Raw genomic sequence first — 89,025 nt, forward strand, 5'->3', positions numbered from 1 at the left:
CAGGCCGAGGGCTTAACGATGGCCCCTCTGGAACGCTGCTGAGTCAGGCCGCCGGCTTACGGCTGGCTTTGGTGAGGCGCAGCAGATCAGCCACCTGCAAACGCTGCCGCTGCTCGTCCATCACGAAACGCACCACACGGCCAGGGCACAAGGCCAAGCCCCGAACCTCCGTTCCGTGCACCTCAGCGGTGAGCATGCGGGCCTGGGGGCCGCAGGCGTCCTGCAGCGGTCCGCTGATCACGTGGCGGAGAGCGTCTACTGATTTCAGCATCACAGCCCCGGAGCGCTCTCTCTGGCATAGCCAAAGTGGCTAACTTTCACCAGTTCTCGGGTTTTCGTTCAGCTTTGGGCCGGGTCGTCATTACCCACAGCACCTATGTGGACGGCTTGATCCCATGGCTGAAGGCCCTATCCCACGAGACGGAGATCCAAACGATCACCCCTGCCGTGATCAGCCGGGTGCGTGGCCGCAGTCCTGAACTGCAGCTGAGGGTGTCCACCCCGATCACAGGGGGATACAAGCTGGTGGCTCGCAAGGGGACATCCGCCCAGGAAGTCTTTGTGGTGACGTCGATGAGTCGGCCAGACCTGGAACAGGCCGTCCTGCATCACCGCCCCTGAAGGGGTTGGCCTGACTCGAACCCGGCAGCACGACAGGCCTCAGGATGACCATCGGCAACGCTGGGATCTCGGGCACAGAGTTCAGCCCAATCGGATCGGCGGAAACATTGGGGAAGGATGGCCCGGCATGCGACTTCAGCGTCATCCGGCAAAAAGGTGACAGCGTCAGCGGCGGGGTTGCCGAAACAACCCACAAGCAGTGCGCTTGCCACCAGGCCGAAAACAGATGCGAAGAAAGAAACCAGCACGGAAGGATGAACAGTGAAGCGATGCGGAAAAGTGATTCTCAACAACACCGACAGCCAACCAACTCAATGGGAGAACGAAATGGGTTCCCTCAATCCATGCACATTGACATCAAGAAGTTGCATCAACAAGCGACATCAACCAACGGCATCAATCCTTGGAGTCAGATGCAGGAATCTTGAATTCCATGAACAGCGCTTCCGCATCAGCATAATCTTTCTTTTCGCGCAAATAAAAGACCTGAGCTTTCCACCAATCCCAGGTTTCCATTTGGATCAATTCGTCCAGGCGTGGATCACGCATCTCAGCACTGCAACCAAACAAACGCTAAGGACAGGAAAAGCGCTGACAAGCTTTGTTCACACTGCCGTAAGCATCATCGACTACACAACAGCACAGGGGTAGCCTTAAAGGATGCAGCGATCGATCCATGCCCCTCGAAATTGCCGTCAAACAAGGGCAACAAACGATGGAGAGCATGGGCAGTTTCGACGACCTCGAAGACGCTTTGACCGAATTCAACGAATTGATCAACCGTCGAAACTGGCATCAGAGCGTGACCACCATCTCGCTGACCGACACCGATAAAAACAAATGCCTCGCCCAGTACGCGCTACAGGAGTTCAACCACTCCGAAAACTAGCTCCACCAAAAATCTCCACTCCAACCCAGACGAACGTATCTAGAGTGCAATAAAAGCAAAATTTCAGCATGAATGGAAAACTACTGGTAATCGGCATCGGCTCATTCTTTCTTCTGTTTTTTGTGGTCGAGTCTTGGCTGATTAGGGGCCTGCCCCACTAATAAAACTGAAACCTTTTGAAGCAGAACCTAGAGAGAAGGTAAAAGGTCATCCGGTAAACCAGGCCCAAAAAACAAACTTTTTGAATATTGACGCAGAAACTTGGAGCTATTGATTGTGTGATGGCTTGGCGAAGTCCAAGGCACCCACCACATTCATCAAGCGAAGGGGGTGAACCGCCATGCCGTGCGAGCCCCAGTGGTCGACCTGGAAGAACCAGAAGGGGCGACAAAGTGGGGTTTCGTTTCCGGCTGCATGGCCGGTCTACGTCACCGTCACGACAGTCTCCCCAAGTCGAAAGAGAGTCAGATCAGAGCACTAGAAAAAGGCCGTCACCAACACAGCAGTTCGCTACCAACCCTAGTCCTGACTCTCGCTCTCGAGGGGCCAGATCCGGCGAATGGCGGCAAGTGCTGACTCAGCCTCATCGCGCCGCTTGAGGAGCGTGTCACCCTCAAGCAGCAGCGTCACGTGCCCCAACTTGCGGCCCGGTGTTTCCGGTGACTTGCCGTACCAGTGCAGGTGAAGCCCCGGCACGGCCTCCAGGGCCTCAAGCCGCTGATCCAAAGGAGGATGACGCTCAGGGTCGAGGCCAAGCAGGTTGACCATCAAGGCACCACGGCTTTTGAGCTCGGGATCAGGCACGGGAAGACCAGCCGCGATGCAGAGCTGCTGATCGAACTGACTGCTGGTGCAGGCCTCGATCGAGAAATGCCCGGAATTGTGGGTGCGTGGAGCAATTTCATTCACCTGCAGGCCAGCGGGCCCATAGAAAAACTCCAGAGCCAGCACCCCCACATAGCCGAGCTTCGTCATCAGAGAGGCCGCCACGTTGTAAGCCAGCGCAGCCACCGAAGGATCCACGGGAGCAGGGGCCAGAACCCAGTCACAGACTTGTTGATGTTGGTGGGTTTGCACCAGCGGAAAATGGCGAATGCGGCCGCGCTGATCGCGGCTGACCACGAGAGCCAACTCCAGCTCGTAGTCCACCCAGGATTCCAACAGCCAGTCGTCGGCAGGAACCGCCCGCAACAACTGCGCCAGGCCATCGATATCGCGCAACACCACCGTGCCCTTGCCGTCGTAACCACCACGGGAGGCCTTGGCCATGACAGGGAAGGTCCAGCCCTGAGGAAGCGCGGGCTGGGCCGGTGAAATCAAACTCAGCGGACACCAGGGCGGGCTCGGGATCGCCAGGTCGTCGAGCAGCTGGCGCTGGGACAACTTGTCGACCAGGGGCGAAAGCGCAGCCAGCGATGGCTGGAAACGAACCCCCTGCTGCTCCAGCGGCAGAAGGGCATCGATATTGACCCACTCGTTCTCGAAGGTGATGCCGTCACAACCCACCACCAGCTCCCGGGTTCCTGCCACATCCCGGGGATCCGCTGCCACGAGGCGCGAGGCCAAACCAGCCGCGGGATCAGCTGCATCGGACGTTTGAACAGCGATGGGAACATCGCGTTGCGCGGCGGCCTGCACAAGCATCCGTGCCAGCTGACCACCTCCCACAACGCCGATCATCGTGTCCGAGCTGATGTCCGCAGCTTGCCACTTTGCAGGGTCGCTGACAGCGTCAGATCAGGGGGCGATCGCCGGCAAAGGCCAACCGGATCATGGTGAACAGGAACACCAACAGGAACAGCGCCAGGCCCAGGGTGCAGGCGTAGCTGATCTCCAATTCGGCAAAGGCCTGGTCGTACATGTAATAAACGATGGTTCGCGTGGCATCCGCAGGACCTCCCTGGGTCATCAGGAACACTTCCTCGAACACCTTCGTGGCCGCGATCGACGACACCACAGCGACGAGGGTCACGTAGGGACTCATCAAGGGCAGGGTGATGTCGAGATGCTTTCTCCAGCCCTCACTGCCATCCAGCTCCGCTGCCTCGTAGAGCTCCTGGGGAATGCCCTGCAAACCCGCCAGAAAAATCACCATGTAATAACCAAGTCCCTTCCAGAGGGTCACCAACATCACGGCGGGCAGGGCCAGCTGCGGTGTGGTGAGGAAACCAATCGGGCTGAAGGCATCACCGAGCAGGGCACTCAACCATCCATTGATCAGTCCGTTCTCGGCATAGAGCCAGCGAAAGGCGATGGCTGCAACAACGATCGACACCAGCACCGGCGTGTAAAAAGCGCCCCGCAAAAAAGACCGACCGGGCAGCCCCTGGTTGACCAGCACCGCCAGCGCCAGCGCCCCCAGAACGATGGGAGGCACCACGCCAACCAGATAAAGGAAGGTGGTGACCAGCACCTGACGCGCCATCGGATCCGACAGCAGGCGCTCCAGGTTGGCCAAACCGACAAAACGCAGGGGTTCACTGACGTCCAGCCCCGTGGCGGTGAAACTCATCACCAGAGCCATCAGGGCCGGCACCAGCACCGACAAACTGATCAGCACCACAGCCGGCAACAGGAACGCCCAGGCCGAAAGGGAGTTGCGCACTGATCTTTCGCGCACAGGACCAGCGACACTGTTGCGAGAGTAGGTGGGTTCCAACGGTTTCATGACCACAATCACCCCGTTGCATCACATCCGCGTTGCGCTGGAGCGCAACCCCTACGACGTGGTGATTGGAGACGGCGGCCTGGCCAGACTTGGTCAGCAGATGCTGGACGCTGGAGTGCAGGCGGGTCGGCGTGTGCTGGTGGTCAGCAATCCGGATGTCGCCGGCCCCTACGGCGATGCCTGCCTGAACAGTCTCAGAGCGGCAGGTTTCAACGTGGAGCTGTTGGTGATTGACGCCGGCGAAACCCAGAAGACACCCGCCACGGTGGCGGAGATCCACGATGCGGCTTACAACGCCAAGCTCGAGCGCAGCTCCTTGATGGTGGCCCTCGGCGGCGGCGTTGTGGGGGACATGACCGGCTTTGCGGCAGCCACATGGCTGAGGGGCATCCAGGTGGTGCAGGTGCCCACAACCCTGCTGGCCATGGTGGACGCGTCGATCGGTGGCAAGACCGGGGTCAACCATCCCCGCGGCAAAAACCTGATCGGCGCCTTTCACCAGCCGCGGCTGGTGTTGATCGATCCCTCCACCCTGAACAGCCTGCCCGAACGAGAGTTCCGGGCCGGCATGGCTGAGGTGATCAAATACGGAATCCTCGGTGACACGGCGCTGTTCGAGGAACTGGAGGCCTGCCCCGACCCGAGCACGCCCGCTGGGCTTGGATCGAAACGCCTGAGCTCGATCCTGCAGCGATCGGCCGCGGCCAAGGCCCGGGTGGTGGCCGCCGATGAAAAGGAAGGAGGCTTGCGAGCGATCCTCAACTACGGCCATACCTTCGGCCATGTGGTGGAGACCCTCTGCGGCTATGGCACCTGGCTGCATGGCGAGGCGGTTGCCATTGGCATGGTGGCCGTGGGTGAACTCGCCGTGCTGCGGGGCAGCTGGAGTCGCGACGACGCTGAGCGCCAACGCCGACTGATCGACAGCGCTGGACTCCCCACCGCCTGGCCCGATCTCGCCGCTGATGCGGTTCTGGACAGCTTGCAGGGGGACAAAAAGGTGCGCGACGGTCGCCTGCGCTTCGTGATGCCCACCAGCATCGGAACCGTTGAGATTCGCGATGACGTCAGTCGTGACGAGATCCTCAGCTGCCTTGAGCGCCTGAAAGGCTGAAGCCGTCTTCCGGCAACCCGCGCCGGTAGGTGAGCCAGCGGAACGCACCGAGCCCCGCGGGGTCCACCAGGCGAAGCAGGGCTTCACGCCGTTGCAGGGCTTCTGCCAGCTGTTGGCCCGGTAGCTGCTGCAGCCCATGCAGACGCTCTGCAAGCCCCAAGGCCAGCAGGGCCTCGCCCTGCTTCGCCTGATCACCCACCATCCAACCGTTGCGCTGAGCCGCCTCATCCACAAGCTCAATACAGAGATGAGCCGTGAGGTCCTGCTCGCCGGGCTGATCCAAGGGCGACAGGCACGCCTGCTGAGCACAGACAGCCATCAAGGTGCCATCGGAGCGCAGGGCTGTGAAATAACGCTGGGCCTCCAGGGCGTAATCAATCACCAGCAGCACGCCCGCATCCACGGCGGCCGCAGCAGCAGCGAACCAGTCGGGCAGTGCACTGTTCCACTCCGTGGTCCACCCCTCTTCGGCATCGGGGGGCGGCAACTGAATGCCGCCTTGGCTGCACACACGCCTTATCTCCTGGTGCAAACCATCGGGGAGAGGCCGATGCGTCGTTTGCAGCTCACCGTTTTGGTTGAGCTCCACCCACTGCTGCTGGAGGGATCCCTGCCGCCAGATCAAGCGCTCCACCGGGAGGGCATCCAGCAACTCATGGGCGATCACCACCCCATGAACTGGAGCGCTGCCCAACGAGTCCAGGGAACACCAGCGCAGCGGCAAATCATCCGCCTCCTGCAGCAGAGCCTGTTGCCGCCGCCGCATGCCGGGATTGGCCTCCACCAACACCAATTCAATCCGAGCCAACAGCTCTGGATCAGCACCACGCAACGCAGCAACGAGATCCCGGGCCAAATGGCCCTCGCCAGGGCCGATTTCCACGATCGACAGACGTTGACCCGGATCACTTCGGGAGATCGACGTCAGCCAGGCCAGGATCTGAGGAGTCAGAAGGGCTGCGAAATCACTGCCCAGCGAGGGGGAGGTGACGAAATCACCCTGGGCTCCGATGCGTGCGCGGCCTGAGCCGTAATACCCGTGCTCCGGCTCATTCAGAGCCAGATCCATGAACCGCGAAAACGGAACGGCACCCCCCGCCTGATGCAGATGCGTTGTCAACCAGTCGGGACAGGACGCAGCCATCGGTTCCATTGGAGAGAATGCCGGTCGCTGCAGCAGTTCCATGGGAACACATCACATCCGACATCTGTGGAGCCTCGTCGTGGTGGCTCTGGTCAGCCTGGGTGTTCTGGTGACCCCGGCTGAGGCCTACGACAACCCGGAGCTGCTGCCGGATCACCCCACCCCGGTGATCGACCTCGCCAAGGTGTTCAGTGACACCCAGCGAGCCCAGCTCGAAGCATCCCTGGCGGATGTGGAGGAACGCACAGGCTGGAAGATGCGGGTGTTGACCCAGTACGAACGCACACCAGGTCTGGCCATTCGCGAGTTCTGGGGGCTGGATGAAAGCAGCCTGCTGCTGGTGGCCGACCCCCGCGGCGGGAACCTGCTGAACTTCAACGTTGGCGATGCCTACTTCGCGATGATGCCGCGCACTTACTGGGTGGAGCTGCAGACCCGCTACGGCAACCAGTACTACGTGAAGGATCACGGCGAAGACGGAGCCGTGCTGGATGCCCTCAATGCGGTGGAAATCTGTCTGGACCGTGGTGGCTGTCAGGTGGTTCCTGGCCTTCCCCAGGAACAGTGGCTTTGGACGCTGACCACCTCAATCTTTGGAGGCTTGATTGCTGGCTTTGCGGCCTATCCCCGCAAGGAGGGCGAAACCATCGCCTGGGCCTGGTTGCTGCTGCTCTCACCGCTGTGGGTGATGCTGTTCGGCGTCTTCGGCGTTGCCCCTGTAATCACACGCACGTCTGAAGTGATGCCCCTGCTGCGTAATGGAGTCGGCTTCCTGGCGGGAGGCATCGCCGCGTATCTGATCGCCCAGGCCACGGTTGGTCGAAAGCTTCAGAACGACGCCGAAGGCTGAGGAACGTCGACAAACGTGAATGCCATCAGAGCCGGGTGGCGCATTCAATGCGCGACCCGGTGCAAAGGGCCGGGGGGGGAGTGACGAGCGCCTGGCGCTTGACATCACGCAGACGACGCAACTCTGCAAGGTTCACGTCATAGAAGGAACGCAGACGTGCGTATTTCTTGACGGGTTGGCCGTAGTAGCTGCGACCGGCGAGGGTGGGAAACGACGCCCATTCCGGAGCCAGCATGGCGGCGAGCAGCGGGCTGAGAACACCGGTGTCGGTCAGACCCAGGGCTTTGCGCCGCTGAATCAGAAACAACGCGCCCTGGTCCTGAGCCTCAGGGCCGAAACCGCGCACGCCGATGCTGCGCTGAACCAGATTCCAGGTGAAGGGCATGAACTGGTAAGCCCCCGCAGCTGCACTGGCGTAGCGGGAGCTGTAGATCACCCGGTTGGGATGCCGGTCGAGCGAAGGCATCAAGCCACCGCCGAACATCACCCGATAGCCCACATCCAGACCACCTTTCCAGGTGCCTTCCGCAAAACGAATCGTGTTGAGCATCGCCCGACGTTCGGGCGTGATCACGTAGGGAATGGCCCGGGTGGGCTGGAAGTCAGAGGTATGGATCAGCTGCGCCCGAGAGGCGGGGGGGAGCAGGCTCGCCTGGGCAGGAAGAAGGGAACTGAGGGCAGGCAGAACTCCGACGATCACGGCCGCATGAAGCGTCTGACGACCGATGAATGCAGAGATAGCCATAAAGAGCGTTCAAGGAGCATGCCCTCGAAAGAGGACGATGAGCAGATCAGAAGCGGATGAAATGCTCGAGCGGAAAAAATTTCCACACGCGTGACTTTCTCGAATTAAAGACTCAAATCAATAGGTATATATGCCAGTCAAATAATCGGCCAGACCACTATCAGGCAGGCAAATCAGCCCAAAAAAGGTGATGAAAAAGACCAAAAATTAAAAACGACTTGCAACCCAACCCACCAGTGCCAGAGCGGCTTCTTCAGCCCCTGATGCAGAAAGAGGGGCTTCGCTTGGCGCCAACAACGGCTGGTCCAGCTGCCATGCGCCGGTGTCCAGCTCCTGACGGCTGAGGCAACGGTGCTGGCCGTGGCGACGCAAACCATCCATCAGCGCCGAAGCTTCGGCAAATCCGCTGCGCTCCACGACGTGCATCCCAACCCCTTGGGCCATCGCCTCGCAGAAGCTGCTGAAACCCGGCTTGCCCAGAAAACGGGAGCAACGGCCGAGCACATCGACGGGGCGCAGCCCATCCGGCAGAAACGTGAGGTTGGGGAGCGCCGCCAACTCAGGCGCTTGCGAGGCATCTGCTGACGCCGGAAGCAGGAAATGGTGGTTGGGCCAGAGCTGAAACAGATCCCGCGAAAGGGACAAGCCCAGGCCTCCAAACCCCACCAACACCAGGGGAGCATCCTGGGCATCAAGGCAAGCCTCAAGATCCGCCGGAATGGGCCGCGGGCTGGCGCAAACCAAACCGAGCCTCTGTTCAGGCAACCCCCAGTGCATGGCGAGGTCAAACGGGCAGCGCAGCAACAGATCACCGCAGCGGTAGGCCTCAGCAGCAGCATCGGCCCAGCGTTGGAAGGCAGAGCCCAAGGGGCTATAGATGTCATCCCATCCGAAATTGCCCATCCATACCAGAGGTGCATCGAGGCGCTGGGCCAGGGCGGCTGCGGCCGGGGGAATGTCCCCGATGATCAACACCGGCTGCCCCTGCGACGCAAGCCAGAGAGCCTCAGCCTCGATCAGGGCCGGCAGCCGTTGCTCCAGCTCATCCAGGGCCCTGAGGGTGGTGGCGCAATCCACACCGAGCGCGTCGGCCTGCACCATGCCCACATCCCATTGACAGGACCGCTGCTCAATCGCTGCATCCCCCAACAGCAGGTTGAGTACGGGGGAGGGCAGACCCGAGCTCATCACCAAGGTCCATTCAGGACGCAGACGGCGCAGTTGCTGGAGCACCGCAGCATCGCGAGCCGCATGGCCGAAGCCATGGCTGCTGCTGCAGAAATAAATCAGCAAGGCAACGGAGCATCGATCGGCAACTGCTCCTGATGGATCAACTCAGCATCGGGGGTGTACCAGCGATGGGCTAGCTGCGTGAGGCGGGCCCCCTGGAATTCAGCCCAGGAGAAATGCAGCAGCGTTCGACCTTGCCCATCCACACCTGAACGGGGCACACAGGCGGCATTGATCAGCGCGGTTCCATGGCGATGACGCAACAGGGTCTGGCGGAAACCAGAGCCCCGCTTGAGGGCATGGTGCATGTGCCCAAAAATCACCAGATTGGCAGGTCGGTCTTTGGCCATGCGGTCCAGGGCAAGGGCCAGATCCTGATCCCCCCAGTCCACCGCCGGCGTCTTCCAGTCGCGTCCGCAGGGACTGGCGGCCTCGGATCCCAAGCCTGAGGGACCGCAGTGGGCCATGACGATCAGGGGCTGATCAGTGGGTACATCAGCTGCGGCCTGCACGATCCGCTCGGCTGAAGCCTCAAGCGACACCGGTCCATACACCGCCTCCACCGCTTTCGACAGGTGAAAACCACCACCAGCACTGCAGGGACGCGCACCGACAACCGTCAACGGGAGCTCCGGCCATTGGATTGAGCGCCAGGCGCAATGGAGATCGCCGAGCACAGCGCGTTGTTGCTCGAGGATGCCGCCACTGCGATCACGCCCGCGGTCGTGGTTCCCGAGGATCACGGCCACGGGGAAGGGAAGCCGCGTGATCCGGCGCGTCAGGCGCAGATCCCCATCAGCAAGATCACCAACGAAAAGAACAGCGTCGGGCTTGAGCCGCTGCAGCAGCTGCTCATCCGCGTCGCCCCAGGCGCCGTGCAGATCACCGGCAATGGCAAGTCGCAGGTGCTTCAGAGCGAATGCCTAGGCTGTGGCCATCCTGCCCCGAACCGGTCCTGATGAGCGCTGACACCGCCCTTGTTGCGGCGATCAACCGGCTTCGCCAGGACCGCAATGCCGTGATCCTGGCGCACTACTACCAGGAGCCGGAGATTCAGGACATCGCCGATTTCGTTGGTGACTCCCTGGAGCTTTCGCGCAAGGCCGCCAGCACCGATGCAGACGTGATCGTGTTCTGCGGCGTGCACTTCATGGCGGAGACCGCCAAGATTCTCAGCCCGGAAAAGACGGTGGTGCTGCCGGATCTCGAGGCCGGATGCTCCCTGGCGGACGACTGCCCCGCCGATGAGTTCGCCCGCTTTCGTGCAGAACACCCCGACCATTTCGTGGTGAGCTACATCAACTGCACGGCCGCAGTGAAGGCGCAAAGCGATCTGATCTGCACCAGCAGCAATGCCGTTGATCTGGTGAATCAGCTGCCTGCCGATCAGCCCGTGCTGTTCGCCCCCGATCAGAACCTGGGGCGCTGGGTTCAGCAACAGAGCGGTCGCGAGCTGACCCTCTGGCCGGGACGCTGCATCGTTCATGAGACCTTCAGCGAAGAAGCTGTGCTGGCCCTCAAGCACGAGCACCCCGGGGCTGAAGTGATCGCCCACCCCGAATGCCAGCAGAATCTGCTGGACCTGGCGGATTTCATTGGATCCACCAGCAAGCTGTTGAATTACGCCGAACAAAGCTCCTGCAACAGCTTCATCGTTCTGACGGAACCGGGGATCCTCCATCAGATGCAGCAACGGGTTCCTGAAAAAACCCTGCTCGACGTGCCAGGGATCGATGGATGTAGCTGCAATGCCTGCCCCTACATGCGGCTCAACACCCTTGAAAAACTGAAGGCATGCCTGGAGACCCTCACGCCTGCGATCGAGATGGATGAATCGATGCGTCTGAAGGCCATGAAACCCATGCAGCGCATGCTCGAAATGAGCCGGTGACGCGCCAACAGATCAAAGAACGACGCGGTACGCGAATAAATTTTCGACAATCCAACCCCTGCGATTCATGGCCCCCGTCATCCAGCCCCAGGGCATCAGGGTTCTGACCTTGATGGCAGCGATGGCAGGGACGTTGTGCACCGCAGCGGCTGCACAACCGTGGGACCAACCGATTCCTGAGCCCGCAACGGAGTCCACAGCACAAACGATCAAGCTGACCGAGCAACTCAACACGGTGGGCGCCAGGTTTTTTGGAGCCCATTGGTGCCCCGCCTGCAAAGAACAGATGAAGCTCTTCGGCAAACAGGCCGGAGCCAACCTGAACTACGTGGAATGCGGTCTGCCCGACAAGTACCCCGACCAGCTCAGACAGTGCAGGGATGAAAACATTCGGTCCATCCCCACCTGGACACGGCCCGGATCAACGCGGCTCCAGGGTGTTCAATCGATCAACACCCTGGAGCGCTGGAGTGGGCTGAGGCCTCAGCCACTGAATTGATTACTTCTTATGGCAATAGCCAGCGCCAACATTCATCCAACCGGAGGGGCAGGCTTCACCGTTGGTGGGCTTCATCTCGTAGTAGATCGGAGACACACAGGTGGTGCCCAGGGTGTTGACGTAACCCAGGGGGCATTGGTTGTGGCCTTGGGCCTTGGGAATCTTTTTCTAAGCCAAAGCGGAACTGGGCACAGCCAGGGCTGAAACAAACAGAGCGGCAGCGAGCAGCTTCATGGCAAGCGGGTCGAACGCGCTCAAGGCATGGGCCTTTCAGACTGTCTGTAGCGATCGGTGGCGGAGCTTGATCGAACGCACACCGGAGGGGTTGTATTGCCGTGCCGCGAAGGCCTGGGTCGACCCATGGCGTCCGGTTCCCCGGGCCCTGATCACCCACGCCCATGCCGACCACGCCCGCCCCGGATGCGGGGAGTACTGGGCTGTGGCCTCCAGTGAAGGGGTTCTGCGCCAGAGGCTCGGCCAGGACATCACCCTTCACCCAGTGGCCTACGGCGAAGAACACTGGTTGGGGCAATGCAAGGTGTCATTTCACAGCGCCGGACACGTGCTCGGTTCGGCGCAGATCCGTCTGGAATCAGAGGGTCAGGTGTGGGTGGTCAGTGGTGATTACAAACGGGATGACGACCCCAGCTGCGACCCCTTTGAACCGGTGCGCTGCGATGTGTTGATCACCGAAGCCACCTTCGGAATGCCGATCTATCGCTGGCAAAGCGGTGAACAGGTAGCCAAGGAGATCCATGCCTGGTGGAGCCGTGATCGCAGCAGACCATCCCTGCTGTTCTGCTACGCCTTCGGCAAAGCCCAACGCTTGCTGGCTGAACTGAAGGCCATCGGCGTGGAGGAGGAGGTGCTGCTGCACGGCGCCGTTGAAACTGTGACCCGCTGCTACCGCGAGGCAGGGGTTCCGATGACCCCCAGTCGTCCCGTCAGCGAACTGCCCCGCAAGGATCCGCTCGAAGGGCGGTTGATCCTGGCGCCACCGTCGGCCCATCGCTCCAGCTGGATGCGCCGCTTCAAGTCACCCCAAACAGCCTTTGCCTCCGGCTGGATGGCCGTGCGCGGAGCCCGTCGACGGCGGGGCTACGAGCGGGGATTCGTGCTCAGTGATCATGCCGACTGGCCTGGACTGATCCAGACCGTTCGCGACAGCGGCGCCCGCAAGGTGTACGTCACCCATGGACAGAGTGACGTTCTGGCCCGTTACCTGCGGGAGGTGGAGGGTGTGGATGCGGAGCCGCTGGACACCCTGTTCGATGGGGAGTCGGACTAGAACTTGGCGATGCCGTCCGGCAGCTCGGGGAGGTTGAGGTTTGCTTCGCGACCTTCGATCGCGGCTGTGAGCGATTCGATCATCATGGCGTTGCCGCTGTCTTTCACGGCCTCGAGCGCCTTCTGAAGACGACGACGACGGTCGGATGGATCATCCGATGTGCCGGAGCCAGCCACGGGGGTGACGACGGCCGTGGCTGAGGCGGTAGCGCGCACGCTGCTGAGTTGTTGCGCGAGGTTGTCCCAGAGGAGTGCCATCCGGCTGATTCAGGAATCTGTGGCTCAGATCAACACAGGTCTCCGCCGGATTTCCAGCACTGCTCACAAAATGTCTTGTCAGGATGGCGGGGCTTTCCATCCATCCCGTTCCAGCGCGCATGCGTGCCTTTCAGAACCTGTTCAATCAGTTGGATCAGGTCACGGGCACCAAGGCCAAGGTGCAAGCGCTGGTGGATCACTTTCAGGGGGTCGAAGCAGGGGAGGCGGCCTGGGCGTTGACGCTGCTGCTGGGCAAGCGCCGCAGGCGCCTGATCACCGGTCGCCGACTCCGCGACATCCTGCGGGACCGCGGTGGTCTTCCGGATTGGCTGATCGACGACTGCTACGGCCAGGTGGGCGACTCAGCTGAAACCATCAGCCTGCTCTGGCCCGCCGTGCAAGAGCGCGTCGAAGCAAGCGATCCGGATCTGCCCAGCGCTGATGGAGACATGCCCCTGAGCTGGTGGATGGACACCCTGCTGCCGGCCATCAGCACCAGAAGCGACGACGATCAGGCCAATGCCGTGATCTGGCTCTGGCATCGAACCGCGCTCGACCAGCACTTCATCGTCAACAAGTTGCTCACGGGGGGATTCCGTGTCGGCGTGTCGACAGGACTGATCAGCCGGGCCATCGCCGAAGCGTTTGATCTCGAAGAAAGCCTTGTGGTGCAACGGCTGATGGGCGGCTTTGAGCCCTCCGCAGAGCGCTTCAGGCAACTCACCGCCTGCGCGACGGCGGATGAACACCGTTCCAGCGGCACCCCCTACCCCTTCTATCTCGCCAGTCCCCTGGAACCCGACCGACTGCTGGAGACATCGGCGAGGGATTGGCAACTGGAATGGAAATGGGATGGAATCCGCGGTCAGCTGATTCATCGCGGCTCCGGCGTCTACCTCTGGAGCCGTGGAGAAGAGCTGGTCAACGAGAGCTTCCCTGAGCTTGTGGAGGTGGCCAAGGCCTTGCCATCCGGAAGCGTTCTGGACGGCGAGCTGATCTGCTGGCAACAGGACGCCGCCGCGCCGCTTGGCTTTGATCAGCTGCAACGACGGCTGGGCCGCAAAAGCGTTGGAGCAACGTTGAAACGGGATTGCCCGATGCGGTTCATCGCCTACGACCTGCTGGAACATCAAGGCGTGGACATTCGCCAGCAGGGATTACGGCAGCGCCAGCAGCAGCTGGCTGCGCTGCTGGGCAGCATCGAGCATCCAGAGTCGTGGCGGCTGAAGCAGAGCCCGTCCTGGTCGATCGACTCCTGGGAGGACCTGGAGACACAGCGCAACCAGGCCCGTCAGCACAACGCCGAAGGGTTAATGCTCAAACAGGCGGAATCGCCCTACCTGAGCGGCCGCAAACGGGGCAACTGGTGGAAACACAAGCTGGAGCCGATGACCCTCGATGCGGTGCTCCTCTATGCCCAGGCCGGCAGTGGGCGTCGCGCCAACCTCTTCACCGACTACACCTTCGGCCTCTGGACCAACGCTGAAGAGCCGCAGTTGGTGACCTTCGCCAAGGCCTATTCCGGCCTCAATGATGCCGAAATCCTCGAGCTGGACCGCTGGATCCGACGCAACACCCTGCAGCGTTTCGGGCCGGCACGGTCCCTGAAAACCGAGCTGGTGTTTGAAATCGGCTTTGAAGGCATCCACCCCTCAAAACGCCATAAATCCGGCATCGCCGTGCGTTTCCCGCGGATCCTGCGCTGGCGACGCGACAAACCCGCCGATGAAGCGGATTCACTCCAGACCGCGATGGCATTGATCGAGAACCGCTGATGGCAGCTTCAGAAAAGACGTCAAAAGCGAAGGCCAAGGCCAAACCATCAACCGACGACCCGCGCTTGGAGCCGATTCATGACTGGTTCGTGCAAAGGAACTGGACACCGCTGCCGTTTCAGCAGGAGACCTGGAGCGCCTATCTGGCGGGGCGGAATGGCTTGATCCAAGTGCCCACAGGGTCCGGCAAAACCTTCGCCGCCGTGATGGGACCGATCGCGCGGATGTTGGCGGAAGAGCAGCCGTTGAAGGGAATACGACTGCTCTACATCACGCCCTTGCGGGCCCTCAGCCGCGACTTGTCGCTGGCGATCCGCGAACCGATCGAGGCGATGAACTGGCCGATTCGGGTGGGCATCCGCAATGGCGACAGCAGCAGCAGCGAACGCACCAAACAGCTCAAGGCACCACCACAGATTCTGGTCACGACTCCGGAGTCCCTCGCCCTGCTGCTGAGCAACGCCAAGGCCGAAGAGCTGTTTGGCCAACTCGAGACGGTGATCCTCGATGAATGGCACGAGTTGATGGGCAGCAAACGGGGCAGCCAGACGGAGCTGTGCCTGAGCTGGTTGCGTCAGCTGCGCCCCCAGCTCCAGACCTGGGCCATCAGTGCCACCATCGGGAACCTCGAGCAGGCAGCGCGCCATGCCCTGGGAACGGCAAGGGAGCCACAGCTAATCGGGGGCGCTCCTGCCCGCAGCACGGAGATTCAGAGCATCCTTCCGGAGACGATCGATGGCTTCCCCTGGGCCGGACACCTCGGGTTGCGGATGTACGAGGAGCTGGTGGCCCGCCTCAATCCCGGGACCAGCACCTTGCTGTTCACCAACACCCGCAATCAGTCGGAGCGGTGGCACCAGTGTCTGCGCTTCGCCTGCCCGGAAATGGAAGAGGGATTGGCCCTGCACCACAGCGCTATTGATCGCAGCGAGCGGGAAGCGATCGAAGCCTCCATGAAGGCCGGCGGCATTCGCTGGGTGGTCTGCACCAGCTCCCTGGACCTCGGGGTGGACTTCCAACCCGTGGAACAGGTGGTGCAGATCGGCAGTCCGAAAAATCTGGCGCGGCTGCTGCAGCGGGCGGGGCGGTCAGCGCACTTGCCCGGCGGAACATCCCAGGTGCTGTTCATGCCCACCAATGCGCTTGAACTGCTCGAGCTCAGTGCTGTGCGTCGGGGACTGGCGGAGGGGCTGGTGGAACAACGCAAGCCGCCGAAAGCCCCTCTGGATGTGCTGCTACAGCACCTCACGGGGTTGGCCTGCGGCCCTGGCTTCCATCCAGAGCAGACCTTGCAGGCCGTGCGCAGCTGTGCGGCCTACGCCGAGCTGAGCCAGGAGGATTGGGACTGGTGCATGCTGTTTCTGGAGCAGGGCGGAGAGTGCCTCGGGGCCTACCCCCGCTACCGCAAGCTCGAGTGGGAGGAGACAAGCCAGCGCTACCGGGTTCGCGAAAAGGCCATCGCCCGGCTGCACCGTCTCAACGTTGGAACGATCACGGCCGCACCGGCGATCACCGTGCGCTTTGTTCGTGGTGCTGTGCTCGGCCATGTGGAGGAGACCTTCATCAGCCAGCTGAAGCCGAAGGATGTGTTCTTCTTCTCCGGCCGCCAGCTGGAATTCGTGCGGCTGCGCGACATGACCGCTTACGTGAAGGTGAGCACCAAGAAAACGCGCACCGTGCCTGCCTGGGCTGGGGGGCAGATGGCCCTCTCCGATCTGCTGACTCATCACCTGCGTCTTGAGGTGGACCGCGCCAGCCGTGGTGATCTCGACAACGCTGAACTGCAGGCTCTGAAGCCCCTGTTTGATCGGCAACAGGACATCTCGGTGTTGCCGACGGTGGGACAGCTGCTGATTGAGACCTGTCGCACCCGGGAAGGCACACATCTGTATGCCTACCCCTTTGAAGGGCGGTTCGTGCATGAGGGCATCGGCTTCCTCTGGGCGTCGCGGCTCACCCGTCTGGAGCGGGGCACGATCACGGTGTCGGTGAACGACTACGGCTTTGAGCTGTTGGCGCCGAAGAGCTACCCCATGGCGGAGTTGCTGGAAGACCACATCGATCTGCTGCTCGATCGCCAAAAGCTGGAGCGGGATCTGAAGAACGCACTGAATCTTTCCGAGCTGCAACGGCGACGCTTCCGCGCCATCGCCCAGATCGCAGGCCTGATGAACCGAGGCTTCCCTGGATCGAGCAAAAGCACCGGTCAGCTTCAGATCAGTGCATCGCTGCTGTTCGATGTGTTCAACCGCCATGAGCCCAACAATCGCTTGCTGCTGCAGGCGCAGCAGGAGGTGCTCGATGACCAGTTGGAGATCTCACGCCTGGAGGCGGCCTTGGAGCGCGCTGCAAGCCAGGAATGGCTGCATGTTGAAACTCCGCGGCCCAGCCCATTGGCCTTTCCACTGTTGGTGGAACGGCTGAACAACAGGATGAGCAATGAATCCGTTTTGGAGCGAGTTCAACGGATGAAGGACGAGGCGATCAGGCGCGAGAGGTAGCGATCACCCCAAGCCCCACCAAGAGCGGGTGACGCTGGGGCCATAAACCCGGGCGCTGAGTGTTCTGGCCTCAACCCGCCTCAGTTCTGTTGACGAGATAGCTTCGCTGCGAGCCCGGCTTCAACTGCTGTTCCAGCCGCGAGAGCAACGAGCCCAAGCAAGCCAATCCATTGGTTTTGGATTTCTTCGGCAGCCTCAGCCCCCTGTCCCAGCACTCCACCCAGGACAAACCAGGTCGTCGCCAAAGCAGACGTGATCCAGTACGCCTTCCAGCGGCGCTGGTAGAGGTACCCGGCACCCAAGCCCGGAACCACGTTCAACGTGACGGCAACCCAGCCTGCCGATGCGGCAATGATCTCTCTTTTGGTGGGCGCCATAACAACTGGTGTTTCAGTGCATTTTTGTCGATATCGCGAGCCATCGCGCGTGGCGGGCACCTAGCCATAGGGTCCAAATCGCGTCGCACAGGCGGCACCACACTGGGCACCCAACGCGATGGCCTTCGCCAAAGGCCAGCGCGCCGCAAGACCTGTGACCACTCCCGCCGCAAAGCTGTCACCACAGCCATAACTCTCGACCAAGGGCCCAGGAAGGGGCGAAGGGTCGTAGCGACCGCCCGGAAGACTCAAACCACCTGCAGCACCTTCCGTGCGAATCATTGTGTGGGGAGCTGGGTTCAACTGCCCCGACTCCACCCGTTCACCCGGATCAAGGCCACTGCCAATCAAGGCATCGAGGGGCACCCCGGCCTGCTGAAGCACGGGCAAACGAACGCGCGGGGTCGCCGCCAAAACTGCAGCAGAACGGCAGGCTTTCAACAGAGGAGCATCAGCTGCCGTGACGAACAGGCCGTTGCATTCGCCGAGGGCCTCCCAGGGCAGATCATCATCCAGGGATGGGGTCAGCCGCTCGCCGATCACCGTGATCGCCCGATCCCCCTCACCATCAACCATGCTCACGCCCCGACGGGTTGGCGTCTCCCTCCAGGCGACATGAACCTCGAGGCCCAGATCCTCGAGTCGCTTGACGCAGGCTTCTCCAACCGAATCGCGACCTAGAGCCGTAAAGAACTGGACGGGTTGCTGCTGCAACCGTGCCATCTGCACCGCAACGACGGCTCCACCACCAGCAGGCTCCTGCAGCGTCCGCAAGGCATGACCAATAGCTCCGGGACGGGGCAACTGATCCACCGCCAGAAATTCCACCCATTCGACGTGACCCACAACGGCCAGGCGCAGAGGCGGCAGAGCTAAGGCGGAAGACAAGGGCCGTTCAAAACAGCTGGACCCCATCCTCTCTGCAGGAACGGCTCAACAACAGGATGGGCGCCGATGAAGAACGAGGCCATCCGCAAAGAAAGTTGAGATCACTGTCCACTGCAGTGCCCTTAAGGTTCAACAGCGGAAGGTATGAACAACGTTGGCCAAGCTCGGGGAGATCAAGCTCAAACAGATACCGCAACTGAACACGGCCAACAGCTCTCCGTTGATTCGGAAACACAAAGAGGTTCTGAATCTGATGATGAGAACGCTTTCCCTCGATACCTACGGCCTCACCTGGGCCCAGTTCATCAAGGGGTTTGGTTGCGGTGCTTTGGCCGTTTGGCTGCTTATGCGCTGAGCTCAGCCATGACGCACGGGCCTTCCACCTCGTCGCAGCGACTCCAACATTCCCAAGGCCGTCAGTTTTGGTGCCGGCTCGTTCAATGCAGCTTCCGCCCGTGTCTTGGCTGCGGCAATGAAGCGATCTGTTTTATCTCCAGAATCAAAAGCCACGGTTCCTCAGCAAGAACCACCAAAGGTATGGATCAGCACCTGTTGAGGCTCAGGACTTAAGAAAGATGCCTGAACTCAACAGATGTGGGTGCAAGCTCCCCACAGCCATTCCCTCGATCGCAGAATCGTTGCTATCGGTTGGAGGTTGCAGCAACCCGATGAGCCGTTACCCCGTCTTCTATTGCGCTCCAGCGGCCGTTGACGCTGGCTTCAAGCCTGTCGAAGCGGCGGATGCCTGCGAGGCTGAGCAAATCGTGCAGCGCGAGCACCCCGGCGCAGTCACGGCATCCCTGAGCGAACGGGTGACCAACGAAGAGGAAATCCGCCGGTTGTTCTTGGCCTGGCTCGAAAAAGTCTGAACACCTGGAGCCACCAAAGGGGTGCATGGAACGCAATCCGTTGTCGGTCACGCCCCCCAGCTGGCTGGACATCGACCCCGACAGCTACAAGCGGCTGCTGAACCGCACGGCGGTGACGATCACCAAGCGCGCCAGGAAGCGAGGGGCGACGTATCAGGTGAGGGAGGCCATCGATGCCATCCATGCAGCCTTTCAGCGTTGTGACGGCACCGATCCCTACGACGGACTGCCGCTGGACAATCGCCTTCATGATGGAAGCCGCAGTCCGACCGTCTCCCCGGTGAGCAGTAGCACCACCGCAACCTTTGAGATTCTCAGCCTGCAGACCAAGAAAGCCAAAGGGGAGAGGAACGGCGAGGAGTTCATCGCCCACTGCCGTGCCGTCGTCGCCCATGCCAACGCGTCATCACCGGCCCAGCGATGAGCAGCGCCAAGAAGCTGTTCCTGGTGGTGCTGGGGGGCCGTTGCAAGGGCTGCCATGTGGAGCAGCACGATGTTCGCTGGGTCGTGGGCGAGACCATCGACGCAACGCTGCCGGCGCTGCGGCAGGAATGGATCGGCCTCCGCCGCGGCTTGCACATCGACAGCTACCGCTGCATCGACCATGTCGATGGCTATCGCGTTGAGGTTGTTGAGCAAGCGCAGGATCCATCCAGTGTTGACGGTCCGCAGCTGTGGTTCGTCAACCTTGGCGCCTATGACCCCACCTCGATGGCAGAACAGCATGCCTTCGGGGTGATCGTGGCCCGTTCTTCAGCCTCCGCCAAGGCGCGGGCACGGCAGCGTTGGCTGAAAGGACAGGAGCAGGTGCACAAGGACGATCTTCACCCTGTCGAAATGGACAGCGCGCTCGATGATCTGCTGCCGATTCACGGCAATGGCCAGTGGCACTTGAAACTGATCGCGATTGGCCAAGTTGACGACAATCCAGCCCATCCCGATTGGTACGGCTACTGGAAGATCTGACCACAGAACCAACACGGCTCAGCTACAACAAACCACCACGTTGAGGATGTGTCGTGCTGATCCTGATCCTCCTCGTGCTGACGGGCTCCTACGCCGGACTCTGGGCCCTGCGTTTCGTGCTCGAACAACGCACAGACACCGAATAGGGAATCACGACCTCAAGACGCATCCAGTCACATCTGGCCGAGGTGCTGTCACGTTCAGCAGGCAGAGCCGGAATACGTTCTCATCAGTCCATCGACGCCCCATATCGCTTGTTCAACGTCTTGGCATCGCTGCGTTCGTGGTGGTCATCACTGGTGTCGGCCTGAGCCCTGCGGTGGAAGCCCATAGTGCTCATCACCACCATCACCACCACCCCCGCAAAAACAAAAAAAAGAAGGCCTACAACAGGGGCTACATGCATGGCTACAGAAGGGCCATCGAAAACAGCTACCGCCCCCACTACCGAAGGCACTACCGCAGCTATTCCCCGCTGTACGGCCCCATGGTTTCACCGATGCCCCGGCGCGTCATCGTCGCCCCAACACCCTGGATGGTTCCGATTCAACCGCATCACCACGGCACCCGCGTCAACGTTGGGCACGGGTTCCATCTCTAGACACCGCGTCATCCACCATGTCTGATCGAATCAACAAAAACGCCAGCGAGGCCTGGCGCGACCATGTGCTGAAACAGGTGGTGGATTACCTGGAAAGAAATCGCGATGAAATCATCGATGGCTTCGAAGCAGAGAACGCTCACAACTTGAAGCGTGAAGACATCGAACAATCCGATCTTCTCGATTTCGATGTTTCAGTCACGCTGCATCGCGATCAATCCTCATCTTTTGGCCTCGGATTCGGTTTTTTCAAGGCCAACATCATCCGTTGAATCAACCAGCAGGCTTCCAGAGCACCTCGGGATCCTGGCGTTGCAGGGTTTGTTCAGCGAGCTTCAAGTAATAGAAATAGCTCTGTCTGTCTTCCGACTCAGCAGCTTTGTTCATCAAGTGCAGATAGCTGAGACGCTGATCGCTGTTCATGCGTGGACTGGAAGAGAGTTAAACAATCACCTCAGCCAGTCTTGAATTTCGGTATCAGAGCGAACAGCCGAAACAATTCTGGGTATCGCAGGAGCACTTTTTTATCTTTTCTTCTGAAACTTTGGCCCAAGAACCCGTTCTCACGATGCAATTAACAGGGCTGGTAATTCGTCGTGACAGGCGGACCACCTCCAGGAGGCACAACACAGCTTGGATCGGATGAGCCTGTGTTCTGCTCAGGCAGCGCAGGAGATCGGCCAGGTCCTCCCGGCGATGCCGGGCCCAATTCAATCTTGCCGGGCCGTATCAGTTGGGACGTGACGTTGAACGCTAACCCGCCAAGCAAACCAAGCCCCATCGAGGCCGAAAAAGCAACAAGAATTTGACGCTGACGGTTGTTCATCCCACTGCTCGATCCCGATGAAGGTTGATTGGCCGCGAGCTCTGGCCTCAATCTCAGTGAATAACGGAGATTTGACAGATCAAAACAGACCGCCGGATGATCCGCTTGCTGCAACCGGAATGATCGAAACACAGTCTCTGCTGACGCTGCTCACACCCTTCCTAGTGTTCGGGGCCTTGTTTGTGGTGCTCCTGCTGGTCTGGGACCGATGACAGCCCCGGTTGCGGGACTGTTCTGGACGCCATACGCCGATTGGATCTACACCGTGGTCAGCCTGAGTGGCTTGATGCTGATTACCTGGCTGGTGCTGGGCCGCAGCAGCGGCAGCTGACGCCCTGGGACTGGGACACACGTCAAGGGCGTCAGGCAGCAAGCATCTCCATCTCGGGCTCAAGCAGCACATCGCGGGCGGTGTTGAACCGTGTCATGACCTCAGGGTCGCCCCCTTTGTCGGGATGGTGTTGAACAGCCAGAAGCTTGTGAGCCCGCTTCACCTGGGCAACGGTTAATCGTCCGGTGAGCGGCAGGCCAAGGCACTGCCTGGCCTGAATCGCCTCGAGGCCGGGGTCGCGCCCCATCGGACATTGATCACGGCGATGGTTTGACGTTCCCGGCTTGCGCTTCTTGCTGGATTTGCGTTTGGCCGACCTGGCCTGACCCCCAAACCCTTTCGATTCCTGCACAAGCTGATCGCCGAAGCAGGCCACAATGCCTGATCGCCTGGTTCAGTCTCCGAGCTGCGACCACCAGCGATCGATGCGATCGGTGGAGCCGTACCAGCTTTGGCCGAACAATCCGCCGTGGGCCGTATCAGCCAGCTCAATCGAACGGGCATCCCGCAGCAGGGCTGATGGAAGGGGAACCAGACCGTCCCCCTGCAGATCCGGGTCGCCCATGATCTGGCGATAGCTGCGGGCAGCGCTGCGGCGCGAAAAATTGGATGCATTCGCTCCCAGCGGATCAAGCCGACCCGCAACCGCTACGTAGTCCACCCGATCGGCTTCAGGGCAACCCGGAAACTCACGATCCACACGAGCCCGCAATGGTGTGGCACGCAGAGCCTGATGGGGACTGCCGAGCGTGATCAGGCGATTGCATCGGGCTGCACCGTTGAAACGGCGTCCCAAAAAGGTCTGATCAGCCAGATAGGGCCGCAACATCACTCCGCCGGAGCTGTGACCAATCAACGTGACGCGCCCTGTGGGCGACTGGCTTTGAAGTTCACGTACAGCGGCATCAACGCGATCAAGCAGGCGACGCCAACCGAAGCCCCAGCTGGTGGCCAGCCAATCCAATTTGGACGCAGGCACGATGCGCACCGCAGCGCCGGTTGCCTGATCAATCCAATCAGCGAGGGGGCGATAGGCCTCCTGCGTGATCAGAAAACCACCGAAGATGACGACGGGCTGGGTGAGGCGAGACGTGTTGCTCACCGGATCAACGCACATTGCGGAGCCTTGATCAGGTCGTAGCCACGCCGAATGCGACTTCCACCAGGTTCAAGAACCGTGCTCAGCTGCTGATCCTCAGACGAAGCCTCAAGAACCACCTGCTGACCGATCAGCACAATCCTGAAGCGCCAGGGGAGAAGACCCGGAAGGGTGAAGCTCATGGAGATCCTGGTTCTCGCCTCACGCTGCCGCAATTCAGAACAACGTCCATCCCTGCAAGGCAAAGGAAAGTCGAGGAATCAGTAGAGAGGTTTCTCGGCCACGACGGCAAAGAAAGGATCTCCCTTACCGCCGAACAAGCCCATCACACCCTCGGCGCGGGTGTCTTCGGCAACGATATCCGGCTGGGGCCAGCCCTGAGCCATCAACACCTCAGCGACATAACGCAGGTGATCACCGTCATCACCGTCGGTCCAGACCTGGGGAGCCTTGGTGAAGAACATTCGATTGGAAAACGCCACGATCACCTGGCCCCGGGGGCGGGTGATCCGCCACAGCTCAGCGGCAATCGGCTCGGGCTGTTGCAGGTATTGCCAACCGGCCACGATCAAGGTGGCATCGATCGAAGCATCCTCAACCGGGAGGGTCTGGTCGCGGTTGAGGTTCTGAACCCAGTGCCGATCCAATCGGGGGTTGGCACTCAGCTCCTCAGCATTGAGGCCATGGCCGATGACGTTGTCGTAACTGACGTCGTCAGGCAGGTGGCTCACCCAACTGCTCATCAGATCCAGCACCTGGGCACAGGGAGGAATGCGCTCGCGGTAGAGGGCGGTCAGCCGAGCACGAAAACCCGCATCCAGATGGTGAACGAAACGAGGCTCGCTGTAGAAGATCGCGTCGTCGGTGGCATCCAACTTGAAGCGTTGGGAGTCCTTCAGAACAGGAACAACCGTCATCAATCAACCCAGCTGCAAGTACCAGCGCAGAGCTGCACCGAGCTGACCCGCGATTCCCAAGCCCGTGGCCTTTTCAAGAACCACGGCAGCCAAGAAACCGAGCATGGCCACCCGTCCATTGAGCCGCTCCACATCGCTCAGGGCAGACCGGTTCCAGGGGCGTGCTGTGGTGAGCGACTCGCCGAAGCGTTCCGGTTCCTCGTAACGAAAAGCAGGCCGACTCATCGCAATGCGCAGATCCAGCGGACCTTAACCACGGTTCCATCGCGGCCGGGGTAGACGGTCCAGGCACCATCGGCCTGGCGTTGCTCCAGCTGAGCTTTGGCACAGTTGGCACGCATCGGCAGAACCCGTTGGGTCCACCGCTCCTGGCCAGCGCGCTGAATCAGCAGGCCTGCTTCCACCTCAACGGAACCGTCCACGATCTGGGGGGCCCGGATGTATTCAGCCGCCTTGATCGCGGGGGTGTCGAGGGCTTCCATGAAGATCCAGCCGTCGCCCGGCAGCAGATCGCCGCGACGGGATTGCCAAACCGCCGGCTCCTGCATCGGCTGCCATTCCGCCTGAACAGGCCCTGCGATGAGGGACAGGAATGACGCGAGAGCAACGTTGAAGGCCAGAGCAGGGGAGGCCATGGGCAGCGGGATGCGGGCAGAGAGGTGAGACGGACTGTCGGTCGCTTCAAACAGCTTTACGAAGCGTTGAAACGCAAACATGAATGAATGGTTATGGAATTCTTCAGGGCAGGAGTGCCAGCTTGAAACCACTGCTTCATCAGTCCATGGCCAGCATTGCTCAGGGACGGGCTGCCTACACCGTCCGACACAAGACATCCAACGGAGAAAAGCTGGAATCCTGCTTCTACGCCACCGATGCCTTTGAGGCCCGTCTGCTGGCTATGGAATTCAACGCTTATATCCGACAGCACCCGAACTGCATCGATTCGATCCTCAGGACGGAGGCTTGAGCGGCGCCCGGCGACGCTCCACCTGAACGAAGACCAGCCAGGCCAAGCTGGCGAGCCCCCCTCCGATCCAATCACTGCGCAGCAGTTCCACCAGGGCAACGGTGCTGGCCCCGATGCGCAGTCCCCGTAGAAGCAGGTCCGTTATGGGAGGTGTCCGGCGCTTGTCGCGCTGCATGGGCGGACTCCGAAAAGATGGGGATGTTGCAGAGCCCCATGATCTCAGCCTTGCCTGGTTCTCCTGCCGCAGATCTTCTGGCGAGGGAGGACCAGAGCCGCCGTGAGGGCAGCGGCATTCAGATCGAGCAGCTGCCGGGCTGCTGGATGTTGCAGCAGACCTGGACGCGCAGCGGGGATCCACCGGCGCCCGGCACCGCAACGCTGCTGCGTTGGCTGCAGGCCAGCCTGACCTTGAGCCACGGCGACCAGGGCCTGAGCATCGTGAATCAGGTCTGCCTGGCCGGTTTCCGGTTGCGGTTCAGCGGCCAGGCCCAGCTGAAGGGTTCCAGACCACTGCTGATGTTCAGCTTCACGTCCTTGGAGCTGAGCTGGTCCGATCAGGTGCTGCTGCAGCGAAGCCTGCCGTCACCGGAACCCCAATGCTTGCCCTTCTTTGCCCTGATTGAACTGAACGAGCAGCAGGGAACACTCACAGCGCGGGGGCGGGGCGGTGGACTGGCCCAGTGGTCCCGCAAGACACCGGAGGCGTCATGAAGCCCGCCGTCGCCCTGGCCATGCTCGAGCAGGAAGGCCGATGGCTGCTCCAACTGCGCGACGACATCGACTCGATCATTTATCCGGGCCACTGGGGGTTGTTTGGCGGCCATCTCGATCCGGGAGAAACAGCCAGCGAAGCCGTGCACCGCGAATTGCAGGAGGAGATCGATTGGTCACCCAGCGTGCCGCTCGAACCATGGTTCAGCGATGACAGCGGCAACCGGGTGGCCCACGTGTTCCGCGGAACGCTCAGCGTGCCCGTGAGCCAACTGCAGTTGAAGGAGGGCCAGGAGATGAAGTTGGTGCCCCTCAGTGATCTGGTGCGTGACGCCATCTGGAGTGAGCGGCAGCAGGAGCTCCGGCCCGTCGCTCCGCGCCTGTCGATCGTTATCGATCGGTTGCTGCAGGAGGGCCATGACCACTGAAACCTGGCTCGATCTCCGCAATGTGGTGGCATGGCTGGGCGATCGCCCGGTGCTGCACGAACTCAACCTGCAATTGAAACTGCGGCAGTCCACAACGGTGTTGGGTCCCAATGGCGCAGGCAAAAGCAGCCTGGTGAAACTGATCGACCGCAGCCTGTATCCCATCGTTCGCCCCGACGCTCATTTGCGGTTGTTTGGCAGCGAGACGGTGAACCTCTGGGCGCTGCGCAGCCGCCTGGGGGTTGTGTCGAGCGACATGGAACAGCGGCTTCACCCCAAAACAGCTGTTGAAGAGGCGGTGGTGAGCAATTTTTTTGGGGCCACCCGGCTGGGCCGGGATCAGAAGCCCACTGCGCGGCAATGGGAGCAGGCGCGGGATCTGCTCGATCAACTGCACCTCCACGGCATCCGTGAACGCTGCTGCGGAGAGCTATCTGACGGACAGCGGCGCCGCCTGTTGATCGCTCGCGCCCTGGTTCACCAACCGGAGGTGCTGGTGCTGGATGAGCCGAGCCGTGCCCTCGACCTCCAGGCCTGCCATCAGTTGCTGGCGATCCTGCGGCGCTTGATCCAAGCGGGAACCACCGTGGTGCAGGTCACCCATCGGGTGGACACGATCGTTCCGGAGATGGAACGGGTGCTGTTTCTGGCAGAGGGACGTCTTGTTGGGGATGGAAGCCCACGGGAGATGCTGCGGCCCGCCGAACTGAGTGAACTGTTCAACACCCCGCTCAACGTGGTGGAAGCCCATGGCTTTCGCCAGGTTCTTCCGGGGTAGATCGGTAGGCAGCACCCTGCTCTGCTAGGGATGAGGGCCAGACCACGCAATCGCCATGGCAACGGCAGAACAGAAAAAGACCATCACCAAGAAGCGCCTGCAGGAGCTGCGCAACCAGTGCCGTGACCACTACAACGTGGTGGCTGATGGTGTTCTGCCCGACGGTGCCGATGTGCGCGTCACCATGGGCAAGCTCCAGGAGCTGATCGAACTGCTGGATGGCAAAGCCAAGTGGGATGACAGCGAAGCCTCCTAAGGCGTTGCAGAACATGCGGGACGATCTTGATTACCGCGAGCCGTGGGACCAGGACGGTTCCAAGCAAACGGCATCTGATCAGGGTCGTTCCGCCAAGGACTTTCACTTTCGAGAAGCAGGCGTTCAGCGCTTTAACGACACCTACGACTGGGACGACAACGAGCGCTGATCCACTCATCCACTCATCAACTGATCAGAGACGCCGCAGCACCCCCTGCCCAGGTGCAAGAAGGAAGGCGAGCACGAATTGCGCGGTTTGTGCCAGCACGATGCAACCGGCGGTGGAGCTGTCGGTCCAGTAACTGATGAACACCCCCAGCACACTGGAGAGCACGCTGCTGGTGACAGCCAGCAGCGTCATCCGGTCGAACCGATCGGTGAGCAGATAGGCCGTGGCACCGGGGGTGACGAGCATCGACACCACCAGGATGATTCCCACGGTCTGCAGACCGGCAACGGCGGCCAGGGAGAGAAGTCCCAACAGCATGTAGTGCAGGAGTCCGGTGTTGATCCCGATCGATCGGGCGTGGGTGGGATCGAAACAGAAGAGCATCAGGTCCCGCCGGAACAGCAGCAGCAGCAGCAGCACCAGCACCGAAATCACCAGGGTCTGCTGCACGTCCCCCGCTGAGATCCCCAGCACATTGCCGAACAGGATGTGGGTGAGATCGATGTTGCTGCGCGTCTTGGAGACGAGCACGAGCCCCAGAGCGAAGAAACCGGTGAAGACAAGCCCGATGACGGTGTCTTCCTTCACCCTCGACTTCTGCTTCACAAAGCCGATGGCGGCAACGGAGCCCACACCGAAGACGAACGCCCCCAGAGAGAAGGGAAGGCCCAGGGCATAGGCAACCACCACGCCAGGGAGGACCGCATGGGAGACGGCATCACCCATCAACGCCCATCCCTTCAAGGTCATGAAGCAGGACAACAGCCCGCAAACACCCCCAACCAGGGCACTGATCATCAACGCCTTCACCATAAAGGCGTGACTGAGGGGTTCCAGCAAAAGCTCCATCAGATCAGTATGGGCGCGCTGCAGTCGGTTCGATGCCCCGCGCCTCCACCCAGAACGCTCGTCCCGCACTGCGCCGGCTGCCCACCCGTCCCAGCCGGATGGTTCAGGCCGTGGTCAGCCGCCTGCTTCCGCTGCTCTTCCGCAGTCAGGGCCTTGAGCTGAGCCATCGTGATGCGGCAGAAGCCCTGGCCAAGGCCTTTGCAGCCCAGCAGTCGGGGGGCTGCAATCTGCTGATCGCCTTTCGGCACCCCAGCACCCGTGATCCGGTGGTAATGGCGGATATGTTCTGGAACGGCATTCCCCGTGCCGCACGGCGGCTCAAGCTGCAGCTGCCACGACCCATCCAGCTGCGGTTTCTCTACGACCGCGGCATTCCGATCTGGGCTGGCCCGGTGATCGGCTGGCTGTTGCAACGCAGTGGCGGCATAGCCATCCACCGCGGCCGCTTGGATCGCCCAGCGCTGGCCCAGGCCCGCGGAGCTCTGGCCCAGGGGCGCTACCCGCTGGTGGTGGCACCGGAAGGAGCCACCAACAACCTCTCCGGCGAGATGGCGCCCTTGGAGCCGGGGGTGGCCCAGCTGGCATTCTGGGCCGCTGAGGATCTGGAGAAAGCCAACGACGAGCGGCCACTGGTGGTGTTGCCCATCGGCATTCACTACAGCTGGAGGCACCCCAACTGGATCGCCCTCGAAGCGCGGTTGGCGTCCCTTGAACGCCATCTCGGCATCCCCTCCCCCGACGCCGGCCAAGACAATCCCGAGACCAGCAGTCGCGACCGGCTGATCCAGATCGGCATGAATCTGCTCAAAGCCCTTGAGCAGCTCGAACGGCTGAAGCCCGATCCAGCTCAGACCTTCAACGAGCGGATTGATGCCTACCGCCGGCATGGCCTGGCCAAAGCCGAGACCCATTTCGGCCTGCGTGCCGTCGGCAATCTTCAGGAGCGCTGCCGCCGGATCGAGCAGGCCGCCTGGGATCGGATCTACAGGGAAGGTGTTGATCAGCTCCCGCCGCTGGAGCGGAGCCTGGCGGACTGGGAGGCACGGGAAGCCGACCTCCAACTCACCCGCATGAGACTGGTGGAGCATTTCACCAGCGTGAGTGGTCATTACATCAGTGATCGACCCGACTTTGACCGCTTTGCCGAGATATTGCTGCTGGTGGAGGAAGCGATCAGCTGGATCGAAGACAAGCCCTGGAAGGGTCAGCCCAGCCTCGGCCCACAACGGGTGGAGGTGCAGCTCGGACGAGCCTTGCCCGTGCGGCCTCGCCTGAATCAGTACCGCAGCAACCGTCGCGAGGCGATGCAGGTGTTCATGCAAGACCTGGAGCAGGCTCTCGTGGCCCTGATGCCCGACGCCTCTCGGGCAACGACGACTGACGCGGAAGAGCTCTGATTAGAACGTCTCCTCCGGGGAGCTGTTGCCCGTCAGCAGATCGGGCGGCACGCCACCGAAAGTCATGGCGAGGTTCTCGGGGGTGAACACCTCTGAGGTTTCCCCGTAGGCGAGCACGGTCTTGTTGATCAAAACCACCAGATCGCAAAAATCACGAACGTGGCCCAGGTCGTGGGTGGAGATCAGGATCGTGCGGCCCTCGTCGCGGAACTGAAGAAACAGCTGGGCCATCAGCTGCTCCGTGCGCACATCAACCCCATTGAAGGGCTCATCCAGCAGCAGCACATCAGCGCGCTGGGCGATGGCTCGGGCCAGGAACGTGCGCTTGCGCTGACCACCGGAGAGGGTGCCAAGGGGACGCTCGGCCAGCTCCAGCAGATCAACCCGCGTCAAGGCGTCCCGCACAGCCACACGATCGGAGCTGCGGGGAATCCGCAACGCATTCATCGCGCCGTAGCGACCCATCATCACCACATCCCACACCGACACGGGGAACTGGGCATCCACCCCTTCGCTCTGGGGCACATAGGCCACCGCTTGATGACGCTGGGCTTCGGCAACGCTGCTGCCGTTGATTCGGATTCTGCCGCGCGAAGGGCGAACAAACCCAGTGAGAGCCTTGAAGAACGTCGATTTACCGGCACCGTTCATGCCCACCAAACCGCAGATGCAACCGGCTGGCAGGTGCAGGCTGGCGTCGTACAGGGCAACGGTGCCGTTGTAGTCCACACAGAGCTGGTCGGCCTGAATGCGCATCAGCGGTTGCTCTCGGACAGGTCCAGGCCCTTGCGGATCAGACCCACATTGTGCCGCTGCAATTCCAACAGGGTGGAGGCAGGCCCGTCCGGAGGCGAGAGGGAATCCACGTAAAAGGTTCCACCGAATAGCGCCCCTGCCGCCGCTGCCACCTCCCGTTGGGCTTTATCGCTCACGGTGCTTTCACAGAAAACGGCTGGCACCTCGCGCTCTCGCACCGTGTCGATCAACCGAGCCATGCGTTTGGGTGTGATCTCGCTTTCGGCATTCACCGGCCAGAGATAGGCCTCCTCAAGTCCGTAATCGGCTGCCAGATAGGAGAAGGCTCCCTCGCAACTCACCAGCAGCCGTTGCTGGGCCGGCAGCCCTGCAATCGCCTTGCGCAGCTCCTGATCGAGGCCTTGGAGCTTGGCTTTGTAGGCCGACGCGTTAGCGGCAAAGTCTTCGGCCCCGGCTGGATCGAGTTGACCGAAGGCCCGCTCGAGATGGTCCACGTAGCCCATCGTGCGCTGGGGGGACATCCAGGCATGGGGATTGGGCTTGCCGGAATAGGCGTCCTCTGTGATCAGCAGAGGCTCCATCCCTTCCGAAAGGGTGATGGTGGGCACATCCCCCGCTGCAGCCGTGAAACGCTGGGCCCACAACTCCAGACCCAACCCGTTCTCAACAATCAGATCCGCCTTGCTGGCGCGCTCGATGTCACTGGGGGTGGGTTGGTAGCCGTGGATCTCGGCACCGGGCTTGACGATCGAAGCCACCTGCAACCGATCACCCGCCACGTTGCGGGCCAGATCGGCCAAAACCGTGAAGGTGGTGAGCACCTGGGGGCGTGAATCCGCGGTGACGTCCTGATCTCGGCTGCGGCAGGAGGCCAGCATCACGGCCACCACAACCAGCAGCACTCCAACCGAACGGTTCCAGTTCAACAGGGGCAATGCGTGCCGACGCGGCCTGATCGAGGATCGCATCAGTTGGTCCTAAAACAATCTCGGCAATGGCAGGGGAAGGCTGCAACGAAGCGATGCAATCACTGAAGCGCCAAGATCACCTCACCCACTGAACACCCGTGCGCAGGTCTGAGCGGGTGGAGGTGATTCTGCAGCGCCTCCACGAGCAGTACCCGGAAACACCGATCCCCCTGGATCACAGTGATCCGTTCACCCTGCTGATCGCTGTTCTGCTGAGTGCCCAGTGCACAGACAAGAAGGTGAATGAGGTGACGCCGGCGCTGTTTGCCGCTGGGCCAACACCCGCCGCCATGGCAGAACTCGAGGAGGAGCAGATCCTGGCGTTCATCCGGCAGCTCGGGCTGGCCAAAACCAAGGCCAGAAACGTGCGCCGCCTTGCCCAGATTCTGGTGACGGCCTACGACGGCGACGTTCCCCAGAGCTTTGAGGAACTCGAAGCCTTACCCGGCGTGGGCCACAAGACAGCCAGCGTGGTGATGGCCCAGGCCTTCGGCGTGCCCGCCTTCCCCGTCGACACCCACATCCACCGGCTGGCCCAGCGCTGGGGATTGAGCGATGGCAGCAGTGTGGCGCGCACGGAACAGGACCTCAAGCGCCTGTTCCCCAAGGAGCACTGGAACCGCCTGCACCTGCAGATCATTTTCTGGGGCCGTGAGTTCTGCACAGCACGGGGCTGCGACGGAACCGTCTGCCCCATGTGCCGTGAGCTCTATCCGAAACGGCGCCGCCCTGTGATCACCCGCAAGCCCTGATCAAGACAGCAGCTCTTCAGCGTTGGCCTTGATCACGCAATCAGCGGTGGGGTAGCTCACACAAAGGAGGGCAAACCCCTGGCCGATCTGATCATCATCGAGAAAGCTCTGATCGGTCTGATCCACCGAACCACTCACCAAACGGCCGGCGCAGGTGGAACAGGCGCCGGCCCGGCAGGAATAGGGCAGATCAACTCCGGCCTCCTCGGCTGCATCGAGGATGTACGTGTCATCAGGGCACGAAAAGCTGGCACCACCCTCGATGCTGATGTTGAAAGAGGCCATGACGCGGAAGATCCTGAAGGGTTGGTAGCTGGATCAGCCCATCGGCGCCAAACCAGCTCGATCTGCACCCTGCTCCCATGAATGTTTGGGGGAGGCGCAGGCGAGGGAACCTGCGCTCGTTCAACTCCCCGAAGCGTTGGCAGTGATGCTCGCGCCTCCGGAATCATCCCGCGAATGAGAACAGTTCTTACTAAGCAGCAATGCCTAAAAGCGTGCGGATCGATACCCACCAAAGCGCCATCGTCTTGGACAGTGCATCCCGAAAGCAGTGGTGCTTTCAATGCGTCACGGAGGGGGTGGGCTGAGGGGCCTGCTCCTTTTTTTGGCCTGGACCTGAACCACGAGACCACGTGACCAACCAAGCCCACCATTGCTAGTACTTATGTGCTTACAGCATGGTCATGGGAGAGGGCTGGCTGATTGACAGCGACGACCGCTGGATCTGGCGATTCCATCGCGATCAGAAGGGATGGATCCATGAGCCGAAGGTCTTCATCGACAGAGACCGGCGCCTGCCTGAAGGCCCTCCCCTGCTGAAGGAACGCCGACACCTGCGAAAGGCCGAAGCAGAACAACTCTGGGCGTCCTTACAGACCCAGGGATGGAAGCGCCTCGCATCTCCGGCCTGGGGCGACGCGGTTGAACTTTGAGACAGGTCGCTGGGGCCAACCGCGAGGCTGTCCATCAGCAATCCCAGCAAACGCATCGGATTGGCATGTTGGATCTGTGAGGAAAAAGGCCTCACAGGGTGGAAACAAGGACACACTTCTGCGAGCCTTTTTGAACCCCTGCCTTTGGCGGGGGTTTCTTTTTGTCTGCCAGGGAGCCCATGGAATCGGTCATCAACGAAATCGAGTTCAACTTCGAGCAGACCGTCAGCATCCGAACTGACGTGAAGCTGAGCAAGGACGACGTGAAGCAGATCGTCTCAGAAGCTCCCGCAGAAACCCTGGAGGAGATCGTCTACCAAAGCCTGGTGACCGATGAGCTGTATCTCAGGGCGAGGGCCAAGGAGATCTCCGCCAAACTCAAACAAGACGACCTTGAAGTGAACAGAATCGAGTACTGGGACGACGAAGGAAACAAGGTCTGAACCTGTCGCCCCTGGGCGGGGCGCTGCCGGAGGCCTCTGATGAACGAGAGGCCCCTGCTGGCGGAACAGGACCTGCTTGAGCCATGGTGCAAGAAGGTGCCTTTGAAGGCTGTTGCGCACTCAACGTCAGCTTCGCCAGCAGGTGCTGGCTCAGTCCCCGGCCGGCAAGCCCCGATCCTTGATGGATTTCCGCTGGGCGCTATCAGAACCTTCAGGCCCTAACCCTGCGTCAGCCAAGCAAAGAGCAGCGGTTGTTTCGACGCAACAAGCTGCACCGGGTCGATGGATGACCAAAATCTCGCGCCTTTTGTCTCGCCCTAAAAAGCAGACCCGCTGATCGAATCAGCCTCGATACACACAGGCCTACGCAGAAACAAGCCACTGAGACTGATCAAGGCTTAAGCAGCTATCCAATTCTGCTGAGAATCGGCTCCAGATCGAAGTTGTAGCCCCGAACAACAAGATCTGCGCGACGCTTCAAAGGGTGAATGAAGCGACGCTCACCCGGGAGCATTTCGCGCAGCATCTGGCGAATCACATAGGAAGCCGGCCTCTGCCTTTCGCGAACATCACGCCAGAGGCGCTTGATCAACCTCTGAAGCAGTGGGGTTTCGACGTACACAACCAGCGAGATGGGCACAGCCTCCAACAGATGCTGCGGCCCGTAGGAGCCTTCCACCAGAACCAGGTCATAGGGCTGCTGCAACAACCTGGAGCTAACCCTGCGGCTGCGCATGTCGTAGCTGCGCAGCGCGTTCAACTGGCGGTAGCGAACAGCGCTGAGCTGCAACCTCAGCTGATCCGCGTCAATGGCATCCACTGTGTCGAAGCCATAGCGCGAGCTGGGCGTCCAACCACAGCGGTAGTAGTCGTCGCAGGCGATCAGCAGGGGATGACGCCCCGTGGCACGCAGCTGCTCGGCCAGACGGGCGGCCAGGGTGGTCTTGCCGGCCGCAGACGGCCCGCAGATGCACACCAGAGGAACTGCCCCAGACAAGCGCTGCCTTCATCCAGAACCACGCTGACAACGCCTCCCAAAAGAAGCAGAAAAAAACAGTAGCCGTTGATACAGATTGCAGCTAGGGTGTGGTCACGTTGAGCCTCATCAACAGGCCGCAGTCAGATCCGCGCCAGGCAACGGGGGCGTGGGCACCGCGCAAGAGAGAGATGAACACCCTTCAACTGATCAAGGCACGGACTGTGCGCAATCAGGCCATCGAAACGGCCAGAACACAGATGGCACGGGCCTACCGCCACCAGGGCCACACCGACCGGGTGCACACCCCGGTGGGGAGCAAAACCAAGGTGCTGCGCTATCGCGGCGTCGCCTACGAACAAATCGACCCACAACAACACCCAAGCGGTGGGCGAGAACTGCGTTACCGCGGCGTCAGCTACGACGTGTACTGAAGCCAACGTTCCATCCATGATTGAAGCGGGGACACCCCCGCTTTTTTCATGGCCGTTGAGGGTGACAAAGCAGCAGTGGCGCACTGTGGTGATCTCGATGGCGGCCGTGGCCTTCAGTGCCACAGCAGGCCTAGAGCCTCCGCTGCGGAACCTGATCACATTCGCCAGAGCGGGTGCGAGTTTCAGCGCCAAACAGCTCTGCAGCAGCGTGCTGATGGCTGGAATGGATCCAGAGCAGGTGCTCAAGGAAGACCTGGCCGCCGGCCAGGGGATGATCCACACCAGGATCAAACCAAACGCTGGACGCGTTGAAGCCAGCGCCCTGTTCGGGCTGATTCGCGCTGAAGCGATTCAGAACGGCGAACGGGGCTGCACCTGGCAGATCGATGGGCATCCAAAACCCCGACTGCCCAAGCCAAACCAGCCTGACTCCGAGACGTCCCAGCCCATTGGCGCCGCCTGGCCCCTGATCGCCACAGCCGCCGCAGAACCGCCGGAGATCGATAAGCAGGCACTTAAGGACGCTCTCGATCGCGCCTTTGAGGAGAACGAGCCGCTCACACCCAAACGCACCCGCGCCATTGTGGTAGTGCAGAACGGCTGGGTGATCGCCGAGCGCTACGCCGAAGGCATCCAGCCCGACATGCCAATGATTGGCTGGTCGATGAGCAAAAGCATCACCCATGCCCTGATCGGACGGGCCATCCAAGAAGGGCTTCTGGATCCAGGCAAGCCACCGAAGGTGCCCGAATGGAGTGATCCGCAGGATCCACGCCAAAGGATCAGCCTGGATCAGCTGCTCCGCATGAACAGCGGACTGGCGTTCGAGGAATCGACGGGAACACTGAACTCGGACCTGGTGCGGATGCTGACCCAGGAAGCCGACATGGCCGGGTTCGCCGCCAGCCAACCCCTCAGCAAAAAACCGGAAAAAAAGTGGAGCTATTCATCCGGAACCACCAACATCCTCAGCCGGATCCTGAGACACGCCATCGATGACGATCAGCGCTACTGGAGCTTTCCCAGGCAGGCATTGTTCGCGCCTCTCGGGATGGCAACTGCCGTTCTCGAAAACGACAACAGGGGAACCTTGGTGGGCTCATCCCTGGCGTGGGCCAGCGGCCGCGATTGGGCCCGGTTTGGCCAGTTGTACCTGGATCATGGCCACTGGGATGGCAAGCAACTTCTGCCCGCAACCTGGGTTCGACAGGCACGGACGGCGTCGCGGGGATCAAAACAGGCCTATGGCGCGCACTGGTGACTCAGCCGCCGCAAATCAAGGCCGGATCTGCACTATGACAGCTTTTCAGCTGAGGGCTATCAGGGACAACTTCTTCTGATGGCTCCATCCCAGCGCGCGGTGATCGTGCGACTGGGACAGACACCCAAAAAGCCGGGATTTGATGCCAATGCTTTCGGGGCTGATGTTCTCTCTGCCCTTCGATAAGGCGAACGGCAGGGCTCAGTTCTTGTCGCCGCCCTTGGGAACGAACGCCTGGGATGCTGCAACGAGAAGTCCGGTGATCAACAGGGCCGGAAGAATGACAGTCGGACCGCCTGGAGCTGTCTGGGAGGCGAACAACAGCATGGTCTGGCAATAAAAACCAATGATCACCCTGGCAGAACAGGGGGCAAACAGCGACTCCTGCAAATGTTTGTCGCAGAGACCAAGGTTCAGCAGATCACGACGGGAAAGAGAAAAAGCTCGCCCTGCACGGCATCACAGGCTCGAACAGCAGCGGTGGGCCTGGCACGAGTTGTCGCCACCGCCGAGGCTGCCGCCGGAAACGCCTTGCGGGGTCGGATCAAGGAATGACGCATCCACTCGTCAGCGCGGAAGGTGGCGTAAGGAGAACTCGCAGCCATGGGTTTCGGAGCAGTACATCTGTTTTAGTGCGCATGTACTACAGCGTCAACCCAAGACCTCTCCGCAACAATCACGAGACCCAACACCCATCCGCAGGTGACGCAACAGGATGACGCCATCGGCAGCCGCTTGAGCCGGATCGAAGCTCGGCTGGCCAGGATCGAAGAGCTTCTGCTCAGCGCAGGAGTTGGCCAAGGTCAGAACCCATCAGCAACGCGGGAACAGTGCTACGAGGCATGGATCCACTATCTGAACAACACCCCTGAGGCCGTCGAAGCTCACCTCACCGCCCACGAGATGGCCGCCCTAAAAGCCTCCATCAACGCCCAAGTTCCAAGCGATTCGTAGAGTTATACACAGCTTTTCCACAGGGCCAAAACAACTGATCCTGGCGAGCACAGTGGTTTTGGCCATCGGCGTGGAAAACAAGCCTCAGATGCTCGGCAGTCCCCGGCACATCCAGCCGCTCAATGTGAAGAATGCTGTGCTGGCCATTGTTTTCAAGCAACAAATGCATCAGTGATTTCGAAAACGCTTCAACTGGCAACGAAGCGCTCCCTGCTGTGAACGAAGCAAGCAATCCTCAGGAGAAGCTTCAGGGCACCGATCCGCAAGAGGAGTCGGTTGAAAAACTGTGGAAAAACAAAAGATTCTGTTGCGATCACTGCAGACAGCCGGGAGACGTGCATTTCCGGGTGATCACCGCCCGACACGCGGACTGGATCCTGGTGTGCGAAACCTGCTGGCCGAACTTTCGCGAACAAGCTGGTTATCGCTATGGAGGAACCCGCAAGGCCAACCGCCGCAAGCGAAAACGGCGTTAGCTGGAGGAAGGCTCAGATCAGTTCACATTGGTGGCGGATCACCGTGCCGCGGCGTTCCCAAAATTCCGGTGCTGATTGATCAACGACCCGCCACCACCAACGGCCATCGGTGTAACTGGGGGCACCTGCATTGTTGGTGCGCGGTAGTTGCAACTCCACATCACGCCAGCGCAACAGAACTCCGTCCCCCGGCAGGGTTCCCTCCAACGTGTTGGGAATGCCTTCCGCCAGGCCGGTGAGATCAACGGCTCCCCGCGTGATCTCAACACTGAGCCGATCCCCGTCGCAGATCCAATCGGCCCATGACGGCCGGGGAGCCAACAGCAGACAGAGCATCAACAACGCCAGGCCCAGGCCCTTCGCGACAGAATTCATCAATGCTGTTGACCCTCATCTACGACGGCGGATGCCCATTCTGTCGAGAGTTCGCCCTCCGCAGTGAGCTCCAGGCGGGTGTTCCCAACCTGCGCATTGTTGACGGACGCGCCGATCACACGATCCGTCGCGAACTCAATGCCCTCGGCCTGCCTCTGCGCAATGGCGCCGTGCTGATGGAAGGAGAGCAGACGTGGCATGGCAGCGAAGCCATTGCGGAACTCAGCCGGCGCATGAACCCCAGCGATCCCCTGCTCGGACTGCTGGCCAAGCTGTTCAGTGACAACCAACGTTCAGCACTGGCTTATCCAGCCCTGTTGGCTGCTCGGCGCCTGGCCCTTGCCACCCGCGGGCTGAGCGTTGACCCGGATCAAGCTCGATCACGCTGACGCAATGAGCCAAAACACGGGTGGTCGCAACCGATACCCCTGAACTACGGTCGAAGCACGCCTAAAGATTCTCTTAAGCATCGATCCTGATCCCTTTGTTCCTGACGCGCTGAGCCATCAGCAACTCAACGCCTTGCTGAAAGCGGCGATGGACACATCCGCCGTTCCTGAAGGGCGACTCAGCGATGACGAATTGCTCCGCGCAGCACTGAGTGCATGGGCCGACCAAACCCAGGAGTTGCTGCGCTGGATTGAAGGACAGGGCGATGCAGTAAGCGACACGCGATCGCCCAAGCAGGTGATGGCGCTGGGAAGTTTTCGCACCCATCTGGTGATGGGCCTCAAGGCCCTTCGTTATTCCGAAGGCTGAGCACGCTGCTCTTCCCGACGGGCATCACAACGCTCCTCAAGAACGGAAAGAAACTGTTCCGGCTCCGGTTGATCGTCAAGATCGAAGCGGGTGGCTGTGGTCACCGTGAAGTTGATCCAGGTTTCCACTTCAGGGCCACCGGAGGCCATCACAAGGTCGTAGCAGGCCTGAAAATCTGAATCCGGTGCAAGATCACGCGCCGCATTGATGACGTCGTACAACTGATCCATGCCCTCGGCTTGGGCTTCAGCAAAGACGGCACGAATGCGATCCAGCATCAGCAGGCACGCTCAAGCTCAACTACAGAAAGCTCTGCTGTGACGTTGGAGGCTTCGTCTGCAAGCTCAAGAAGTTCTGCGTTGAGCTCCAGCAACATCAAGGCCAAGGAGGACGCAAATTCGATGCAGAACGATTCGTCTTTCACAGCGCCGCCGCGTTGAATGTGCAGGGTCTAATCAACGAAGCAAGTTGAACGTGGATTCCGCAATCCTGCTTTACAACAACAACGAAAAATGAGAAATCGATGCGCAATCCGTATCGAAAAATCAAATCAGCCGCGAACGTTGAACATCTTCGCTATGCGGGGTTGGCCCCTCAGGCCGCAACAGGTTCCAGCATGGAGCTGACGCTGGGCTGAAATCCGATTTCACGCAGCCGGGCGTTGCTGACACGGGCATTGAAGATGCGTGCACCGGGGCGATCGTGGTTGTCCCAGATCACAGGGGGCAATCCGAAGTCATCACACAAGGCGTTGGAAAGCTGACGCCGGGTGAACTGGAGATCATCCACAAGGTTGTAGATGCCTTGGAGGCGCCGGCCGAAGGCGAAATCAACACCGCGAATGATGTCGTGAAGATGAACCCAGGCATTGATGTGATTGCCGTTCTTGCGAACCGGCTGCCCAGCAGCACTGCGGATGTACGACGGGATGTCCTTGCCAGGACCGTAGATACCACCCAGCCGCAACACACAGGCCTGGGTTGAAGCGTCGTTCAAGGAAAGAACAGACGTCTCGGCGCTGGCCAGAAGAGCGTTGGCGTTGTTGGAACAATCCGGAGGCGTCAGCTCACTGCAGATCGCGCCGGCTTGATCGCCGTACACCCCTGCACTGCTCAAGTAGGCCACATGCAGTGGTCGACGTCCCTGGCGCTGACGCAGCGCTTCAACAAGGGCCGGTACCGCCTGGCCGTAAACCTTCTCGTACTGATCTTCTTCAAAGGTGGCGGTGGTGGGGGCCATCGCAATCAGAACCCCATCGAGCAGATCCAGAAAACTGGCATCCGCCATCGGATCGCCAGCGCTGTAGAGGCGGGGGTGATCGACCAGATCGCAGAGCTCAGCCAAACGTCCGGGGCTGGTGGTGGTGCCGACAAGCTCATGGCCCTGGCGCCTGAGGTGGGTGGCGACAGCGGATCCCACATATCCACAACCCACAATCCCGAAACTGGCCGCCATGTCCGGTCAAACACCTTTTACAGAATTTAACGAAAGTGCTTTGGGCCTGCCGTGACAATGGAGACATGATCTCGATGATCCTCAACCTGCTCTGGGTTGTTCTCGGCGGACTTCCCATGGCTCTGGCCTGGTGGCTGGCCGCGTTGATCTGCGCCATCACCATCGTTGGCCTGCCGTGGGCACGGTCGTGCTGGGTGATCGGCTGTTTCTCGCTCTGGCCCTTCGGCTCCGAAGCCGTGAGCCGTCGTCAGCTCAGGGGACGAGGCGATCTGGGGACGGGTCCCCTGGGTGCGCTCGGCAATGTGATCTGGTTTCTTGTGGCCGGCTGGTGGCTGGCCTTGGGTCACCTCAGCAGTGCCCTGGCCTGTTTTGTCACGATCATCGGCATTCCCTTTGGCATTCAGCACATCAAGCTGGCTTTGATTGCCCTGGCCCCCGTCGGCATGACGGTGATGAAATCAAGAAACTGATCCCAACAGATCTGATCAGAACAGCACCTGATCAGAACAGCAACTGAATCAGCCAGACCATCGCCAAACCGAGCACGCCGGCCAACAGCAATCCTCCCAGCAGCAAGGTGATTGCGGCGGCCAGCCCGATCCTGGCCATGGTGTCTGGATAGAGAAGGAACAGAGTCAGCCCGAGGGCCACAGGCCACAACGGCGGAATCAACAAGCAGACCCCGGTGAGGACCATCAGCTTGCGATCACGCTGTTGCTTGGCCTCCACCAGCAGGGCCTCGGCATCAGCTTCACGATCCAGCGCAGCCTGCTCATCGTCACTGAGCCAACGGCCACGAGCCTTGGCACGATCGAGCTCGTCCTCGAGCCGTTCAGCGGGGTTGCCCTTGCTCATCGGCTCACCATAAGAAGCAGGGGATCAAACAAAAGCAAAGATCGACCATCACAATCGAAGCGAAATAGGTAATTACATCTAGGTATTTACCCGCCGCAATAATTTCATTGCCTAAAAAAGAAAATCAGCATAGTGTCTCCCTGCGAATTGAGAATGAAATGCTGAATACAAATTTGGAATCACCAAACGCAGCTCAAGCCTGCGTCACCGAATCACAAGTGAATGCCTATTTCGAATGCCTAACCCTCTGCAATCTCGACGATGGCAGTTGCTACGAGCAATGCATTCTCGTGCATCTGAAAAACGAGGTTGATGCATGAAAAGCCTGAGCCATCAAACACAAATGGGCCTGGCATCCCTTGCCTCAACCGTTGCAGTTGCACTTCTCGTGATTGGATTCATGGGCATGGCCCAGCACATCAGCGCCAGCCCGCTCTGAACCCTATGAAACACCTGATCACTTCTTTCGCTTGAAGGTGTAACAACCACCGTGGTAGCCGGTGAAGGGCTGGGCGTAGGTCACCAATTCCCAGCCCTGTTCACCCAATTCATTCATCAAGCCCACCAGTGTGACGTCACGCTGCGGATGGCTTCTGGAGATCAGCTGCCGATCATCAAGCCAGAGCTCCTCGATTTCCCCGGTCCACGACTTCCCCCGGGGCACGAAGCGCAACTGGGTGTACTCCCAACGCATCACCAAGCATCAGCTGAACGACGCACCATCTTCACCGCAGACGGCACCAACCGGGGGCGACAATTCAAGAACACGCTGTTCTGTGATGCGTCGCCTGCTCGCCCAGCTCGTTCTGCTCATCGGCCTGCTCACGCTCACACCGGGCTGGTGCGGAGCCCTGGAGGTGACCCTGCAACGCATTGATGCCAACGGCATTGGCGAATCGATCGGCAGCGTCACCGCGCAAGACACCGACCAAGGCCTGGTGATTTATCCAGATCTGGCGGGGCTGAGCCCTGGGGAACACGGCTTCCATCTCCACAGCATTGGAAGCTGTGAGGTGGGCCAAACCGCCGAGGGCACCCCCGTTGCGGGCCTGGCTGCCGGTGGGCACTGGGACCCTGATGAAACGGGACAACACCTCGGCCCCTTCGGAAACGGTCACCGGGGCGATCTCAGCAGGCTGGTGGTGGATGAATACGGAAAGACCAACACCAGCGTGGTGGCGCCACGGCTCAGCACAGCTGACCTGAAGGGGAAAGCCCTGATTGTTCATGCAGGCGGCGACACTTACAGGGACGAGCCCCCCCTCGGTGGAGGTGGAGCACGGGTTGCCTGTGGTGTAGTGCCGGACGAGCGCTGACTCAGCCGTTCACCAGACGGGCATGAAGGCGACAGACCCTGATGGCCTGAGCGGGTGGCTCCTGGCAGAGGGCACCGAGTTCCCTGTTGAGCTGTTGGAACAGGGACAGATCCGCTCCGGGAATTGAGGGAAACACCAGGAACAAACCTGAGGCGATCAAACCGATCACAACATCGCTCCAACTCTTAAGAAAACCCTAAGCCCGCGTCGATTCGGGGTCGTGTTCATCCCTGCAGACCACGGCCATCAGCGCCTCGATGTGCAACATCAGGCCAGCGCGCCAGGCAGCATCTTCGTCACAGGCCTCGATGGTCTCCACCACGATCGAGCCCCCACGCTCAATGATCAGGTCATAGGCGGGTGGCATCAGAGCGTTGCAGTGCCTCCCCATTCAGCAGGCAAAGCGCGTCTGGCACATCCCCCAGTTGAGGGAGTTCAACGGCAGGAGAACATGATCAAACGCTTGAGCTCTCACAACGTTGTTCAAATCTCCCCTGTTTCGGCGCGTCGGGATCTACCTCGTGCTCAGCACCGCTGCCGTCACCGTCGTCAATCAGCTCGAGATTCAACAACAAAGTGCCTATCAGATCTACATCCCGATGTTCATTGGGATCTACATCGTTTCGCGTTGGCTCGACAGTCGGTTCAACCAGGCCTCTCAACAGCCACAGCCCAACACAACGCACGACAAAACCTCACCATCCACAACCGACCGTGGTTTTGGACAGTGAGGTGAAGCGAAGCTCTTGTGAAGCTCAGCGGCGGGGTTCGGCCTTGCGAACGGAGATGGCGCGACCCATCCACTCAACGTTCTGCAGGTCGTCGATTGCCGACTGCTCATCGGCTTCGCTGCTGAGGTCAACAAAAGCGAAACCACGCTTGCGGCCCGTCTCCCGGTCGAGGGGCAAGGAGCACTTGCTCACTTCGCCGTACTGACCGAACAGATGAATGAGATCCTCCCGCTCAGCGTCCCAGGAGAGATTTCCGATAAAGATCGTCAAAAAAAGAATTGATCAAGACTGCTTACCTTCGCACACAGCGGCCAGATGCCGAGCCTTCAGAAGGGATGGCTCATCAATGGGATCAAGGAATACCAAACAATTCCGTTCAAACCTGAATTCGATAGAAAGCCTTTGCTTCGAGCCCAATGAAGCCGCAACGGAACCAGGCTTGATTCAGTTGAGGCATGGAAATGGGTGGACTCAGCGGTACCAAATCGGACGATTTCATCAACGCAGCCAAAGCCCGCGGCGAGGCTGCCCTGCAAGACAAACAACCCAAATTGACCAAGCTGGAAAAGGCATTCCGGCATGCGGCAATCCGGCGGCGGGCTGAAGATGCCCGCAAAAAGGGACACTACGCCTAATTCAAAGCCCTGCCTTTCCAGGTCCACCCGCGTCCCGTGCGGGTGCGCCAGATCGAGACGGGGCCAATCGCACCCACCAGCAACCCACCGGCTCCCATCAGCCACCAGTAGCTGAGGGGCACATCAAAGTTGCTGCGCGTCCACAGCCGCAGCAGCAGCTGTTGAAGGATGGCCAAGCTCGCCAGCGCCAACACCCACCACCAAGCCGAAGCCAGCAGGGGTTGGAGCCAGAGCAGCAGGAGCGATGCCGGCAGCAACAGCCAGGGCACGGTGAACATCAACACCACCACCAAAGCGGCGCCAAGGGCTTTGACGGGGTCCCGGTCCAGGCCCAGAAACCAGTTCTTGGTCCAGCCCTCCCAGAGCGCCGCGAGGTCGCTGTACATCCGCAGATCGACCGCATCAAGCCCCAGGAGATAACGCAGCCGATGGCCTCCTCCCTTGATGGAGCGGGCGAGGGCCAGATCTTCCACCACCTCGCCAGCCAGGGCTCGGTGACCACCGATCTGCGCATAGGTGGAGGCCTTGAACAACATGAACGGCCCCGCTGCGAACGCCACCGGTGATGCCGGGTCGTTGGTTTCGAGGATGGGAAAGCCGAGGCCCAGCAGGCTGGCCATGATCGGCTGCACCATCCATTCCGCCAGGCATCCGCAACTCAACCGCGGCGCCAGGCTCAGCAGATCGGCCTGCTCATCAAGGGCCTGAGCCAGGGACCGTTTCAGGGCATCGGGCTTGAGCCGAACATCGGCATCGATGAACAACAGCCAATCGCTGGAGACCTGCTCAACGGCCCTGCTGCAGGCCCAGTTCTTGCCCACCCAGCGTTCGTTGTCGGGCCTGGGGCCGGCTTGGATCAGCCGGAAGTGGTGCGCTGCAGAGCCAGCCCGGAGGGCGTTGTCCACCGTTGCATCGCTGGACTCGTCATCCACCACCAGCACCGACCAGTCCCGGCAGGGGGGCTGATTGGCCAGAACGCTGGCGACACAGGCCTCGATGTTGTGGGCCTCGTTGAAGGCGGGGATCACCACGGTCAGCGACGTGTCCGGAGCAGCAACGTCCTGGCCCGGCTTCAAGCGCGGTGCCACTGAAAACACCCGTTGCAGCCCCAACTGAAGGATCAGCAATCCAGCTGCAGCTGAACCAGCCGCAGCAAGAAACAGCAGGGGCTCAAGCAGGGCAAGCGTCAAGGCCGGGCCATGGTGTGATGGGCAGCCGTCTTAGCTAACGGATGCTGCAGCTTCCACCATCGGCCACATCGCAGCAAATTCAGCATCGGACACCACAGCAGTGACCTCGAACTGAATGCCGAAGTCCTTGATCCAGGGCCCGAGATGCGCCCACACCTTGCCGATGTCACTGGCAACGGCAATGGCGACACCACTACCGCTGATCGGTTCGCAGACGCGGTATTTGAGAGCAAAGCCGTCGAAGGCATCTCCCGGTGCTCCCGAGTTGATGTAGTCAGCAAAGCCAGGGCATGACTCCCACGCCCCCTCAACGGTCGGGAACGTCCAAACGATCAAGTAGTGCTGCACGGTGAAAGGAGGCATTTACTTGCTGCCTAGCCACGAACGACCGTTCAGGCTGAATTGCAACTGAATTCAGCAGTCATTCCGTAGACGCCTCAGGCGGTGCTGGCACGGGGCTACAGCTGAATTAAGACCCAGCGCAACCATGACTCTCCACGTCGCCAATGAGATGGATGAAGTGGAAGTGGCAGTCTGGTGGGACCTATCACGAATCGTTCGGCACTTCGAACGCCAGGGACTGGAGCGCCGTGCAGTGAAAGCTGCCGTGATGAATGCAGCGCTGCGTCTGATGAAGGACGAAGGGGAGGAACCCTCAACGTTTTGATTGCTGCGTCAACACCATTTCTTCCGGTGAACTCACCCGTCCAAGAGCGACATTGCGATGGGGATACCGGCCAAAGCGCTGCAGCTGGAGGAGATGGCGGCGGGCCACATCGGCGGTGGCAGCGTCCGCGAAGTGCTCCAGCAAAGGGATGGCCTTGGCCACCACGCTGATGTCTTCGCTGTGCAGGAGAGGCATCAGCCAGAACTGCCGCCGCGGTCGTTGCGATTCCGCTGCGATCCATCCCCGCTCCAGCGCATCCAGGCTCAGCTTCAGAGCCTGAGGATCTCCGGCAAAAGCCTTGGCCTCACCACGCCAGATCTGACGGGTGAACTGATCCAGCAGCAGCACAAGGGCCAGACCGCTGCTGGGCTCACAGCTCCAGTGGTCCAGCTCTCCAGCGAGGGCACGCTCAACGGCCTCGCCGAATCGCTCTCGCACCAGGGCATCGAAGCTGTCGTGGCGACGAAACCACTGCCAGGGACGGCACTGCTGGAACCAGAACTCCAGAACGTCGTCGGCGCTCAAGACGAACAGCTGTAGTGGGACACCCCACCGGCACTGAAGAACTCCCGCGGTTTCAAGCGGTCGTAGCGGGCCGCCACTTCAGCGGAAGGGGGCTCGTAGGGGGTGCTGAACAGCTGCTGCAGTTCAGCCATCAAAGAGGTGTCGCCTCCGGCGGCCTGCTGGTAGGCCGGAGCGATCAACCATTCGCGCCAGGTGATCGCTGGGTTAACCCGCCGCATGCCAGCGGAGATCACCGACGGATCAACACCACTGGGCCACTGGGCACGCCAGCGCAGCAACCAGTCGTTCCACTGGGATTGGAGGGCTTCCGAAAGGGGCAGATAGAAACAGTCGCGCAGCGGATCGATCTGCTCAGGCAGATCCGACAAGCGTCGGAAGAACATCGAATAATCGGCACTGGACTCCACCAGGAGCTTCAACAGTTCTTGCACCAGAGCGTCGTCAGCACTGGGCAGGCCGAGTTTGCTGCTCCACATCCGTTGCATGGCCTCCTGCATGGCAGCGGGGAACTGCTCCAGCAACTGATCCAGTTGGGCCTGAACCTCCGCCTGGCCCTCCATCAGCGTGCGCAGGGATTTCCAGAACATGCGGTAGTTGGCCTCCGCGGCCACCGGCTGGTTGAAGAAGCAGAAGTGAGCGCCGCCCCCGGTCCAGGGCTGAAAGCGCGGATCGAACAGCTCGCAGAAGCCGAATGGGCCGTAGTCGAGGGTGAAGCCACCGGCGGCGCAGTTGTCGCTGTTGAAGTTGCCTTGGCAGTACCCCACACGGATCCAGTTGGCCACCAGGGCCGTGAGCCGATCACGGAACAAGCGGGCTAACAGCACAACCTGGTCGCTGAAGGGCAGACCGGGATCGATCTCCTGGCGGTAATTGCGTTCGATCAGGTGCACCACGATCTGGTGCAATTCCTGATGCGCCCGGGGATGGGCCTCACTGCGGGCACGGCGGGCGAACAACTCGAGCTGACCCACCCGCAGAAACGATGGCGCCACCCGGGCGCTGATGGCCGCCGGGTTGTCGACCATCACGTCCGGGTCCATCGAGCGTGAGTTCTCGGAATACCAGGGACGACGCACCGTCTCGGCGTGGGAGACGTAGAGCGTCAACGAACGGGAGGTGGGCACACCGAGGGCATGCATGAACTCCTGCGCCAGAAATTCACGGACGCTGGAGCGCAGCACGGCGCGCCCGTCGGCACCACGGCAGTAGGGGGTGGGACCACCACCTTTGAGCTGCATCTCCCAGCGGCGCCCTTCAAACAACCCCTCAAACACCGACATGGCTCGGCCATCGCCGTAGCCATTGCCGTTACCAAAGGGGCACTGCTGGGTGTGTTCAGTGCCGTAGATCGAGAGGGCGTAGCCGGTGGCCCAGCCCCAGGGCCGCATCGGACCGGTGGCCACACCGAGATCACCGGAAAACATGCGGCGGAACTGATCGTCCTGGGCGAGGTCTTCGCTGAGTCCCAGCTCGCTGAACAAGCTGCGGCTGTGCGCCAAGTATTGGGGCTCGGGAATCGGGGTGGGCGTCACCGGCACGTAGTGGCCGGAGAGCACCTGGCGGGGACGGTGATCCTCCCCATCCGCTGTGGACTCCGGGTCAGGCGTGAGGGCTTCCAGCAGGGAATAGTCAGCCCGTTCGGCGAACTCAGCAAACGTGGCGGTGCTCATCGGACCCTGACGCTGAACCCATCATCGCCAGAGCTGCGGCCGGGTGTTTTGACCGATGGCCAATGCCGAGCCGAGGCCTTACACCGAGGGAAGCATCCAAGAACAACCGTGGGCAAAGCCAGGAAACTTCGCTCCGACAACCGGCAGGAGGAGCTGATCACCAGCCTGATCGGGCTCACTGCCATTTTTGTGGCCACGGCCATCTGGTGGAGCGTGGCTCCCCAGTGGCTCACCAGCAGCTGGCAGACCTTTCAGTAATCAGGCATGGACGCCTCAGCCCGCAGCCTGCACCAGGGCTCCAGCAGGGTGGGGCGACCGCAATGGGGGCAATCCTGCCCCCGCTTCTGCACCTGCACGAAGGGAATCCAACGGGAGTTGGCCTGCCCCTCATAGCCGCAGTGCTTGCAGTGAATTCGGTATTCCGCCATGGCTCAGAGCGCGGGCTTTTCCTGACGTTGCACGGCCTCATGGGCCTGGCGCAGGCCATGCACCATGAAGCAATAGGCCGGATTGCACACCAGATATTTGCCGTCGCCAATGGCGTCGATGGTGGACCCACGCGAGGTGGCAAAAATGCGGCTTTTGAACTCCATCTCATCTCCAGTGCTGACCTCACTGTTGTGGGGACGATCAGCGACGGCAACCCGTGTAAAGGCGCATTGCTGCGGGGAGCCAAACCATCAAAAATGGTTGGTGTGCGCGTTGCAGGGACGACTCAGTCGACGGGGTCGCAATGGTCGCCATCGCACTGCAGCCCGCATTGGGGTTGCTTAGCGCCGTACTGCCAGGGACGCCGCATCGCCCAGTACTCATCCACCAAGCCGAGCAGGTAGGTGCCGATGCGCCGGAGCAGGGAAGCCTGTTTCATGCCTTCAAGCTGGCAGGAGCCTCGCAAGCCCGCAACCGAACGCGACCAAATCAATGTGGCGAAACACAGCCGAGGTGGGTTAGGCCCGATGCAGTGCTCTTGGCCCATGACCACCACGCAACATTCGAACCAGCTGCTGGAAGAGCTGGTTGCCGAAGAAATCAGCATTCAGATCGATCAGATCGCTGAGGGCCTGCAGCGGGAAGGCTGGCCGATCGCCATGGTGAAGCGGTTCATGCACGTGGCCGTGGAGCGCCTGCCGGAATAATTCGTCAGGACGACTAGGTGCAACGACTCATCTGCATAGAGCTGTTGCGCTTTTAACAACAGGGATCGCGACCATTCGTTGACAGTTGGCCAACGCTTGCGCCATTCCCGATGAATGTCGTCACTGCTTTTGCGGCCGTTGGCCTGACCGCTGTGTCGTGGGATGACACCCTCAGCCGGGCTGGGGCCAGGGCATTCCGGCATGCCCTCGATTACCGCGAGCCCTACTGCCGGATGAGTGAGAACGAGGTGGTGCTGCTGATAGATGCGGTGCTGGCCATGCGCCTGGAGCGGGGCACCAAGGCGCTGATGCTGGAGGCCGCCAAGGCACTCACGGCCGATCAAGCGCTCACGGCCTACGCCATGGCCTCAGAACTGATGCGCTCGGATGGGCCCTATTCCGCCGAGGAGCGACGACGGCTCGATCTGCTGGCCTTGATGCTCTCGATCTCGCAGGTGGAGGCTGAGCGCATCGATTCGGTTTTTGAGTTGCTGCACGCCCCCCTGGAGCCAGCCCTTCTGGTCAACGGCGCGCCTTAGGCCGCAAGCTTGTCATCACCGAACCAGATGCCCCGGCGGCTGTCGGGCAGACGGACCACGGCGCGTTCGTAGCGCTGGCGGCAGCTGCGGGCACGGAGATGCTCTTCGGCCTCCTGAAGCAGCTGTTGCAGCCTGACGTCGTCCATGGCGTTGCCTAGATGCCCACCCATTCAGGCCACGATCCGAGCGGCGTCAATAGGCCACGTTCAACTCTTCAGATCCGTAGCGGAGCAGGAAATCCGCTTCTGATTGATCGGAAAGCAGCAGGCAGGTGTGGTCGTTAGCGCCGGTTCGGTAGCAGTAGACGTCGAGCTCCTCGGGGTTGCGGTTGGAGTGGATCACCTCCCCCGTCCGAAGCACGTAGCGCGTTGCCATCACCTTCCACCCACGGGTTCCTTCGCGATAGCGCTGATCCAACCCGATCAATCATTTCTGTTCTGAGCTGCGCACCGGGCGTGATTCGGCACTGAGGTCAAAGCGAGTTCATTCGTTGTCGACGCGGATGAAAAAGCGACTCTCCACGTCCATCTCGCCCTGATCGTCGGTCTCCGGATCGCCCTCCACCAGCTCCACAGCGAAATCCTTGTCATCGAGTTCGTGCACAACGCTCTGACCGTGCACCAGGTTGTGGACGAGCAGGAGTCGTTTCATGGGTGGAGGGAGACGCCGTTCCACCGGTTGATAGCAACAGCTTGATCTTCAGCGGAAGCCGAAACCTTCTCGGATCGGCTGCTTGGCGGAGTATTCCCGCGAGAGCGCATCAAGCATCAGGGCGATGTAGCGGTCATCCATGCCGATGTCCTGCTTCAGCTGACGCATCAAACTATTGATGCTCTTGAACGCGTCTGGAATCTGATGGTCCAGATGCTCCTTGGTGGGTTGGTAGGGCATCGGAGCCAAAAAAAGTCCCCGTGGAACTTAAGGGAACCACGGGGAGAATGGTGTTGCTGCTGAACAGGAGATCAATCCTCTTCTTCGGAACCGCCAACAGGGATCAGGCGGATCTGCTTGCGACCAAGCTTGATTTCATATTCATCGCCGGGCTGAAGTTCCAGCAGAGCGGTGTAGGCCTTACCAATCAACAGATTCCCGTTGCCCTGAACCACAGCTTTGTAGGACAGCTTGCGGCCACCTTTGCCCACACCGGATCCACCGGTGGAGAAGGAAAGGCCCTTGGCTTCCAGGAGGGCCTCGTAGAACGCGGTGAATTTCACCTGCTCAGAGCCGTCTTTCTTCTTGACGACGTAACCACAACCCCTGGCCAGATCTGTTTTGGCGCAATCGCCAAGTTCCTTGACACGGTTGAGCAATTCAGCTCCGGTAAGCATGGGTCTGTGAGGTCGTTACTTCTCTATTAGAACAAATATTGTGCTGCTCACAAGGGGAAAAAAAGATTGAATTCAGTTGATCGGCTGGAAAAACAAAAAATCAGCATGTGTGAGCAGCTTGTGTTGGTGGTTTGACAAAGCCCTCGGCGTCAAACAGTTGGCCTCGAGAATGCGTTCAAATGGCCAACTCTCAGCACCAATCAAAATCCCAATCACACCCTGACCAGGGTGGACGGGGATGGTTGGTGAACACAACCCAAAAGCGGGTGGTGCATTTCAAGCTGGAACTGAATTCAGAAACCACGGCCTGGGTCTCAATCAGGACGTATCACTACGACCCGCCCCAACCACCGCAACCCCTCAGCCATCGCCGCGTTCTGGATCAGAACGCGATCGACACCTGGAACGTGATGGTGAAACGGGGCTGGCGACCCTGCCGCGCTCCGGCCCGCTGATCACTTTCGTTGTTGTTGCTACTGGTTCAACAAACAATGGCATCAATTGCGCAGTAATGCCTCGCTTCAGGCTGTCAAAGCCAGATCACGGTCGATAGGTTGCCGCTCAGGAACAGATTCAGTTGTGAGCGTCAGTTCGGTTCAGCCCGCCCATGCGATCAGTTCCACCAGCGTTCATGGCGCGTGGCAATTGTTGAGCTACGACGTTGAGGAACAAGCCAACGGCAAAAGGTTCGCACCGATGGGGGACAACCCCAGCGGCTATGTGATCTTCACGGCGGAGGGTCGTCTCTCCTTCATGCTTTCGGCGGAAGGTCGCCAACCGGGCAGCAACGCCGAGGAGCGATCGGCCCTGCTGAGCAGCATGATCGCCTACACCGGCACCTACCGGCTCGAGGATGACCGTTGGATCACCCAGGTGGATGTGGCCTGGAATCCGGAATGGGTGGGCACGGAACAGACCCGCTATTTCGCGATCGACGGTGACGTGCTCACGGTTCACACCCCCTGGCGGGTGATGCCCAACTGGCCCGAGAAAGGCCTCACCCGCAGCATTGTTCGTTTTCAGCGCTGCCGCTGAACCGGTTGAGGCGAAGGCTCAGGCGTCGCTCTCGCCCTTCTGGCCACCACAGGCGTGGCGGGGTTGGTATCCCTGCTGCTCAGCCAGGTAGCGCAGATAAACGATCTGATGACGGTCCGGCATGCCAACCGCAGCAATCAGACCCAACGGCCCGAACAGAAAACCCGCAACAGCCCAGCGTTTGCTGTTGCGCGCCTTCTGGGCGGCAACGGTTTTCGAGAAGCCAGCGCTGACCAGATGAGCTCAGCAAAGACTTGAGTTCCACGGAGAACGCGCAGCACACCCGTTGAAATAGCCAGCGTCTGCAGCACTGTCAGCCTTAGAACGTCAGCTCACGCCGAGCTGCGATGGCCACCACCCCCCTCCCCAGCACAGACGCCGTGAGCGGACTGGGGGAAACCCTGGCCTTCTTCACCCAGGCGGATTTCGCCCAGCGGCGCTTTGAGACCCACGGCGATGTGTTCGAAACCAAGCTGCTGGCCAGGCGGATGGTGTTCATCCGCGGCGAACAGGCCATCGGCGACCTGCTGGGGCAGGGGGATGCCTTGGAGGGCTGGTGGCCCGAAAGCGTTCGGCAACTGCTGGGCAGTCGATCGCTGGCCAACCGCAGCGGGCCGGGCCATAAAGCCCGGCGCCGGGTGGTGGGGCAGCTGTTCTCCAGCGCAGCACTGGTGCGCTACACCCCGTCGATCGAGCAGATGGTGGCGGAGCTCAGCCAGGAGCTGATCACCACCACCTCAGCGTTGCCGCTGGCGGCACGGATGCGGCGCTTCGCCTTTGCCGTGATCGCCACCACGGTGCTGGGGCTGGATAGCACCAGCCGTGATGCCCTGTTCGCCGACTTCGAGATCTGGACCCAGGCCCTGTTCTCAATTCCGCTGGCAATTCCCGGCACCCCCTTCGCCAAGGCGATGGCGGCACGCCAACGGCTGCTGAAGCGGATCAAAGCCGTGCTCCAGGCGGGCACCAACCAGGGCGGACTTGATCTGCTGAGCGGCGGCCTGGATGAAGCCGGCATTCCTTTGGACGATGACGACCTGGCCGAACAGCTGCTGCTGTTGCTGTTCGCCGGCTACGAGACAACAGCCTCATCGCTGAGCTGCCTGTTCCGGGCGTTGCTGCTCAACCCCGAGGTGGAGAGCTGGTTGCGCGATGGGTTGGCGAGCGAGGCGGCATCACCGCGGTTGGACGCAACGGTGCTGGAGGTGATGCGGCTGACGCCACCAGTGGGTGGCTTTTTCCGGCGCAGCCTGGCGCCGATCGAGCTGGCGGGGGTGTCCGTTCCTGAAGGGAGCGTGATTCAGGTGGTGCTGAGCCCGACGTCGGATGGCGATGACGACGATCTGGCGGCATTCCGGCCGCAACGCCACCTGGATGGCTCGTTCAAGCAGACCCTGCTGCCCTTTGGCGGCGGCGAACGGATCTGCTTGGGCAAGGCCCTGGCGGAACTGGAGATCCGCCTGATGGCGGTGGGGCTGCTGCAGGCGGTGGAGCTGCAGCTGCAGCCGGATCAAGACCTGGCGCTGCAACTGATCCCCAGCCCCACACCCAAGGACGGGCTACTGGTTCAGGCCACCGCGCGGTGATGGTTACTGCGACGACGACGTCCGAGGGGTTCGATCCAGTCCACAAGCACCTCCTGGTGACGCAGCATCGGCTCCGGCAAGCGGCAGCCGAGGTTGATCTGGCCCTGGTCCATCAGCCGTCCAAGCCGGATGGCAGCGGCCTCCTCGGGCCGATCAAAGCTGGTCTGGTGGGAGGCCAGCCAGTCCACCTCGTGCTCGGTGATCACCCCGGTGGAAAGGCTCTCCAGGAAGATTTCCCCGACGGTCATGAGAAACGTGTAACGAATTCGTTACATCCTGGCGCGGCCGGACTGCAGCTGCGATTCAGGGTCGTTCAGGCCAGCCACTGATCGGCATCCATCACCTTCTTGATCAGCAGGCCGAGGCGCTTGAACTCAGCGAAGTTCACATCCTTCACCGCCTGATCCAGGCCGCAATCCACCCAGGCGCCATCGCGCTTCTCCTCAATCGTGAAGTCCTGCTCGAGGCTGTCGCGGCGGATCCGGTAAGTGATGCCGTCCTCGTAGAGGTAGTCGGCGGAAACCAGCTGCAGCCCCATCGATCGCTCGCGTCAATCCAGCGATGGTGGCGTGAAGGTGTCGGCCACCGCAACAATCCAACGGGCCGCCGCCGCCGTCACCTGTTCCTTGGTGACTTTGAACTCCAGATCGTGCCCCTGCTCGAGCAGATCGGGAATGATCGTCTGCCAGGCCATGCCGGCGGCACTGGCATTGAGATCACCGATCAGCACGAAGGCCTTGGCTGCTCCGGTGACGGCATCGGTGTACTCGGGGTTGGCGCTCACCTTGCTGCGATACCAGTCGCCCACCAGATCCCGCTGGGCCTTGCTCAGAAAGGATGGGGCGCCAACGAGGTAAGCGTCGAGCACGAGCATCGGGCTGGGCACGCTCTTGCCCGGGTGCTTGAGCTCAAACCAGGCCTGGCCGATCGAGGCGGCATCGGGCCAGTGGCAGAGAATCGCGGCGTCCTGGCTGTCGAGGGACCGCTGGCTGGCCAGCTGATCGACGCGCTCGAGCAGGGCCGCCCCGGTGAGGGGCGGTTCATTGCGGGCGTACTCAGCGCGGGCTTCATTGATCGCCTCGGCCACAGCCGCCTCGTTCTCGTTGAGCTGCTCGAGGGCCCGCTTGAGATTGGCGTCGGCGTCGGCGGGGCTGGCCACGAAGCATCAGGCGGGGGCAATCCCCAAGATGTCATGGCTTATTGGTAGTTCTCCACCTGCAGGTTGTAGCCCGACACCAACAGGTTTTTATCCAGACAGATCTCCGAAGGAAATTTTGGCGAAGCCGATTTGATCAGGCGCAGATGAACATCAGTGGGCTTGTATCCCGCTCTCAAACAGCATTGAAAGAATTTAGAGACGGCAACTTCGAGGACTTCGGTAGCAAAGAGCGGCGTTACTTGGCCGCTTTCGTGCACCAATAGCCCGAAATAGCGCATTCACAAAGCAAAGGGTGCGACGACCATACGGGAATGGGGATCATTCTCAATGGGTAGCAATACTCATGAAAAAGCAGGAGGTTGCCCCTCCTGCCGTTCATTGATCTGTTGATCGCTGCCTGAGGCAGAGGATCAATAGCTGCCGTAGTTGAACTTGCCGCCATACATGCGGCGGTAGGCGCTGTTGCGGGCGTTCTTAACGGCGTTGGTGTAGGAGAAGCCGCTGCCATCGCCGGAGAAGGCACCGCCGCCAGCAGTGAAGCCGCTGAGGTCTTTGGTGAGGCGCTTCACCAGCAGAGGGCCGGTGTACATCACGTGCTCGGCACTGGCGTTGGCCGGGGTGATATCAGCCATGCCCACGAAAGTGGAGCAGGCAGCCCGGGCTTCCGACTTGAAGCCTCGCAGGTAGGGAACCGTGTCGGTGCCGAAGGTCTCGAGGTACTCCTCAGAGTGGGTGAGGCTATCGACGAAGGCATCGAAGCCCTGGTCAGCAATCAGCTGGATGCCAGCGCTGATTTCCTGCTGACTTACCGGAGGACGACCCAGCAGGTGCTTGGTGGTGAGCTCAATGCCGCGCATGGGCGACACGGCGTGGAAGAACTTCTGCTTATAGAGGTCGGATTTGACCAGGCCGCCCATGAAGCCCTGCACGTTGATGCGGCCATCACAGAGGAAGGCTTCCAGGGAGGTGAGACGCTGGCTGTCGGCGATGCCGATGTTGCCGAACACCTGCTTGTAGGCCGCGGCGATGGCGGTTTCCAGGGCCGAGCTGCCGGTGGCTGCATAGGAGTGGTTCACCGCTCCGAAGGGGCAGACCTCATGGATCCGAGGACCCATGCCGATGCCCATCGAGGCGCATTGATTCTGCTTGTATTCAGCGTTGCTGGATGCAGCTTTGCCGGCGTTGGAGCTGGCGCTCTTGGTGGCAGTCGCGGAGTTCGCAAACGCGAAGGACACCCGCTGATCGTGGGTGAAATCCCGCTTGTACTTCAGAGCTGGCATCCGAAAGACCAATGAAATTCAGTTCAAGTTATGGCGATGACTTCACGCGCGCTGATGAACTTATAAATAGTTCAAAGTGAGCGTTACATGGCGCAATCAAAGCCGCTGACTGCAGCGCGATCGCCACAACTTGAAATGACTGAGAAGCCAGATCAGAACTGAAGGTCTGACGGAATCAGCCGCCGTTGCAGTAGCGCACGGCTTCGGCTTGGGAGCGGCCCTCGGCCACAACGGTTTCGACGCAGCCGTTGAACAGACGGCTCTCCTGCTTCACGGCACAGAGGCCAAGGGCAATGGCCGCCAATGACACGGCCGACACCACGGGGGCGGAGATCTGAACCAGGCCATAGGCGAGCATCGCCCGCTTCTTGCTGCCGCAGGACTGCTGATTGGTGGTTTCCTCGGACATCAAAGACAAGCAACGCCGAGACCCTATGGAGCGAGCGTTGGCCACCGAAGCACGATCACGACCGTGATCACCGAACAGGCAATCATCGAACAGCCCCAGGACTCAGCCGAGGGGATCGATCAATCCGTAGAGCAACGCCATCACCGCCAATTGGGTGCGATCAGCGGCACCCAGCTTGTCTTTGGCGTTCACCACGTGGGTCTTCACCGTTACCGCCGAGATGCCGAGGCTGCTGCCGATGCCCTGGTTGGTGAGGCCGCGAGCGACGCCTGCCACCACCTCCAGTTCCCGCTCGGTGAGCTCTTCAATCAACGGCGGCAGGTTCGGGTTCGGAGCTTCAGCCGCACCGAGCTAGCGAATCTCTTCGGGGAGATACACCCCGCCTTCAGAGAGGGTCTGGAGGGCTTGCACGAAATCACCCTTACCGGTGCCGAGGCTTGATTTGAAGATCACCGCATCGGCATAGGCCTGCATCGCCTCCTGCACCACGGCCTGGGTTTCGCGCACCAGCACGATCAACAGCTGACAGGTGGGCAGCTCCGCCTTCACCCGCCGCAGCAGGTTCATGCCGTAGCCGGTCTCCAGATCAGACGTGGAGATCAGCAGGCTCGGCTTGTGGCGCAGCACCAGCTCAAAGCCTTCGTCTTCAGTGGTGGCGGCACCAACCACGGCGCGGCGGATCGGCTCGGCGAGACAAAGGCAAGCGAGGGTGAGTCCATCACCACAGCAGGCCACCACCCGCTGGGTCTTGAAAAACTGCGCCGTCGCCTCGACGGCTTCATTTAGCGCGCGCGACTCAAGCCGCAGCTCCATCCCACGCCTTTCGGATGCCCCTCTTTTAGCGGCGTTTGGATGGCTCAGCTGCGGAGCCATCACGCCCACCTTCGCGACGCACAACGCCGCGGATACAGTGGGGATAGCGCTCACGCCCCAGGCGCCAGGCCTGGGCGGCATCCGCCACCTGCACTGTTTCAGTCTGCAGCTCGCCCTTCCGCTGAAGAATCAGGTCATACAGAGGAGACATGCAAACCGGCGGCGCGCTCTTTTATTGAGCAACACGCCAATGGATTCCACATCCCTCAGTTGAGAGTGCCATCTGTGTAGCCATATCCCTCAACTGAGGGTTTTAGAGCAACGAAGTAGGCGCCAGACCCCCTTCGTGTCATTTGGCACAACAGCATCAATAGAGAGCCAGCACACTGATGCTGTTGCTTCAAAGCTGTGGCCAGCCGGCTGCGTCGATCCCTGCTTCAACTCGGTGACCGTGTTGGCCGCCGTGTGCCGCGCTGGCCAGAAGGATCCTGGCCCGATGCCATGCAACGCAGCCCCCGCCGTGTTCGCAGCACCGCCAAGGATCTGATCCAAAGCACCGCCAAAGCAGCGGTGGGGCTGGGGCGCCAGGCTGCTCGCCGGGGAATGGAATCAATCAAACGCGCCAGCAACCGATGAACAGTGGCTTGCTGGTGTTGTCTGTTCTGCTGTTTGTGGCCGGTGTCACCTTGATCAGCATCGGCTGATTAAGCACAAACACTCAACACGATTAAACGGATTGATCGGCAACCAAATTCAAGGAGCACTACAGCGGTTGATACAGCTTCTCGATGGAATTCAGCTGATCGTGACTTCAGCCAATTCCAAAGCCCATGGAATTCCTGATTGCCGGTTGCTTCATCTTTCCGCTCTCAGCCCTTTGGATTCAATCGAGGGAAGACGACAACAATGAAGACGAAATGGACTTTCTCTGAATCAAGCCCTAGAGGATGGCAAGGCTGAGGCCTGCAACTCATGGGCCAGAAGATCGGTGGCCAACATGGTGAGAGCAACACCCATTAGGGCAAGAGCCATGCCCTGATTTTCGTCTGAGGCAACAGCTACATTCCTGGACAATTCCAGATGTTTTTCCCAGGAGAAATGCATCAGCTCCAGGCCTGTACATGCTTTCTAAGGCCATAAGCCTTTGCGATCCGAGTGATCAGCGGCATTCAGAAATGTTCTGTAATGCAAGCAATGCATTGAGTTGAGCATTCTTTCCTCAAATCGGTTGCAACTACTACGTTTTCCATTTGCAGCCTCAAAAGTTCTCGGGTACGTTCCGCTCACAAAGCCACAAGCCAATGGAACCCATCGCGTTGACTCTGGGCCAGAAATTTGAAATCGAGAAATTCTCAAGAGAGATCGACAACTCGGATGATCTTGCGGCTCTGAAAAGCATTGCCAAAGACCTCTTGGTGGCCTGGAAACAACAGCAAGCCGCCTCAGCCTGGATCGTGCGCCAGCAGTCCCAGGGCCTCTGAAGTCAGCTGATTTCGTTGCTCACAACTAACAACGATGGAAGACAACCAAATGATCACCACCATCTCGGTGGAAATGGATGCCTTGCGTCTTCTGCACCGGGCTGTATCGGAGGCCTACGCCAACTGGCCCGGTGGTGATGCCAACGAACAGGCCTGCCTGTTGAACATGAAGACCCAGCTCTATGCGGCCTTGATGGACCAACTTCTCGAATCAGGTTCCATCTGAGCCCACTTCCGAAGCAAATCAGTCGTTTTCCCTTACCCAGTAGAAAAACTCATGTAGTGGCGGCAGCTGCGGCAACAGACTTGATCCTGCCGTGGAGTTCGCCATGCAATCTGATCGCTCCCGCCTGCGCGAACTGGAGATCCGTGTCGCCAACCCGCAGCACTGGAGTTCTGGCGAACACCAGATCAATGTTGAAAACCTGAGGCAGCTGCGCTTTCAGATCGAGGATCAACTCAAGAAACTGCGCCAGCACAACCAGCCATCCGCTTGATCGGGCAGCTGGGCATGCTCAGCTCGCCTGGGAGTCGGCCTGCGTTCGGCTGCGGATGAAATCCCAGGCCTCTTCCGCTGAGTCTGAGAAATGAATCAGATCGAGGTCGTCATCTGAAATCAAGCCCGTCTCGGCGAGGTAGTCGAAATCCACCAGCCTTCGCCAGAACTCTGTGCCAAACAGAACAATGGGCATGCTGCCTTTGGTGCCCACTTGCCGCAGGGTGAGCAGCTCAAACAATTCATCCAGCGTGCCGAAGCCACCCGGAAAGAGGATGGCGCCAATCGAGCGCATCACAAAATGGAATTTGCGCAGTGAGAAGTAGTTGAACTTGAAGCAAAGATCCGGGGTGATGTAGGGATTGGGATGTTGTTCAAACGGCAGGGTGATGTTCAGACCGATCGAGCGACAGCCGGCCTCAAAGGCGCCCCGGTTGGCGGCTTCCATGATTCCCGGGCCGCCACCGGTCACGATCACATGGGATGAGCAATCGTGGGGTTGTTCCCTGTTGCACTGCCCGTGCTGCGATGCCAATGAGGCGAATTCCCGAGCTGCATCGTAAAAACGAGACAACTCCACGAGCTGTTGCGAATGGACGACTTGCCTCTGCAACGCCGATGAGCCTGGATTTTCACTGAGCCGTTGCTCGGCTTGCGCCAGCTTCGCTGCTGCGGTGTCTTTGTCGACAATCCTGGCGCCACCAAAAACAATGATCGTCGATTCGATCCCTGCTGTTTCCAGATGCAGATCCGGCTTGGTGATTTCAAGCAGCATGCGCACACCACGCATGTCGTTGCTGTTCAGAAGGTCTTGATCTTCATGGGCAATTCTGTAGGTGGGGGACGTCAGAATCGCATCCAGGTTGGCTTGCTCAGGTGATGCAGTACTTGGGAATTGGGTCATGTGTTCAACAGTCATGGGTGTTAGCGATGTCTCGGTATCGGCGAGGTCGTCTTGCGTCAGAGGATGTTGGCCGCCAGTTCAGCCAGTTCACTCCGCTCTCCTTTGGTGAGGGTCATGTGGCCCACCAGGGGCTGGCCTTTGAGCTTTTCCACTAGCCAGGTGAGCCCATTGCTTTCAGCATCGACGTAGGGATTGTCGATTTGATACGGGTCACCAGTGAAGACAACCTTGGTTCCTTCACCCACCCGCGTCACGATCGTTTTCACTTCCAGGGGTGTGAGGTTTTGCGCCTCATCCACCACCAGGAACTGATGGGGTATCGATCGGCCCCGAATGGTGTTGATCGCCTCAACCTCGAGCAAGCCCATGCCTTGCAGGTCGGCCCAGGCGTTGCGTGGTTCGCGGTGCCGCTGTTTCTTCGACTGATCAGCGTCCTCGCCGGGAGACGAACCAGTGATGAAGTCGATGTTGTCGATGATCGGCTTCATCCAGGGCCCGAGTTTCTCCTCAAGCGTGCCGGGCAGATAGCCGATGTCTTTGCCGAGGGAGATCGGTGGACGCGTCACCAGCAGGCGGGCGTAGTCATGGGTGTCGGCCACCTGGTGCAAACCCGCGGCGATGGCCAGCAGCGTTTTGCCTGTGCCGGCCTTGCCCACCAGGGTCACCAGGGCAACCGAAGGATCGAGCAGCAAATCCAGCGCGAAGCTCTGTTCCCGGTTTCTGGCTTTGATCCGCCCCAAATGGGCGCGGTTCAACCAGTGCAGCGGCTTGATGGTGTTGCTGTTGCCTTGATGCCTGGCCAGCAGGGTGTGGCTGTCGTTGCGCTGATCCACCAGCACCACGCCTTCATTGGCCTGAAGATGCTGCCCCTCGGGATCGGCGACAGCTTCCACAGGGAGTTGATCCTCGTTATGCAGGGTCTGAATCGTCTCAGCATCGGTGCTGAGTTCACGGAACCCTGTGTAGAGATCGTCGATCGAGACGTTGTCGTTGACGTAGTCCTCGGCCTGCAGGCCCACCGCATCAGCCTTGATTCGCAGGTTGATGTCTTTACTGATCAGCACGACCTCGGGCGCCTGTTTGAGCCCGCTGCATCGCATCTGCTCGAGGGCCACCGCGAGGATGTTGTTGTCGCCACCGCCCCCTTGCAACTCTGCCGGTAAGTCTTGAAGGGCTTGGGCCTGACAGAAAATCACCTGCAGCATGCCGTGGTTCGTTCCCTCAATCGGAACGCCATCGGCAAGGCTTCCGCGGGCCCGGTAGGAATCCAAGAGCCTTGAAATTCTTCGGGCATTTCGGCCTTTTTCAGAGTGATCTTTCTTGAAGCGATCGATCTCCTCGACCACCTGCATGGGGATTACAACCCGCAGATCACCAAAACGATGGGGAGCTTCAGGATCGTGGAGCAGAACATTCGTGTCGAGAACGACAATTTTATCTTTCATTGGAGTTCACACCAGAACGTTGATTGGCGTTGATATGCCAACCCTGAACTTCTGAGCGAGAAGAAAAAGCCACAGCATGGTGCTTTGCCACATCAATGGTGGGCTTTTCGCCTCTCTTGCAATTATCACGGAGGCAAAGAAAGCCCTCCCGGATAGCAAGCAACAACCCGAAGTAGTACAAACAAGGGTTGTTGTTTGGCCAGAAGGCAATACATTGGATTGCCTCGCACGTCTCAACTCGAGTGAGCTGCGCTCAGTCGTCGTAGATCTTGCAACCCGGTGCCGTTGGGGACTTGTCGCAACGTTCCTCCCAGTACAGATCGTGCTGAGATTTCATCGCTTGCTTGGGTTCATCCGCTTGATCTGGCTGCGTCTTGTCAAAGGCGTTGAGCGGGATACACAGATCAAAAAAACCTGAACAGATCGTGACCATCTCTCTCCTTGTCGCTGACTTATCTCTACTCCTCTCCCCTCCAGAATCAATAGGTACTTAACCCATTCCTTTACACAAGAAAACCGCTCTTCCCAGAGGAAGAACGGTTGATGAATCGCGCAGATGGATGGACTCATCCGCGCTCTGATCACTTGATCAAATTTATCAAGCAGCCTGCTGGTGGCCTGAATCTTCTTCCTCGGAACGGATGAAACGCTTGCGTTGAGCCGATTCGTTACCAGACAAATCATTAGCCTTTGATGGCTCAACAGGCTTGCGCTCAGGTTTGTCCAAGCCCATCAACAGGGGATGAATTCCTCTCCTGCTCATTGAAGTCTCCTCTTATTCAGATCTCGCGTCGTGGTCTGTCGGCCCTTTCGCGTAAATCAACTATCGCGCAGATCAGCTGCAGACGCGCCCCGCAATGCTTAAGAGAATCTTGCGAGTCGCCCAACGCCGCCGGCCTGGAAGGGATTGAGGCAGCAGAGTGAGGGTATGAATCGAACGCAACGCACTGCGTGGTGCTCCGATGATGTGGTTTCGAACCAGCCTCGCCGCGGCAGGCCTCGCCATCGCCACCGCCATTCCGGCAAGCGCTGAGATCGTTGCGTCAACCTGCCGGCTGCTCAGCTACGACGGCACCATCACCAGAGTGAAAACCTTCCGCTGCGACTTCATGCAGCGCGGCGGCAACGTTCTGGTGAACAGTGCTGAACATGAGTTCAGCTTTCTGGCTGCCGAACAGGGGGAGACCTACATCCGCATCAACTCCATCCCGCTGCGTTTCACCCGCACGGGTGAATACACCCTGGAGGTGACGCAATCGCCCTGGCTGCGCTGAGCAGGAGCTGACCGGCTCAACCAACCAGGCGGTCATCGGAATTCAAAAGCGCCTTTCCTTTCGCAACTCTCACCACTTCGCCTGAGAGCCCAGGGCTTTGATAGATGACGCGGTACTCGTTCGTGAAAGCAAGCGATTTGGCTCGTGCATTCACGAATGCCTTGAACTCAGTCTTGAAACACTGTTCTTGAACCCATTGGTCGGGCCCATCACTTCGCTCAACGCAGTACATCGTTTGGCGCACAGAGGACACGCAGCCTGATGAAGCTGCGGCCGTTTGGCCTCGATCGACAGGCCAGCTTCGGGATCACGTCTTCAGTTGATGACGCGAAGCCAGGTGCCAACACTCTCCAAAGTTGTTCTTTCGCCTTGAACGTCGATCAGATTGGGACGCACAAATTGAAGCCACACGACGGAATCACATCGCGTCGAGCGATGAGGGAATGCGATTCCGCCACCGGTGTGCCCTCGAACGCACAGCACGGCACTTCGGTTGTATCCCCGCTCAACGGACCGAAAACGAGTCACCGACTACGAAAGCCCGTTCTTGCGCGAGCCTTGAGGATGCGATCAGCAACACCAGAGACAGGTCCAATCCCGAGACCAAGTCGTGTTAAGTTTCAATAAGCAGATCCAGGTCGATGCTTAAAGCCTTGTTCTCCCTGGTGTTTGCAGCAGTGATGTGGGTTCAGGTGCCTCAGTGGCAGCCGGACTGGTCGCAGTGCTCCGTTGATACGCCGGATGTGAACTGTCACTGGTACGTCACGGCACCCGACAACACTTTTGGTGAGGGCTTCAGCTGGGAGAACGCACCCTGGTTCAGTGCTGAAGGGCTTCGGGACGTGGGGGATCTGAACAACACGATGACCACGATCCACAGCCAGGCGCTTTCGGGCAATTGACGCAGCCAGCAAAGCTTCAGGCCTAACCTTTCCCTTTGGAGAGACCTTAGTGAACGACTACTCAGCAGCCATCACCGCTCTCATCGTGGTCACCGTGGTGATATCTGCTGCTGTCGTTTACGTGCTGGCTCAGCCAACCGACCTGCCCAGATACAAAGAAAACAAGGATCAGTAGAGGCCACCCCGTGGGTGAACACTGACCGTGACACCCACATCGCCCCGCAGATCTGAATCCAGCACTAGTCTTGCCAGATCTCCGGCACACACCTGGCGTGAAGGGTCCGAACCTTGCTTTCGTAGGCGGCTCTGTGATCGTCGCGATCATGGCAGTGGTTGTTTTTATTGGCGCCGCTAACGCTGGTGATTGCCCCCGCAGCAAGTCAGCTGAAGCCACCTCAGTTGAGGCCCACCACAACACCGATGACAAGGCTGACGTTGAAGCCTGATCGACTGCAACACCTCAGCGAAGCGGGTTCACCTGCACTGGGGCGATGCTTTGGAGCGTGCTCAACGCCTCACCAATGGCCAACGGAACAACCATTGGAAAGAAGGAGCCTTCGTCTGCGCCTCCCGGTTCCACCATGGCTTAGGTGAAACAAACCAGGGAACGCCAATGACACGTTGAGACGGAACAAATGACGTGCCGCGATGTTGAGGCGCTTGAAAAACGGTAAGAGCACCGCCATCTCGGTCTCTTCCTCACCCAATGGCCTGCACCAACACCCAAGCTGCTGCAATCAGGATCACCTGCCAAGTGGCATGACTTCAGATCCACCAAGAGCTCTCCCTTTGGTGGCAAAGGCGCGCATTCACTGGCACCTTTTTGCATCTGGTCAAAAACCATCTTCATCAAGAAGGAAGAGATCACCGAGAAACGGATCATTGGTCCCCGCTTCGTCATTGCCGAGAACGGCCTCGCGGATGGCTTCATCTGCCTTGAAGTAAATGAGGTCGTCTCGCTCAAGATCAACGCCACGCATCTCTGGATGACCACCAACAAGCTGGCGCGCTTCCTTCCATTCGGATAATCGCTCATAGAAGAGCTTTCCGAGATAATCAAGCAACGCAAAACTGGCGAGCAAGTAGAAACAAACATTGAGGAAAGCCATCTCTCCTCCTCATCTCTATGGACAAGTTATTCCCCAAGCTCGATTTCGAGAAGTGGTGTAACTACCACAGTATTTTTACTGGTTGTCCATGTGAATAAAACAGAAAAGAGACTTTCTTTCCATCCGCAACGAACGACTGGATCGAACGTCGCCTCAGGATGGCGAGCGTGGGTGAGCGCCCTTGCGGTTCTGTCGCAACGGCGACAGGCAGGTGGGCAGGTGAACGGGAATGATTACTGAAGTCAATTCACAACCATGGGTTTTCTCGCTGTCGCAGGCTGCATGCTGTTGGCCACTGCCATGTCCGCAGCATTAAGCAGCAAGCCTTCGAAGGCCTGATGGTTGGGAGGGGGCGAGCTTGGCGGCGGCCCCCAACAGATCAGGTCAGCTTCAAAACGAGGCACTGAACAGACCTAGGCCAAGCCTAGGTTTTTTAGTGCTTGAACGTACTAAGCATTAGTACCCGATTGGCGAATGGCTGAAGGGCTTTGGATGCTCCGAAGATGGTTACCGCTCAAAATCAAGACTCCTTCTTCACTTTCGGTAAAACCTTGGCGAGATAGAGATGAAACAGGGTCTTTTTTTTGGAGATGTCCTCGGTGCAAATCCTTCCGCCACCCATGATGGTCCAGCATTGGCTTGTCATCGCTCTCCTATCGGCTAATCCAGGTCTAGCCACGTTGTGATCAGGGATGGGGCGGGAAACAACACCCTCCCCAATTGGGGGTAGCCGAGACGCATGAGCACGAGTTGATTGGGTATGCCGATGGGGTTGCTGGTGGGTGATAGCAACCCCCGCTACCTAGCCGAGTTGAACGGCAGCCGTGTTTACTGCGACGACATGGCCACCGCCGAGGCCCATCTTGACTTCTGGAGCAAGGAGTTATTGCACTGCTGGGGAAGGCGGTAACAAAAAATCTGGAAGCGGCTTCACTTCCAGATCAGTCTGCACGGCTAAGAGCTGCTTCCATGTCAACTCTTTGCCCTGTCACTCAACGGCTGCGAGGCCGTCAACAGCTACCCCCAGATGGGAACAACACCGGACTTAGTACGTCGAGCCCTCTCCTGTCATCTTGGTGTTGACACAACTAACGCTTGACGTGTTGAGCGTTCGATCCAGAGAAAAACCCCGGAGTGACGGCTCCAGGGTTTACTTCGGATACGAGGGAAAAGCACTGGTCGTCTCAGGTCCAGGGCTTTTGCTCGAGGACCAGCGGAGTTTCTAACGACACCACCGGCCTATTCAGTCAACTCCTGTTTGCTATGTACCAATACCCCCGCATGGGGGTATCAGGCTTCTCATATGGATGAGAGGTTCGTTTCACGCGGAAGGGCCGAAAGACCACAACGCGAGATCTGCACAGGAGGTCTCAACAATGAGCAGAAGAGGAATGCATCCCCTGTTGATGGGGTTGGACAAGCCAGACCGCAAGGCCGAGGACAAACCTCTGGAAAGGCCGAGCACTCAGATGACTGGTCTTGAGTCACCTCAACACAAACGCTTCCTTCGTGCCGAGGCAGAAGACAAAACACAGGCCAAAACCGGATGAATGAGATGAGTCCGACCAAGCTCACCAACGCGCCCGAAGGTTTTGAGTACTACAGGGTCTGCGACCAGGACGGCGTCTGTCATGTGGTCAGGGGAATGGAGGAAGTTCGTCGACTTCTTGAGAAGACACCTGGACTGAATGTCACCAAGATCCCCTGATTAAAGCCATCACGCTCTGGAGAGCTTTTCACGCAGTACCACTCACTTGCTTCGAGGGGGGAATGACCTTTTCCTCAGAACAAATCCAACGTGCCCGTGAGCTGGCGCGAGAACGAAGGAAACATGGGGCGATTCAACGCCTGCTAATCGATGAATTCAACTTGCGACCCGCCCAGTGCCGTGCGCTGCTGATGACTGCTCTTGCAGACGAGAAAGCTGCTTAATCAATCCTCGAATAAGGCCGCCAGGCTGTGTTAGCACCGATAGGAGTGAGTCAGGACGAGCCTTGTACTGCATCCAACAAGAGGACGCTCCTGATCATTGGATTAAGGATTTGTGCTTTAAAACGGAGGTGAGGGCCTATCTACGGGCACGTGTCATGTCGAGGGTCAAGGCATGCAGTTACAGGGTTGTTGACCAGATCACAAACGATGTGAAAGCGATCGTTCGCGACGGCCAAGATTTGGTTGAGTGATGGGAGTCCCAGGCAGCTCTTGCCATCGCTAGAAGTGAGGGCTCACTGGCATTCGATGCACGCAAGGTTCGTATGTCTACGTTGCGTGTGTCGACCTCTTCCGGGACATGGGCTTCGACGGTGTCGACAAGACAGACCGCTTCATCATTGCTGCCAGGCGACGTGCCGAAGCTTCCTTGCATGAGACGTCTCCAAAGCTGACGGCACTTGAGAAAGCGATGTGGCTCAAGTTGAAGCGAGGTGAACGCCCCTGCAAAAACAGCAAAGCGTCCTAGGGAACTTCTCACCTGCACTTCAACAAAAGAGGAGGCCGCCCCTTCCAGCTGGAAGAGACGGCCTAGCTCGCTCGTTTGTGCATGCTTGAACCCGTGATGTGATCGGGTGTTGAGAGGCCAGCCCACCTACGACAGGAATGAGGTGGCCTCTCTTATTCCTCGCTTCCGACACCAACTGTCCCTTCCATCCCATGAAGAGCAGAGGTCAAGTCGTAGTGCCATCTCTGGCGAGGGGCGAAGCGTCTGGCGTGGTGGCACCTGGGGCCATTGGATCCAGGGGTGTGGCTGATGAAGCTCCGGGGCACCTGAGGCAATGAGCTTTGGCCTACGGGACGGTGCAAGTTGGAGTGTCGATTGGATTGGCGTTTCGCTCGCCTCGTCAAAGGACCAGCCTCACGGATGGGTGGAAACTGTTGGAGCAGGGGCCAGAAAGTCAGTCTGCTTCTGCTGTTTGCTCAGGTGGAGTGTCGGCCGTCATGGGCTCCTCCGATATCGATGGACATACTTTCCATCCGTCAGCGGTTAATGGCTATCCGAGTTAACGCTCATTGCCTTCTGGGGCAAAACCAGCAAATGTGTTGATGGCGTGCCTCACCCAGCTCTGGTTTTTTCAGATCCACCCAGCTGAGCCACTGATGATCTGTGGTAGGTGCCGAGCTGCAGAACGACAGCACATGTCTCCCAGCTCCTCCCTTTGACCCTGTTCCATTTCTCCCCAGGCTTCATAGAAAAGAGCGAAGGACAAAAAAGCCGGGGCATCACACCCGGCTCATGCGCAGATGACCCCGTTTATCGGCTTCCGATCAAAACGCAAGGGGCTGTTTCAACACAATCCAAGCGATCACGCTGGTGATGCGGTAACGCGCTGCCAACTCACCTGACGGAAACAGCCGACAACGGAATAGATCTCAGGCTTACTTAACTTGATGGAGATAACGCTCGGAGATAACGCTCCAGCGTCGCTTGTTTGCCTCGACTTCTGCTTCCTTCGCTAGATGCAAGAACTGCGCTTTTGATAAGCGCTTTTGCTGGGCTTCTGGAGGAAAATGCATGAGCTTCTCCAATAATCAAAAAGCTATGACGGTGCAGCAAACCACTAACACGAAATTAACCAAACTCAAATGAGTATTTACTGAGAACGATCATCAAAGAATGAGAATCATTTCTATGGTTGGCGTTAAACCGACCCCACCTTGGGGGAAGTGTCAAACAAGGGACGCAGACCTCTGAAGGAGGAAAAACTTCAGAGGTCTTTTCTTGACGGGTTTTGAGGCGTCCAAGTATGCGGCATGAAAGCCCAGGCCCAGATAGACAGCTCATGCGCAAGGGTTCTTATGAGCCGACCCGTCGATCCCCAGAAAATGCTGGACGTCACAAGGTGTTCTGCATCCACCGAACAGTGCTGTAAAGGAGAACCATCACGCCAACAATTGCCACGCAGGCAGCTGCCGTGAGAAACAGGGTGTAAAGCATCTAGGCCTCACTTCGTCTGATCTTTTTCTAGACGTGCCGCACAGAAATACATAGGGGACAACCGGCCTGATCCGTTCGTTTTCCCGTCTTAATCAAAAGATCAGTGGCTGGTTTTTTTATCACTCACACCATTCACTCCCCCATGCTCAAGCAATTCCGCTTAACGACCCAAGGGCATAACTTCAGATCCACCAAGGTCTTTCCCTTTAGTCGCCAGTTCATACATGTCTTGGTGAATACTGTCCGATTCATTGCTGAACCAATTGGTCAACTCTGGCTGCACAACTTTTTTGGGGCCCAGGTCAATGAATGAATACTCAAGCGTGATGAAGTCACCACCAACCGTGCGATAACCAAGCTCAAGAAGCATCTGACCGTTTGCAGATGGGGCTTCAATCTGTGCTTGCGTTGCCTTGAGGCTGAGCTCAACCAACTTGCTCGCAACCGTGCCATCACCGGATGCATCCCTAATTCTGATCATTAATGCTGACCCTTTGCTCTGCCTCAGCAAGAGCCGAGTTTGCTTCCTCAGAAGCCATTGACATGCAATGGCATTGGCCTGAAGCGAGGTCTTAAAAAACGAGAGGTCGTCCTGGAGATCCTGGGCCTTTTTGGGCTGCTTGAGTAAACCGAGTTTCGAGAGCAGCCACTTCATCACATCCTTATCAAACGAGACCGTAAATAGCCCATTTTTGGGCTGGCGGGAAAGATTCTTTTTATCGCTTAACCCGAGTATCTGTTGTTACCAAGAAACTTGAGGGAATGACATTGTCGAAGTGTGAGCGTTGTAACGACCAAACGAAAACGATGAAAGCCATGACAGGGGAGAGTTGCCAGAACGCTCCATGGCTCAAGCAGACTTGATCGCACAGACTCCACGCGGCTCATCCATCCAAAAAATCGAAGCCGGCAAATTTCTGGTGTGCGACAGCGAGAACGTGTGCTTCTTCACGCGCAGCCTCTACCTCGCCGAGGAGCAGCTGGAGGAAATGGAGCTTGGCTACCGGTTCCCGTATTCAACCAATTTCCGCAAAGCGCCCGCATGACATGTGGAGCAATTTGAGTAGCGGATTTCGCTGAATCAACTGGCTCCAATGGCTTATCTGTATCGCGTCCTGGTCTCATGCACCTAGCCCGGGACGCGGACCCATGTCAGCGGCAACTGCTGGGTCCGTTTGTCTAGCGAATCCAGCCGTTCTCCCGAGGCCAATCGAGCTTTTAGGCAGTCCGTATCAGTCAAAACCATCGCCGGGATCTACCGAAATTTTTGGCGGATCAGCACATCTTCAGAAATTTCCAGACAAGCCTACTGAATGGCCTCATCATTGAGCCCTCAGCTGGCCGCACACAAGATGTGGTGCTGAGCAGCACGGGGAGAGCGACCCTGGGGCTGGCAGACGAGTTTCCCCGTTGAGAGCGATCAATGGGGGAACCTCTCTGTGTCTTAAAGCTGTAGACATTCAGTGCATCCGGCACAAATCAGTGTGACGTAGCGAACGTGTTTATGCGGATACCGCATCGCTCGGGGAGCACTCGCTTCTCCTCGCGGTTCCGTGGCTCCACATCGTTAAGTCGCAGCTTGGTTGAAGGTCAGCCATCGCGGCAGAGGGAGCTGCTCGGAAACGCAGATCACACCGCTCGCATCATTCGATTTCATGAGACCTTGACGAGGAAATCATGAAAGAAAAATAATTACCTATTTGCGATATTTAAAGCTTTGAGGTGCAGCAAACAAGCAAGTGCTTAAGTCGTCCCGTTATTTCATGGAGGACAGTATGCACAGTCAGAAGAACTCCCCGGCCTGCTTTTTGCGCTGGTCTGTGAGCAAAGTTGCTGACAGGCTCTATGCGGTTGCGGCAACGGTTGATGGAAAGGAATACGACTTTGTCGGCAATTTTAAAAGCGTTCGAGAAGCGCAACAAGCGGGCCGCCGCTATGCCGAAGACCTGGTTCACAACTCGATGGCTGGCGGTCGCTTGTCGCTGAAACAACAGCCTCTAGCCGCCTGATCAGCTTCATCGGCTCATGACTTAAACACATGCAGGGTTCCCCTGGAGAGTGCGCCTCCAGGGGTTTTTCAGCCTGAATCCATGGAACACTTGGGCACCGCTTGAGATCCAATGGCCAGCTTCGACAATTCCACACCGTTCATGTTGTTGGCGCGAATCCACGTCAAACCCGGTTGTGTTGACCAGTACCTGGAACTGGCTCGCGTCACCGACAAAGCCGTTCAGGCATCTGAGCCAGGCATGATTCACCACACCTTTGATCAAGACCCGGACGATCCCCAAGCATTTGTGTGGTCGGAGGTCTACGCCAACGACGAGGCATTCAGCGCCCATGTCTCCAACCCTCCCGTTCAGGAGTATCTGCAGAAGCATGCGGAGCTTGGCGATGGCTTCAGCGTTGAGGTGTACGGAACGGTGGGCGATGACTGCCGACAGCTGATGCAGTCGTTTGGACTTCCACTCAAGATCTTTGAAACAAAGCTTGGATACAGCAGGGTCTGAACAAGCTGGCGGAAAGAATCCTTAGAGTTTTTGCAGTCATACCTATGGGTTGCTGTTCAGTTCATCCTTGAGTTCGTCAAGACGCGTCTTGAGTTGCTGGGCGCGACGGGTTGTGGGTTTGTCGTCATGGCCCTTCAGCGCCGATTTGATCACGGCGATTTCCTTCTCAAGCTTTCGTCTCCTCGTGAAGGAAAGCGCTTCCTGAGCAAGACCGATCAGAAAATCGCCTCGCGGGGCATAACAAGGAGCATCTTCAGCTGACTCGTTGTGTGCGGGTGCATCCTCAGGATCAATCATGATCCAGGGATTTCTCGGCCACATCGGCCGCCACGAGAAACACATAGGAGAGAGCATTCATATGACTAGCCAGATCTTTGATCGATTCAACGATCTCCTTTCGCGACAAACCACTCTCCCGCTGAAGTCGAATGATCTCGTGCGTCAGTCGGGTCACATGGTCGCGACCATAGTTGTAAGCAGTACCAAAACAATCCTCACTCTCCTCATCAGTCCTGCAAGCTGAGGCAAAGTCTGAGGCAATTTTCTGAGAAAAATCTTCAACCTGACGGCAGGGCATCGCTTTCTGGGTTTGCCGGAATGTATGCGAGAAAAGAATGAAGACCCAATAACTTTTTGAGCCAATGCGTTGAACTTCGAATCCTTGCTTATCAAGCAACAAAAAAACTTCATATTTTTTCTTGGAGAAACAAAAAATTGTTCAACATCTTTCCCCAAGGCCTTGATCGATGCATCAACCCATGCAAAGGTTCCCTGCCTTGGTTGGACCGTGGTCGCAAGCCAAGGCCACCAGAAGCTTCTCTCAAGCCTCGTTTCGACTGAGACAAGCTTCTTTTCCTCGAGGACAACAACAACTCATTCATCCATAGACCGTCGGACTCGCGAGCGTCGTTTGGGCCTGACCAGCGTCCTGCTCGATATAGCTCACCGTTCAAGCTGCGAATTCGCCATCGTGCTGCCGGGGCGACGCCTCGGCAGCAGATGCTTTGCAGAGCTGTCTTCTGTTTGTCGTCGCCCCACTCACTTGCCCCGTTACCGCGCCACCCACGAACCAGCGGAACAGCCAGGCGGAGAAGGCTGGCTGGTGAGCGCCGAGCAGCAGAAGGTGGTGCAGTTCAAGCCGGATGCATCCACCGTTCATGCTCAGTGGGTGGCGGTGCGCACCTACAGCTGGATCCCGCCCAGCCCGCCGGTTCCCCAGACCCGGCGACGGATGCTGCGGCACAACGCCATCGAAGCCTGGAACACGATGCTCAAAACGGGCTGGCGGCGCTGTTCACCACCGGTGCGCTGATGGCATTAAAAACCGATCCCCCCCCGGGACCGGCATGACGCAATCAAAGAAAAAATTGGCTTGGTCTTAGCCCTTTCCGTTGGACTCCTCAGTTGTGGCTCAGGTGTACGAGGGAAACCATGAGCGCCATGGCGCATTGACGAAAGGGCGATCAGGCGTGGAGAAAGAAGATTCAATCAATCTCCACCCATCCCGACGTTGGGATCGAGGCCGACATCATTGATACAGGCTTGTTTGTCCACTTGGCACAACAGCTGCATCAGGTTCTTTCGATCAAGAGCTGACAACTCACCGTTGATTTCCCACTTCAGACAGGTTCTGCGCTGGCAGCTGCCGGTATGACCCTTGAGAACCTCAAACATGACAGCCTCCTTTGGGCTGATGATTTGATCCCTACGACGGATTGATAGAGCTATTCCAGAGCAGCAATACCTAACTTTTCTTGGCACTCGCCAGAGCCCTCCTGACTTGAGCTGATGAATCTCGGTGACGAGTGCTGGACCCCTGCGGTCTCCCTCGCCAACGTTGTTGAAGTTGCGATCAACCGATGACCAACGAATCCGGCACCTGGGCCAACAATCAGCCCCCAGCAGCAGCCGAAAAACTCTGGAGAGGCCTGGCTCTGGTGGGAGCTTTCCACATCGGAGGAATGCTGATCAACGTCATCTTCCAGATGATGGGCAACAACAGCCTGGATGGAATTCCCGCCAAATTCCTCGGCCTTTGAGCCCATCTTCCACAACAAAACGGTTATGAGCCCCTGCAGCAGGCAGGGGTTTTTTATTGGATATCTGGGACGCGCCAAGCGACTCAGAGCCAGGGCAATCAAAGCGAGACCCAGCCATCTCGGACTGAGCACAATTACCCATTGTTAAGGGAGATTGCGCAGCATTAAGTTCTCTTCGCATGCACGAGTCGTTCCCGAGGAGTGGGCTCTTCGGGAACCTTTTTTTGAGTATGTTCCAATCAGGTGTGTGATGTATCCCGTAGGTGGGCCTGCGGATACATCTCCTCCTAAAGAACGGCCGCTTCTCGCTAACAGCCGAGAGAAGAGGAGCAGGCGAGGGAACCTGCTCCCTATTCCCTCCAGAAGCGTTTGCAGTGGTGCTCGCGCCGGCACGATCATCGGCCATGCGGGAATGATTCTCATTGAGCTGAAATGCCTATTCCACCTCCTGAGAATTCCCTGAGAAACGCTCCAATCGCACCTCGAACGGCCCTCCACTGATCCACTCTTGGAGTGAAGGCTGTGGTGCCTTCAATGCGTCAAGCAGGAGCAGGCTGAGGGGCCGGCTCTTTTTTTTGATCAGAAGGACAGCAGTAGGCCTCACGAGCCACAAGACTGAAACCAGCCGATCCAACGCCGTGCTCCGCAAGCTCAAAGCGTTGCTGCTGGCGCTGAGCCTTTGGAGCACCCTCCCAGCATCGGCAGCCCCGATCAGCAGGGACGATCCGGAATCCACAGACACCGGCCACAAGGGCATCTCCACCGCCCGCGGATCCGCCGTGGTTGTCACCGCCAATCCTCTCGCCAGCACTGCGGCGCTAGCTGCGTTGAAGAACGGCGGCAGCGCCATCGATGCTCTGGTCACAGCCCAGGCGGTGCTGGCGGTGGTGGAACCCCAGAGCTCCGGCCTGGCGGGTGGTGGTTTTCTGCTGCACTGGGATGCCACGCAACGCCAGCTTGCAGTGCTCGATGGCCGTGAAGTGGCCCCCGAACGCAGCCGCCCCGGCGATCTGCTTGATGCCGCGGGGGATCCCCTGCCCTGGCGTCAGGCCACCAGCCAAGCCAACGCCATCGGCATTCCCGGCACCGTGGCCCTGCTCTGGAAGGCCCATCAAAACCACGGCCAGCTGCCCTGGGCACAAAGCCTGCAACCGGCGATCCGCCTGGCCAGCGCTGGCTTTCTGCCGAGCCCGCGACTGTTGCGCTCCATTCGCTTGGCCCAGCGTTTCGGCGTGGCCCACAGCCCTGCATTTCAAGCGCTTTACCTGCCCGGCGGCCAGCCACCAGCAGCGGATCATCCCTTCCGCAACCCAGCCCTGGCACGCACCCTGAAACTGCTGGCCAGGAAAGGGGGACCAGCCTTTTATCAAGGGCCTCTGGCGGAGCAGATCCTGAGCGGGGTCAACGCCCTGCAGGCCAGCGAGCCGAACTTCCGCGGCTGGAGTTCCGCTGATCTAAGCAGCTATGCCGTGGTCCGGCGAACTCCCCTCTGCAGCCAGCAGCTGCAGCACCGGATCTGCACGGTGCCGCCCCCCAGCAGCGGTGGCTTGGCGCTGCTGCAAACCCTGGCGCTGTTGAACCAAACCACCAACCTGGCCAGCTCCAGTGCAGCTGAGCCGCAGGTGTGGCGGCAGCTGGCCTTCGCCCAGGCCTGGGCCGATGCCGACCGGCTCTACTGGGTGCACGACCCCATCGATGGAGCAGTGCCCAGCGCAGCCCTGCTGGATCCGGCCTACGTCGCCTACCGGGCCAGAACCATGCAGAGCACCAACGGCGCAAGGCCAACACCGGGGCTACCCCCAGGCATCGATCGCTTTCCCTACGGCAGGCCAGATCAGGGCATCGAACAGGGCACCAGCCAGATCACGATCGTGGATGCCAGCGGCAACATTGCCTCCTACACCTCCTCGGTGGAGACGATTTTCGGGAGTCGGCACCTTGTGGGAGGCATGGTGATGAACAATCAGCTCACCGATTTCGCCTTCAAGCCCAGCATTGGCGGCAAACCGGTCGCCAACCGCCGGCTGCCCGGACGGCGACCGATGTCGTCAATGGCGCCGACGCTGGTGTTCCGCAACGGCGAGCCGGTGCTGGCCCTAGGCAGCCCCGGCGGCCGCAGCATTCCCCATCTGCTCAGCCGGGTGCTGTTGGCGTCCTTGGGCTGGAACGAACCGCCGGCGCGGGCGGTGGGCCTGCCCCATCTCTCGCGCCGGGGCACAACGCTGGTGCTGGAAAGCGATCCACCGCTGCCCTGGCCGTTTCCGCTGCAGCAGCTCAAAAGCGAAGCAAGCCCGCGGCGTCAGAGCATCGGCAGCGGCACCGCTCTGATTCAAAAAATCGGTGCTGGCTGGCAGGGGGCCGCTGATCCGCGCCGCGAAGGCACGGCCCTGGCCCTGCCCTGAGCCAGCCAGCCGGCGATCAACCCTTGGAGCGCAGGTGCGTGAAGCTGGGCACGCCATTGCCCCAGGAACGGGTGATGGCCAGGATCAACGCCCCGATCAGGGCCAGGTTCATCGCAAAGCCGCTGTCCACCGGGAAGGTGTGGAAAATCAGCGTGGTGGGCACCAGGAACAGCAGCAGCAACGAGGCCCCCAGCACCGTGTTGCTGCCGAACACCAGCAGGATCGATCCGGCAATCAGCACCACGATCGCCGCCACCAACAACACAGAAGCCAGCGGTTCGGGGATGCCCTTGGCGGCGATGAAGCCTGCGGTTTCAGCGAAGTTGGTGAACTTGGCTGGCAGGGCATTCACAAACACAGCCGCCATCAGCACCCGGCCGAGGAAATCGAACAGCTTCGAAGCAGTCATGGGGATCAGAAGCCCTTGGGGCAAAGGAGTCGTGATCAGCACACTAGAGAGCAACTGTTCACCAAGAACAGTCATGAAAAACCCCTGAGTAGCGAGCCTCAGGGGTTGGTCCCCTCATGAACATCCGTCCGACATCAGCGTCGCTTGGGAGGCTGATGAGCGGGGAACGGAGAACCGACCGCAACGGTTCGGATCACCCATGCGCCGATTGATGCAAACAACGAATTGTCCCCAGATGGGGGATAGATCAGCGCGTTCAGAAGCAGTAAGACAGTTCCATTCGAGGCAAAGCCATGAAGCTCGACCTTGCTCAAGCACAACCCATGGGAAGCCTCATTGTTGAGGGAACCCACCGGCCATTCCACGCCCTTGCCTGCGCCCTGCGGCCAGCAACCGTGCGCATCGGACGAAAGGTCTCAGCGCGATGACAACTGCATCACAACGTTTTCTGGTTCGATACAAGAAAAACGACGGAAGCCAACACACGCTGCAACTCCAAGCGGCCAATCGCCGGGAAGCACGCATCGTCGCCATGGAAACCGATGCCTACGTACGCCGTTATCCAACCAGTGTGGATTCGATTCTTCAGGCCGCCTAACTCCACCTGAGTGTTGATGCTGGAGATCAAACCATTCTCGCCAACCGATCTCGACGTCGTCACAGGGATGGCCCGTGAACAGGATTTCGCTCCAGGAGTGGGCGACATCGAGATCTACGCCAACACCGACCGTCAGGGGATCTGGCTGGCCTGGCAAGACGACGTGCCAGTGGGCTGCATCGCCGCCGTCACATACAGCTCCAGCTACGCCTTCATCGGCCTGTTTGTGGTGAAGCCAGAGCATCGGGGTCAGGGGATCGGCCGTCGCCTCTGGCAACACGCCTTGAAAAACCTCAGCAGCGTGGAGTGCATCGGCCTGGAGGCGGCAGTCCAGATGGTGGGCTTCTACGAGAAAGCCGGATTTCAAAAGGACTGCGTGACCACACGCCGGCAGATGCTCTGCCGCAGCGATCAATCACAACACCCGCACACCACCCTGCTCCAGCGCAGCGAGATCACTGTTGTGCCACTGCGAGAGATCTCTCTCGAGGCGATTCAGCGCTACGACGAACGCCACGAAATCAGCCCACGGCCCCATTTCCTTGAACTGTGGTTACGCCACAGGGCAGGAGACGTGTTTGTGGCAAGGGATTCCCAGGGGGCATGCCACGGCTATGTGCGGATTCGGCCTTGCCTGCTCCCCATCGGTGAAGGTTGGCGGGTGGGGCCTTGGCTGGCGGAAGATCCCGTCATGGCATCGCTGTTGCTGAACAACGCCATGGACCGCCACAAGGGAATCGTTCTGATCGACACCCCGGGGCATAACCCGGCTGCAAAAACGATCACAACAGCGAAGGGCTTCAAACCCATGGGCTCGACCGTGCGCATGTACAAAGGCCCAATGCCGGAGGGCCACGACCGCAACGTTTATGGTCTGGCCTGCCTCGAACTCGGTTGAATCTGCGGGTCAAGCAGCCACTCTCTGAATTCCTGGGTCAACGCATAGCTGTCTTCATAGCGTTGTTCTTGATCAAGGGCTGCAATCCTCTGCATCACCTCGCTCACAACTTGAGCCCTTATGGCATCAGCTTCGAATGACATCATTCCTCCTTAGGCATCAGTTACTGACGAAAACTCGGCCTGAATCATCAACATCAACCGCTCAGGAGATTTGTATTGCCTTGGCAAGGAGCGATGCAACAGGCGCAAACGATCCCAGCAAAGTGTTCGCTCAAGTTCAGCACTTATTTTTCCCTGCTTGATCAACATCTTCAAAGCCTTGCAGTACAGCGGATATTTGGCTTCGAGCTCTCCGATACTGAGGTTGGATGTGCTCATGGAACCTTCACGCTGCCAGGCAGAACTTTGCAATAAATGAGGCCGTTTTATCGCCTCCCAAATGGGGACAATCGTTCTGTCCCCGGATGGGGGTAGCTCAATAATCCAAACAGCGCATTAGATGGATTGGATCGCAATATTGAGCGTGGAATCAATCGAAACCCACATCGTTAAAGACCGTGAGGAACTGGCCAAGGCTCAAGCCAGCGGTGATGAGGCAAAGGCGCGTCACTACGCCACCGAGCTTGAGGGACTCGAGGCGTATCGCAGCAACCATCCCGAGGAGCACAAGGACCCCACCTCCCTCGAGGTGCATTGCGACCTGAACCCCGAAGCTCCGGAATGCCGCGTCTATGACGACTGACGAAGGTCGAAACCATATGGGCCGATTGGCCCGCAAGGATGGATCAAAGATGCAGGCAAGCGCATGGATCTGACCCCATACCTGCAAAGCGAGCCCAAGTCTCCCGACGAAGAGCCCCTGCTTTCCGTTGCCATCAGCGGAAGCATTGCCTTGGCAATGAAGGGACGATTTTTCCTGCGCTGCTTCTGCGAAAGTTTTAGCGAAAGATCTCGTATCGGCTGTGCCGTTACGGATGAAGAGTCCTGCCTGAGTTATCTCAAAAAGGATTCCTTTGAGCTACTTCTCTGCACGGATCTACTTGAAAAAGGCAATGGCTTTGAGTTGGCGCGCAAAGCCCAAGAGCTTCAATCCGGCCTGAAGGTCGTGGTGCTGGCTTTAAGCGATGCCATTCCGGTGGAGTACGACAACGCACCCTGGCTGGAGGCCGTGGTTGCTGAAGCCGACATCATCGAAGACCGCAAACCTCTTGAAGCAGCTGTGCTGGCGGTGATGGGACATCATTCCTATCGCAGCCCATCACTGCGCTCCGACGAACTTCCCTATCTCAGCTGCCCGCGACTGACACCTCGCGAATACGAAGTTCTCGACCGCCTTGCCCGCGGAATGTCCGACCGTGAAATTGCGGAAGATCTCATCGTCACCGAAGAGACCGCACGCACTTACACCAAGCGGCTATTGCGGACCCTTGAAGTGAACAACCGGGTTCAGGCGGTGTTGAAGGGAATGCGGTGCGGCATGGTTCAGATCTGAACCAGTAAATCACCCCAAATGGGGGTAGAGATCAACTCCTCAGCCAGGCATCAATGGATGGCGATAAGTGATGTCGAAAAGTGATGGCAACAATAACCTTCACCCATGAACCATCCCTCGCTGAACTGCGAGAGACGGAAGCGGTGTACACCCGTGCCATGGAATATCTGGTGGCAGATGGCGTGAGAGAAGGCGAAGCCAGCAAGAGTGTCTGCTGGCGACGCCTGAACCGACTGCATCAGGCCCTTCCAGACCGTTACGGCAATCCGCGCGCACTCTTCCTTTCACTTCAGGCGCACCAGCGAAGCCAGAAGGCGGCTTAGTTGTCTTCACTGAATCAGCCCATGGACAGTGAATATCAGCCGTTCAGTCGGGTGGAACGGTTACTGGAAGCTCACCCCTGGTTGCTCGAGGCCCAGGCCTGGAAACTGCTCAGCATTAAATACCTGCTGATGGGCCCAGAGCTCACCATCCACAATCCCGATCACCTCGAACTGATCATGCAGGAGTGGGCCGATCATCTGGTGGAGATGGATGACGAAGCACTTCAGCAAATGTGTGCCTGGATCGATCGAAGCCGTCTGGAGGGTGAGTGGGGCAAGCCCTGACTCTCACCAAAGCAGCACGCGATAAGCATCACTCCACCAGGAATTCGCTGCGTAAGGCCCGCGCATCCTGAATCCGCTGCCCCTCCGCGAGCTGGCGGAGGCGGGTGTTCAACCAGGCGCGCAGTCGGGTAGACGACACCGACTTGTTGAGCAGACCGTCCGAAGGCTCAGGCGTGCCGAAGGGAATCGTCATCAGCCACGCGCGGTGGTTCAGGCTAATCAGATCGCAGCCACGCCAGCCCCACTTTCAGCCGGTTCTGCCCTGAAAGGCAATGCGTGTTCGTGCTGATTGCCAGGGCCTGGCCCAGCCCCAAGACTGTGTGCATCGAGATCGGAGGCGTCCATGCGAGACGACGGTCCAACCGAGCAGACGTCAGAAGCAAGCTGACTTTCAGGCCCCTGCTCCAACAGTTTTCACACCTCTTGTTGGGTGCGCCCTTCGACAGGCCTTGTGCGAAAGGCCAGGCCGATCGGCACTCCATCTGCACCGTGCCAGGTGCCCTAAGGAGCTCCCATCACCCGACCCCTTGGAACATGGCCCCAGGCGCCATAAGCCAGACGCTTCGACCTTCCTTCAGCCACATCTGATGGATTGCGTCATGCACAAACGAGCGAGTTAGGCCGCCTGTTCAACGGAACGGGACGGCCACACCAACCCTGAACACCACCGTTCAGACACAGACCCCCGGCCCCTCCGTCACAGGGACCGGGGGTCTGCTGCTGATTCAGGCCTTGCGCTTTTGATCGGCCTGCCGCAGTTGCTCCCGCAGGATGATCGGATCGTCACAGTGGGATCTGCGGTAGAGCGCTTTGATCTTGCGTGACTCCTCATCGAGCAACTCCAGCTCAACTGCATCTGCCATTCCCACAGTGAAATCTTCGATCTGGCGGTCTTCAAACTGATTCTCAAGAGCCATCAACTCCTTCAACGAATCACTCATATACAGACAACTCGACGCCATCAATTTGAGGTTTTCCCTGATCTTGATGTCGGCCTGCTCGCGAACATCCCGCGCCTTTTCCAGCGTGGCAATCAGATCACCACTAGCCGCCTCCTCAATCGTTGCCGCAGACACCGTTGAGGTTGTTGCACAACCGAGCACCAGCACCAGCAACAACGCCAGAACGGATTGCAGAACCTTCATCGGACCCCCATAAGACAGGTCACGTTAAGGGGAGTCATCAGACGACGTCCCCTCAGATGAGGGAGACATCGTTTTGGATCACCACTCCACAACCCCTCAAGTGGGTGATGTGTGGACCTCAGGTTTTGCCGATGCTGATGGAACACGAGGCGAGGAGCACCGAAAACCATGACCAACACAACAGCCAAAGCTCAATTGCTCGATCTGCTGATCGAACTGCTGAAAGGATGCAAAGGGCTTTATGCCCATCGGCAGAACCTGATGCAACGGGTGATGCGCATGCCCGATCTGGAAGTACGCAATCACCTCGATCGGCTCAAGGCCAGCCATTTCCCAGGCACCTGAACCATCAAGAACCAAAGGGCTTAATTCTTAAGGAATGCTGAGAGACGCAAAGAAAGCCAAACCCGTATCGATTGTCGCAGACCAGTCCAATCATGGATCCGTAGGACGGCTGCAGTTTCAAGCGTGATCCCATGGCCGAGACCCTGCATCTGCCCTACTCCGTTCAAGGCAATGGAACCGTGGAATCGATCGGCAATCACCTGTATCGGGTCTGCGGACCAGCCGGATGCACCGTTGTGATGGGGCTCAGCAACGCCCTTTATCTGAGTCGCAACGTGCCAGAGGTGGAACACAACCACCACTCACATCGATGACAAAAAATCGCTCCAGCCATGGAGCGATTCATCAAGCCGAAGCAATCCCCATCACCCGGCTCACAGCACCAGATCTTGATGCGTTGGGTCGATAATACTCATCCAGCCCCAGATCTAGGGGGAGCACGATTACTTATGCAGAGCTCCTTGATCACACATCAACGCTGCATGTGGTGGCCTTGCTCGATATAGTGAGAGACCCCATCACCCGGCCCGCCTCTTCGGCGGGCTTTTTTGTGGCAACACCCCAGATGTAGCGCCAGGAGCAACACTTTGTATGGGAGGTCACAAAAAAGGGAGGGTTCCCTAATCCCTCCCCTGTTCGACGCAGTTTCCCCCTGTTCTGAGCTGGGGGTTACCTGTTCATTGTGTATCCCAACGAACTAAATGGCATCGGTGATTGCACCTAGCGAACGGTCGCATCAGCGTTCAAGCAGACCAGCATCGATCTTGGCGTCGGGATTGAGCTTGATCAGCATCCACAGCAACATCGCCGAGCAATCGCGATCACTCACGCCGTAGTCATATTTCCAATCAGCCACCATCCCTTTGAGCTCATGCTGAGCCTGGGTGATGAACTCATCGTTCCATTCCTGCACCAATCGATTCAGTCCTCTTCGAGATCCTCTTCCGTGACATAGAAGGGTTCATCAGAGCCGGGCTGATCGTTCTCCAACACGAGCACCTTGAGCGAATCATCGCTCTCAAACACGAAGAGGCCGTCCTCATCGGGATGCACACCCTTCATCTCAGGGTGGTGGTTGACGAGACGCTTGAGGCGGCGCTGCTCCTTCCAGAACTTGGTCCCTTTTTCAACCAGATAAACCGTCAGAGCCAAGTTCACCAGCACGAGGGCGAGGAACTCCAAGGCCTGCATAGATCAAAACCGGGTTTTGACGACCCTAGCGACAGAAGCAGGGAGCGCCATAGCAAGCGATACCAAGCGACCAAAGGCACGGAGAGGAGGGGACAAGGCGGCCGCGACAACTCATAATGAGAATGATTCTCGGACGTCGAGGAGGTTGCAATGGGCCAGGTGTGCCTGATTTCAGGCCCCCCGGGATGCGGGAAAACAACCTGGGCGCTGCAGAGGCTCCAGCAGCATCAAGGACCCTGCGCCTACCTGCGGCTGGAGGGAGAGAAGGCAGCGGGGCTTGAACAGGGGCAAGACAGCGGAATCGACCTGACCTGGCTCAAGGACCAGGTGCCCAGGCTTGAGGAACCGGCAACAGCCAACGCGACGGACCTGAAACAAGACAACGATGGGCTGACCCTGATCGAAGTGCAGCAGTTCCATCCCCCCAACCAGGAGGGCATTGAGGGGCTCGGAGACGACGTTCGCTCCAAGCTGGAGGCCTTGCAGCTGCACCCCGACCAACTCCTGCACTTCGGGCGAGACCCTGAATTGCCTGCAAAGGACACCTTGGAGTTCAGCAAGCTCGAGGCCTGGCACACCTCTCTTTCGGGTTGTGTCTGGGATCCCAACAGCCTGAGCAGCTTCTGGTTTGAACTCGTGAACGGTGCCTACGGCGATGTGTACCGCGCGAAAGGCCTAATGAATCTTCCTGACGGGCGGGCATTTTTCTGCAATTGGATGGTGAGCCAGGAGTCATCCCAGTTCCTGCCCCTGGACGCCACGGCACCGCCGCAGGGTCGCCCCAGTCGAACCTCAGAGCTCGTTGTTCAGGGCAAGGCACTCAACCCCGAAGGCATTCAATCCACCATCAACGACTGTCTGCTCGCGGATGACGTGCTCGCCATGCAGCAACAACAGCTCCAACAACAACCCACATCGCAAGGCTGATTGACATGAACCACGCCGTCATCTCTTGTTTGCACGCCAACCTTGCCGCCGTGGAGGCGGTGCTCGACGACATCGACTCCCAGGGCATCGAAACCATCACCTGCCTTGGCGACCTTGTGGGCTACGGACCCCAGCCCAATGGAGTGGTGGAACTGGTGCGTCAGCGCAAGATTCCCAGCTGCCAGGGGTGCTGGGACGAGGACATCATTGACGGTTTGAATGCCTGTGAATGCAGCTATCCCTCCCAGCTGGCGGAACGACGAGGCCATCGCGCCCATCACTGGACAGCCGATCTGCTGACGGAGGAGAACAAGGCCTTTCTGGCTGAACTTCCGATGACACTGCGGCGCGACAAGCTGCTGTTTGTGCATGGCAGTCCGAACAGTCAGCACGAATATCTGTTGCCCGACATGAATGCTTTTGCTGCCCTTGAACGGGTGGAAACAGCAGGAGCGGAAACCTTGTTCTGCGGCCACACCCACCAGCCCTATGTGCGCGAACTACGGCAGGGGTCCATTCGGGTAAAGGTGCAACAACGCGATCAAGGCGCACCAACAGAACAGGAGCTGGAACTGCCGATGCGGCGGATCGTTAACGCTGGTTCTGTGGGGGAACCACGTCATGGCAGCACCAAGGCCACCTATGTGATCCATAACGACAACACCGGAGAAGTGACGATTCGCGAGGTCGACTACGACGTCGCCAAAACCTGTCGAGCGATCGTTGATGCGGGCTTACCTGAGGTGTTTGCCTGGAGGCTCAGCCACGGCTTCGAATATGCCGAGCGGGCTGAAGACGCCAGCCACGTGTGTGAGCGCTGATGGAACGCTGGGGCCTGGTGAGTGGTCTCCAAGGAGACCTGGATCTGTACGAACAGATTCAGAGGGAGTTGAAGCAACAACGGGGTGTTGCCAATCTCTTTGTTCTCGGTGATCTGATCGGATCACAACGCAAGTGCAATGCACTGCTCGAGCGGCTAAGGCAGCCAAAGCGCGCTGATCTTCAGCCCGACTGCATCTATGGCTGGTGGGAAGAACAGCTTCTGGCGGAGTGTGGCTACCGCGGCGAACGCAAGGCTGAAGGCCTCAGAGCCGAGCAGGGCGAGGCGGCGGTCGGAGAACTTCTCGCTTCGGTGGACGCTGACCATCTCAACTGGCTGGCATCGCTGCAGTTCGGCTTCATCGAACTCGACTGCGCTCTGATTCATGGCAGCTCCGCTGACGTCGGCGACCGGCTAACGGAAGACACTTCAGCCCTGGTGCTGCTGGACCGGCTGACGCGGCTGGATGTGAACCGGCTGTTTACGGCGCGCTGTCAGCGTCAGTTCCGACTGGAGCTTTCTGGAGGATCCATCCAATCCCACGTCAAAGACCATGCCGGTGAACAGCAGAGCGAACAGGCTGTGCCCAAACGAAGCGTGATCGGCATTGGCGGAGGGAGGCATTACACCCTCTATGACCCCGCCACAGATGACATCGAATTTCGAATTGCGGGAGAACCTTCCAACTCTTCGGGGAGGGGCTTTGGCTGAATGCCACGTCTCGAGATGTTGTGTCGCAGCAACTGCTGAGTGAGTTGCTCGCCTGATCACAAGAACGTCGTTTCACAACCTTTGATCCCAAAGATCACCTCTGTTTTCGGACCCAATGACCACTGAACCCGCCACCGCCAACGTTCCCGTCACCATTCTCAGCGGCTTCCTCGGAGCGGGGAAAACCACGCTGCTGAATCACATCCTGAGCAATCAGCAGGGGGTGAAGACCGCGGTGCTGGTGAATGAGTTCGGTGAAATCGGGATCGACAACGATCTGGTGGTCACCACCGGTGAAGACATGGTGGAGCTGAGCAACGGTTGCATCTGCTGCTCGATCAACGGCGAGCTGATGGAGGCGGTGGAACGGGTGATTGAACGCCCAGAACCGCTTGATTACATCGTCGTCGAAACCACCGGTCTGGCCGATCCCCTACCGGTGGCCATGACCTTCCTTGGCAGTGAGCTGCGGGACCAAACCCGCCTGGATTCGATCATCACCTTGATCGATGCAGAAAACTTCGACGACGTCGTTCTGGACACGGAAGTTGGCCGGGCCCAGGTGATTTATGGCGACATCCTGCTGCTGAACAAGTGCGACCTCGTCTCAGAGGAGCGGCTTGAGGCTGTCGAGCAGCAACTCAGAGCCGTCAAGAACGATGCGCGGATCCTGCGGTCGGTGAAAGGAGATGTGCCTCTGCCCCTGCTGCTCAGCGTTGGACTGTTCGAATCCGACAAGGTGAGTTCCCCTGCCGACGATCCGAGCCTGGATCACAGCGACTGCGACCACGACCATGGACACGATCACAGCCATGGGCATAACCACAGCCATGGGGACGGTCATGACCATGGCCACCATCACCACAGCCATGAGCACGGTGACCATCAGGACATCGAGGGCTTCACCTCCCTGTCGTTCCAGAGTGATGGGCCCTTTGCATTGCGCAAGTTCCAGAACTTCCTCGACAACCAGATGCCCCAGGAGGTGTTTCGGGCCAAAGGAGTCTTGTGGTTCAACGAAAGCGAACGCCGCCATGTGTTCCATTTGGCGGGCAAACGCTTTTCCATCGACGACACCGACTGGACCGGTGATCGCAAGAATCAATTGGTGCTGATCGGCCGCGACATCGACCACACCACCCTGCGGAAGCAACTCCAGGCCTGTGTGGCTGATTGAGTCAAAGGAACCCGCAACCCCTCCAAAACTCGCGTTGTGGTGGTTCCGTCTTGGCGCTGGTTCTCGTAGCTCCCGTGACAACGGAATCGCCTTTGCTCAGCACCCAGAGCGGTCATTTTTCAGTAATGAAATCGAGGTCGCGATGCGCGCTGATCAAAACCTCCGCGTTCTTCTGCTGTAACGCCAGATCAGCAACGTTGCTCAAGGCCAATCAACGCGCAAGGCTGTCAATACTTTGAAACCACTCACAAGCGACGCATGGACGACCACAACCAACAAAAGCTCACGGCTCGCGAGATGGTGCGAGCCCACGCCTACCCCGTACTGGCTGCCGTCAGCAGCCTCAGCCTGCTCAGCATCGCAATTCTGCTGATCCCGCAAGCAGTCAAAACCCATCGCTACAACCGCTGCATTGATGCACAGATCTCCATGCGGGCCAGCATCAATCCCAAGGGAGGCACAGATCCCGGCAAAATGAATTACCTCAAAGCCGTTAAACACTGCGAAGGCTTCTGAACCGATGCGCGCCATCCAACCGTTAACGGCACTCAACTTCTGCGTTTTGGCCCTGGTGGTGAACCAAGCACCAGGGATGGCCCACGGCAAGGGGATCTACGACACCGAAGCCGAAGCCCAGCAACGGGCCGCTGAGATCGGTTGCACCACCGTTCACGAGAACAACGGCCGCTGGATGCCTTGCGCTGATGAACGGGAACTCCACCAACAGCTGCGCAAGCAATGAAAGCCTCCAAAACAACCAGCCGGCAGGCGCGGCGCGTCCATCGCTGGCTTGTGCCGATCGCCGCAGCACCACTGCTGATCACCGCAGGAACCGGCTCCCTCTACAGCCTGCTGCTGGAGCAGAACATCGATGCCTTCTGGCTGCTCAAACTGCACACAGGACAGTTCGGCTGGCTCAACCTTCAGCCCGTGTACCCAGTCCTGCTGGGAACGCTCACCATCGTTGTGACCGTGTCTGGGCTGACGATGCTGCTCAGGCCAGCCCGCACGACAGGGGGTTAATCACCCCAATGGCCTCACTCCGCGCAAGTGCAGCCGCAGGAGCCACTGCCATGGCAGGGCTCGTGGTTGGAATGACCGGTAGCACAGGCTTCTGAACAGAAACTCTGGCCATCACGAACAACAGCCTGGGACGCCTGCACCTCACAGGTGCAACGCGGGCAGGCACAGGGCGTAGCGGGAGCCATCACAACCAATCAACTCACTGTTGTATAGGCCGAAAAAAATCCCTCCAGAACAAACACACCATTTCCACACACAATTTACGCAGATAAATTGATAATGATTCTCACGTCACACAGCGACCCACAAGCAAAGAGCCGCTTCCAATAACAATAATAAAAGAAGAAGGAAAACAAGAGAAAGTCCAACAATCACAGCGCAATAGGCCAAATAGCACAAGCGGAAGCAATTAAATTCGCCACGAATCAATCAGGAAGCAGAAAAATAACGAGAGAAACGCCCAAAACACATGAACAAAAATGATCAGCTGAGAAGCAAAACGATGCGAGAAGTCATTGCATGGTGCTACCGACGCGCATCTCACCTTTCACTCACAGGCAACGACAAGGAGGCACAGGCCTTGACAGAGGAGCACATGGAATCGCTTCAGAACGCTAAGCCCGAAAAAATGCTATGGATCGGGAATTAACAGACACAGGCTCTTTTTCGCGGTGGCGCAATGTGCCATATCTCACTTCGAAGAAAGCAAATATCACAAGAGCAGACAAAATCAAAAATCCACATCGTGCTATAAAAGACATCGAATACGCACGAATCCTTGTGTTGACAGTTCATAGAAAGCAAAAAGATTTCAGCAAGAATATTAATCACAACCTGGTGTAGCAAAAATAACAAGTCAATACATCAATGAATACTGAGCAACACTATCGAGACAGGAGAGGAAAGCCAATATCCCTGAATTCATCAGAAACAGCCCACCTAGAACGACCTCACGCCGGAGAAGAAATAATAATAACAGTAAAGAGCGGAATTATAAGGATTGCAGCTAAACAATCCAAAAACATAGAAGACATAACTTTAGCTTTTGCATGCAAAGTAGATACATTCAAATTCCACTATCCAGAAGACCTTGAAATCACGATAGAAGCCGAAACAAACACGACTTATTTCGTGGAATGTCAAAAGGAAACAGAATCCAACACCAGTGACGCCATTATGGACTGGATCATTCAACTCCATATCGTGAGACATGAGGCAAATCTGGAAAGACGACTGATGAAATTTTTTGAATTACTGATGACAAGGTTGGGGAAGAGAACCGCGGAAGGCCTACTACTGGAACACACCTTGTCTCATGCACGCATTGCTGAAATCATTGGATCCACGAGATCTACCGTATCAAGGACGATTAGCGCCCTCAGGAAGACCCAAAAAATCTATATTGATGAATTAAAAAAACAGATCATTTTACCTGTGGATTAATCAACGCCCACAACGACAAGATCCACCCTTCCACTTGGAGCACTTGGATTTCTTGCAACCCTTTTTCTTGCTAACTGCGAGACGGTTTTCGGAGGACTCGGCCAAGTGCATAGCCAATCAATCCAACAACAATACCGCTTACCCTGAGGTTAGAACCAGCCTGCAGGAGTAAAAAAAGACACAAGCCAACAACTCATCTGACCAGAGAGAATCCACCTTTCCATAAATATTAGAGTGCCTAAGAGAATCCAAGAAAAAGCAAAGGCCCGAATCGAAGGAACTCGTGAATGTATAGAAAGCTACTTTGGAATGAAATAAACGAGTAGCAAGCAACACAGCGAAAAAGCAAAATGGAGCAGCCCTATGGGCTTTCCTGTGTGAGGAATCAAATGAAGCTTTTCCAGCAACTGCTGGTGGCTCCTGC

General features: G+C 58.9%; 149 protein-coding genes and 1 other RNA gene (1 of these 150 cut by a window edge). 75 read left to right on the forward strand and 75 right to left on the reverse strand.

Annotated features, from left to right (window positions below):
• A protein-coding gene (clpS, locus tag DXY33_RS09720) for an ATP-dependent Clp protease adapter ClpS (protein WP_115132689.1) crosses the window boundary here: on the forward strand, window positions 1–42 show its end. The gene continues 255 nt to the left of window position 1, outside the view; 42 of the gene's 297 nt are visible here — the last part of the coding sequence; the start codon falls outside the window, past its left edge; the stop codon is at window positions 40–42.
• Window position 43: 1 nt separating this feature from the next.
• Here the strand turns inward: clpS and DXY33_RS09725 are convergent, their stop codons facing one another.
• Window positions 44–271, reverse strand: a complete 228-nt coding sequence (locus tag DXY33_RS09725; RefSeq protein ID WP_115132690.1) for a hypothetical protein — start codon at window positions 269–271, stop codon at window positions 44–46.
• A 74-nt stretch (window positions 272–345) separates the two neighbouring features.
• On the opposite strand from DXY33_RS09725, the gene DXY33_RS09730 reads away from it, so the two are divergent.
• Entirely contained in the window at window positions 346–621 is a 276-nt protein-coding gene (locus DXY33_RS09730; RefSeq protein WP_006851066.1) for a DUF2103 domain-containing protein, read from the forward strand.
• Here the strand turns inward: DXY33_RS09730 and DXY33_RS09735 are convergent.
• Both DXY33_RS09735 and DXY33_RS12420 read right to left on the reverse strand, forming a co-directional pair.
• A complete protein-coding gene (locus DXY33_RS09735; RefSeq protein ID WP_136975450.1) occupies window positions 609–833 on the reverse strand; it encodes a hypothetical protein in 225 nt (74 codons plus the stop codon). The two genes, DXY33_RS09730 and DXY33_RS09735, sit on opposite strands and share 13 nt — an antisense overlap.
• Window positions 834–1,017: 184 nt before the next feature.
• A complete protein-coding gene (locus DXY33_RS12420) occupies window positions 1,018–1,170 on the reverse strand; it encodes a hypothetical protein (RefSeq protein ID WP_170951012.1) in 153 nt (50 codons plus the stop codon).
• 127 nt (window positions 1,171–1,297) lie between these two features.
• Between DXY33_RS12420 and DXY33_RS09740 the strand changes: the two genes are divergently transcribed.
• Window positions 1,298–1,510, forward strand: coding sequence for a hypothetical protein (locus DXY33_RS09740; protein ID WP_115132692.1), 213 nt, complete (start codon window positions 1,298–1,300; stop codon window positions 1,508–1,510).
• Window positions 1,511–1,838: 328 nt separating this feature from the next.
• On the opposite strand, the gene ssrS is transcribed toward DXY33_RS09740, so the two are convergent.
• The 3 genes from ssrS to DXY33_RS09755 all read right to left on the reverse strand — a co-directional run bounded on the left by ssrS (window position 1,839) and on the right by DXY33_RS09755 (window position 4,115).
• Window positions 1,839–2,022: non-coding RNA, 6S RNA (ssrS, locus tag DXY33_RS09745), on the reverse strand.
• A gap of 7 nt (window positions 2,023–2,029) precedes the next feature.
• On the reverse strand, window positions 2,030–3,190 hold the full coding sequence (locus DXY33_RS09750) for a 5-(carboxyamino)imidazole ribonucleotide synthase (RefSeq protein ID WP_115132693.1): 1,161 nt from the start codon (window positions 3,188–3,190) through the stop codon (window positions 2,030–2,032).
• Between the two features lie 52 nt (window positions 3,191–3,242).
• Complete coding sequence (locus DXY33_RS09755) at window positions 3,243–4,115, reverse strand: carbohydrate ABC transporter permease (protein ID WP_170951013.1); 873 nt, start codon at window positions 4,113–4,115, stop codon at window positions 3,243–3,245.
• A 61-nt stretch (window positions 4,116–4,176) separates the two neighbouring features.
• Here DXY33_RS09755 and aroB point away from each other — a divergent pair, with 61 nt between their 5' ends.
• On the forward strand, window positions 4,177–5,292 hold the full coding sequence (gene aroB / locus DXY33_RS09760) for a 3-dehydroquinate synthase (RefSeq protein WP_115132695.1): 1,116 nt from the start codon (window positions 4,177–4,179) through the stop codon (window positions 5,290–5,292).
• On the opposite strand, the gene DXY33_RS09765 is transcribed toward aroB, so the two are convergent.
• A complete protein-coding gene (locus DXY33_RS09765; protein WP_244275993.1) occupies window positions 5,264–6,436 on the reverse strand; it encodes a class I SAM-dependent methyltransferase in 1,173 nt (390 codons plus the stop codon). The two genes, aroB and DXY33_RS09765, sit on opposite strands and share 29 nt — an antisense overlap.
• 40 nt (window positions 6,437–6,476) lie before the next feature.
• On the opposite strand from DXY33_RS09765, the gene DXY33_RS09770 reads away from it, so the two are divergent.
• Complete coding sequence (locus DXY33_RS09770) at window positions 6,477–7,286, forward strand: TPM domain-containing protein (RefSeq protein ID WP_115132697.1); 810 nt, start codon at window positions 6,477–6,479, stop codon at window positions 7,284–7,286.
• A 25-nt stretch (window positions 7,287–7,311) separates the two neighbouring features.
• Here the strand turns inward: DXY33_RS09770 and DXY33_RS09775 are convergent, their stop codons facing one another.
• The 3 genes from DXY33_RS09775 to DXY33_RS09785 all read right to left on the reverse strand — a co-directional run bounded on the left by DXY33_RS09775 (window position 7,312) and on the right by DXY33_RS09785 (window position 10,166).
• The gene (locus DXY33_RS09775; protein WP_115132698.1) at window positions 7,312–8,031 is read right to left on the reverse strand and encodes a glycoside hydrolase family 104 protein; all 720 of its coding nucleotides are present in this window, start codon (window positions 8,029–8,031) and stop codon (window positions 7,312–7,314) included.
• A 207-nt stretch (window positions 8,032–8,238) separates the two neighbouring features.
• Window positions 8,239–9,324: a hypothetical protein gene (locus tag DXY33_RS09780; RefSeq protein ID WP_115132699.1), complete on the reverse strand. Its 1,086-nt coding sequence runs from the start codon at window positions 9,322–9,324 to the stop codon at window positions 8,239–8,241.
• Window positions 9,318–10,166: a TIGR04168 family protein gene (locus DXY33_RS09785; RefSeq protein WP_170951034.1), complete on the reverse strand. Its 849-nt coding sequence runs from the start codon at window positions 10,164–10,166 to the stop codon at window positions 9,318–9,320. The genes DXY33_RS09780 and DXY33_RS09785 overlap by 7 nt, the downstream gene beginning before the upstream one ends.
• 53 nt (window positions 10,167–10,219) lie before the next feature.
• Here DXY33_RS09785 and nadA point away from each other — a divergent pair, with 53 nt between their 5' ends.
• The 3 genes from nadA (at window position 10,220) to DXY33_RS09805 (ending at window position 12,939) form a co-directional block, all read left to right on the forward strand.
• Window positions 10,220–11,152, forward strand: a complete 933-nt coding sequence (nadA, locus tag DXY33_RS09790; RefSeq protein WP_115132701.1) for a quinolinate synthase NadA — start codon at window positions 10,220–10,222, stop codon at window positions 11,150–11,152.
• A 67-nt stretch (window positions 11,153–11,219) separates the two neighbouring features.
• Window positions 11,220–11,651: a hypothetical protein gene (locus tag DXY33_RS09795; protein ID WP_115132702.1), complete on the forward strand. Its 432-nt coding sequence runs from the start codon at window positions 11,220–11,222 to the stop codon at window positions 11,649–11,651.
• 301 nt (window positions 11,652–11,952) lie between these two features.
• The gene (locus tag DXY33_RS09805) at window positions 11,953–12,939 is read left to right on the forward strand and encodes a ligase-associated DNA damage response exonuclease (RefSeq protein WP_115132703.1); all 987 of its coding nucleotides are present in this window, start codon (window positions 11,953–11,955) and stop codon (window positions 12,937–12,939) included.
• Here the strand turns inward: DXY33_RS09805 and DXY33_RS09810 are convergent.
• On the reverse strand, window positions 12,936–13,196 hold the full coding sequence (locus DXY33_RS09810; RefSeq protein WP_114989278.1) for a hypothetical protein: 261 nt from the start codon (window positions 13,194–13,196) through the stop codon (window positions 12,936–12,938). The genes DXY33_RS09805 and DXY33_RS09810 overlap by 4 nt on opposite strands.
• Window positions 13,197–13,315: 119 nt before the next feature.
• Here DXY33_RS09810 and DXY33_RS09815 point away from each other — a divergent pair, with 119 nt between their 5' ends.
• Entirely contained in the window at window positions 13,316–14,971 is a 1,656-nt protein-coding gene (locus DXY33_RS09815) for an ATP-dependent DNA ligase (protein ID WP_115132704.1), read from the forward strand.
• A complete protein-coding gene (locus DXY33_RS09820) occupies window positions 14,971–17,472 on the forward strand; it encodes a ligase-associated DNA damage response DEXH box helicase (protein ID WP_115132705.1) in 2,502 nt (833 codons plus the stop codon). Before DXY33_RS09815 ends, DXY33_RS09820 begins: the two co-directional genes overlap by 1 nt.
• Window positions 17,473–17,552: 80 nt before the next feature.
• Here DXY33_RS09820 and DXY33_RS09825 read toward each other — a convergent pair whose 3' ends face one another.
• Window positions 17,553–17,849, reverse strand: a complete 297-nt coding sequence (locus tag DXY33_RS09825) for a hypothetical protein (RefSeq protein WP_115132706.1) — start codon at window positions 17,847–17,849, stop codon at window positions 17,553–17,555.
• Between the two features lie 60 nt (window positions 17,850–17,909).
• Window positions 17,910–18,764: a PfkB family carbohydrate kinase gene (locus DXY33_RS09830; RefSeq protein WP_115132707.1), complete on the reverse strand. Its 855-nt coding sequence runs from the start codon at window positions 18,762–18,764 to the stop codon at window positions 17,910–17,912.
• A gap of 127 nt (window positions 18,765–18,891) precedes the next feature.
• Between DXY33_RS09830 and DXY33_RS09835 the strand changes: the two genes are divergently transcribed.
• From DXY33_RS09835 to DXY33_RS09850, 4 genes are all read left to right on the forward strand, one after another.
• Window positions 18,892–19,092, forward strand: a complete 201-nt coding sequence (locus tag DXY33_RS09835) for a hypothetical protein (protein ID WP_115132708.1) — start codon at window positions 18,892–18,894, stop codon at window positions 19,090–19,092.
• A gap of 313 nt (window positions 19,093–19,405) precedes the next feature.
• Complete coding sequence (locus DXY33_RS09840; RefSeq protein ID WP_244275995.1) at window positions 19,406–19,606, forward strand: hypothetical protein; 201 nt, start codon at window positions 19,406–19,408, stop codon at window positions 19,604–19,606.
• A 25-nt stretch (window positions 19,607–19,631) separates the two neighbouring features.
• Entirely contained in the window at window positions 19,632–20,030 is a 399-nt protein-coding gene (locus DXY33_RS09845; protein ID WP_115132709.1) for a hypothetical protein, read from the forward strand.
• A complete protein-coding gene (locus DXY33_RS09850) occupies window positions 20,027–20,572 on the forward strand; it encodes a DUF1543 domain-containing protein (RefSeq protein WP_115132710.1) in 546 nt (181 codons plus the stop codon). Before DXY33_RS09845 ends, DXY33_RS09850 begins: the two co-directional genes overlap by 4 nt.
• Before the next feature lie 229 nt (window positions 20,573–20,801).
• On the opposite strand, the gene DXY33_RS12425 is transcribed toward DXY33_RS09850, so the two are convergent.
• A complete protein-coding gene (locus tag DXY33_RS12425; protein WP_170951014.1) occupies window positions 20,802–20,978 on the reverse strand; it encodes a hypothetical protein in 177 nt (58 codons plus the stop codon).
• On the opposite strand from DXY33_RS12425, the gene DXY33_RS12045 reads away from it, so the two are divergent.
• On the forward strand, window positions 20,973–21,173 hold the full coding sequence (locus DXY33_RS12045; protein ID WP_136975451.1) for a hypothetical protein: 201 nt from the start codon (window positions 20,973–20,975) through the stop codon (window positions 21,171–21,173). The genes DXY33_RS12425 and DXY33_RS12045 overlap by 6 nt on opposite strands.
• Before the next feature lie 17 nt (window positions 21,174–21,190).
• Window positions 21,191–21,445, forward strand: a complete 255-nt coding sequence (locus DXY33_RS09855; protein WP_115132711.1) for a hypothetical protein — start codon at window positions 21,191–21,193, stop codon at window positions 21,443–21,445.
• Window position 21,446: 1 nt separating this feature from the next.
• Here the strand turns inward: DXY33_RS09855 and DXY33_RS12430 are convergent, their stop codons facing one another.
• Window positions 21,447–21,596 carry a hypothetical protein gene (locus DXY33_RS12430; RefSeq protein ID WP_170951015.1) on the reverse strand — a complete coding sequence of 50 codons (150 nt, stop codon included), beginning with the start codon at window positions 21,594–21,596 and terminating at the stop codon, window positions 21,447–21,449.
• 611 nt (window positions 21,597–22,207) lie between these two features.
• On the opposite strand from DXY33_RS12430, the gene DXY33_RS12855 reads away from it, so the two are divergent.
• The gene (locus tag DXY33_RS12855; protein WP_006849913.1) at window positions 22,208–22,330 is read left to right on the forward strand and encodes a hypothetical protein; all 123 of its coding nucleotides are present in this window, start codon (window positions 22,208–22,210) and stop codon (window positions 22,328–22,330) included.
• 31 nt (window positions 22,331–22,361) lie between these two features.
• Here DXY33_RS12855 and DXY33_RS09870 read toward each other — a convergent pair whose 3' ends face one another.
• The 6 genes from DXY33_RS09870 to DXY33_RS09895 form a co-directional block, all read right to left on the reverse strand.
• Window positions 22,362–22,706: a molecular chaperone DnaJ gene (locus DXY33_RS09870; RefSeq protein ID WP_115132713.1), complete on the reverse strand. Its 345-nt coding sequence runs from the start codon at window positions 22,704–22,706 to the stop codon at window positions 22,362–22,364.
• An 18-nt stretch (window positions 22,707–22,724) separates the two neighbouring features.
• A complete protein-coding gene (locus tag DXY33_RS09875) occupies window positions 22,725–23,447 on the reverse strand; it encodes an esterase (RefSeq protein ID WP_115132714.1) in 723 nt (240 codons plus the stop codon).
• Window positions 23,429–23,611, reverse strand: a complete 183-nt coding sequence (locus DXY33_RS09880; RefSeq protein WP_115132715.1) for a hypothetical protein — start codon at window positions 23,609–23,611, stop codon at window positions 23,429–23,431. Before DXY33_RS09880 ends, DXY33_RS09875 begins: the two co-directional genes overlap by 19 nt.
• Window positions 23,612–23,689: 78 nt before the next feature.
• Window positions 23,690–24,346, reverse strand: a complete 657-nt coding sequence (locus DXY33_RS09885) for a methyltransferase domain-containing protein (protein ID WP_115132716.1) — start codon at window positions 24,344–24,346, stop codon at window positions 23,690–23,692.
• A gap of 3 nt (window positions 24,347–24,349) precedes the next feature.
• Window positions 24,350–24,571, reverse strand: coding sequence for a chlorophyll a/b-binding protein (locus DXY33_RS09890; protein ID WP_114989291.1), 222 nt, complete (start codon window positions 24,569–24,571; stop codon window positions 24,350–24,352).
• Window positions 24,568–25,062 (reverse strand): hypothetical protein, encoded by a 495-nt coding sequence (locus DXY33_RS09895; RefSeq protein ID WP_244275997.1) that lies wholly within the window; start codon window positions 25,060–25,062, stop codon window positions 24,568–24,570. Before DXY33_RS09895 ends, DXY33_RS09890 begins: the two co-directional genes overlap by 4 nt.
• Before the next feature lie 65 nt (window positions 25,063–25,127).
• Here DXY33_RS09895 and DXY33_RS09900 point away from each other — a divergent pair, with 65 nt between their 5' ends.
• Window positions 25,128–25,313, forward strand: coding sequence for a hypothetical protein (locus tag DXY33_RS09900; protein WP_114989374.1), 186 nt, complete (start codon window positions 25,128–25,130; stop codon window positions 25,311–25,313).
• Here the strand turns inward: DXY33_RS09900 and DXY33_RS09905 are convergent.
• The gene (locus tag DXY33_RS09905) at window positions 25,297–25,488 is read right to left on the reverse strand and encodes a hypothetical protein (RefSeq protein WP_114989292.1); all 192 of its coding nucleotides are present in this window, start codon (window positions 25,486–25,488) and stop codon (window positions 25,297–25,299) included. The two genes, DXY33_RS09900 and DXY33_RS09905, sit on opposite strands and share 17 nt — an antisense overlap.
• A 50-nt stretch (window positions 25,489–25,538) precedes the next feature.
• On the opposite strand from DXY33_RS09905, the gene DXY33_RS09910 reads away from it, so the two are divergent.
• The 5 genes from DXY33_RS09910 to DXY33_RS12435 are packed head-to-tail and all read left to right on the forward strand — an operon-like array spanning window position 25,539 to window position 27,655.
• Entirely contained in the window at window positions 25,539–26,024 is a 486-nt protein-coding gene (locus tag DXY33_RS09910; protein ID WP_244275999.1) for a hypothetical protein, read from the forward strand.
• Window positions 26,021–26,452 carry an NUDIX hydrolase gene (locus DXY33_RS09915; RefSeq protein ID WP_115132717.1) on the forward strand — a complete coding sequence of 144 codons (432 nt, stop codon included), beginning with the start codon at window positions 26,021–26,023 and terminating at the stop codon, window positions 26,450–26,452. The genes DXY33_RS09910 and DXY33_RS09915 overlap by 4 nt, the downstream gene beginning before the upstream one ends.
• Window positions 26,442–27,230, forward strand: a complete 789-nt coding sequence (locus DXY33_RS09920) for an ABC transporter ATP-binding protein (RefSeq protein ID WP_115132718.1) — start codon at window positions 26,442–26,444, stop codon at window positions 27,228–27,230. Before DXY33_RS09915 ends, DXY33_RS09920 begins: the two co-directional genes overlap by 11 nt.
• 55 nt (window positions 27,231–27,285) lie before the next feature.
• Window positions 27,286–27,486 carry a hypothetical protein gene (locus DXY33_RS09925; RefSeq protein ID WP_006851769.1) on the forward strand — a complete coding sequence of 67 codons (201 nt, stop codon included), beginning with the start codon at window positions 27,286–27,288 and terminating at the stop codon, window positions 27,484–27,486.
• 13 nt (window positions 27,487–27,499) lie between these two features.
• On the forward strand, window positions 27,500–27,655 hold the full coding sequence (locus DXY33_RS12435; protein WP_170951016.1) for a hypothetical protein: 156 nt from the start codon (window positions 27,500–27,502) through the stop codon (window positions 27,653–27,655).
• 24 nt (window positions 27,656–27,679) lie between these two features.
• On the opposite strand, the gene DXY33_RS09930 is transcribed toward DXY33_RS12435, so the two are convergent.
• Window positions 27,680–28,504 carry a metal ABC transporter permease gene (locus DXY33_RS09930; protein WP_115132719.1) on the reverse strand — a complete coding sequence of 275 codons (825 nt, stop codon included), beginning with the start codon at window positions 28,502–28,504 and terminating at the stop codon, window positions 27,680–27,682.
• Window positions 28,505–28,536: 32 nt separating this feature from the next.
• On the opposite strand from DXY33_RS09930, the gene DXY33_RS09935 reads away from it, so the two are divergent.
• Window positions 28,537–29,901, forward strand: coding sequence for a 1-acyl-sn-glycerol-3-phosphate acyltransferase (locus tag DXY33_RS09935; protein ID WP_115132720.1), 1,365 nt, complete (start codon window positions 28,537–28,539; stop codon window positions 29,899–29,901).
• Here the strand turns inward: DXY33_RS09935 and DXY33_RS09940 are convergent, their stop codons facing one another.
• Complete coding sequence (locus tag DXY33_RS09940; protein WP_115132721.1) at window positions 29,902–30,657, reverse strand: metal ABC transporter ATP-binding protein; 756 nt, start codon at window positions 30,655–30,657, stop codon at window positions 29,902–29,904.
• Entirely contained in the window at window positions 30,657–31,535 is an 879-nt protein-coding gene (locus DXY33_RS09945; protein ID WP_244276025.1) for a metal ABC transporter substrate-binding protein, read from the reverse strand. The genes DXY33_RS09940 and DXY33_RS09945 overlap by 1 nt, the downstream gene beginning before the upstream one ends.
• A gap of 188 nt (window positions 31,536–31,723) precedes the next feature.
• Here DXY33_RS09945 and nth point away from each other — a divergent pair, with 188 nt between their 5' ends.
• On the forward strand, window positions 31,724–32,377 hold the full coding sequence (nth, locus tag DXY33_RS09950; RefSeq protein ID WP_115132723.1) for an endonuclease III: 654 nt from the start codon (window positions 31,724–31,726) through the stop codon (window positions 32,375–32,377).
• Here the strand turns inward: nth and DXY33_RS09955 are convergent, their stop codons facing one another.
• Window positions 32,378–32,662 (reverse strand): 2Fe-2S iron-sulfur cluster-binding protein, encoded by a 285-nt coding sequence (locus DXY33_RS09955; protein WP_006849985.1) that lies wholly within the window; start codon window positions 32,660–32,662, stop codon window positions 32,378–32,380.
• Window positions 32,663–33,057: 395 nt separating this feature from the next.
• Here DXY33_RS09955 and DXY33_RS09960 point away from each other — a divergent pair, with 395 nt between their 5' ends.
• Together DXY33_RS09960 and DXY33_RS09965 are read left to right on the forward strand one after the other, a co-directional pair.
• On the forward strand, window positions 33,058–33,312 hold the full coding sequence (locus tag DXY33_RS09960) for a DUF1651 domain-containing protein (RefSeq protein WP_115132724.1): 255 nt from the start codon (window positions 33,058–33,060) through the stop codon (window positions 33,310–33,312).
• A 179-nt stretch (window positions 33,313–33,491) separates the two neighbouring features.
• On the forward strand, window positions 33,492–33,755 hold the full coding sequence (locus DXY33_RS09965; RefSeq protein ID WP_115132831.1) for a hypothetical protein: 264 nt from the start codon (window positions 33,492–33,494) through the stop codon (window positions 33,753–33,755).
• Between the two features lie 406 nt (window positions 33,756–34,161).
• Here DXY33_RS09965 and DXY33_RS09970 read toward each other — a convergent pair whose 3' ends face one another.
• On the reverse strand, window positions 34,162–34,752 hold the full coding sequence (locus DXY33_RS09970) for a uridine kinase (protein WP_115132725.1): 591 nt from the start codon (window positions 34,750–34,752) through the stop codon (window positions 34,162–34,164).
• Between the two features lie 170 nt (window positions 34,753–34,922).
• Between DXY33_RS09970 and DXY33_RS09975 the strand changes: the two genes are divergently transcribed.
• Complete coding sequence (locus DXY33_RS09975) at window positions 34,923–35,165, forward strand: hypothetical protein (protein WP_170950614.1); 243 nt, start codon at window positions 34,923–34,925, stop codon at window positions 35,163–35,165.
• A gap of 61 nt (window positions 35,166–35,226) precedes the next feature.
• Window positions 35,227–36,426, forward strand: coding sequence for a serine hydrolase (locus tag DXY33_RS09980; RefSeq protein WP_244276001.1), 1,200 nt, complete (start codon window positions 35,227–35,229; stop codon window positions 36,424–36,426).
• A gap of 201 nt (window positions 36,427–36,627) precedes the next feature.
• Here the strand turns inward: DXY33_RS09980 and DXY33_RS12860 are convergent, their stop codons facing one another.
• Window positions 36,628–36,753 (reverse strand): hypothetical protein, encoded by a 126-nt coding sequence (locus tag DXY33_RS12860; protein WP_256377198.1) that lies wholly within the window; start codon window positions 36,751–36,753, stop codon window positions 36,628–36,630.
• Between the two features lie 86 nt (window positions 36,754–36,839).
• Window positions 36,840–37,031 (reverse strand): hypothetical protein, encoded by a 192-nt coding sequence (locus tag DXY33_RS09990; RefSeq protein ID WP_115132727.1) that lies wholly within the window; start codon window positions 37,029–37,031, stop codon window positions 36,840–36,842.
• A gap of 97 nt (window positions 37,032–37,128) precedes the next feature.
• On the opposite strand from DXY33_RS09990, the gene DXY33_RS09995 reads away from it, so the two are divergent.
• Both DXY33_RS09995 and DXY33_RS10000 read left to right on the forward strand, forming a co-directional pair.
• Complete coding sequence (locus DXY33_RS09995) at window positions 37,129–37,380, forward strand: hypothetical protein (RefSeq protein WP_115132728.1); 252 nt, start codon at window positions 37,129–37,131, stop codon at window positions 37,378–37,380.
• Window positions 37,381–37,526: 146 nt separating this feature from the next.
• The gene (locus tag DXY33_RS10000; RefSeq protein ID WP_170950988.1) at window positions 37,527–37,856 is read left to right on the forward strand and encodes a hypothetical protein; all 330 of its coding nucleotides are present in this window, start codon (window positions 37,527–37,529) and stop codon (window positions 37,854–37,856) included.
• Window positions 37,857–37,868: 12 nt separating this feature from the next.
• Here the strand turns inward: DXY33_RS10000 and DXY33_RS10005 are convergent, their stop codons facing one another.
• Window positions 37,869–38,231, reverse strand: coding sequence for a hypothetical protein (locus DXY33_RS10005; protein WP_170951018.1), 363 nt, complete (start codon window positions 38,229–38,231; stop codon window positions 37,869–37,871).
• 2 nt (window positions 38,232–38,233) lie between these two features.
• Between DXY33_RS10005 and DXY33_RS10010 the strand changes: the two genes are divergently transcribed.
• A complete protein-coding gene (locus DXY33_RS10010; RefSeq protein ID WP_115132731.1) occupies window positions 38,234–38,620 on the forward strand; it encodes a DCC1-like thiol-disulfide oxidoreductase family protein in 387 nt (128 codons plus the stop codon).
• 148 nt (window positions 38,621–38,768) lie between these two features.
• Window positions 38,769–38,990: a hypothetical protein gene (locus DXY33_RS10015; RefSeq protein WP_244272250.1), complete on the forward strand. Its 222-nt coding sequence runs from the start codon at window positions 38,769–38,771 to the stop codon at window positions 38,988–38,990.
• Here DXY33_RS10015 and DXY33_RS10020 read toward each other — a convergent pair.
• Both DXY33_RS10020 and DXY33_RS10025 read right to left on the reverse strand, forming a co-directional pair.
• Entirely contained in the window at window positions 38,975–39,268 is a 294-nt protein-coding gene (locus tag DXY33_RS10020; RefSeq protein ID WP_115132732.1) for a hypothetical protein, read from the reverse strand. The genes DXY33_RS10015 and DXY33_RS10020 overlap by 16 nt on opposite strands.
• A gap of 316 nt (window positions 39,269–39,584) precedes the next feature.
• Complete coding sequence (locus tag DXY33_RS10025; protein ID WP_115132733.1) at window positions 39,585–40,445, reverse strand: NAD-dependent epimerase/dehydratase family protein; 861 nt, start codon at window positions 40,443–40,445, stop codon at window positions 39,585–39,587.
• A gap of 65 nt (window positions 40,446–40,510) precedes the next feature.
• On the opposite strand from DXY33_RS10025, the gene DXY33_RS10030 reads away from it, so the two are divergent.
• Entirely contained in the window at window positions 40,511–40,915 is a 405-nt protein-coding gene (locus DXY33_RS10030; RefSeq protein ID WP_115132734.1) for a YccF domain-containing protein, read from the forward strand.
• A 31-nt stretch (window positions 40,916–40,946) separates the two neighbouring features.
• On the opposite strand, the gene DXY33_RS10035 is transcribed toward DXY33_RS10030, so the two are convergent.
• Window positions 40,947–41,300, reverse strand: coding sequence for a hypothetical protein (locus DXY33_RS10035; protein ID WP_115132735.1), 354 nt, complete (start codon window positions 41,298–41,300; stop codon window positions 40,947–40,949).
• A gap of 457 nt (window positions 41,301–41,757) precedes the next feature.
• Window positions 41,758–41,994: a hypothetical protein gene (locus DXY33_RS10040; RefSeq protein ID WP_115082512.1), complete on the reverse strand. Its 237-nt coding sequence runs from the start codon at window positions 41,992–41,994 to the stop codon at window positions 41,758–41,760.
• Window positions 41,995–42,079: 85 nt separating this feature from the next.
• Here DXY33_RS10040 and sodC point away from each other — a divergent pair, with 85 nt between their 5' ends.
• Complete coding sequence (gene sodC / locus DXY33_RS10045) at window positions 42,080–42,616, forward strand: superoxide dismutase family protein (protein ID WP_115132736.1); 537 nt, start codon at window positions 42,080–42,082, stop codon at window positions 42,614–42,616.
• Window position 42,617: 1 nt separating this feature from the next.
• On the opposite strand, the gene DXY33_RS12445 is transcribed toward sodC, so the two are convergent.
• Window positions 42,618–42,785: a hypothetical protein gene (locus DXY33_RS12445; protein ID WP_170950567.1), complete on the reverse strand. Its 168-nt coding sequence runs from the start codon at window positions 42,783–42,785 to the stop codon at window positions 42,618–42,620.
• A gap of 27 nt (window positions 42,786–42,812) precedes the next feature.
• Complete coding sequence (locus tag DXY33_RS12450; RefSeq protein ID WP_170950615.1) at window positions 42,813–42,983, reverse strand: hypothetical protein; 171 nt, start codon at window positions 42,981–42,983, stop codon at window positions 42,813–42,815.
• 112 nt (window positions 42,984–43,095) lie between these two features.
• On the opposite strand from DXY33_RS12450, the gene DXY33_RS10055 reads away from it, so the two are divergent.
• Window positions 43,096–43,347, forward strand: coding sequence for a hypothetical protein (locus tag DXY33_RS10055; protein ID WP_115132738.1), 252 nt, complete (start codon window positions 43,096–43,098; stop codon window positions 43,345–43,347).
• A gap of 24 nt (window positions 43,348–43,371) precedes the next feature.
• Here the strand turns inward: DXY33_RS10055 and DXY33_RS10060 are convergent, their stop codons facing one another.
• Entirely contained in the window at window positions 43,372–43,617 is a 246-nt protein-coding gene (locus tag DXY33_RS10060; protein ID WP_006850138.1) for an RNA-binding protein, read from the reverse strand.
• A 191-nt stretch (window positions 43,618–43,808) separates the two neighbouring features.
• Between DXY33_RS10060 and DXY33_RS12455 the strand changes: the two genes are divergently transcribed.
• Window positions 43,809–43,982, forward strand: a complete 174-nt coding sequence (locus DXY33_RS12455; RefSeq protein WP_170951020.1) for a hypothetical protein — start codon at window positions 43,809–43,811, stop codon at window positions 43,980–43,982.
• Here DXY33_RS12455 and DXY33_RS10070 read toward each other — a convergent pair.
• The gene (locus DXY33_RS10070) at window positions 43,979–45,172 is read right to left on the reverse strand and encodes a glycosyltransferase family 2 protein (protein WP_115132740.1); all 1,194 of its coding nucleotides are present in this window, start codon (window positions 45,170–45,172) and stop codon (window positions 43,979–43,981) included. The two genes, DXY33_RS12455 and DXY33_RS10070, sit on opposite strands and share 4 nt — an antisense overlap.
• Window positions 45,173–45,202: 30 nt before the next feature.
• Window positions 45,203–45,520: a DUF3303 domain-containing protein gene (locus DXY33_RS10075; protein WP_025362236.1), complete on the reverse strand. Its 318-nt coding sequence runs from the start codon at window positions 45,518–45,520 to the stop codon at window positions 45,203–45,205.
• 139 nt (window positions 45,521–45,659) lie between these two features.
• On the opposite strand from DXY33_RS10075, the gene DXY33_RS10080 reads away from it, so the two are divergent.
• Window positions 45,660–45,839, forward strand: a complete 180-nt coding sequence (locus tag DXY33_RS10080) for a hypothetical protein (RefSeq protein ID WP_115132741.1) — start codon at window positions 45,660–45,662, stop codon at window positions 45,837–45,839.
• Here DXY33_RS10080 and DXY33_RS10085 read toward each other — a convergent pair.
• Both DXY33_RS10085 and DXY33_RS10090 read right to left on the reverse strand, forming a co-directional pair.
• Complete coding sequence (locus DXY33_RS10085) at window positions 45,828–46,364, reverse strand: DUF924 family protein (protein ID WP_115132742.1); 537 nt, start codon at window positions 46,362–46,364, stop codon at window positions 45,828–45,830. The genes DXY33_RS10080 and DXY33_RS10085 overlap by 12 nt on opposite strands.
• Window positions 46,361–48,034 (reverse strand): protein adenylyltransferase SelO family protein, encoded by a 1,674-nt coding sequence (locus tag DXY33_RS10090; RefSeq protein WP_115132743.1) that lies wholly within the window; start codon window positions 48,032–48,034, stop codon window positions 46,361–46,363. Before DXY33_RS10090 ends, DXY33_RS10085 begins: the two co-directional genes overlap by 4 nt.
• A gap of 108 nt (window positions 48,035–48,142) precedes the next feature.
• On the opposite strand from DXY33_RS10090, the gene DXY33_RS12460 reads away from it, so the two are divergent.
• On the forward strand, window positions 48,143–48,292 hold the full coding sequence (locus tag DXY33_RS12460) for a hypothetical protein (protein ID WP_170950618.1): 150 nt from the start codon (window positions 48,143–48,145) through the stop codon (window positions 48,290–48,292).
• On the opposite strand, the gene DXY33_RS12465 is transcribed toward DXY33_RS12460, so the two are convergent.
• The 3 genes from DXY33_RS12465 to DXY33_RS12475 form a co-directional block, all read right to left on the reverse strand.
• Entirely contained in the window at window positions 48,286–48,462 is a 177-nt protein-coding gene (locus DXY33_RS12465) for a hypothetical protein (RefSeq protein ID WP_170951021.1), read from the reverse strand. The two genes, DXY33_RS12460 and DXY33_RS12465, sit on opposite strands and share 7 nt — an antisense overlap.
• Before the next feature lie 3 nt (window positions 48,463–48,465).
• Complete coding sequence (locus DXY33_RS12470) at window positions 48,466–48,627, reverse strand: hypothetical protein (RefSeq protein ID WP_170950619.1); 162 nt, start codon at window positions 48,625–48,627, stop codon at window positions 48,466–48,468.
• Window positions 48,628–48,749: 122 nt separating this feature from the next.
• Complete coding sequence (locus DXY33_RS12475) at window positions 48,750–48,902, reverse strand: hypothetical protein (protein ID WP_170951022.1); 153 nt, start codon at window positions 48,900–48,902, stop codon at window positions 48,750–48,752.
• Window positions 48,903–49,008: 106 nt separating this feature from the next.
• On the opposite strand from DXY33_RS12475, the gene DXY33_RS12480 reads away from it, so the two are divergent.
• Together DXY33_RS12480 and DXY33_RS10095 are read left to right on the forward strand one after the other, a co-directional pair.
• Complete coding sequence (locus DXY33_RS12480; RefSeq protein ID WP_244276003.1) at window positions 49,009–49,170, forward strand: hypothetical protein; 162 nt, start codon at window positions 49,009–49,011, stop codon at window positions 49,168–49,170.
• Window positions 49,171–49,280: 110 nt separating this feature from the next.
• Window positions 49,281–49,709 (forward strand): tellurite resistance TerB family protein, encoded by a 429-nt coding sequence (locus tag DXY33_RS10095; protein ID WP_115132744.1) that lies wholly within the window; start codon window positions 49,281–49,283, stop codon window positions 49,707–49,709.
• Here the strand turns inward: DXY33_RS10095 and DXY33_RS12485 are convergent.
• From DXY33_RS12485 to DXY33_RS10110, 5 genes are all read right to left on the reverse strand, one after another.
• Complete coding sequence (locus tag DXY33_RS12485) at window positions 49,706–49,855, reverse strand: hypothetical protein (protein ID WP_170951024.1); 150 nt, start codon at window positions 49,853–49,855, stop codon at window positions 49,706–49,708. The genes DXY33_RS10095 and DXY33_RS12485 overlap by 4 nt on opposite strands.
• Before the next feature lie 46 nt (window positions 49,856–49,901).
• Window positions 49,902–50,084 (reverse strand): hypothetical protein, encoded by a 183-nt coding sequence (locus tag DXY33_RS10100; protein ID WP_156783053.1) that lies wholly within the window; start codon window positions 50,082–50,084, stop codon window positions 49,902–49,904.
• A 108-nt stretch (window positions 50,085–50,192) separates the two neighbouring features.
• Window positions 50,193–50,360, reverse strand: coding sequence for a hypothetical protein (locus DXY33_RS12490; RefSeq protein ID WP_170951960.1), 168 nt, complete (start codon window positions 50,358–50,360; stop codon window positions 50,193–50,195).
• Between the two features lie 48 nt (window positions 50,361–50,408).
• On the reverse strand, window positions 50,409–50,600 hold the full coding sequence (locus tag DXY33_RS10105) for a hypothetical protein (protein WP_115132746.1): 192 nt from the start codon (window positions 50,598–50,600) through the stop codon (window positions 50,409–50,411).
• A 71-nt stretch (window positions 50,601–50,671) separates the two neighbouring features.
• The gene (locus DXY33_RS10110) at window positions 50,672–51,037 is read right to left on the reverse strand and encodes an AbrB family transcriptional regulator (protein ID WP_006850785.1); all 366 of its coding nucleotides are present in this window, start codon (window positions 51,035–51,037) and stop codon (window positions 50,672–50,674) included.
• 245 nt (window positions 51,038–51,282) lie between these two features.
• On the opposite strand from DXY33_RS10110, the gene DXY33_RS10115 reads away from it, so the two are divergent.
• A complete protein-coding gene (locus DXY33_RS10115; protein ID WP_244276005.1) occupies window positions 51,283–51,492 on the forward strand; it encodes a DUF1651 domain-containing protein in 210 nt (69 codons plus the stop codon).
• A gap of 124 nt (window positions 51,493–51,616) precedes the next feature.
• Complete coding sequence (locus tag DXY33_RS10120) at window positions 51,617–52,072, forward strand: lipocalin-like domain-containing protein (RefSeq protein WP_115132748.1); 456 nt, start codon at window positions 51,617–51,619, stop codon at window positions 52,070–52,072.
• A gap of 18 nt (window positions 52,073–52,090) precedes the next feature.
• Here DXY33_RS10120 and DXY33_RS12865 read toward each other — a convergent pair whose 3' ends face one another.
• Window positions 52,091–52,219, reverse strand: a complete 129-nt coding sequence (locus DXY33_RS12865) for a hypothetical protein (protein WP_256377200.1) — start codon at window positions 52,217–52,219, stop codon at window positions 52,091–52,093.
• Between the two features lie 200 nt (window positions 52,220–52,419).
• Between DXY33_RS12865 and DXY33_RS10130 the strand changes: the two genes are divergently transcribed.
• On the forward strand, window positions 52,420–53,658 hold the full coding sequence (locus tag DXY33_RS10130) for a cytochrome P450 (RefSeq protein ID WP_115132749.1): 1,239 nt from the start codon (window positions 52,420–52,422) through the stop codon (window positions 53,656–53,658).
• On the opposite strand, the gene DXY33_RS10135 is transcribed toward DXY33_RS10130, so the two are convergent.
• The 9 genes from DXY33_RS10135 to DXY33_RS10170 form a co-directional block, all read right to left on the reverse strand.
• The gene (locus tag DXY33_RS10135; protein WP_115132750.1) at window positions 53,640–53,906 is read right to left on the reverse strand and encodes a hypothetical protein; all 267 of its coding nucleotides are present in this window, start codon (window positions 53,904–53,906) and stop codon (window positions 53,640–53,642) included. The genes DXY33_RS10130 and DXY33_RS10135 overlap by 19 nt on opposite strands.
• A 65-nt stretch (window positions 53,907–53,971) precedes the next feature.
• Window positions 53,972–54,196 carry a hypothetical protein gene (locus DXY33_RS10140; RefSeq protein WP_115132751.1) on the reverse strand — a complete coding sequence of 75 codons (225 nt, stop codon included), beginning with the start codon at window positions 54,194–54,196 and terminating at the stop codon, window positions 53,972–53,974.
• A 12-nt stretch (window positions 54,197–54,208) separates the two neighbouring features.
• Window positions 54,209–54,817 (reverse strand): hypothetical protein, encoded by a 609-nt coding sequence (locus DXY33_RS10145; protein ID WP_115132752.1) that lies wholly within the window; start codon window positions 54,815–54,817, stop codon window positions 54,209–54,211.
• Window positions 54,818–54,855: 38 nt separating this feature from the next.
• On the reverse strand, window positions 54,856–55,095 hold the full coding sequence (locus DXY33_RS10150; RefSeq protein ID WP_115132753.1) for a hypothetical protein: 240 nt from the start codon (window positions 55,093–55,095) through the stop codon (window positions 54,856–54,858).
• A gap of 132 nt (window positions 55,096–55,227) precedes the next feature.
• Window positions 55,228–56,097: a phycobilisome rod-core linker polypeptide gene (locus DXY33_RS10155; protein WP_115132754.1), complete on the reverse strand. Its 870-nt coding sequence runs from the start codon at window positions 56,095–56,097 to the stop codon at window positions 55,228–55,230.
• 175 nt (window positions 56,098–56,272) lie between these two features.
• Window positions 56,273–56,506 carry a hypothetical protein gene (locus DXY33_RS10160; RefSeq protein WP_115132755.1) on the reverse strand — a complete coding sequence of 78 codons (234 nt, stop codon included), beginning with the start codon at window positions 56,504–56,506 and terminating at the stop codon, window positions 56,273–56,275.
• 102 nt (window positions 56,507–56,608) lie between these two features.
• The gene (locus DXY33_RS12745) at window positions 56,609–56,818 is read right to left on the reverse strand and encodes a response regulator transcription factor (protein ID WP_244276007.1); all 210 of its coding nucleotides are present in this window, start codon (window positions 56,816–56,818) and stop codon (window positions 56,609–56,611) included.
• A gap of 39 nt (window positions 56,819–56,857) precedes the next feature.
• The gene (locus tag DXY33_RS12750; RefSeq protein ID WP_244276009.1) at window positions 56,858–57,319 is read right to left on the reverse strand and encodes a DNA-binding response regulator; all 462 of its coding nucleotides are present in this window, start codon (window positions 57,317–57,319) and stop codon (window positions 56,858–56,860) included.
• A gap of 25 nt (window positions 57,320–57,344) precedes the next feature.
• Complete coding sequence (locus DXY33_RS10170) at window positions 57,345–57,530, reverse strand: hypothetical protein (RefSeq protein ID WP_115132756.1); 186 nt, start codon at window positions 57,528–57,530, stop codon at window positions 57,345–57,347.
• A gap of 197 nt (window positions 57,531–57,727) precedes the next feature.
• On the opposite strand from DXY33_RS10170, the gene DXY33_RS10175 reads away from it, so the two are divergent.
• On the forward strand, window positions 57,728–57,955 hold the full coding sequence (locus DXY33_RS10175) for a hypothetical protein (protein WP_115132757.1): 228 nt from the start codon (window positions 57,728–57,730) through the stop codon (window positions 57,953–57,955).
• Window positions 57,956–58,252: 297 nt separating this feature from the next.
• On the opposite strand, the gene DXY33_RS12495 is transcribed toward DXY33_RS10175, so the two are convergent.
• Window positions 58,253–58,423 carry a hypothetical protein gene (locus DXY33_RS12495; protein ID WP_170951025.1) on the reverse strand — a complete coding sequence of 57 codons (171 nt, stop codon included), beginning with the start codon at window positions 58,421–58,423 and terminating at the stop codon, window positions 58,253–58,255.
• A 197-nt stretch (window positions 58,424–58,620) separates the two neighbouring features.
• On the opposite strand from DXY33_RS12495, the gene DXY33_RS10180 reads away from it, so the two are divergent.
• From DXY33_RS10180 to DXY33_RS12505, 3 genes are all read left to right on the forward strand, one after another.
• Window positions 58,621–58,800, forward strand: coding sequence for a hypothetical protein (locus DXY33_RS10180; protein ID WP_114989333.1), 180 nt, complete (start codon window positions 58,621–58,623; stop codon window positions 58,798–58,800).
• A gap of 49 nt (window positions 58,801–58,849) precedes the next feature.
• Window positions 58,850–59,026, forward strand: coding sequence for a hypothetical protein (locus DXY33_RS12500; RefSeq protein ID WP_206749603.1), 177 nt, complete (start codon window positions 58,850–58,852; stop codon window positions 59,024–59,026).
• A gap of 103 nt (window positions 59,027–59,129) precedes the next feature.
• Entirely contained in the window at window positions 59,130–59,297 is a 168-nt protein-coding gene (locus DXY33_RS12505) for a hypothetical protein (RefSeq protein ID WP_170951026.1), read from the forward strand.
• 18 nt (window positions 59,298–59,315) lie between these two features.
• On the opposite strand, the gene DXY33_RS10195 is transcribed toward DXY33_RS12505, so the two are convergent.
• The 3 genes from DXY33_RS10195 to DXY33_RS12870 form a co-directional block, all read right to left on the reverse strand.
• A complete protein-coding gene (locus DXY33_RS10195) occupies window positions 59,316–60,200 on the reverse strand; it encodes an LOG family protein (RefSeq protein ID WP_244276011.1) in 885 nt (294 codons plus the stop codon).
• Window positions 60,201–60,256: 56 nt separating this feature from the next.
• A complete protein-coding gene (locus DXY33_RS10200) occupies window positions 60,257–61,645 on the reverse strand; it encodes a PhoH family protein (RefSeq protein ID WP_115132760.1) in 1,389 nt (462 codons plus the stop codon).
• A 598-nt stretch (window positions 61,646–62,243) separates the two neighbouring features.
• Window positions 62,244–62,378 carry a hypothetical protein gene (locus DXY33_RS12870; RefSeq protein ID WP_256377201.1) on the reverse strand — a complete coding sequence of 45 codons (135 nt, stop codon included), beginning with the start codon at window positions 62,376–62,378 and terminating at the stop codon, window positions 62,244–62,246.
• 229 nt (window positions 62,379–62,607) lie between these two features.
• Between DXY33_RS12870 and DXY33_RS10210 the strand changes: the two genes are divergently transcribed.
• From DXY33_RS10210 to DXY33_RS12875, 3 genes are all read left to right on the forward strand, one after another.
• On the forward strand, window positions 62,608–62,919 hold the full coding sequence (locus DXY33_RS10210; RefSeq protein WP_115132762.1) for a hypothetical protein: 312 nt from the start codon (window positions 62,608–62,610) through the stop codon (window positions 62,917–62,919).
• Window positions 62,920–63,560: 641 nt separating this feature from the next.
• Window positions 63,561–63,821: a hypothetical protein gene (locus DXY33_RS10220; protein WP_115132764.1), complete on the forward strand. Its 261-nt coding sequence runs from the start codon at window positions 63,561–63,563 to the stop codon at window positions 63,819–63,821.
• A gap of 323 nt (window positions 63,822–64,144) precedes the next feature.
• On the forward strand, window positions 64,145–64,267 hold the full coding sequence (locus tag DXY33_RS12875) for a hypothetical protein (protein WP_256377202.1): 123 nt from the start codon (window positions 64,145–64,147) through the stop codon (window positions 64,265–64,267).
• A 387-nt stretch (window positions 64,268–64,654) separates the two neighbouring features.
• Here the strand turns inward: DXY33_RS12875 and DXY33_RS10225 are convergent, their stop codons facing one another.
• Window positions 64,655–64,930 carry a hypothetical protein gene (locus DXY33_RS10225; RefSeq protein ID WP_115132765.1) on the reverse strand — a complete coding sequence of 92 codons (276 nt, stop codon included), beginning with the start codon at window positions 64,928–64,930 and terminating at the stop codon, window positions 64,655–64,657.
• Between the two features lie 778 nt (window positions 64,931–65,708).
• Between DXY33_RS10225 and DXY33_RS12880 the strand changes: the two genes are divergently transcribed.
• Window positions 65,709–65,840, forward strand: coding sequence for a hypothetical protein (locus tag DXY33_RS12880; protein ID WP_256377203.1), 132 nt, complete (start codon window positions 65,709–65,711; stop codon window positions 65,838–65,840).
• A gap of 645 nt (window positions 65,841–66,485) precedes the next feature.
• Window positions 66,486–66,638 (forward strand): hypothetical protein, encoded by a 153-nt coding sequence (locus tag DXY33_RS12510; RefSeq protein ID WP_170951027.1) that lies wholly within the window; start codon window positions 66,486–66,488, stop codon window positions 66,636–66,638.
• Between the two features lie 2,383 nt (window positions 66,639–69,021).
• On the opposite strand, the gene DXY33_RS10240 is transcribed toward DXY33_RS12510, so the two are convergent.
• Window positions 69,022–69,516, reverse strand: coding sequence for a hypothetical protein (locus tag DXY33_RS10240; RefSeq protein WP_115132767.1), 495 nt, complete (start codon window positions 69,514–69,516; stop codon window positions 69,022–69,024).
• Between the two features lie 175 nt (window positions 69,517–69,691).
• Here DXY33_RS10240 and DXY33_RS10245 point away from each other — a divergent pair, with 175 nt between their 5' ends.
• The 3 genes from DXY33_RS10245 (at window position 69,692) to DXY33_RS10255 (ending at window position 71,371) form a co-directional block, all read left to right on the forward strand.
• Entirely contained in the window at window positions 69,692–69,907 is a 216-nt protein-coding gene (locus DXY33_RS10245; RefSeq protein ID WP_244276013.1) for a hypothetical protein, read from the forward strand.
• A 693-nt stretch (window positions 69,908–70,600) separates the two neighbouring features.
• Window positions 70,601–70,870: a hypothetical protein gene (locus DXY33_RS10250; protein WP_244276015.1), complete on the forward strand. Its 270-nt coding sequence runs from the start codon at window positions 70,601–70,603 to the stop codon at window positions 70,868–70,870.
• Window positions 70,871–70,981: 111 nt separating this feature from the next.
• Window positions 70,982–71,371 carry a putative quinol monooxygenase gene (locus DXY33_RS10255; RefSeq protein ID WP_115132768.1) on the forward strand — a complete coding sequence of 130 codons (390 nt, stop codon included), beginning with the start codon at window positions 70,982–70,984 and terminating at the stop codon, window positions 71,369–71,371.
• 42 nt (window positions 71,372–71,413) lie between these two features.
• Here DXY33_RS10255 and DXY33_RS10260 read toward each other — a convergent pair whose 3' ends face one another.
• Together DXY33_RS10260 and DXY33_RS10265 are read right to left on the reverse strand one after the other, a co-directional pair.
• A complete protein-coding gene (locus DXY33_RS10260; RefSeq protein WP_115132769.1) occupies window positions 71,414–71,668 on the reverse strand; it encodes a hypothetical protein in 255 nt (84 codons plus the stop codon).
• Window positions 71,661–72,047, reverse strand: coding sequence for a hypothetical protein (locus DXY33_RS10265; protein WP_244276017.1), 387 nt, complete (start codon window positions 72,045–72,047; stop codon window positions 71,661–71,663). Before DXY33_RS10265 ends, DXY33_RS10260 begins: the two co-directional genes overlap by 8 nt.
• A gap of 366 nt (window positions 72,048–72,413) precedes the next feature.
• Here DXY33_RS10265 and DXY33_RS10270 point away from each other — a divergent pair, with 366 nt between their 5' ends.
• Window positions 72,414–72,683: a DUF1651 domain-containing protein gene (locus DXY33_RS10270; protein ID WP_115132771.1), complete on the forward strand. Its 270-nt coding sequence runs from the start codon at window positions 72,414–72,416 to the stop codon at window positions 72,681–72,683.
• 176 nt (window positions 72,684–72,859) lie between these two features.
• On the opposite strand, the gene DXY33_RS10275 is transcribed toward DXY33_RS10270, so the two are convergent.
• On the reverse strand, window positions 72,860–73,045 hold the full coding sequence (locus DXY33_RS10275; RefSeq protein ID WP_115132772.1) for a hypothetical protein: 186 nt from the start codon (window positions 73,043–73,045) through the stop codon (window positions 72,860–72,862).
• A gap of 185 nt (window positions 73,046–73,230) precedes the next feature.
• Here DXY33_RS10275 and DXY33_RS10280 point away from each other — a divergent pair, with 185 nt between their 5' ends.
• Together DXY33_RS10280 and DXY33_RS10285 are read left to right on the forward strand one after the other, a co-directional pair.
• Window positions 73,231–73,410, forward strand: a complete 180-nt coding sequence (locus DXY33_RS10280; protein ID WP_115132773.1) for a hypothetical protein — start codon at window positions 73,231–73,233, stop codon at window positions 73,408–73,410.
• Window positions 73,411–74,048: 638 nt separating this feature from the next.
• Window positions 74,049–75,812 carry a gamma-glutamyltransferase family protein gene (locus DXY33_RS10285; RefSeq protein ID WP_244276019.1) on the forward strand — a complete coding sequence of 588 codons (1,764 nt, stop codon included), beginning with the start codon at window positions 74,049–74,051 and terminating at the stop codon, window positions 75,810–75,812.
• 16 nt (window positions 75,813–75,828) lie between these two features.
• On the opposite strand, the gene DXY33_RS10290 is transcribed toward DXY33_RS10285, so the two are convergent.
• Complete coding sequence (locus DXY33_RS10290; RefSeq protein WP_115132833.1) at window positions 75,829–76,221, reverse strand: DoxX family protein; 393 nt, start codon at window positions 76,219–76,221, stop codon at window positions 75,829–75,831.
• Between the two features lie 424 nt (window positions 76,222–76,645).
• Here DXY33_RS10290 and DXY33_RS12515 point away from each other — a divergent pair, with 424 nt between their 5' ends.
• Together DXY33_RS12515 and DXY33_RS10295 are read left to right on the forward strand one after the other, a co-directional pair.
• On the forward strand, window positions 76,646–76,819 hold the full coding sequence (locus DXY33_RS12515; RefSeq protein ID WP_170951028.1) for a hypothetical protein: 174 nt from the start codon (window positions 76,646–76,648) through the stop codon (window positions 76,817–76,819).
• 16 nt (window positions 76,820–76,835) lie between these two features.
• Window positions 76,836–77,717, forward strand: coding sequence for a GNAT family N-acetyltransferase (locus DXY33_RS10295; protein WP_115132834.1), 882 nt, complete (start codon window positions 76,836–76,838; stop codon window positions 77,715–77,717).
• Between the two features lie 152 nt (window positions 77,718–77,869).
• Here DXY33_RS10295 and DXY33_RS10300 read toward each other — a convergent pair whose 3' ends face one another.
• The gene (locus tag DXY33_RS10300; protein ID WP_115132835.1) at window positions 77,870–78,097 is read right to left on the reverse strand and encodes a DUF3136 domain-containing protein; all 228 of its coding nucleotides are present in this window, start codon (window positions 78,095–78,097) and stop codon (window positions 77,870–77,872) included.
• 145 nt (window positions 78,098–78,242) lie between these two features.
• Here DXY33_RS10300 and DXY33_RS10305 point away from each other — a divergent pair, with 145 nt between their 5' ends.
• The 4 genes from DXY33_RS10305 to DXY33_RS10320 all read left to right on the forward strand — a co-directional run bounded on the left by DXY33_RS10305 (window position 78,243) and on the right by DXY33_RS10320 (window position 79,819).
• A complete protein-coding gene (locus tag DXY33_RS10305) occupies window positions 78,243–78,461 on the forward strand; it encodes a CP12 domain-containing protein (protein ID WP_115132775.1) in 219 nt (72 codons plus the stop codon).
• Between the two features lie 63 nt (window positions 78,462–78,524).
• Entirely contained in the window at window positions 78,525–79,211 is a 687-nt protein-coding gene (locus DXY33_RS10310; protein WP_115132776.1) for a response regulator transcription factor, read from the forward strand.
• 83 nt (window positions 79,212–79,294) lie between these two features.
• Window positions 79,295–79,534, forward strand: coding sequence for a DUF3136 domain-containing protein (locus DXY33_RS10315; protein WP_115132777.1), 240 nt, complete (start codon window positions 79,295–79,297; stop codon window positions 79,532–79,534).
• A 21-nt stretch (window positions 79,535–79,555) separates the two neighbouring features.
• Window positions 79,556–79,819 (forward strand): hypothetical protein, encoded by a 264-nt coding sequence (locus tag DXY33_RS10320; protein WP_136975455.1) that lies wholly within the window; start codon window positions 79,556–79,558, stop codon window positions 79,817–79,819.
• A 28-nt stretch (window positions 79,820–79,847) separates the two neighbouring features.
• On the opposite strand, the gene DXY33_RS12520 is transcribed toward DXY33_RS10320, so the two are convergent.
• Window positions 79,848–80,012, reverse strand: a complete 165-nt coding sequence (locus tag DXY33_RS12520) for a hypothetical protein (protein WP_170951029.1) — start codon at window positions 80,010–80,012, stop codon at window positions 79,848–79,850.
• Between the two features lie 532 nt (window positions 80,013–80,544).
• Window positions 80,545–80,964: a hypothetical protein gene (locus DXY33_RS10325; protein ID WP_115009208.1), complete on the reverse strand. Its 420-nt coding sequence runs from the start codon at window positions 80,962–80,964 to the stop codon at window positions 80,545–80,547.
• Window positions 80,965–81,132: 168 nt separating this feature from the next.
• On the opposite strand from DXY33_RS10325, the gene DXY33_RS12525 reads away from it, so the two are divergent.
• Together DXY33_RS12525 and DXY33_RS10330 are read left to right on the forward strand one after the other, a co-directional pair.
• The gene (locus tag DXY33_RS12525) at window positions 81,133–81,309 is read left to right on the forward strand and encodes a hypothetical protein (RefSeq protein ID WP_170951030.1); all 177 of its coding nucleotides are present in this window, start codon (window positions 81,133–81,135) and stop codon (window positions 81,307–81,309) included.
• Window positions 81,310–81,440: 131 nt separating this feature from the next.
• Window positions 81,441–81,623, forward strand: coding sequence for a hypothetical protein (locus DXY33_RS10330; RefSeq protein WP_115132779.1), 183 nt, complete (start codon window positions 81,441–81,443; stop codon window positions 81,621–81,623).
• 422 nt (window positions 81,624–82,045) lie between these two features.
• Here DXY33_RS10330 and DXY33_RS10335 read toward each other — a convergent pair whose 3' ends face one another.
• The gene (locus DXY33_RS10335) at window positions 82,046–82,222 is read right to left on the reverse strand and encodes a hypothetical protein (RefSeq protein ID WP_244276021.1); all 177 of its coding nucleotides are present in this window, start codon (window positions 82,220–82,222) and stop codon (window positions 82,046–82,048) included.
• An 8-nt stretch (window positions 82,223–82,230) separates the two neighbouring features.
• On the reverse strand, window positions 82,231–82,500 hold the full coding sequence (locus tag DXY33_RS10340) for a hypothetical protein (protein WP_115132781.1): 270 nt from the start codon (window positions 82,498–82,500) through the stop codon (window positions 82,231–82,233).
• Between the two features lie 150 nt (window positions 82,501–82,650).
• Between DXY33_RS10340 and DXY33_RS10345 the strand changes: the two genes are divergently transcribed.
• From DXY33_RS10345 to DXY33_RS10375, 7 genes are all read left to right on the forward strand, one after another.
• The gene (locus DXY33_RS10345) at window positions 82,651–83,427 is read left to right on the forward strand and encodes a GTP-binding protein (RefSeq protein WP_115132782.1); all 777 of its coding nucleotides are present in this window, start codon (window positions 82,651–82,653) and stop codon (window positions 83,425–83,427) included.
• 5 nt (window positions 83,428–83,432) lie between these two features.
• Window positions 83,433–84,248 carry a metallophosphoesterase gene (locus tag DXY33_RS10350; protein ID WP_115132783.1) on the forward strand — a complete coding sequence of 272 codons (816 nt, stop codon included), beginning with the start codon at window positions 83,433–83,435 and terminating at the stop codon, window positions 84,246–84,248.
• Complete coding sequence (locus DXY33_RS10355; protein WP_115132784.1) at window positions 84,248–84,958, forward strand: phosphoesterase; 711 nt, start codon at window positions 84,248–84,250, stop codon at window positions 84,956–84,958. Before DXY33_RS10350 ends, DXY33_RS10355 begins: the two co-directional genes overlap by 1 nt.
• Before the next feature lie 115 nt (window positions 84,959–85,073).
• Window positions 85,074–86,135, forward strand: coding sequence for a GTP-binding protein (locus DXY33_RS10360; protein ID WP_115132785.1), 1,062 nt, complete (start codon window positions 85,074–85,076; stop codon window positions 86,133–86,135).
• A gap of 258 nt (window positions 86,136–86,393) precedes the next feature.
• Complete coding sequence (locus tag DXY33_RS10365) at window positions 86,394–86,651, forward strand: hypothetical protein (protein WP_115132786.1); 258 nt, start codon at window positions 86,394–86,396, stop codon at window positions 86,649–86,651.
• Between the two features lie 4 nt (window positions 86,652–86,655).
• Window positions 86,656–86,877, forward strand: coding sequence for a DUF3721 domain-containing protein (locus tag DXY33_RS10370; RefSeq protein ID WP_115132787.1), 222 nt, complete (start codon window positions 86,656–86,658; stop codon window positions 86,875–86,877).
• A complete protein-coding gene (locus DXY33_RS10375) occupies window positions 86,874–87,158 on the forward strand; it encodes a hypothetical protein (RefSeq protein WP_115132788.1) in 285 nt (94 codons plus the stop codon). The genes DXY33_RS10370 and DXY33_RS10375 overlap by 4 nt, the downstream gene beginning before the upstream one ends.
• A gap of 14 nt (window positions 87,159–87,172) precedes the next feature.
• On the opposite strand, the gene DXY33_RS10380 is transcribed toward DXY33_RS10375, so the two are convergent.
• Window positions 87,173–87,343: a conjugal transfer protein TrbI gene (locus DXY33_RS10380; protein WP_115132789.1), complete on the reverse strand. Its 171-nt coding sequence runs from the start codon at window positions 87,341–87,343 to the stop codon at window positions 87,173–87,175.
• A gap of 682 nt (window positions 87,344–88,025) precedes the next feature.
• On the opposite strand from DXY33_RS10380, the gene DXY33_RS10390 reads away from it, so the two are divergent.
• Entirely contained in the window at window positions 88,026–88,601 is a 576-nt protein-coding gene (locus DXY33_RS10390; RefSeq protein ID WP_115132791.1) for a helix-turn-helix domain-containing protein, read from the forward strand.
• The last annotated feature ends 424 nt before the right edge of the window (window positions 88,602–89,025 follow it).

The sequence above is a fragment of the Synechococcus sp. N26 genome (genome assembly GCF_900473975.1).
In the GTDB taxonomy this organism is placed as follows: domain Bacteria; phylum Cyanobacteriota; class Cyanobacteriia; order PCC-6307; family Cyanobiaceae; genus Parasynechococcus.

Bases quoted from the DNA above. Each gene is read 5' to 3' on its own strand.
- DXY33_RS09960 (WP_115132724.1), top strand. From the start codon at position 33,058: ATGGTCATGGGAGAGGGCTGGCTGATTGACAGCGACGACCGCTGGATC.
- DXY33_RS12500 (WP_206749603.1), top strand. From the start codon at position 58,850: ATGATCACCACCATCTCGGTGGAAATGGATGCCTTGCGTCTTCTGCAC.
- DXY33_RS09740 (WP_115132692.1), top strand. From the start codon at position 1,298: ATGCCCCTCGAAATTGCCGTCAAACAAGGGCAACAAACGATGGAGAGC.
- DXY33_RS09795 (WP_115132702.1), top strand. From the start codon at position 11,220: ATGGCCCCCGTCATCCAGCCCCAGGGCATCAGGGTTCTGACCTTGATG.
- DXY33_RS09750 (WP_115132693.1), bottom strand. From the start codon at position 3,190: ATGATCGGCGTTGTGGGAGGTGGTCAGCTGGCACGGATGCTTGTGCAG.
- DXY33_RS10240 (WP_115132767.1), bottom strand. From the start codon at position 69,516: ATGAAGTGGCTGCTCTCGAAACTCGGTTTACTCAAGCAGCCCAAAAAG.
- DXY33_RS09915 (WP_115132717.1), top strand. From the start codon at position 26,021: ATGAAGCCCGCCGTCGCCCTGGCCATGCTCGAGCAGGAAGGCCGATGG.
- DXY33_RS10375 (WP_115132788.1), top strand. From the start codon at position 86,874: ATGAAAGCCTCCAAAACAACCAGCCGGCAGGCGCGGCGCGTCCATCGC.
- DXY33_RS10320 (WP_136975455.1), top strand. From the start codon at position 79,556: ATGGACAGTGAATATCAGCCGTTCAGTCGGGTGGAACGGTTACTGGAA.
- DXY33_RS10095 (WP_115132744.1), top strand. From the start codon at position 49,281: ATGAATGTCGTCACTGCTTTTGCGGCCGTTGGCCTGACCGCTGTGTCG.
- DXY33_RS10315 (WP_115132777.1), top strand. From the start codon at position 79,295: ATGGCAACAATAACCTTCACCCATGAACCATCCCTCGCTGAACTGCGA.
- DXY33_RS12490 (WP_170951960.1), bottom strand. From the start codon at position 50,360: ATGAAACGACTCCTGCTCGTCCACAACCTGGTGCACGGTCAGAGCGTT.
- DXY33_RS09825 (WP_115132706.1), bottom strand. From the start codon at position 17,849: ATGGCGCCCACCAAAAGAGAGATCATTGCCGCATCGGCAGGCTGGGTT.
- DXY33_RS10140 (WP_115132751.1), bottom strand. From the start codon at position 54,196: ATGGGGCTGCAGCTGGTTTCCGCCGACTACCTCTACGAGGACGGCATC.
- sodC (WP_115132736.1), top strand. From the start codon at position 42,080: ATGCGTCGCCTGCTCGCCCAGCTCGTTCTGCTCATCGGCCTGCTCACG.
- DXY33_RS09920 (WP_115132718.1), top strand. From the start codon at position 26,442: ATGACCACTGAAACCTGGCTCGATCTCCGCAATGTGGTGGCATGGCTG.
- DXY33_RS09815 (WP_115132704.1), top strand. From the start codon at position 13,316: ATGCGTGCCTTTCAGAACCTGTTCAATCAGTTGGATCAGGTCACGGGC.
- DXY33_RS09945 (WP_244276025.1), bottom strand. From the start codon at position 31,535: ATGCTGGCCTCCTGCCGCAGCCGAGATCAGGACGTCACCGCGGATTCA.
- DXY33_RS12525 (WP_170951030.1), top strand. From the start codon at position 81,133: ATGACCAACACAACAGCCAAAGCTCAATTGCTCGATCTGCTGATCGAA.
- DXY33_RS09900 (WP_114989374.1), top strand. From the start codon at position 25,128: ATGGCCAGCATTGCTCAGGGACGGGCTGCCTACACCGTCCGACACAAG.
- DXY33_RS10090 (WP_115132743.1), bottom strand. From the start codon at position 48,034: ATGAGCACCGCCACGTTTGCTGAGTTCGCCGAACGGGCTGACTATTCC.
- DXY33_RS10355 (WP_115132784.1), top strand. From the start codon at position 84,248: ATGGAACGCTGGGGCCTGGTGAGTGGTCTCCAAGGAGACCTGGATCTG.
- DXY33_RS12750 (WP_244276009.1), bottom strand. From the start codon at position 57,319: ATGGAGCTGCGGCTTGAGTCGCGCGCGCTAAATGAAGCCGTCGAGGCG.
- DXY33_RS10005 (WP_170951018.1), bottom strand. From the start codon at position 38,231: ATGAATTCTGTCGCGAAGGGCCTGGGCCTGGCGTTGTTGATGCTCTGT.
- DXY33_RS12465 (WP_170951021.1), bottom strand. From the start codon at position 48,462: ATGGCGGAATACCGAATTCACTGCAAGCACTGCGGCTATGAGGGGCAG.
- DXY33_RS10135 (WP_115132750.1), bottom strand. From the start codon at position 53,906: ATGACCGTCGGGGAAATCTTCCTGGAGAGCCTTTCCACCGGGGTGATC.
- DXY33_RS10220 (WP_115132764.1), top strand. From the start codon at position 63,561: ATGCTTAAAGCCTTGTTCTCCCTGGTGTTTGCAGCAGTGATGTGGGTT.
- DXY33_RS10030 (WP_115132734.1), top strand. From the start codon at position 40,511: ATGATCTCGATGATCCTCAACCTGCTCTGGGTTGTTCTCGGCGGACTT.
- DXY33_RS12520 (WP_170951029.1), bottom strand. From the start codon at position 80,012: ATGACGATTCCCTTCGGCACGCCTGAGCCTTCGGACGGTCTGCTCAAC.
- DXY33_RS10155 (WP_115132754.1), bottom strand. From the start codon at position 56,097: ATGCCAGCTCTGAAGTACAAGCGGGATTTCACCCACGATCAGCGGGTG.
- DXY33_RS10280 (WP_115132773.1), top strand. From the start codon at position 73,231: ATGACCAACGAATCCGGCACCTGGGCCAACAATCAGCCCCCAGCAGCA.
- DXY33_RS09955 (WP_006849985.1), bottom strand. From the start codon at position 32,662: ATGGCCTCTTTCAACATCAGCATCGAGGGTGGTGCCAGCTTTTCGTGC.
- DXY33_RS10195 (WP_244276011.1), bottom strand. From the start codon at position 60,200: ATGACCCAATTCCCAAGTACTGCATCACCTGAGCAAGCCAACCTGGAT.
- DXY33_RS12855 (WP_006849913.1), top strand. From the start codon at position 22,208: ATGACAGCCCCGGTTGCGGGACTGTTCTGGACGCCATACGCCGATTGG.
- DXY33_RS10200 (WP_115132760.1), bottom strand. From the start codon at position 61,645: ATGAAAGATAAAATTGTCGTTCTCGACACGAATGTTCTGCTCCACGAT.
- DXY33_RS10010 (WP_115132731.1), top strand. From the start codon at position 38,234: ATGCTGTTGACCCTCATCTACGACGGCGGATGCCCATTCTGTCGAGAG.
- DXY33_RS12045 (WP_136975451.1), top strand. From the start codon at position 20,973: ATGCATGGCTACAGAAGGGCCATCGAAAACAGCTACCGCCCCCACTAC.
- DXY33_RS09930 (WP_115132719.1), bottom strand. From the start codon at position 28,504: ATGGAGCTTTTGCTGGAACCCCTCAGTCACGCCTTTATGGTGAAGGCG.
- DXY33_RS12450 (WP_170950615.1), bottom strand. From the start codon at position 42,983: ATGCCACCCGCCTATGACCTGATCATTGAGCGTGGGGGCTCGATCGTG.
- DXY33_RS10080 (WP_115132741.1), top strand. From the start codon at position 45,660: ATGACTCTCCACGTCGCCAATGAGATGGATGAAGTGGAAGTGGCAGTC.
- DXY33_RS09810 (WP_114989278.1), bottom strand. From the start codon at position 13,196: ATGGCACTCCTCTGGGACAACCTCGCGCAACAACTCAGCAGCGTGCGC.
- DXY33_RS09890 (WP_114989291.1), bottom strand. From the start codon at position 24,571: ATGAGTCGGCCTGCTTTTCGTTACGAGGAACCGGAACGCTTCGGCGAG.
- DXY33_RS10275 (WP_115132772.1), bottom strand. From the start codon at position 73,045: ATGTTTGAGGTTCTCAAGGGTCATACCGGCAGCTGCCAGCGCAGAACC.
- DXY33_RS12870 (WP_256377201.1), bottom strand. From the start codon at position 62,378: ATGGGCTTGGACAAACCTGAGCGCAAGCCTGTTGAGCCATCAAAGGCT.
- DXY33_RS10225 (WP_115132765.1), bottom strand. From the start codon at position 64,930: ATGGCTTTCCTCAATGTTTGTTTCTACTTGCTCGCCAGTTTTGCGTTG.
- DXY33_RS10100 (WP_156783053.1), bottom strand. From the start codon at position 50,084: ATGGCAACGCGCTACGTGCTTCGGACGGGGGAGGTGATCCACTCCAAC.
- DXY33_RS10360 (WP_115132785.1), top strand. From the start codon at position 85,074: ATGACCACTGAACCCGCCACCGCCAACGTTCCCGTCACCATTCTCAGC.
- DXY33_RS10210 (WP_115132762.1), top strand. From the start codon at position 62,608: ATGATGTGGTTTCGAACCAGCCTCGCCGCGGCAGGCCTCGCCATCGCC.
- DXY33_RS09830 (WP_115132707.1), bottom strand. From the start codon at position 18,764: ATGGGGTCCAGCTGTTTTGAACGGCCCTTGTCTTCCGCCTTAGCTCTG.
- DXY33_RS10180 (WP_114989333.1), top strand. From the start codon at position 58,621: ATGGAACCCATCGCGTTGACTCTGGGCCAGAAATTTGAAATCGAGAAA.
- DXY33_RS10350 (WP_115132783.1), top strand. From the start codon at position 83,433: ATGAACCACGCCGTCATCTCTTGTTTGCACGCCAACCTTGCCGCCGTG.
- DXY33_RS12875 (WP_256377202.1), top strand. From the start codon at position 64,145: ATGGCAGTGGTTGTTTTTATTGGCGCCGCTAACGCTGGTGATTGCCCC.
- DXY33_RS12515 (WP_170951028.1), top strand. From the start codon at position 76,646: ATGACAACTGCATCACAACGTTTTCTGGTTCGATACAAGAAAAACGAC.
- DXY33_RS09725 (WP_115132690.1), bottom strand. From the start codon at position 271: ATGCTGAAATCAGTAGACGCTCTCCGCCACGTGATCAGCGGACCGCTG.
- DXY33_RS12860 (WP_256377198.1), bottom strand. From the start codon at position 36,753: ATGCTGTTGTTCGCCTCCCAGACAGCTCCAGGCGGTCCGACTGTCATT.
- DXY33_RS10300 (WP_115132835.1), bottom strand. From the start codon at position 78,097: ATGAGCACATCCAACCTCAGTATCGGAGAGCTCGAAGCCAAATATCCG.
- DXY33_RS09840 (WP_244275995.1), top strand. From the start codon at position 19,406: ATGAGCCGTTACCCCGTCTTCTATTGCGCTCCAGCGGCCGTTGACGCT.
- DXY33_RS10295 (WP_115132834.1), top strand. From the start codon at position 76,836: ATGCTGGAGATCAAACCATTCTCGCCAACCGATCTCGACGTCGTCACA.
- DXY33_RS10390 (WP_115132791.1), top strand. From the start codon at position 88,026: ATGAATACTGAGCAACACTATCGAGACAGGAGAGGAAAGCCAATATCC.
- DXY33_RS12485 (WP_170951024.1), bottom strand. From the start codon at position 49,855: ATGGACGACGTCAGGCTGCAACAGCTGCTTCAGGAGGCCGAAGAGCAT.
- DXY33_RS12470 (WP_170950619.1), bottom strand. From the start codon at position 48,627: ATGGAGTTCAAAAGCCGCATTTTTGCCACCTCGCGTGGGTCCACCATC.
- DXY33_RS10255 (WP_115132768.1), top strand. From the start codon at position 70,982: ATGGCCAGCTTCGACAATTCCACACCGTTCATGTTGTTGGCGCGAATC.
- DXY33_RS10040 (WP_115082512.1), bottom strand. From the start codon at position 41,994: ATGCGTTGGGAGTACACCCAGTTGCGCTTCGTGCCCCGGGGGAAGTCG.
- DXY33_RS10130 (WP_115132749.1), top strand. From the start codon at position 52,420: ATGGCCACCACCCCCCTCCCCAGCACAGACGCCGTGAGCGGACTGGGG.
- DXY33_RS09935 (WP_115132720.1), top strand. From the start codon at position 28,537: ATGCCCCGCGCCTCCACCCAGAACGCTCGTCCCGCACTGCGCCGGCTG.
- DXY33_RS12425 (WP_170951014.1), bottom strand. From the start codon at position 20,978: ATGCATGTAGCCCCTGTTGTAGGCCTTCTTTTTTTTGTTTTTGCGGGG.
- aroB (WP_115132695.1), top strand. From the start codon at position 4,177: ATGACCACAATCACCCCGTTGCATCACATCCGCGTTGCGCTGGAGCGC.
- DXY33_RS10310 (WP_115132776.1), top strand. From the start codon at position 78,525: ATGGATCTGACCCCATACCTGCAAAGCGAGCCCAAGTCTCCCGACGAA.
- DXY33_RS10290 (WP_115132833.1), bottom strand. From the start codon at position 76,221: ATGACTGCTTCGAAGCTGTTCGATTTCCTCGGCCGGGTGCTGATGGCG.
- DXY33_RS09990 (WP_115132727.1), bottom strand. From the start codon at position 37,031: ATGGCTGCGAGTTCTCCTTACGCCACCTTCCGCGCTGACGAGTGGATG.
- DXY33_RS09925 (WP_006851769.1), top strand. From the start codon at position 27,286: ATGGCAACGGCAGAACAGAAAAAGACCATCACCAAGAAGCGCCTGCAG.
- DXY33_RS09880 (WP_115132715.1), bottom strand. From the start codon at position 23,611: ATGAGCTTCACCCTTCCGGGTCTTCTCCCCTGGCGCTTCAGGATTGTG.
- DXY33_RS12455 (WP_170951020.1), top strand. From the start codon at position 43,809: ATGGGTGGACTCAGCGGTACCAAATCGGACGATTTCATCAACGCAGCC.
- DXY33_RS10020 (WP_115132732.1), bottom strand. From the start codon at position 39,268: ATGCTGGATCGCATTCGTGCCGTCTTTGCTGAAGCCCAAGCCGAGGGC.
- DXY33_RS12510 (WP_170951027.1), top strand. From the start codon at position 66,486: ATGAGTCCGACCAAGCTCACCAACGCGCCCGAAGGTTTTGAGTACTAC.
- DXY33_RS09875 (WP_115132714.1), bottom strand. From the start codon at position 23,447: ATGTGCGTTGATCCGGTGAGCAACACGTCTCGCCTCACCCAGCCCGTC.
- DXY33_RS12475 (WP_170951022.1), bottom strand. From the start codon at position 48,902: ATGAAACAGGCTTCCCTGCTCCGGCGCATCGGCACCTACCTGCTCGGC.
- DXY33_RS10170 (WP_115132756.1), bottom strand. From the start codon at position 57,530: ATGTCTCCTCTGTATGACCTGATTCTTCAGCGGAAGGGCGAGCTGCAG.
- DXY33_RS09885 (WP_115132716.1), bottom strand. From the start codon at position 24,346: ATGACGGTTGTTCCTGTTCTGAAGGACTCCCAACGCTTCAAGTTGGAT.
- DXY33_RS09845 (WP_115132709.1), top strand. From the start codon at position 19,632: ATGGAACGCAATCCGTTGTCGGTCACGCCCCCCAGCTGGCTGGACATC.
- DXY33_RS10105 (WP_115132746.1), bottom strand. From the start codon at position 50,600: ATGCCCTACCAACCCACCAAGGAGCATCTGGACCATCAGATTCCAGAC.
- DXY33_RS10380 (WP_115132789.1), bottom strand. From the start codon at position 87,343: ATGGCTCCCGCTACGCCCTGTGCCTGCCCGCGTTGCACCTGTGAGGTG.
- DXY33_RS10260 (WP_115132769.1), bottom strand. From the start codon at position 71,668: ATGATTGATCCTGAGGATGCACCCGCACACAACGAGTCAGCTGAAGAT.
- DXY33_RS10035 (WP_115132735.1), bottom strand. From the start codon at position 41,300: ATGAGCAAGGGCAACCCCGCTGAACGGCTCGAGGACGAGCTCGATCGT.
- DXY33_RS10340 (WP_115132781.1), bottom strand. From the start codon at position 82,500: ATGCAGGCCTTGGAGTTCCTCGCCCTCGTGCTGGTGAACTTGGCTCTG.
- DXY33_RS12505 (WP_170951026.1), top strand. From the start codon at position 59,130: ATGCAATCTGATCGCTCCCGCCTGCGCGAACTGGAGATCCGTGTCGCC.
- DXY33_RS10110 (WP_006850785.1), bottom strand. From the start codon at position 51,037: ATGCTTACCGGAGCTGAATTGCTCAACCGTGTCAAGGAACTTGGCGAT.
- DXY33_RS12480 (WP_244276003.1), top strand. From the start codon at position 49,009: ATGACCACCACGCAACATTCGAACCAGCTGCTGGAAGAGCTGGTTGCC.
- DXY33_RS09940 (WP_115132721.1), bottom strand. From the start codon at position 30,657: ATGCGCATTCAGGCCGACCAGCTCTGTGTGGACTACAACGGCACCGTT.
- DXY33_RS09855 (WP_115132711.1), top strand. From the start codon at position 21,191: ATGTCTGATCGAATCAACAAAAACGCCAGCGAGGCCTGGCGCGACCAT.
- nadA (WP_115132701.1), top strand. From the start codon at position 10,220: ATGAGCGCTGACACCGCCCTTGTTGCGGCGATCAACCGGCTTCGCCAG.
- DXY33_RS09895 (WP_244275997.1), bottom strand. From the start codon at position 25,062: ATGTTTGCGTTTCAACGCTTCGTAAAGCTGTTTGAAGCGACCGACAGT.
- DXY33_RS12430 (WP_170951015.1), bottom strand. From the start codon at position 21,596: ATGAACAGCGATCAGCGTCTCAGCTATCTGCACTTGATGAACAAAGCT.
- DXY33_RS12495 (WP_170951025.1), bottom strand. From the start codon at position 58,423: ATGCATTTCTCCTGGGAAAAACATCTGGAATTGTCCAGGAATGTAGCT.
- DXY33_RS10345 (WP_115132782.1), top strand. From the start codon at position 82,651: ATGGGCCAGGTGTGCCTGATTTCAGGCCCCCCGGGATGCGGGAAAACA.
- DXY33_RS12435 (WP_170951016.1), top strand. From the start codon at position 27,500: ATGCGGGACGATCTTGATTACCGCGAGCCGTGGGACCAGGACGGTTCC.
- DXY33_RS10325 (WP_115009208.1), bottom strand. From the start codon at position 80,964: ATGAAGGTTCTGCAATCCGTTCTGGCGTTGTTGCTGGTGCTGGTGCTC.
- DXY33_RS09975 (WP_170950614.1), top strand. From the start codon at position 34,923: ATGAACACCCTTCAACTGATCAAGGCACGGACTGTGCGCAATCAGGCC.
- DXY33_RS09850 (WP_115132710.1), top strand. From the start codon at position 20,027: ATGAGCAGCGCCAAGAAGCTGTTCCTGGTGGTGCTGGGGGGCCGTTGC.
- DXY33_RS12420 (WP_170951012.1), bottom strand. From the start codon at position 1,170: ATGCGTGATCCACGCCTGGACGAATTGATCCAAATGGAAACCTGGGAT.
- DXY33_RS10025 (WP_115132733.1), bottom strand. From the start codon at position 40,445: ATGGCGGCCAGTTTCGGGATTGTGGGTTGTGGATATGTGGGATCCGCT.
- DXY33_RS10330 (WP_115132779.1), top strand. From the start codon at position 81,441: ATGGCCGAGACCCTGCATCTGCCCTACTCCGTTCAAGGCAATGGAACC.
- DXY33_RS10365 (WP_115132786.1), top strand. From the start codon at position 86,394: ATGGACGACCACAACCAACAAAAGCTCACGGCTCGCGAGATGGTGCGA.
- DXY33_RS09765 (WP_244275993.1), bottom strand. From the start codon at position 6,436: ATGGCTGCGTCCTGTCCCGACTGGTTGACAACGCATCTGCATCAGGCG.
- DXY33_RS10015 (WP_244272250.1), top strand. From the start codon at position 38,769: ATGGACACATCCGCCGTTCCTGAAGGGCGACTCAGCGATGACGAATTG.
- DXY33_RS10160 (WP_115132755.1), bottom strand. From the start codon at position 56,506: ATGTCCGAGGAAACCACCAATCAGCAGTCCTGCGGCAGCAAGAAGCGG.
- DXY33_RS09820 (WP_115132705.1), top strand. From the start codon at position 14,971: ATGGCAGCTTCAGAAAAGACGTCAAAAGCGAAGGCCAAGGCCAAACCA.
- DXY33_RS09905 (WP_114989292.1), bottom strand. From the start codon at position 25,488: ATGCAGCGCGACAAGCGCCGGACACCTCCCATAACGGACCTGCTTCTA.
- DXY33_RS10150 (WP_115132753.1), bottom strand. From the start codon at position 55,095: ATGCGCTATTTCGGGCTATTGGTGCACGAAAGCGGCCAAGTAACGCCG.
- DXY33_RS09770 (WP_115132697.1), top strand. From the start codon at position 6,477: ATGGGAACACATCACATCCGACATCTGTGGAGCCTCGTCGTGGTGGCT.
- DXY33_RS10370 (WP_115132787.1), top strand. From the start codon at position 86,656: ATGCGCGCCATCCAACCGTTAACGGCACTCAACTTCTGCGTTTTGGCC.
- DXY33_RS09965 (WP_115132831.1), top strand. From the start codon at position 33,492: ATGGAATCGGTCATCAACGAAATCGAGTTCAACTTCGAGCAGACCGTC.
- DXY33_RS09775 (WP_115132698.1), bottom strand. From the start codon at position 8,031: ATGGCTATCTCTGCATTCATCGGTCGTCAGACGCTTCATGCGGCCGTG.